This is a genomic window from Allobosea sp. BE125, from assembly GCF_031456075.1.
Classification (GTDB): domain Bacteria; phylum Pseudomonadota; class Alphaproteobacteria; order Rhizobiales; family Beijerinckiaceae; genus Allobosea.
This window is the reverse complement of the sequence record NZ_JAVDTY010000001.1, coordinates 732,470-845,417: the sequence shown is the minus strand read 5'-3', so window position 1 is coordinate 845,417 and position 112,948 is coordinate 732,470. Positions and strand designations below refer to the sequence as shown.

General features: G+C 65.6%; 105 protein-coding genes (2 of these 105 cut by a window edge). 47 read left to right on the top strand and 58 right to left on the bottom strand.

Annotated features, from left to right (window positions below; translation table 11 throughout):
- A protein-coding gene (locus J2Y55_RS03945; protein WP_310147800.1) for a VanZ family protein crosses the window boundary here: on the bottom strand, positions 1-8 show its 5' end (the start). The gene continues 364 nt to the left of window position 1, outside the view; 8 of the gene's 372 nt are visible here — the first part of the coding sequence; the start codon lies at positions 6-8; its stop codon lies off the left edge, out of view.
- 136 nt (positions 9-144) lie between these two features.
- Entirely contained in the window at positions 145-393 is a 249-nt protein-coding gene (locus J2Y55_RS03940) for a hypothetical protein (protein ID WP_310147798.1), read from the bottom strand.
- Positions 394-758: 365 nt separating this feature from the next.
- Between J2Y55_RS03940 and J2Y55_RS03935 the strand changes: the two genes are divergently transcribed.
- The 7 genes from J2Y55_RS03935 (at position 759) to J2Y55_RS03905 (ending at position 7,602) form a co-directional block, all read left to right on the top strand.
- Entirely contained in the window at positions 759-1,634 is an 876-nt protein-coding gene (locus J2Y55_RS03935) for a LysR substrate-binding domain-containing protein (RefSeq protein WP_310147796.1), read from the top strand.
- 119 nt (positions 1,635-1,753) lie between these two features.
- Positions 1,754-2,635: an ectoine/hydroxyectoine ABC transporter substrate-binding protein EhuB gene (ehuB, locus tag J2Y55_RS03930; RefSeq protein ID WP_310147793.1), complete on the top strand. Its 882-nt coding sequence runs from the start codon at positions 1,754-1,756 to the stop codon at positions 2,633-2,635.
- Between the two features lie 26 nt (positions 2,636-2,661).
- On the top strand, positions 2,662-3,321 hold the full coding sequence (locus tag J2Y55_RS03925) for an amino acid ABC transporter permease (RefSeq protein WP_310147791.1): 660 nt from the start codon (positions 2,662-2,664) through the stop codon (positions 3,319-3,321).
- A complete protein-coding gene (locus J2Y55_RS03920) occupies positions 3,263-3,970 on the top strand; it encodes an amino acid ABC transporter permease (protein WP_310147789.1) in 708 nt (235 codons plus the stop codon). Before J2Y55_RS03925 ends, J2Y55_RS03920 begins: the two co-directional genes overlap by 59 nt.
- Positions 3,971-4,010: 40 nt before the next feature.
- Complete coding sequence (locus tag J2Y55_RS03915) at positions 4,011-5,168, top strand: amidohydrolase (RefSeq protein ID WP_310147787.1); 1,158 nt, start codon at positions 4,011-4,013, stop codon at positions 5,166-5,168.
- Positions 5,169-5,286: 118 nt separating this feature from the next.
- Positions 5,287-6,471: a cystathionine beta-lyase gene (gene metC, locus J2Y55_RS03910; protein ID WP_310147785.1), complete on the top strand. Its 1,185-nt coding sequence runs from the start codon at positions 5,287-5,289 to the stop codon at positions 6,469-6,471.
- 108 nt (positions 6,472-6,579) lie between these two features.
- Entirely contained in the window at positions 6,580-7,602 is a 1,023-nt protein-coding gene (locus tag J2Y55_RS03905) for an amino acid ABC transporter substrate-binding protein (protein WP_310147783.1), read from the top strand.
- A gap of 78 nt (positions 7,603-7,680) precedes the next feature.
- Here J2Y55_RS03905 and ggt read toward each other — a convergent pair whose 3' ends face one another.
- From ggt to J2Y55_RS03870, 7 genes are all read right to left on the bottom strand, one after another.
- On the bottom strand, positions 7,681-9,297 hold the full coding sequence (gene ggt, locus J2Y55_RS03900) for a gamma-glutamyltransferase (protein WP_310147781.1): 1,617 nt from the start codon (positions 9,295-9,297) through the stop codon (positions 7,681-7,683).
- 140 nt (positions 9,298-9,437) lie between these two features.
- Positions 9,438-11,123, bottom strand: coding sequence for an ABC transporter ATP-binding protein (locus J2Y55_RS03895; protein WP_310147778.1), 1,686 nt, complete (start codon positions 11,121-11,123; stop codon positions 9,438-9,440).
- A complete protein-coding gene (locus J2Y55_RS03890) occupies positions 11,120-11,938 on the bottom strand; it encodes an ABC transporter permease (RefSeq protein WP_310147776.1) in 819 nt (272 codons plus the stop codon). Before J2Y55_RS03890 ends, J2Y55_RS03895 begins: the two co-directional genes overlap by 4 nt.
- Complete coding sequence (locus J2Y55_RS03885; RefSeq protein WP_310147774.1) at positions 11,935-12,879, bottom strand: ABC transporter permease; 945 nt, start codon at positions 12,877-12,879, stop codon at positions 11,935-11,937. Before J2Y55_RS03885 ends, J2Y55_RS03890 begins: the two co-directional genes overlap by 4 nt.
- Before the next feature lie 35 nt (positions 12,880-12,914).
- Positions 12,915-14,468: an ABC transporter substrate-binding protein gene (locus J2Y55_RS03880; RefSeq protein WP_310147772.1), complete on the bottom strand. Its 1,554-nt coding sequence runs from the start codon at positions 14,466-14,468 to the stop codon at positions 12,915-12,917.
- Between the two features lie 58 nt (positions 14,469-14,526).
- Positions 14,527-16,074, bottom strand: coding sequence for an ABC transporter substrate-binding protein (locus J2Y55_RS03875; protein WP_310147769.1), 1,548 nt, complete (start codon positions 16,072-16,074; stop codon positions 14,527-14,529).
- A gap of 30 nt (positions 16,075-16,104) precedes the next feature.
- Positions 16,105-16,989, bottom strand: a complete 885-nt coding sequence (locus J2Y55_RS03870; RefSeq protein ID WP_310147767.1) for an alpha/beta hydrolase family protein — start codon at positions 16,987-16,989, stop codon at positions 16,105-16,107.
- A 107-nt stretch (positions 16,990-17,096) separates the two neighbouring features.
- Here J2Y55_RS03870 and J2Y55_RS03865 point away from each other — a divergent pair, with 107 nt between their 5' ends.
- Positions 17,097-17,798 carry a GntR family transcriptional regulator gene (locus J2Y55_RS03865; RefSeq protein WP_310147765.1) on the top strand — a complete coding sequence of 234 codons (702 nt, stop codon included), beginning with the start codon at positions 17,097-17,099 and terminating at the stop codon, positions 17,796-17,798.
- On the opposite strand, the gene J2Y55_RS03860 is transcribed toward J2Y55_RS03865, so the two are convergent.
- Entirely contained in the window at positions 17,741-19,333 is a 1,593-nt protein-coding gene (locus J2Y55_RS03860; RefSeq protein WP_310147763.1) for an ABC transporter substrate-binding protein, read from the bottom strand. The two genes, J2Y55_RS03865 and J2Y55_RS03860, sit on opposite strands and share 58 nt — an antisense overlap.
- 46 nt (positions 19,334-19,379) lie before the next feature.
- Positions 19,380-20,522: a C45 family peptidase gene (locus tag J2Y55_RS03855; protein WP_310147761.1), complete on the bottom strand. Its 1,143-nt coding sequence runs from the start codon at positions 20,520-20,522 to the stop codon at positions 19,380-19,382.
- An 82-nt stretch (positions 20,523-20,604) separates the two neighbouring features.
- Here J2Y55_RS03855 and J2Y55_RS03850 point away from each other — a divergent pair, with 82 nt between their 5' ends.
- Together J2Y55_RS03850 and aptA are read left to right on the top strand one after the other, a co-directional pair.
- Positions 20,605-21,486, top strand: a complete 882-nt coding sequence (locus J2Y55_RS03850; RefSeq protein WP_310147759.1) for a GntR family transcriptional regulator — start codon at positions 20,605-20,607, stop codon at positions 21,484-21,486.
- Between the two features lie 219 nt (positions 21,487-21,705).
- Positions 21,706-23,046 (top strand): omega-aminotransferase AptA, encoded by a 1,341-nt coding sequence (gene aptA / locus J2Y55_RS03845; protein WP_310147757.1) that lies wholly within the window; start codon positions 21,706-21,708, stop codon positions 23,044-23,046.
- 9 nt (positions 23,047-23,055) lie between these two features.
- Here the strand turns inward: aptA and J2Y55_RS03840 are convergent, their stop codons facing one another.
- Genes J2Y55_RS03840 through J2Y55_RS03810 form a run of 7 tightly spaced genes read right to left on the bottom strand, consistent with a single transcriptional unit; the run spans position 23,056 to position 31,685 of the window.
- A complete protein-coding gene (locus tag J2Y55_RS03840) occupies positions 23,056-24,192 on the bottom strand; it encodes a M24 family metallopeptidase (protein ID WP_310147755.1) in 1,137 nt (378 codons plus the stop codon).
- A gap of 3 nt (positions 24,193-24,195) precedes the next feature.
- A complete protein-coding gene (locus tag J2Y55_RS03835; protein ID WP_310147752.1) occupies positions 24,196-25,413 on the bottom strand; it encodes a M20 family metallopeptidase in 1,218 nt (405 codons plus the stop codon).
- A 2-nt stretch (positions 25,414-25,415) separates the two neighbouring features.
- Complete coding sequence (locus J2Y55_RS03830) at positions 25,416-27,053, bottom strand: dipeptide ABC transporter ATP-binding protein (RefSeq protein WP_310147750.1); 1,638 nt, start codon at positions 27,051-27,053, stop codon at positions 25,416-25,418.
- Positions 27,054-27,061: 8 nt separating this feature from the next.
- Entirely contained in the window at positions 27,062-27,886 is an 825-nt protein-coding gene (locus J2Y55_RS03825; RefSeq protein WP_310147748.1) for an ABC transporter permease, read from the bottom strand.
- Positions 27,879-28,826, bottom strand: coding sequence for an ABC transporter permease (locus J2Y55_RS03820; protein ID WP_310147746.1), 948 nt, complete (start codon positions 28,824-28,826; stop codon positions 27,879-27,881). Before J2Y55_RS03820 ends, J2Y55_RS03825 begins: the two co-directional genes overlap by 8 nt.
- A 13-nt stretch (positions 28,827-28,839) precedes the next feature.
- Positions 28,840-30,399 carry an ABC transporter substrate-binding protein gene (locus J2Y55_RS03815; RefSeq protein ID WP_310147744.1) on the bottom strand — a complete coding sequence of 520 codons (1,560 nt, stop codon included), beginning with the start codon at positions 30,397-30,399 and terminating at the stop codon, positions 28,840-28,842.
- A gap of 11 nt (positions 30,400-30,410) precedes the next feature.
- Positions 30,411-31,685 (bottom strand): M20 family metallopeptidase, encoded by a 1,275-nt coding sequence (locus J2Y55_RS03810; protein ID WP_310147742.1) that lies wholly within the window; start codon positions 31,683-31,685, stop codon positions 30,411-30,413.
- Positions 31,686-31,872: 187 nt separating this feature from the next.
- Between J2Y55_RS03810 and J2Y55_RS03805 the strand changes: the two genes are divergently transcribed.
- Complete coding sequence (locus J2Y55_RS03805) at positions 31,873-32,688, top strand: GntR family transcriptional regulator (RefSeq protein WP_310147740.1); 816 nt, start codon at positions 31,873-31,875, stop codon at positions 32,686-32,688.
- 190 nt (positions 32,689-32,878) lie between these two features.
- Here the strand turns inward: J2Y55_RS03805 and J2Y55_RS03800 are convergent, their stop codons facing one another.
- Complete coding sequence (locus J2Y55_RS03800) at positions 32,879-34,516, bottom strand: alpha-D-glucose phosphate-specific phosphoglucomutase (RefSeq protein WP_310148694.1); 1,638 nt, start codon at positions 34,514-34,516, stop codon at positions 32,879-32,881.
- Between the two features lie 298 nt (positions 34,517-34,814).
- On the opposite strand from J2Y55_RS03800, the gene J2Y55_RS03795 reads away from it, so the two are divergent.
- Complete coding sequence (locus J2Y55_RS03795; protein ID WP_310147738.1) at positions 34,815-35,057, top strand: hypothetical protein; 243 nt, start codon at positions 34,815-34,817, stop codon at positions 35,055-35,057.
- 247 nt (positions 35,058-35,304) lie between these two features.
- Here J2Y55_RS03795 and J2Y55_RS03790 read toward each other — a convergent pair whose 3' ends face one another.
- Positions 35,305-35,703, bottom strand: coding sequence for a hypothetical protein (locus J2Y55_RS03790; protein WP_310147735.1), 399 nt, complete (start codon positions 35,701-35,703; stop codon positions 35,305-35,307).
- A 211-nt stretch (positions 35,704-35,914) separates the two neighbouring features.
- The gene (locus tag J2Y55_RS03785; protein ID WP_310147733.1) at positions 35,915-37,546 is read right to left on the bottom strand and encodes a long-chain-fatty-acid--CoA ligase; all 1,632 of its coding nucleotides are present in this window, start codon (positions 37,544-37,546) and stop codon (positions 35,915-35,917) included.
- Positions 37,547-37,746: 200 nt separating this feature from the next.
- On the opposite strand from J2Y55_RS03785, the gene J2Y55_RS03780 reads away from it, so the two are divergent.
- The 4 genes from J2Y55_RS03780 to J2Y55_RS03765 all read left to right on the top strand — a co-directional run bounded on the left by J2Y55_RS03780 (position 37,747) and on the right by J2Y55_RS03765 (position 42,576).
- Positions 37,747-38,148, top strand: a complete 402-nt coding sequence (locus J2Y55_RS03780; protein WP_310148691.1) for a MarR family winged helix-turn-helix transcriptional regulator — start codon at positions 37,747-37,749, stop codon at positions 38,146-38,148.
- A 36-nt stretch (positions 38,149-38,184) separates the two neighbouring features.
- Entirely contained in the window at positions 38,185-39,657 is a 1,473-nt protein-coding gene (locus J2Y55_RS03775) for an amidase family protein (RefSeq protein WP_310147731.1), read from the top strand.
- A 117-nt stretch (positions 39,658-39,774) separates the two neighbouring features.
- Positions 39,775-41,154 (top strand): aspartate aminotransferase family protein, encoded by a 1,380-nt coding sequence (locus J2Y55_RS03770; protein ID WP_310147728.1) that lies wholly within the window; start codon positions 39,775-39,777, stop codon positions 41,152-41,154.
- A 525-nt stretch (positions 41,155-41,679) separates the two neighbouring features.
- Positions 41,680-42,576 (top strand): metallophosphoesterase, encoded by an 897-nt coding sequence (locus tag J2Y55_RS03765; RefSeq protein WP_310147726.1) that lies wholly within the window; start codon positions 41,680-41,682, stop codon positions 42,574-42,576.
- A gap of 293 nt (positions 42,577-42,869) precedes the next feature.
- On the opposite strand, the gene J2Y55_RS03760 is transcribed toward J2Y55_RS03765, so the two are convergent.
- Positions 42,870-43,466 carry a L,D-transpeptidase gene (locus J2Y55_RS03760; protein WP_310147724.1) on the bottom strand — a complete coding sequence of 199 codons (597 nt, stop codon included), beginning with the start codon at positions 43,464-43,466 and terminating at the stop codon, positions 42,870-42,872.
- Positions 43,467-43,695: 229 nt separating this feature from the next.
- Here J2Y55_RS03760 and J2Y55_RS03755 point away from each other — a divergent pair, with 229 nt between their 5' ends.
- Entirely contained in the window at positions 43,696-44,625 is a 930-nt protein-coding gene (locus J2Y55_RS03755) for a histone deacetylase family protein (protein WP_310147722.1), read from the top strand.
- Positions 44,626-44,765: 140 nt separating this feature from the next.
- On the opposite strand, the gene ribB is transcribed toward J2Y55_RS03755, so the two are convergent.
- The 5 genes from ribB to J2Y55_RS03730 form a co-directional block, all read right to left on the bottom strand.
- On the bottom strand, positions 44,766-46,043 hold the full coding sequence (gene ribB / locus J2Y55_RS03750) for a 3,4-dihydroxy-2-butanone-4-phosphate synthase (protein WP_310147720.1): 1,278 nt from the start codon (positions 46,041-46,043) through the stop codon (positions 44,766-44,768).
- A 180-nt stretch (positions 46,044-46,223) separates the two neighbouring features.
- Positions 46,224-47,342, bottom strand: a complete 1,119-nt coding sequence (gene aroC / locus J2Y55_RS03745; protein WP_310147718.1) for a chorismate synthase — start codon at positions 47,340-47,342, stop codon at positions 46,224-46,226.
- A gap of 77 nt (positions 47,343-47,419) precedes the next feature.
- Entirely contained in the window at positions 47,420-47,809 is a 390-nt protein-coding gene (locus J2Y55_RS03740; protein WP_310147715.1) for a hypothetical protein, read from the bottom strand.
- Between the two features lie 134 nt (positions 47,810-47,943).
- Positions 47,944-51,960: a Pls/PosA family non-ribosomal peptide synthetase gene (locus J2Y55_RS03735; RefSeq protein WP_310147713.1), complete on the bottom strand. Its 4,017-nt coding sequence runs from the start codon at positions 51,958-51,960 to the stop codon at positions 47,944-47,946.
- 365 nt (positions 51,961-52,325) lie between these two features.
- A complete protein-coding gene (locus J2Y55_RS03730; protein WP_310147711.1) occupies positions 52,326-52,994 on the bottom strand; it encodes a histidine phosphatase family protein in 669 nt (222 codons plus the stop codon).
- Between the two features lie 79 nt (positions 52,995-53,073).
- Between J2Y55_RS03730 and folP the strand changes: the two genes are divergently transcribed.
- The 4 genes from folP to J2Y55_RS03710 all read left to right on the top strand — a co-directional run bounded on the left by folP (position 53,074) and on the right by J2Y55_RS03710 (position 55,528).
- Positions 53,074-53,931 (top strand): dihydropteroate synthase, encoded by an 858-nt coding sequence (folP, locus tag J2Y55_RS03725; protein ID WP_310147710.1) that lies wholly within the window; start codon positions 53,074-53,076, stop codon positions 53,929-53,931.
- Positions 53,928-54,302, top strand: coding sequence for a dihydroneopterin aldolase (folB, locus tag J2Y55_RS03720; protein ID WP_310147708.1), 375 nt, complete (start codon positions 53,928-53,930; stop codon positions 54,300-54,302). Before folP ends, folB begins: the two co-directional genes overlap by 4 nt.
- On the top strand, positions 54,292-54,804 hold the full coding sequence (gene folK, locus J2Y55_RS03715) for a 2-amino-4-hydroxy-6-hydroxymethyldihydropteridine diphosphokinase (protein ID WP_310147706.1): 513 nt from the start codon (positions 54,292-54,294) through the stop codon (positions 54,802-54,804). The genes folB and folK overlap by 11 nt, the downstream gene beginning before the upstream one ends.
- Positions 54,805-55,036: 232 nt before the next feature.
- Positions 55,037-55,528: a hypothetical protein gene (locus J2Y55_RS03710; protein ID WP_310147704.1), complete on the top strand. Its 492-nt coding sequence runs from the start codon at positions 55,037-55,039 to the stop codon at positions 55,526-55,528.
- A 100-nt stretch (positions 55,529-55,628) separates the two neighbouring features.
- On the opposite strand, the gene fabI is transcribed toward J2Y55_RS03710, so the two are convergent.
- From fabI to J2Y55_RS03695, 3 genes are all read right to left on the bottom strand, one after another.
- Positions 55,629-56,471: an enoyl-ACP reductase FabI gene (gene fabI, locus J2Y55_RS03705; RefSeq protein WP_310147701.1), complete on the bottom strand. Its 843-nt coding sequence runs from the start codon at positions 56,469-56,471 to the stop codon at positions 55,629-55,631.
- Between the two features lie 138 nt (positions 56,472-56,609).
- Complete coding sequence (locus J2Y55_RS03700; RefSeq protein ID WP_310147699.1) at positions 56,610-57,524, bottom strand: DnaJ C-terminal domain-containing protein; 915 nt, start codon at positions 57,522-57,524, stop codon at positions 56,610-56,612.
- 146 nt (positions 57,525-57,670) lie between these two features.
- Entirely contained in the window at positions 57,671-58,132 is a 462-nt protein-coding gene (locus J2Y55_RS03695) for an RT0821/Lpp0805 family surface protein (RefSeq protein WP_310147697.1), read from the bottom strand.
- Positions 58,133-58,258: 126 nt separating this feature from the next.
- Between J2Y55_RS03695 and pdxH the strand changes: the two genes are divergently transcribed.
- The 6 genes from pdxH to J2Y55_RS03665 all read left to right on the top strand — a co-directional run bounded on the left by pdxH (position 58,259) and on the right by J2Y55_RS03665 (position 61,813).
- Positions 58,259-58,873: a pyridoxamine 5'-phosphate oxidase gene (gene pdxH / locus J2Y55_RS03690; RefSeq protein WP_310147695.1), complete on the top strand. Its 615-nt coding sequence runs from the start codon at positions 58,259-58,261 to the stop codon at positions 58,871-58,873.
- Between the two features lie 65 nt (positions 58,874-58,938).
- Entirely contained in the window at positions 58,939-59,661 is a 723-nt protein-coding gene (locus tag J2Y55_RS03685; RefSeq protein ID WP_092168821.1) for an SDR family NAD(P)-dependent oxidoreductase, read from the top strand.
- On the top strand, positions 59,658-60,155 hold the full coding sequence (locus J2Y55_RS03680) for an NUDIX hydrolase (RefSeq protein ID WP_310147693.1): 498 nt from the start codon (positions 59,658-59,660) through the stop codon (positions 60,153-60,155). Before J2Y55_RS03685 ends, J2Y55_RS03680 begins: the two co-directional genes overlap by 4 nt.
- Positions 60,152-60,580 carry a TIGR02301 family protein gene (locus tag J2Y55_RS03675; protein WP_310147691.1) on the top strand — a complete coding sequence of 143 codons (429 nt, stop codon included), beginning with the start codon at positions 60,152-60,154 and terminating at the stop codon, positions 60,578-60,580. Before J2Y55_RS03680 ends, J2Y55_RS03675 begins: the two co-directional genes overlap by 4 nt.
- Before the next feature lie 182 nt (positions 60,581-60,762).
- Positions 60,763-61,032, top strand: a complete 270-nt coding sequence (locus J2Y55_RS03670) for a hypothetical protein (RefSeq protein WP_069692920.1) — start codon at positions 60,763-60,765, stop codon at positions 61,030-61,032.
- A gap of 190 nt (positions 61,033-61,222) precedes the next feature.
- On the top strand, positions 61,223-61,813 hold the full coding sequence (locus J2Y55_RS03665) for an acyloxyacyl hydrolase (RefSeq protein WP_310147687.1): 591 nt from the start codon (positions 61,223-61,225) through the stop codon (positions 61,811-61,813).
- Positions 61,814-61,872: 59 nt separating this feature from the next.
- Here J2Y55_RS03665 and J2Y55_RS03660 read toward each other — a convergent pair whose 3' ends face one another.
- From J2Y55_RS03660 to J2Y55_RS03645, 4 genes are all read right to left on the bottom strand, one after another.
- Positions 61,873-63,150: an RNA polymerase sigma factor gene (locus J2Y55_RS03660; protein ID WP_310147685.1), complete on the bottom strand. Its 1,278-nt coding sequence runs from the start codon at positions 63,148-63,150 to the stop codon at positions 61,873-61,875.
- Positions 63,151-63,216: 66 nt separating this feature from the next.
- Positions 63,217-63,642 carry a YciI family protein gene (locus J2Y55_RS03655; RefSeq protein ID WP_310147682.1) on the bottom strand — a complete coding sequence of 142 codons (426 nt, stop codon included), beginning with the start codon at positions 63,640-63,642 and terminating at the stop codon, positions 63,217-63,219.
- A gap of 83 nt (positions 63,643-63,725) precedes the next feature.
- Positions 63,726-64,145, bottom strand: coding sequence for a YciI family protein (locus J2Y55_RS03650; RefSeq protein WP_310147680.1), 420 nt, complete (start codon positions 64,143-64,145; stop codon positions 63,726-63,728).
- A 138-nt stretch (positions 64,146-64,283) separates the two neighbouring features.
- Complete coding sequence (locus J2Y55_RS03645; RefSeq protein WP_310147678.1) at positions 64,284-65,273, bottom strand: NAD(P)H-dependent flavin oxidoreductase; 990 nt, start codon at positions 65,271-65,273, stop codon at positions 64,284-64,286.
- Positions 65,274-65,385: 112 nt separating this feature from the next.
- On the opposite strand from J2Y55_RS03645, the gene J2Y55_RS03640 reads away from it, so the two are divergent.
- On the top strand, positions 65,386-66,300 hold the full coding sequence (locus J2Y55_RS03640) for a LysR family transcriptional regulator (protein WP_310147676.1): 915 nt from the start codon (positions 65,386-65,388) through the stop codon (positions 66,298-66,300).
- On the opposite strand, the gene J2Y55_RS03635 is transcribed toward J2Y55_RS03640, so the two are convergent.
- A complete protein-coding gene (locus tag J2Y55_RS03635; protein ID WP_310147674.1) occupies positions 66,239-67,582 on the bottom strand; it encodes a dihydroorotase in 1,344 nt (447 codons plus the stop codon). The genes J2Y55_RS03640 and J2Y55_RS03635 overlap by 62 nt on opposite strands.
- A 152-nt stretch (positions 67,583-67,734) precedes the next feature.
- Here J2Y55_RS03635 and ygfZ point away from each other — a divergent pair, with 152 nt between their 5' ends.
- From ygfZ to J2Y55_RS03620, 3 genes are read left to right on the top strand one after another with little or no spacing between them, the layout of a single operon-like run.
- A complete protein-coding gene (gene ygfZ / locus J2Y55_RS03630) occupies positions 67,735-68,619 on the top strand; it encodes a CAF17-like 4Fe-4S cluster assembly/insertion protein YgfZ (RefSeq protein ID WP_310147672.1) in 885 nt (294 codons plus the stop codon).
- A complete protein-coding gene (locus J2Y55_RS03625) occupies positions 68,616-69,239 on the top strand; it encodes a DNA-3-methyladenine glycosylase I (protein ID WP_310147670.1) in 624 nt (207 codons plus the stop codon). The genes ygfZ and J2Y55_RS03625 overlap by 4 nt, the downstream gene beginning before the upstream one ends.
- A 2-nt stretch (positions 69,240-69,241) precedes the next feature.
- A complete protein-coding gene (locus J2Y55_RS03620) occupies positions 69,242-69,844 on the top strand; it encodes a YfbR-like 5'-deoxynucleotidase (protein ID WP_310147668.1) in 603 nt (200 codons plus the stop codon).
- 82 nt (positions 69,845-69,926) lie between these two features.
- On the opposite strand, the gene J2Y55_RS03615 is transcribed toward J2Y55_RS03620, so the two are convergent.
- Both J2Y55_RS03615 and J2Y55_RS03610 read right to left on the bottom strand, forming a co-directional pair.
- Complete coding sequence (locus tag J2Y55_RS03615) at positions 69,927-71,174, bottom strand: TadE/TadG family type IV pilus assembly protein (RefSeq protein ID WP_310147666.1); 1,248 nt, start codon at positions 71,172-71,174, stop codon at positions 69,927-69,929.
- A gap of 263 nt (positions 71,175-71,437) precedes the next feature.
- Complete coding sequence (locus J2Y55_RS03610) at positions 71,438-72,739, bottom strand: pilus assembly protein TadG-related protein (protein WP_310147664.1); 1,302 nt, start codon at positions 72,737-72,739, stop codon at positions 71,438-71,440.
- Positions 72,740-73,057: 318 nt separating this feature from the next.
- Between J2Y55_RS03610 and aceB the strand changes: the two genes are divergently transcribed.
- Positions 73,058-74,668, top strand: a complete 1,611-nt coding sequence (aceB, locus tag J2Y55_RS03605; RefSeq protein ID WP_310147662.1) for a malate synthase A — start codon at positions 73,058-73,060, stop codon at positions 74,666-74,668.
- Positions 74,669-74,788: 120 nt separating this feature from the next.
- On the opposite strand, the gene J2Y55_RS03600 is transcribed toward aceB, so the two are convergent.
- Together J2Y55_RS03600 and J2Y55_RS03595 are read right to left on the bottom strand one after the other, a co-directional pair.
- On the bottom strand, positions 74,789-75,199 hold the full coding sequence (locus J2Y55_RS03600; RefSeq protein ID WP_310147660.1) for an SRPBCC family protein: 411 nt from the start codon (positions 75,197-75,199) through the stop codon (positions 74,789-74,791).
- Entirely contained in the window at positions 75,196-75,519 is a 324-nt protein-coding gene (locus J2Y55_RS03595) for an ArsR/SmtB family transcription factor (protein WP_092168837.1), read from the bottom strand. Before J2Y55_RS03595 ends, J2Y55_RS03600 begins: the two co-directional genes overlap by 4 nt.
- A 425-nt stretch (positions 75,520-75,944) precedes the next feature.
- Here J2Y55_RS03595 and J2Y55_RS03590 point away from each other — a divergent pair, with 425 nt between their 5' ends.
- From J2Y55_RS03590 to J2Y55_RS03555, 8 genes are all read left to right on the top strand, one after another.
- Positions 75,945-76,916: an alpha/beta hydrolase gene (locus tag J2Y55_RS03590; protein WP_310147657.1), complete on the top strand. Its 972-nt coding sequence runs from the start codon at positions 75,945-75,947 to the stop codon at positions 76,914-76,916.
- A 32-nt stretch (positions 76,917-76,948) separates the two neighbouring features.
- Positions 76,949-77,986, top strand: a complete 1,038-nt coding sequence (locus J2Y55_RS03585) for a DUF3616 domain-containing protein (protein WP_310147656.1) — start codon at positions 76,949-76,951, stop codon at positions 77,984-77,986.
- Between the two features lie 28 nt (positions 77,987-78,014).
- Positions 78,015-78,584: an NUDIX hydrolase gene (locus tag J2Y55_RS03580; protein ID WP_310147654.1), complete on the top strand. Its 570-nt coding sequence runs from the start codon at positions 78,015-78,017 to the stop codon at positions 78,582-78,584.
- Positions 78,585-78,761: 177 nt separating this feature from the next.
- Positions 78,762-79,664, top strand: a complete 903-nt coding sequence (locus J2Y55_RS03575; RefSeq protein WP_310147652.1) for a hypothetical protein — start codon at positions 78,762-78,764, stop codon at positions 79,662-79,664.
- 150 nt (positions 79,665-79,814) lie between these two features.
- Complete coding sequence (locus J2Y55_RS03570; protein WP_310147650.1) at positions 79,815-80,099, top strand: metal-sensing transcriptional repressor; 285 nt, start codon at positions 79,815-79,817, stop codon at positions 80,097-80,099.
- A 46-nt stretch (positions 80,100-80,145) separates the two neighbouring features.
- A complete protein-coding gene (locus tag J2Y55_RS03565) occupies positions 80,146-81,258 on the top strand; it encodes an S-(hydroxymethyl)glutathione dehydrogenase/class III alcohol dehydrogenase (RefSeq protein ID WP_310147648.1) in 1,113 nt (370 codons plus the stop codon).
- A gap of 238 nt (positions 81,259-81,496) precedes the next feature.
- Complete coding sequence (gene fghA / locus J2Y55_RS03560) at positions 81,497-82,336, top strand: S-formylglutathione hydrolase (protein ID WP_310147645.1); 840 nt, start codon at positions 81,497-81,499, stop codon at positions 82,334-82,336.
- A 74-nt stretch (positions 82,337-82,410) separates the two neighbouring features.
- Positions 82,411-82,812, top strand: a complete 402-nt coding sequence (locus J2Y55_RS03555; RefSeq protein WP_310147644.1) for a low affinity iron permease family protein — start codon at positions 82,411-82,413, stop codon at positions 82,810-82,812.
- 119 nt (positions 82,813-82,931) lie between these two features.
- Here the strand turns inward: J2Y55_RS03555 and J2Y55_RS03550 are convergent, their stop codons facing one another.
- Positions 82,932-83,768 carry an IclR family transcriptional regulator gene (locus J2Y55_RS03550; RefSeq protein WP_310147642.1) on the bottom strand — a complete coding sequence of 279 codons (837 nt, stop codon included), beginning with the start codon at positions 83,766-83,768 and terminating at the stop codon, positions 82,932-82,934.
- Between the two features lie 263 nt (positions 83,769-84,031).
- Here J2Y55_RS03550 and J2Y55_RS03545 point away from each other — a divergent pair, with 263 nt between their 5' ends.
- The 3 genes from J2Y55_RS03545 (at position 84,032) to J2Y55_RS03535 (ending at position 87,704) form a co-directional block, all read left to right on the top strand.
- A complete protein-coding gene (locus tag J2Y55_RS03545) occupies positions 84,032-84,295 on the top strand; it encodes a hypothetical protein (protein WP_404978803.1) in 264 nt (87 codons plus the stop codon).
- On the top strand, positions 84,292-85,584 hold the full coding sequence (locus tag J2Y55_RS03540; RefSeq protein ID WP_310147640.1) for an MFS transporter: 1,293 nt from the start codon (positions 84,292-84,294) through the stop codon (positions 85,582-85,584). The genes J2Y55_RS03545 and J2Y55_RS03540 overlap by 4 nt, the downstream gene beginning before the upstream one ends.
- A 110-nt stretch (positions 85,585-85,694) precedes the next feature.
- Positions 85,695-87,704, top strand: coding sequence for a hypothetical protein (locus J2Y55_RS03535; RefSeq protein ID WP_310147638.1), 2,010 nt, complete (start codon positions 85,695-85,697; stop codon positions 87,702-87,704).
- A gap of 210 nt (positions 87,705-87,914) precedes the next feature.
- On the opposite strand, the gene J2Y55_RS03530 is transcribed toward J2Y55_RS03535, so the two are convergent.
- Positions 87,915-88,682: an SDR family NAD(P)-dependent oxidoreductase gene (locus tag J2Y55_RS03530; RefSeq protein ID WP_310147636.1), complete on the bottom strand. Its 768-nt coding sequence runs from the start codon at positions 88,680-88,682 to the stop codon at positions 87,915-87,917.
- A 141-nt stretch (positions 88,683-88,823) separates the two neighbouring features.
- Here J2Y55_RS03530 and J2Y55_RS03525 point away from each other — a divergent pair, with 141 nt between their 5' ends.
- Positions 88,824-89,861, top strand: coding sequence for an L-idonate 5-dehydrogenase (locus tag J2Y55_RS03525; RefSeq protein WP_310147635.1), 1,038 nt, complete (start codon positions 88,824-88,826; stop codon positions 89,859-89,861).
- Here the strand turns inward: J2Y55_RS03525 and J2Y55_RS03520 are convergent, their stop codons facing one another.
- Together J2Y55_RS03520 and J2Y55_RS03515 are read right to left on the bottom strand one after the other, a co-directional pair.
- Positions 89,862-91,640, bottom strand: coding sequence for a sensor domain-containing diguanylate cyclase (locus J2Y55_RS03520; RefSeq protein WP_310147634.1), 1,779 nt, complete (start codon positions 91,638-91,640; stop codon positions 89,862-89,864).
- A gap of 278 nt (positions 91,641-91,918) precedes the next feature.
- On the bottom strand, positions 91,919-93,592 hold the full coding sequence (locus J2Y55_RS03515) for a formate--tetrahydrofolate ligase (protein WP_310147632.1): 1,674 nt from the start codon (positions 93,590-93,592) through the stop codon (positions 91,919-91,921).
- A 210-nt stretch (positions 93,593-93,802) separates the two neighbouring features.
- On the opposite strand from J2Y55_RS03515, the gene J2Y55_RS03510 reads away from it, so the two are divergent.
- Positions 93,803-94,390, top strand: coding sequence for a dioxygenase family protein (locus J2Y55_RS03510; protein ID WP_310147630.1), 588 nt, complete (start codon positions 93,803-93,805; stop codon positions 94,388-94,390).
- A gap of 30 nt (positions 94,391-94,420) precedes the next feature.
- Here the strand turns inward: J2Y55_RS03510 and J2Y55_RS03505 are convergent, their stop codons facing one another.
- Entirely contained in the window at positions 94,421-95,107 is a 687-nt protein-coding gene (locus J2Y55_RS03505) for a glutathione S-transferase family protein (protein ID WP_310147628.1), read from the bottom strand.
- A gap of 201 nt (positions 95,108-95,308) precedes the next feature.
- Here J2Y55_RS03505 and gpmI point away from each other — a divergent pair, with 201 nt between their 5' ends.
- Entirely contained in the window at positions 95,309-96,823 is a 1,515-nt protein-coding gene (gpmI, locus tag J2Y55_RS03500; RefSeq protein WP_310147626.1) for a 2,3-bisphosphoglycerate-independent phosphoglycerate mutase, read from the top strand.
- A 72-nt stretch (positions 96,824-96,895) separates the two neighbouring features.
- Here the strand turns inward: gpmI and J2Y55_RS03495 are convergent, their stop codons facing one another.
- The 14 genes from J2Y55_RS03495 to ybgC all read right to left on the bottom strand — a co-directional run bounded on the left by J2Y55_RS03495 (position 96,896) and on the right by ybgC (position 110,952).
- The gene (locus tag J2Y55_RS03495) at positions 96,896-97,747 is read right to left on the bottom strand and encodes an outer membrane protein (RefSeq protein WP_310147624.1); all 852 of its coding nucleotides are present in this window, start codon (positions 97,745-97,747) and stop codon (positions 96,896-96,898) included.
- 631 nt (positions 97,748-98,378) lie between these two features.
- Positions 98,379-99,722, bottom strand: a complete 1,344-nt coding sequence (glmM, locus tag J2Y55_RS03490; protein WP_310147622.1) for a phosphoglucosamine mutase — start codon at positions 99,720-99,722, stop codon at positions 98,379-98,381.
- A gap of 252 nt (positions 99,723-99,974) precedes the next feature.
- Entirely contained in the window at positions 99,975-101,900 is a 1,926-nt protein-coding gene (gene ftsH, locus J2Y55_RS03485) for an ATP-dependent zinc metalloprotease FtsH (protein ID WP_310147620.1), read from the bottom strand.
- Between the two features lie 102 nt (positions 101,901-102,002).
- On the bottom strand, positions 102,003-103,058 hold the full coding sequence (gene tilS, locus J2Y55_RS03480; RefSeq protein WP_310147618.1) for a tRNA lysidine(34) synthetase TilS: 1,056 nt from the start codon (positions 103,056-103,058) through the stop codon (positions 102,003-102,005).
- A complete protein-coding gene (gene ybgF, locus J2Y55_RS03475; RefSeq protein ID WP_310147616.1) occupies positions 103,055-103,984 on the bottom strand; it encodes a tol-pal system protein YbgF in 930 nt (309 codons plus the stop codon). Before ybgF ends, tilS begins: the two co-directional genes overlap by 4 nt.
- Positions 103,985-104,112: 128 nt before the next feature.
- Complete coding sequence (gene pal / locus J2Y55_RS03470) at positions 104,113-104,616, bottom strand: peptidoglycan-associated lipoprotein Pal (RefSeq protein WP_310147614.1); 504 nt, start codon at positions 104,614-104,616, stop codon at positions 104,113-104,115.
- 343 nt (positions 104,617-104,959) lie between these two features.
- Entirely contained in the window at positions 104,960-106,261 is a 1,302-nt protein-coding gene (gene tolB, locus J2Y55_RS03465) for a Tol-Pal system beta propeller repeat protein TolB (protein WP_404978820.1), read from the bottom strand.
- 41 nt (positions 106,262-106,302) lie between these two features.
- Positions 106,303-107,508 carry a cell envelope integrity protein TolA gene (gene tolA / locus J2Y55_RS03460; RefSeq protein ID WP_310147611.1) on the bottom strand — a complete coding sequence of 402 codons (1,206 nt, stop codon included), beginning with the start codon at positions 107,506-107,508 and terminating at the stop codon, positions 106,303-106,305.
- A gap of 28 nt (positions 107,509-107,536) precedes the next feature.
- Entirely contained in the window at positions 107,537-107,983 is a 447-nt protein-coding gene (locus J2Y55_RS03455; protein WP_069692955.1) for an ExbD/TolR family protein, read from the bottom strand.
- An 11-nt stretch (positions 107,984-107,994) separates the two neighbouring features.
- A complete protein-coding gene (gene tolQ, locus J2Y55_RS03450) occupies positions 107,995-108,705 on the bottom strand; it encodes a protein TolQ (protein WP_069692956.1) in 711 nt (236 codons plus the stop codon).
- A gap of 330 nt (positions 108,706-109,035) precedes the next feature.
- Complete coding sequence (locus tag J2Y55_RS03445; protein ID WP_310147606.1) at positions 109,036-109,476, bottom strand: DUF2852 domain-containing protein; 441 nt, start codon at positions 109,474-109,476, stop codon at positions 109,036-109,038.
- Positions 109,477-109,605: 129 nt separating this feature from the next.
- Positions 109,606-109,848, bottom strand: a complete 243-nt coding sequence (locus J2Y55_RS03440; RefSeq protein WP_310147604.1) for a hypothetical protein — start codon at positions 109,846-109,848, stop codon at positions 109,606-109,608.
- Positions 109,845-110,498 (bottom strand): TetR/AcrR family transcriptional regulator, encoded by a 654-nt coding sequence (locus J2Y55_RS03435; RefSeq protein WP_310147601.1) that lies wholly within the window; start codon positions 110,496-110,498, stop codon positions 109,845-109,847. Before J2Y55_RS03435 ends, J2Y55_RS03440 begins: the two co-directional genes overlap by 4 nt.
- Before the next feature lie 43 nt (positions 110,499-110,541).
- Positions 110,542-110,952: a tol-pal system-associated acyl-CoA thioesterase gene (gene ybgC, locus J2Y55_RS03430; protein ID WP_310147599.1), complete on the bottom strand. Its 411-nt coding sequence runs from the start codon at positions 110,950-110,952 to the stop codon at positions 110,542-110,544.
- 230 nt (positions 110,953-111,182) lie between these two features.
- Here ybgC and J2Y55_RS03425 point away from each other — a divergent pair, with 230 nt between their 5' ends.
- On the top strand, positions 111,183-112,948 hold the 5' portion of the coding sequence (locus J2Y55_RS03425) for a glycosyltransferase family 2 protein (RefSeq protein ID WP_310147596.1). The gene runs 226 nt beyond the window's last position; the window shows 1,766 of its 1,992 coding nt (coding positions 1-1,766); its start codon is at positions 111,183-111,185; its stop codon lies beyond the right edge, outside the window.

Here is a 112,948-nt window from a genome sequence, read left to right as displayed (position 1 = left end):
ACGCGCATGCACAACCTCGACACAGCATTCTCGGCCGGACACGGCCAACCCATCGAATCGGCGCCGCCATCGGCTGAGATTATCCGGCCCGGCTGACTATCCGCTAACGACCAGGAACCACGCAAGTAACACGCAAGACCGCGATCAGAGCGCCTCCGCCAATGCCGGCGCGATGATCGGATCGACACAGATCATAGGCAGCGCCGGAACCGCCTCATATTCAGCATGGATCGAGCGGCTGACATAGGATTTGTAGCCGAGCCAGGAGCCCAACGCACTCTGACAGCGCCCGCAGGAGACGACGGCTTCATCGGCCAGCACAGCGGGGAGGACGATCGAGGGCGAGCCGCAGGCGCTGCAGGCGAACTGAGCCGTCCCATCCATTCCCGTCATCAATTCGTCTCCATTCCGCACAGAACGCGAAGGCGCGCCAGATCAGCAATATCGAGGCCAAGATGAACGGTTGCCATCAGCCCTGAAGAACCTCTCCGTCAATCCACGCACGCGCCAACTCGCGAAGCGGCCGGCCTTGTGCGAGACTGGGCGCCTGAAGAGGCCGGCCCGGTGACCGAGACCAGTGGAACGAATTTGACATTTGCGACCCGCCCGATATCGGCCGCGCGGCAAATGTCAAATTCATAAGTTCCACTAGAAAACCAAAGATTTGCTAGTGGTTTTGGTGATTCCGACATTTGCTCCGAGCTCGATATAGATCGGGGAGCAAATGTCGGAATCAAACCACTAGCGGGCAGCTTGGCGTGAACTACCGTCAGATCGAAATCTTCTCGGCCGTCATGAAGGCCGGCACCGTCTCGCGCGCGGCCGAGCTGATCGGGCTGACGCAGCCGGCCGTCAGCCGCGCCATCGCGGAGCTGGAGCGCGCCATCGGTTTTTCGCTGTTCGACCGCGTCCGCAACCGCATCATCCCGACGCCGGAAGGCAAATTGTTCTACGCCGATATCGAGCGCTCCTTCCTCGGCATGGACACGTTGCGTGCGGCCGCCGCGCGCATCCGCGACCAGGGCTCGGGCCAATTGCGCATAGGCTCGCTCTCGGCATTGGGCTCCTCTCTGGTCCCGCGCGCGGTGAAGCGTTTCCGCCTGGCGCATCCCGATATCCGCGTGACGCTGATGGTGCTGCCCTCCCGCGACGTACGCGACGGCGTGGCCTCGGGCGAATTCGACATCGGGCTGGCGGCGGACGAGATCGACGTCACCGGCGTGCTGCACCAATCCTTCGTGACACCGCGCGTCCTCTGCGCCCTGCCGCAGGGCCATCCCTTGGCAGCGAAGGAGATCATCGGCCCCCATCATCTCGATGGCGTCGATTTCGTCGCCTATGTCCCTGAGGACCGGGCCCGGCAGCGCCTCGACCTGATCTTCGCCGAGGCCGGCGTTGCCCCCAACATCGTGGTCGAGACGATCTATGCCGCGACCGTCTGCGCCCTGGTGGCCGAGGGTGTCGGCGTCGGCCTCGTCAGCCCCTATGCCATCGCCGGAGCAGACCCGACCCGGCTGGTGCTGCGGCCCTTCGAGCCCGTGGTCCAGAGCAAGAGCCTGCTGATCCTGCCGCTCGACCGCCCCAAATCCCAGCTCGTGCGCGATTTCATCGACTGCCTGATGGCCGCACGCTGAAGCAATCGCTCTGGCGCGGGACAGGTATAAATTCTAGGCATCGTCTCATTACCGCGACGCGATTGTCGCCCGAACGCGTCCCTCTATCGTCGCAGAGGATAGATAGAGGGGAGCATGCCATGCCGTTCTTTTCCAAACGCATCACGATGGCTGTCATGGCGCTCGGCCTCGCAGCAGCCGCGCCCTGCGCAACGCGAGCCCAGCAGGCCACCCCGGCCGGCAAGGAGCTCGCCGGCAAGACGATCACCATCGGCATCCATAACCGCGCGCCCTGGGGCTATCGCGACAAGAATGGCGCTGTGATCGGCTATCATCCCGATCTGGTGCGCGCCGCTCTGGCCCCGCTCGGCGTCAAGACAATCGAGTTCACCGTGGCCGATTTCGGAGCGCTGATCCCCGGCCTGCTGGCCAATCGCTTCGACATCATCGCTTCGGGCGTGGCCATCACGCCCGCCCGCTGCCAGCAGATCCTGTTCGGCGAACCGGATCTCTCTGCCGGCGACGGGCTGCTCGTGCTCAAGGGCAACCCGCTGAACCTGCACAGCTATGAGGACATCGCGAAGAACCCCGCCATCAAGCTCGGCGGCGGACGCGGCACCGAGAACGCCAAAAGCGCACTTGCCGCCGGCGTGCCCGAAGACCGTTTGCTGCTCTTCCCGAACAACGAAGCCGTGGTCAGCGCCATGTTGGCCGGCCGCGTCGATGCGGCGACCCTCTCGGCCCCCAGCGTCGCCGGTCTGATGGACGACCCAAACATGAAGGGCGTCGAGCGCGCCATGCCGTTCAAGGGCTACGTCAAGCCGGGTGGGCAGGAATACATGATGGCGACGGCCGTCGTCTTCGCGCCCAAGGACCAGGCGCTGCGCGACCTGTACAATGCTCAGCTTGCTAGGCTGAAAGCCGACGGCACATTGAAGGCGATCATGACCAAATACGGCTTCACCGAAGCCGAAATGCCACCGCAGGCCTCCACCGCCGAGCTCTGCTCGCCCAAGAGCTGAAGCGGCGCGCGTCGGGAGCACAGCCGATGACCTTCGCCGAGGTGATGTCGGGCATTTTCGAGGGCTTCCGGATCACCGCTTCGGTGACCGCGCTCGGCATGCTCTATGCCGTGCCCTTCGCCTTCATGGCCGGCGTCGCGCAGTACAGCACCAAGGGCTGGGCGCATGCGGCGGTCACCACCGTGATCGAGTTCTGGCGTTCCTCGCCGGTGATCATCCTGCTCTATGCCTTCTACTACATGCTCCCGGGCTTCGGCCTGCGCCTGTCTGGACTGACCGTCGGCGCGATGGTGCTTGGCCTCAACATCGGCGCCTATGGTAGCCAGGCGGTACGGGCTGCGCTGCAGGCGCTCGACCGGGGTCAGGCCGAGGCGGGCCGATCGCTCGGCCTGAGGCGCTGGCAGATTCTCCTCCTGATCGAACTCCCGCAGGCCCTGCTCGCGATGATGCCGACCTTCGTCAACCAGTTCATCCAATTGGTGAAGGGCACGGCGCTGGTCTCGCTGATCACGCTCGCGGACATGACCTTTCGCGCCAAGGAGATCTCACAGCTCAGCTACGACCCGGTGAAGGTCTATACCGGGCTGCTGCTGGCCTATTTCGTCATCTGCTATCCCGCGACTGTGGTTGGGCGCTGGCTGGAGCGCCGGGTCGGCGCCGGGCGGAAGCTCGTCCACGACGTTTGACCTTGCCTTCGCAGCCGCCATCCTGCCGGTCATAGGAAAGTCGCTGACGACGACGCTGGCCGTGACCCTGATGTCCTGCGTTTTCGCGGCGCTGCTCGGTTTTGGGCTGGAGATCACCCGGCGCTCCAGCATGCCGATGCGCTACGTCATGCGCTTCGTCATCGACTTCATCCGCTCGACGCCGGTGCTGGTGCAGCTCTACTTCCTCTACTACGTGCTGCCGGTCTACGGCATCAAGCTGCCCGCTCTGGTCGTCGGGGTCGCCGCGCTCAGCATCTATTATTGCGGCTATCTCGCCGAGGTCTTCAAGGCTGGCATCGACGGCATCGCGCGGGGCCAGTTCGAGGCTGCCAAGGCGCTCGGACTGGGCCGCCTGCAGACCGTCATCCTCGTCGTAGCGCCGCAGATGCTGCGCAACATCGCCGCGCCGATGGGCAGCTATTTCATCTCGATTTTCAAATCGACGCCTTATCTCGCCGTCATCGCCGTGCCGGAATCCTTCGGCTCGGCGCTCGATATCGCCTCGGACACCTTCCGCTATGGCGAGCCTATGATGGTGGTCGGAGCGATCTTCCTCTCCATCGCCGTCAGCTTCTCCTGGCTGATCCATGGACTGGAAGCGCGTCTTGCGCTCTCGGCCCGGCGCTGACCCCTCACTATCCCTTTCTCTGCCAAACGAGCTCCTGCCTATGGAAACCGAACTTCTTGCCAAGCTCACGCAGTGGCGCCACCGTCTGCACACGCATCCGGAGCTTTCGGAGCACGAGAGCGCGACGGCAGCCTTCGTCCAGGAGAGGCTCGCCGAGTTCGGTATCCCCTTCGTCGCGGGCGTCGGCGGCAACGGCGTCGTCGCGACGCTGTCGCGGCCCGGATCGAACCGCACGGTCGGCCTGCGTGCCGACATGGACGCCCTGCCGATCACCGAAGCCAACGACCTGGCTTACGCTTCCGCCTCTCCCGGCCTGATGCATGCCTGCGGGCATGACGGGCACACCGTCGCGCTCCTGGGCACCGCCGCCAGCTTGGCGAAGGACGAGAGCTGGAAGGGCCAGATTCAGTTCATCTTCCAGCCCGCCGAGGAGAACGGCGTCGGCGCCAAGGCGATGATCGCCGATGGTCTGTTCGAGCGCTTCCCGATGGAGCGGGTCTTCGCTTTCCACAACTGGCCGGGCATCGAGGCCGGCACGGTGGCGGTCCACAATGGGCCTGTCATGGCAGCTGGCGGCCGTTGGGAGATCACCTTGCATGGCCTTGCTGGCCATGCCGCAATTCCCCATCAGACGCGCGACCCCATCGTTGCTGCGGGCCATCTCATCGTGGCGCTCCACACCATCGTCTCGCGCAACGTCGATCCGGTCGATGCCGTCGTGCTCTCGATCGCGCAGGTCAATGGCGGCATCGTCAGCAACCAGATCCCCGGCAGCGTCACGCTTGTCGGCACGCTGCGGACCTATGATCAGGACGTCCGTGCGACGGTGATCAAGCGGATGGAAAGCATCGTCGCGGGCATCTGCGAGGCCTATGGCATGCGCGCCGATGTCGAGATTCTGTCGACCGGCCGTCCCATCATCAATTCGCCGGATGAAGCTGAGCTTGCCGTGGCGGCGGCGCGTGCCGCAGGAGTCCTTGTCCGCCGGGATGTTCGCCCCAGCACCACGGGCGACGACTTCTCCTTCCTGCGCCTGCACCGTCCAGGCGCCTATGTCTGGATCGGCAACGGGCCGGCGGGTCCCGATGGCGAGCTTCATAACAACCGCTACGACTTCAACGACGCGATCCTGCCGGTGGCCGTGAGCTGGATGTCGAACGTGGCCAGGCTCGCCCTCTCCGAGGCGCCGGGCGCCTGAGCGTCTCCCGCAAGCCATAAGCCCACGAACCATAAGCCAGGCTCATGATCTCATGATCCCGGCTCGATTGTCTCGACCTGTCAGGGCCGTCAACCTGACGCATCGAAAGAGGCCCATCATGCACGACCTGACCCGCTGCGTTCACCACCCCGCCGTCTCCGACGAGGGCTATGCCAGCCTCGCCGTCGCGACGCACCGCGCCTCAACCATCGTCTATCCCGATGCGGCGAGCTTCGCCGCCCGCAAATATCGCGGCTTCGACGGCTATACCTATGGCCTGCATGGCACACCGACGACGCGCACGCTGGAAGCGCAGCTCTCCGAGCTCCATGGCGGCGTGCGCACGGTTCTGGTTCCCTCCGGCCAGGCCGCCGTCACCATCGTGATGCTCTCGGTGCTGCTGCCGGGCGACAAGGTGCTGATCCCCGACCATGTCTATCCGCCCGTCCGCAGCTTCTGCGAGGAATACCTCAAGCCGCGCGGCATCGACTACGGCGTCTATGATCCGCTGATCGGCGCCCGCATCGCCGACCTCATCGACGACAGGACCAAGCTCGTCTGGGTGGAGTCCCCGGGCTCGGGCACCATGGAGGTGCAGGATGTGCCCGCCATCGCGAAGGCGGCCAAGGCCAAGGGCGCGCTCGTCGGTTGCGACAACACCTGGGCGACCCCTCTCCTGTTCAAGCCGCTGGCGCATGGCGCCGATTTCGCCTGCGAGGCGCTGACCAAATATGTCGGCGGCCATTCCGACCTGCTGCTCGGCTCGGTCACCGTCGCCGACTTGGCGCTGCGGCAGAAGCTCAAGGAGACCTTGCGCGGGCTCGGCGTCGGCGTCTCGCCCGACGAATGCGCGCTGGCGCTTCGCGGCATCGAGACCATGGGTCTGCGCGTCGCCCATATGGGCCGCGTCTCCGAGGATTTCGCCAAGCGCCTGACGCATTCTCCGGCGGTCGAGACCGTGCTGCATCCGGCGCTGCCGTCCTGCCCCGGCCATGAATTCTGGAAGCGCGACATGGGCCGCTCTTCGGGTGTCTTCAGCGTGGTGCTCAAGCCGGTCGCCGAGGCGGAGCTCGAAGCCGCGCTGACGGCGCTCAAGATCTTCGCGATCGGCGCCTCCTGGGGCGGCACGCGCAGCCTGATCGCGCCGATGGCGGTCAAGGGCGACCGCACGGTCAAGCCCTGGACACATCCGGGCACGGTCCTGCGCATCAGCATCGGGCTGGAGGATCCCGACGATCTCTGGAGCGATCTCGACGCCCTGCTCGTCGCACTCGAACGACCGGTGGCCGCCAAGGTCGCCTGAGCCAAGGTCGCTAGAAACAAGACCACCTCCGGGAGAGGAACGACGCGGCGGCAACGCACCGCCGCGCAGGGAGAGCTTTGTCCAAAATCGATAAAAAGGGGATCTCGAATGAAACGCATACTGCTCCGCCTGACGGCCTCGGCCATGCTCGCTGCGAGCCTCGCCATGCCAGCCATCGCAGCCGACACGCTGAAAACCATCCGCGAGCGCGGCAAGATCATTTGCGGCACGAGCCCCGGCGTCGCCGGCTTCTCACTGCAGGACGCCAATGGCCGCTGGGAAGGCTTCGACACCGATATCTGCCGGGCGCTCGCCGCCGTGATCTTCAACGACCCGGACAAGGCGGCCTATGTCCCGCTGACCTCGAAGGACCGATTGATCGCATTGCAGGCCGGCGAGGTCGATGTGCTGCCGCGCACCACGACCTGGACCCTGTCGCGAAACGCCAGCCAGGGCGTCACCTTCACCGGCGTGAACTATTATGACGGTCAGGGCTTCATGGTGACGAAGAGGCTCGGCGTGACCTCGGCGAGCCAGCTCGGCGGCGCCTCGATCTGCGTGGCGCAGGGCACGACGAGCGAGCTCAACCTCGCCGATTATTTCCGCAAGCTCGGCCAGAGATACGAGCCCACCGCCTTCGCCACCTCCGAGGAAGCCTTGCGCGCCTATGAGGCTGGACGCTGCGACGCCTACACCACCGACATCTCGGCGCTCTCGGCCAACATGCTGAAATTCCGCGTGCCGGAAGAGCATGTCGTGCTGCCGGAGGTGATCTCGAAGGAGCCGCTCGGCCCTTGGGTCCGCAGCGGCGACGAGGTCTGGTTCAACCTCGTGCGCTGGACGCTGTTTGCGCTGATCAACGCCGAGGAGCTCGGCGTCACCAAGGCCAATATCGCCGAGATGACCAAGTCGACCAATCCCGAGATCAAGCGCTTCCTCGGGCAGGACGGAAAATTCGGCGAGGCGATGGGCGTGAGCAATGACTGGGTCGTGCGCATCATCTCCGCCGTCGGCAATTACGGCGAGAGCTTCGAGCGCCATCTCGGCCAAAAATCCCGCATGCGCCTGGCGCGCGGCCCCAACGCCCTCTGGACGCAAGGCGGCCTGCAGTACAGCCCACCCTTCCGGTGAGGGGCTCGCTGCGCCGGTCGGAGGCACCCAGCAGCGTGCCGTGCTCCCGATCGATCGCGACCGCCTGCATGCCGCAGATCAGGCCACCGGCACCGAGATCGCCATGCCGTCGCGCTGCGGGTCGGCGCCGCCAGAGCAACGCCCGTCATCGATCCTGATGCCGTGCAGGGCCGCGAAGGGATAGCTCTGGGCCGAGCGCTTGATGTCGTAGCCCAGGGCCGCGAGTTCATCGCTGACGCTGCGACGGATGCGGTTCGAGATGTCTATCGAATTCGAGACTCCGACGATGCGCGGCGCGGCAACCGCCTCCAGCATCGACATGCCGAAATCGACGACGTTCATGATGCCTTGCGCCATGGCGGGCGCGATATAGCTGCCGCCGGGCGCGCCCATCACGATGAAGGGCTTGTCGTCCTTGAAGACGATGGTCGGCGCAGCCGAGGAGGAGCGCCGCTTGCCCGGCGCGATCGAGCCGGCGCGGCCAGGGCGCGGATCGAAACGGCTCATCGTGCCGTTATACATGAAACCCAGGCCCGGCGTGATCGCGCCCGACGGGCTGCCCAGCGTATGCGTCAGCGCGACCGCGTTGCCCTGGCTGTCGACCACCGAGATATGGGTGGTCTCGCGCGAGGAGGAGCGCTCCAGCCGCTTCACATCGGCGCGCTCGCCGCGGCGGATGCTCTCGGCCTGGCCGGCGGCATGCTCCTTCGAGATCAATCGCTCGACCGGCACGTCGACATAGGCCGGATCGCCCATATGCTGGTCCTTGTCGATGGTCATGCGCTTCATCGCCTCGGCCAGCAGCCGGACATGCTCCGTGCCGCCATGGCTCAGCCCGCCGATCTCGAAATTCTCCAGCATGTTGAGGATCTGCAGCATCAGCATGCCGCTCGCCGGCGGCGGGCTGGTCGAGATGCGATGACCGCGATAGGAGCCCCAGATCGGCTCGGCGACCGAAAGCTCATAGGCCGCCAGATCCTCGCGCGAGATCAGGCCGCCATGTGCCGCGAAGTCGGCGGCGATCTCCTCGGCGAGCTCGCCCTTGTAGAAGAGGTCGGCACCGCCCTTGGCGAGACGTTCGAGCGTGTTGGCCATGTCGGGATTGGCGAGCAGATCGCCGACGCGCTTCAGGCTGCCATCAGGCCGGAAATACACCTGCTGTCCGGTCTCACTGTAGCGCAGCTTGTCGGCAGTGTTGACCTGGCCCGAGCCCTTCTGATCCTGCGACCAGAACCAGTGCATATGCGGGCGCACCAGGACGCCGCTCCGCGCCTGCGCGATCGCGGGCGCAATCACATCGGCCCAGTCCATCGTGCCGAAGCGCGAGAGCGCATAATCATAGCCCTTGACGCTGCCCGGCGTGCAGGCGGCGAGATGGCCGAACTCGCTGATGCCGCCCTCGAGCAGGAAGGCGAAGCCGTCGCGCGACTGGCCGAGCAATTTGTCGACCCACATGTCGGGCGTCGCCGAGAGCGAGGCTTTTGCGTAGAACTCGACGATCTGGTGCACGCCGCGGCCGGGCATGTAGAGCTGCATCGAGCCGAAGCCGCCGATCCCGCTCATCAGCGGATCGACCACGCCCTGCATGAAGGCGCAGGCGATGGCGGCATCGATAGCATTGCCGCCGCGCTCCAGCACGGCCGCCCCCGCCTCGGCGGCCTCGGGTTGCGGGCAGACGATCATTCCGTTCTTCATCGAACTGGCCTCTGACATTGGGATAGCGCTCAGGTGACCGTCATTCTCGGGCGGAACGAAGCGGAGACCCGAGAATCTCATGAGGAGTTGACGCTGGTTTCCGAGATGGTCGGGTCAAGCCCGACCATGACGTCGCATCGTCAGCCCGATTTCGGTTGCACCGTATCCGGCTCGCCCAACCGCCAGAACAGCCTCACCCCGCCATCCCCGCTGCTTTCCAGCCCCGGCACGGCCGAGAGCAGCTTGCGGGTATAAGCGTGCTGCGGAGCGTCGAAGATCTGGTCGCGCGAGCCTTCTTCGACGATGCGGCCCTCCTGCATGACCACGACACGGTCGGCGACCTGCTCCACCACGCCGAGATCATGGCTGATGAACAGGCAGGAGAAGCCGTGCTTGCGCTGCAATTCCGCGAAGAGTTCCAGCACCTGGGCGCGCACGGTGACGTCGAGCGCCGAGACCGGCTCGTCGGCGATGACGAAGCTCGGCCGGCGCACCACGGCGCGCGCGATCGCGACGCGCTGGCGCTGGCCGCCGGAGAGCTCATGCGGAAAGCGGTCGGCAAAACCGTTGCCGAGGCCGACCTCGACCAGCACCTCGGCGACGCGAGCCTTCTTCTCGGCAGCCCCCATGCCCGGCACCAATCGCAACGGCTCGGTGACGAGTTCGCCGATGGACATGCGCGGATCGAGCGAGGAATAGGGATCCTGGAACACCATCTGGCAGTTCAGCCGGTAATCCCAATAGGCCGTCTCGCTCTTGAAGATCGGCTTGCCGTTGAACAGGATCTCGCCGCCGCTCGATTTGACGAGGCCGGCGATGGACTGGCCGAGCGTGGTCTTGCCCGAGCCCGAACCGCCGACGACTGCGACGACCTCGCCCGGCTGCACCGCGAGGCTGATACCGTGCAGCGCGCGCTTGGGCGCCGATTTGCGGAAGAAGCGCTGCCGGCCGGGATAATCGACGACGAGATCGCGGACCGCGACGATCGGCGTCTTCGCCTGTGGGAGCTCGCGGGCCAGGCCGCGCAGCGGCATCGCGGCGAGCAGCTTGCGGGTATAGGGGTGCTGCGGCCGCGCCAGGATGTCCTCGGCCGCGCCCTGCTCGACGACGTCGCCCTGGCTCATCACGACGATGCGGCTGCAGTAGCGCGCGACCATGCCGAGATCATGCGAGATCAGCAGGACAGCGGTGCCGTTCTCCTTGGTCAGGTCGACCATCAGCTCCATGACATCGCGCTGGACGACCGCGTCGAGCGCGGTCGTCGGCTCGTCGGCAAGCAGCAAGGCGGGCTTCAGCAGCATCACCGAGGCCAGCATGATGCGCTGGCGCATACCGCCGGAGAACTGGTGGGGGAAGGCGTGAAGCGCACCTTCGGGATCGGAGAGGCCGACGCGCCGGAGCATGTCGAGGATCAGCGCCCGCCGGCCGGCCGCGTCGAGATCCCGGTGCAGCGCAAGGCCCTCCTCGAGCTGACGGCCGATCATCATCGACGGGTTGAGCGAGGTCATCGGCTCCTGGAAGACCATGCCGACCTTGGAGCCGCGCACCGCACGCAGGCGCTTGGGCGCCATCGTGGTGATCTCGTCGCCCTCGAACAGGATCGAACCGGAAACCAGCTTCACCGCCGGCGGGACGAAGCCCATGATGGCGCGCGCGGCCAGTGTCTTGCCGGAGCCGGATTCCCCGACGATGCCGACGATCTCGCCCGGCGAGACCGAGAAGCCGACATCGTTGACGACGGTCTTGCCGGACGCGCCGATCCTGAGCGTGAGATTGGATACCGAGAGCAAGGGCTTGCTCGCCGGCACGGGTTTTCCAGTGCTCATCGCAAGCCCCTCATCCGCGGATCGAGCCGGTCGCGCACCGCGTCGCCGAGCAGGTTGATGCCGAGCAGCGTCAGCGAGATGCACAGGCCGGGAAAGATGCCGAGCCACATCGCCTGGCCGAGATAGGGCCGCGCTCCGGCGAGCATATTGCCCCAGGTCGGCGCCGGCGGCGGCACGCCCAGCCCCAGGAAGGAGAGCGAACTCTCGGCCAGCAGCACATAGCCGAACATCGAGGTCGCCAGCACGGTCAAGGGTGCGATGCAGTTGGGCAGGATGTGGCGGGCCATGGTGAAGGCCTCGGAATTGCCCATCACGCGCGAGGCGGCGATGAACTCCTTCTCGCGCAACGACAAAACCGTGCCGCGCACGATACGCGCGACCGACGGCGTATAGGCGATGCCGAGCGCGACGATGATGCCGTATTTGTTGGCGCCGACGACCGCCAGCAGGCCGAGCGCCAGCAGGATGCCGGGGAAGGCCAGCAGCGCGTCGTTGAAGGCCATGATGACCCGGTCGACCCAGCCGCGGACATAGCCCGAGAACAGACCGATCAGCGTGCCGAAGATCACGGCAAGCGCCACCGTCAGCAGGCTGATCCAGACGCTCGTGGCAGCGCCCGCCATCAGGCGCGAGAGCACATCGCGGCCGAATTCGTCGGTGCCGAGCCAATGCGCCGCGCTGGGCGCGGCGAGCTTCTCGCGAAAGGAGAGCTTGAGCGGATCATAGGGCGTCCAGAGCGCGCCCATGCCGGCCGCGATGACGAGACCGCCGATGAGGCCGCCCCCGATCAGCGCATTGAATGCGGGGAGCTTCATTGCGCCGTCACCCTCGGGTCGAAGATGGGATAGCAGAGATCGATCACGAGATTCACCAGCACGTAACAGAAGGCGACGAAGAGCATGCAGCCCTGGATGACGGGGTAGTCGCGGGCGAAGATCGAATCGACCAGGAGCCGGCCCAGTCCCGGAATGGTGAAGACGGTTTCAACGACCGCGATGCCGCCCAGGAGATTGCCGAGCACGAGGCCGATCAGCGTCCAGGTCGGCCCGAAGGCGTTCTTGAAGGCGTGGCGCCAGAGCACCGCACCTTCCGAGAGCCCCTTGGCGCGGGCATGGGTGATGTAGTCGAGCCGCAGCACCTCGAGCGTCGAGGCTCGCGCCATGCGCAGGATCACGCCGATCTCATGCAGGAACAGCGTCAGGATCGGCATGATCAGATAGATGATGCCGCGCCAGGGGTCGTCACCGATCGAGACATAGCCCACCACCGGCAGCCATTCGAGCTTGAGACCGAAGAACAGCAGCAACAGCAGGCCGAGCCAGAAAGTCGGGATCGAGAGCAGGAGCGTGGCAGCGCCGACGAGGCCGAGGTCGAGGATCGAATCCTGCCGCCAGGCTGCAATGACGCCGGCCGGCACAGCGACGAGGCTGGCGAAGAACACCGCGACCAGCACGATCTGGGCGCTGACCCAGAAGCGCGACAGGATCAGCGGCAGGATCGGCTCCTGGCTGTTGATCGAAATGCCGAGGTCGCCTTTCAGCAGATTGCCGAACCAGATGCCGAACTGCGTGAACAGGCTCTGGTCGAGCCCGAGCCGGGCCCGCAGGTCAGCGATCGAGGCGGGCGTCGCGAGATCGCCCAGCATCAGCGAGGCAGGATCTCCCGGTATCAGACGGATCAGGACGAAGACCGACACCGCCACAATCAGCAGGGTCGGGATCGCCATCACGATCCGGGTCAGTGCAAAACGCAGCATCGGGCTCTCCCCGGTTCAGGACTGTCGGGGATGGCTCAGTTGGCGAGCGTGACTTCCCACATGCGCTGCTTGGACTGCCAGGCCTCGAACCCCTTGACGCGCTTGGACATGGCATAGGGCTCGACGCCGTTGAAGGTGAAGATCATCGGCACCTCGGCGATGTAACGCTTGTGCAATTCATCGAAGAGCTTCTGGCGCTCGGCCTTGTCGGCGACCACCATCGCCTTGTCGATCAGGGCCAGCGCCTGCGGCTCCTCCCAGATCTTGCGGGGCTGCTTGTCCTTATTGCCGGAGAACTGCTCGAATCCGAGCGCCGGATCGAAGCGCGACGAAAACGAGAAGGCCTGCATCTGGTAGTTGCCCTTGTTGTAGCGGTCGAGCTGGGTCGCCCATTCCAGCACCTCGATCTCCACCTTGATGCCGATGGCCTGCAGCATGGACTGCGCGACGACCGCCTGCGGGAAACTCACCGCGGTCGGACGCTTATTGGCGAGGATGGTGATGGTTTCGCCCTTATAGCCGGATTCCTGAAGCAGCTTCTTTGCCTGCGCCGGATCGTATTTGAAGCCCTGCTTCTCGACATCGCCGAAATAGGACGAGCCGGGATAGAGCGGCGAATTGTTCGGCTTGGCGAGATCGGCAGAAGCCGCCGAAACCAGCTCGTCATAGTCGATAGCGGCGGCAATGGCCTGGCGCAGCTTGACGTTCTTGAGCAGCGGGTCACGCGTCTGGATCAGCAGACCATGGCGCACGGCATTGGTCCCGACCTGGACGGTCAGGTTTGCGGCCTTGCGCAGCTCGTCGACATCGCTGTTGAGGATACCGCCCATGTCGATGGCGCCCGAAAGCAGGCCGGCCTTGACCGTTGCGGGGTCGCGCACGATGAGGAATTTCACATCCTTCACCAGCGGGCGCTTGGAGCCGAGATAGCCGTCGATCTTGCCGTCGGTCTTCGGCGAGGCGTAGCCCTCGAAGGCGCTCATCGTGAAATATTCGTTGCGCTTCCACTCACCCATCTTGAACGGGCCGGTGCCGATCGGCTTGTCGAAGGAGCCGTCGGCCTTGACCGAATCCTTGTGGATCACGCCGGCCATGGCGCAGTCGGTGCGCGCCAGCGCGTCGAGGAAGAGCGCGTTGGGCGCATTCAGCTTCATCGTCACGGTATTGGCGTCGGGAGCCTCCACCGCCTCGACCTTGAGCCCGTTCCGGCCGTCGAATTCGGTCAGGCAGCGCCAGTCCGTCTTCGGGTCCATGTAGCGGTTCCAGCTCCACACGACGTCCGCCGAGGTCAGGGGCGCGCCGTTGTGGAACTTCACGCCCTTGCGCAGGGCGAAGGTGTAGGTCTTGCCGTCCGAGGAGACGTCGATCTTCTCGGAGAGCAGCGGGCCAGGCGTGCCGCCCTCGTCATAGCCCACGAGGCCCTCGACCATCTGCAGCACGAAATCGTCGGTGTTGTCGTCCCGGTTGACGCCGGGATTGATGCTGCGGACGTCGGCAGCGACCGAGACGGTGAGCGACTGCGCCAGCGCAGGGCCAGCAAGCGTGGCGGCGACGGCAGCGCCGATCAGATGGGCGGACAGACGGTTCATGTCGAGAGTTCCCCAGTTTTGTTATCTGTTTTTGGTCGGTTTCCGCGAGTGCCGTCGCTCAGGGGGCGACGCTGACCTCCCAGAGCCTAGGCTTGGACGCCACCCAGGGCGCGAAGCCGCGCAGGCGCTTGGACACGACCGCCGTGTCGACCTGGTTGTAGAGGAAGATCAAGGGTGCATCGGCCAGCATCAGCTCGTGCAATTCATCGAAGAGCTTCTGGCGCCGGGCCGGGTCGGAGATCAGGGTCGCCTGCTCGATCAGCTCGTCGGCGCGGCGATTATCCCAGGCCTTGGACGGGAACTGGTCCTTGGGACCGCTGAACTGGTTGTAGCTCTGGGCCGGGTCGATGCGGGCCGAATAGCTGAAGGACATCATCTGGTAGTTGCCCTTGCTGTAGCGGTCGAGCTGCGTCGCCCATTCCAGCACCTCGATCTCCGCCTTGATGCCGGCGGCCTGCAGCATGGCCTGGGTCACGACCGCGACCGGGAAGCTCGGCACGGTCGCGCGCTTATTGGCGATGATCTTGATCGGCTGGCCCTTGTAGCCGGCCTCAGCCAGGAGGCGCTTCACCTTGGCCGGGTCGGCCTGATAGCGCTTGCGCTGCGCCTCGTCGTAATAGGGCGAGGTCACGTAGATCGCCGAATTATTCGTCTTGCCGAGCTCGTTGGAAGCCTGCGCGACCAGCTCGTCGAGGTCGAGCGCGGCCGCGATCGCCTGGCGCAGCTTGACGTTGCCGAGAAGCGGATCGCGCGTCTGGAACAGGATGGCGTGCTTGGTCGCGCTCGGCGCGGTCAGGACCTGAATCGCGGCGCTCTTCCGCATCTCCGCCACATCGGAATCGGGTACGTCCGCAACGTCGATCGCGCCCGACATCAGCCCCGCCTTGACAGTGGCGCCGTCGGCAATGGCCAGCACACGCACTTCCGGAACGAGCGCGCGCTTGCGCCCGACATAACCATCGCGCCCATCGCCCAGCGGCGAGACATAGCCGTCGAAGCGCTTGAGCGAAACGGATTCACCGCGCTTCCATTCGCCCAGCATGAAGGGGCCGGTGCCGATGGGCCGGTCCCAGCTGCCATCGGCCTTGACGGAATCCTTGTGCAGGATCCCGACCATGGCGCAGTCCGTGCGCGCCATCGTGTCGAGGAACAGTGCGCTCGGCTTATCCAGGGTCATGACGAAGGTCGCAGCGTCGGGCGCCGCCACCTCGACGACCTTCATCCCGGTGCGGCCGTCGAATTCGGAGCGGCAACGCCAATCCGTCTTCGGATCCATGTAGCGGTTCCAGCTCCACATCACATCGGCCGAGGTCATCTCGGCGCCGTTGTGGAACTTCACGCTCTTGCGCAGCCGGAAGCTGTAGGTCTTGCCATCCGGCGAGACCTCGACCGCTTCCGCCAACAGGGGCGCGACCGCACCATTCTCGCGATAGCCGACCAACCCCTCGACCATATGCAGCACGATCGCGTCCGTGTTGTCGTCGCGATTGACGCCGGGATTGGTCGAGCGGATGTCGGCGTTGAGCGCAACCGTGATCGGCTGTTGCGCCGCAGCGGAGGCGGTGCCGAGCAGGAGGGCAAGGGCAGCTGTCGCTTTCCAATCCATCTGTCTCCCTCCCTGCCCCGTCGGCAATCGTCAGGCGGCCTTGGCCGCGCCACCGCGTCGGCGGGCCAGCACATCGGCGAAGAAATCCTGCACGCGCGGCACGGCCCTCAGGCCGTCATGGGCCATGTTGGGCACGAGATCGAAGCGCACCGACACGCCCGCGGCCTCGAAGGATTTCTGCAGGCTCGCCAGTCGCTCGGGGCGCGTCGCGCCGGCATGGTTGGCGTCCGGCATCCAGTTGCGGCCGCCCTGCTTGTGGGTGATCTCCCAGGTCTCGAGATCGGCCGCGCCGACGATCATCTGCACCGGAACCTGGCGCATCGCCTCGATATCGGGAGCCACTCCGAAGAGCTGCGCCATGTTGCGGGTGCCGACCCACCAGTCGCGCGTCGGGTCGAGCAAGGTCACCGAACCCGGCGCGCCGATCGAGCAGGCCCAGAGCTTCTGCGGCTGCAGCATCAGGAAGCGATGGGCGAAATGGCCGCCGCCGGAATAGCCGAACAGGGCGAAGCGATCGATGCTCAGGCCATAGCGCTGCGCCACCTCGTCGACCATGGCGAGCAGAACATGATCGTAACGGATCTCGCCTTCGCGCATATATTTGAAGCCGTCGCGATTATCGTCGCCGAGCACGCCGATCGGAAACAGCGGCGCCAGCACGACGCAGTTGTTCCAGCGCGCGAATTCCTCGAAGGCGTCGCGATAGCCGGTGAAGCCGCGCCCGGTGCCGTGCATGGCGACGACAAGTTCCGGCGGCTCGCCGCCCTGCCCCAGCGTCTTGGGCACATAGAGGCAATAGCTGAAGCGCGGATCGGCCTTGCAGGCGATCACCGGCGTCGGGCCGAGATCGTAGAGCGCGCGGGCGATCGCGGCGGCGTCTTCCAGCTGGGAGGAGGCGGTTGCGGGAGCGGTCATGGCGCGCCTTTCAATTGGCGTAATAATTGGCGCCAATTATGTTGCATGTTATTGTGGAGCTCGCAACGCCCCGATGCGACAAATCTGGAATCTGCTAAACACACCCGATGACGACTCGTCCGATCCGCCACAGAGAGAAGCGCGCGCTGGCCAGCGAGATCGCGCAAGCGATCCATATGCGGGCCTACCGGCCGGGCGAGTGGCTGCGCCAGATCGATCTCGAAGAGGCCTTCAAGGCGACGCGTTTCGACGTGCGCAGCGCGCTCGATGAACTTGCCGTCCGCAAGACCATCGAACATGTCCCCAATCGCGGCTACCGTGTCGCCGAGATCGACCTGAAGACCCAGCGTGCGATCCGGGACACCCGCATCATCCTGGAGACCGCTGCCGCGCCCGGCATCGTCGCCGGCATCGATGCCGCGACGATCGCGCGATTGAGCGAACTCGCCGATCGCTTCAGCCAGGCCGTCCTGAGCGGCACGCGCATCGAGCAGAGCGAAATCAACAGCGCCTTCCACCATCTGATGTATGCGGTCTGCGGCAACTCCGTGCTCGAAGAGACGATCTGGGGGCTGAGGGACCGCTCGCGCGGCTCCTCCGTCACCGTCTGGAGTTCGCATCAGGCGCTGCTCAACAGCGACCGCGACCACCACGCCATGATCGAGGCGCTGCGTGCAGGCGATGCGACGCGCCTCTCCGGGCTGATCGCCCATCATATCGTCAAGGACATGCTCGAGACCGAGGCACGCGCTCAGCCATCGACCGAGACCTCCCAGAGCCGGGGCAACGAGGTCAGCGACGAGGTGTAGCCCTTGACCCGCTTCGAGAAGGCGCCGCTGACGATGCCGTTATAGAGCATCACCATCGGCACATCGGCGATGAAGCGCTTGTGCAATTCGTCGAAGATCGCCTGACGCTCGGCCTTCCCGGCGACGACCATCGACTTGTCGAGCAGGGCCTGCACCTCCGGATCGTCCCAGAGCTTGCGCGGCTGCTTGTCCTTCGGGCCGGTCATCGATTCGAAGGACAGCGACGGGTCGAGCCGGCCCGAATAGGGGAAGGCCTGGATCTGGTAATTGCCCTTGTTGTAGCGATCGAGCTGCGTCGCCCATTCCAGCACTTCGATCTCGACATTGATCCCGGCCGTCTTCAACATCTGCTGGGCAATGACGGCGGCATCGAAGCTGTTCGTGTAGCGCTTGTTCGCCAGCATGACGATCTTCTCGCCCTTGTAGCCGGCCTCGGCGAGCAGCTTCTTCGCCGCTGCGGGATCGTATGTCACGCCTTGCTGCTCGACCGGGCCGTGATAGGCCGAAAGCGCCGGCACGATCGACTGATTGGGCTTGCCGATGCCGTCCGTCACCGCGCCAACGAGTTCGTCGGCGTCGATCGCAGCCGCAATGGCTCGGCGCAGCTTGACGTTGCCCAGCACCGGGTCGCGCGTCTGGATGATCAAACCGACGAGGCCCATGCTGGAGACGACGGACAGCGAAACCTTGCCACCCTTCTTGAGCTCGGCCACATCGGCATTGGCGACATCGGGGACGACGTCGACATCGCCGCGCTCCAGCGCCGCCTTGGCGGTGGCGCTGTCGGGGATGATGACGAAACGGAGCTCGTCGACGAGCGGCCGCTTCGCCCCGGTCAGGCCATCGATCTTGCCCGGCAGGGACGCGTAGTCGGCGAAGCGCTCCAGCTTGATGTATTCGCCGCGCTTCCACTCGCCGAGCTTGAACGGGCCGGTTCCGATCGGCCTGTCGAAGCTGCCATCGGCCTTGACGGAATCCTTGTGCAGGATGCCCGTCATGGCGCAGTCGGTACGCGCCAGAGAGGTCAGGAACAGCGCACTCGGCTTGTCCAGCGTGAACACGACCGTGCGCGCATCAGGCGCCGTCACGCTCTCGACCTTGACCGTGCCGCGCCCGTCGAATTCGGACAGGCAGCGCCAATCCGTCTTCGGGTCCATGTAGCGATTCCAACTCCAGACCACGTCATCCGAGCTCAGGCTGGCGCCGTTGTGGAACTTCACGCCCTGGCGCAGCGTGAAGCTGTAGGTCTTGCCGTCGCCGGAGATATCGATCTTCTCGGCCAGCAGCGGCTTGGGCAAGGCATCCTCGCCATAAGCGACCAGCCCCTCGACCATATGGAGCACGACGCCGTCGGTGTTGTGGTCGCGGTTGACGCCGGGATTGATCGAACGGATGTCGAAGGGCAATTGGACGCGCAGGCTGCTCGCCTGCGCCGAAGCGGTGATCGCCCCGCCCAGCATGAGGCCGGCAGCGAGACGTGCTGCGAGGCTTGCAGCAGGACTTGCGAACCACGAATTCCATCGACGCATCGGCATGTTCCCCTCTTTTTTGACGAGCTGTTCGGCCGGCGTGTGGATTCCGCTATTCGGCGGCCTGTGCGAGCGTGACCGGCTCGTCCGTCAGGCTGTAGCGCGTGAAGACCCGGTTCAGCGCCGGCAGCAGCGCGACCTCCATGCTCCCCTTGCTGGGCTCCATGATCACCATCGCGACGGTGGCCGAGAGATTACCGGCATCGTTGAGGCGCGGCGGCCGGCAGACCGAATGGGGGGTGAGGAAATCGTCGAAGAAGGCGTGCTTGAGGTCAGCGACCGTCAGCTTCTCGCCAGCCTCGTCGAGCAGCTTCTTCACCCGCCAGTCGCGGTAGAAGCTCTCGGGGACGCGCGGAATGCCGGTGTCCTTCAGCTTCGTCAGCGCGATCTGCCCGACCCAGTGATTGGCGTGCACAATCAGCCCCTCGCTGGGGTAGATCGGGAAGGCCTCGTCCGGCGCGCATTCGAAGTCGATCGCGAAGCCCTTCACCGTCGAGAGCATCATATTGTTCGAGCAGGCCTTGGGCGTCGTCGCGACCGCCTTGATCGCGAAGGCGAGATGCTCCTGCTCCAGCACCTTGCGGCGGATCAGGGCGAGCGGCACGCCCACCTGCGTGAAATCGCGCTCGGATTCGAGATAGTTCGCGGTGATGCTGATGCCGGCCGCATTGGTGCCGCAGCGGGCAAGGCCGCCGGCCTCGACGAAGGTCAGGAAATCCGGCCCGTCCTCGCGGCGCACCCGCAGCACGATCGCGGTCTCCGCGCATTCGGCCTTCCAGTCCCAGTTCTGGCCGTGGATCAATTCACCGCTGGCGCTGCGCTCGGGCAGGATCACAGCGCCCGTGCAGCCATCGTCGAGCTCTTCGGTCTCGGCGATCGGCGTGCTCTTGATGAGCTTGGCCTTGGCGATGACCTCGGTGCGGGCATTGATCATGATGATGTCTTCGAGCGGCACCTTGGCGCCGTCGGCGATGCCGCGCATCTCCTCGATGTAATGCGCACCGAAGGCTTCGATCTCGCGAGCAAATTCGGCGATCAGGGCCGATTTCGCGGCAGCGTCGAAGCCGAGATTCCCGAGCTGGCTGCCATAGAGCTCGATCGAGCGCTTGACGCGCTGCGGCACCGCGGCGCCATGCTGGCGGCCGCGCTCATAGGGCGAACCCGAAACATCGACGAAGGGGCAAGGTTCAACCATGGTCGGGCTCCTCATAGTGCTCTGGCGTGCCGCCAATCCTTAATGTATTTCATTGCCAACTAAGACAATCAAGAGTTTTTCAATGACGACCCCCACCCGGCTGCAGCAGGACATCGCCGAGCGCATTCTCCAGATGGTGCGCGAGGATGGCCTGGAGGCTGGCGCCTGGCTGAACGAGAACAGCGCCGCGCGCCGCCTGAACGTCTCGCGCACGCCGGTCCGCGCCGCACTGGACTATCTCGCCGGGCAAGGCGTCGTGCGGCGCCATCCCAACAAGGGCGTCGAGTTGCTGAGTACGCCGGCCATGGCCGCGAGCCATGGCGGAAATCCCGACGCCACCGAACTCGCCATGGTCAAGATCGCCCATGACCGCGAGACCGGGCAGCTTTCCGACGACATCTCCGAACTGGAGGTGATGCGACGCTACGACCTCGGCCGGCCGGAGGTCCAGCGCCTCCTCGCCCGCCTCGCCGACCTCGACATGGTCGAGCGCAAGCCCGGTTATGGTTGGCGCTTCCTGCACGATCTGCGCGACCCTTCAGCTCATGACGAGCGCTACCGCTTCCGCCTGCTGATCGAGCCGATGGCGCTGCTGGAACCTGGTTTCTCGCTCGAACAGGGCTGGATCGACGAAATGCGCGCGCGCCATCGCGAGACGCTCGAACGCCCCTGGCGCGAGGCCTCCAGCATCGGCTTCTACGAGATGAATGCCGATTTCCATGAGGGATTGGCAGCAGCCTCGGGCAACCGCTACATCCACTCGGCAATCCGCCGGCAGAACCAGCTGCGCCGCCTGTCCAATTACGACTGGGTCTTCGGCTTCGAGCGCGTCGTCGTGAACTGCCGCGAACATCTGCAGATGCTGGACTGTCTCGAGGCCGGCGACCGCGAACTCGCCTCGGCCCTGATGCGCAGCCATCTTCAGCGGGCCAGCCAGCTCCGCCGCGCCAACGGGTTTGACTAGAGCGTTTTCAAGCGAAGTGGATTACCGGTTCCCTCGCGACAAACGCGAAGCGTTTGCGCGGAGAAAACGCGTCAAAACAAAAAACGAGAGCCGGATGCGAAAAAACGCGAACCGGTTTTCCGCGTCCGGCTCTGAACTCGAAACGGCGCCATCGAACAGATATTGTCTTTTGTATCCAATAAAGACATCATGACCGTCCCGTTTCGCCGAGGACCGATCATGACCGCCCATGCCGCCCCGCCCCAGCCCCGTCTCCCTAACCGGCGCGATGCCTTCTGGATGCCGTTCACACCGATGCGCGGCTTCCAGAGCGAGCCGATGCTGTTCGAGAGCGCGCAGGGCATGCATTACGTCACGCCGGAGGGCCGGCGCATCCTCGATGGCATGGCCGGGCTCTGGTGCGTCAATGCCGGCCACGGCCAGCCCCGCATCGTCGAGGCCATTCGCGAGGCCGCCGGTCGGCTCGATTTCGTTTCCTCCTTCAAGATGAGCCATCCGGCTGCGGAAGCCTATGCGGAGCGGCTGTGTGAGTTCGCACCCGAGGGCATCGACCATGTCTTCTTCGTCAATTCGGGCTCGGAGGCCGTCGACACCGCGCTGAAGATCGCCCGCGCCTATCACCATGCCAGGGGCCAAGCCGGCCGCACCAAGCTGATCGGACGCCACAAGAGCTATCACGGCGTCGGCTTTGGCGGCCTCTCTGTCGCCGGCATCGGCCGCCACAAGGCCGCCTTCGGTCCGCTGCTCGCCGATGTCGCCCATCTGCCGCTGCCCTATGACCGCGCCACCATGGCCTTTTCACGCGGCCAGCCGGAGGGCGGGGCGAGCGCCTCCGAAGCGCTGGAGACCTTGCTGCAGATCCATGATCCCTCGACCGTCGCCGCCGTCATCGTCGAGCCTGTCACCGGTTCGGGCGGCGTCTACCCGCCGCCGAATGGCTATCTCGAACGCCTGCGCGCGATCTGCGACAAGCACGGCATCCTCTTGATCTTCGACGAGGTCATCACCGGCTTCGGCCGGCTGGGCACGCCCTTCGCGGCACAGGCCTATGGCGTCAAGCCCGACCTGATGAGCTGCGCCAAGGGCATGACCAACGGCGCCGTGCCGATGGGCGGCGTGCTCGTCGCCGGCCATGTCTATGAGGCCTTCATGGCCGGACCACCGGAGGCGGTCGAGCTCTTCCACGGCTACACCTATTCGGCCCACCCGCTTGCCTGCGCGGCGGGCCTCGCGACGCTTGACGTCTTCGCCGAGCAGGGTCTGCTCGGCCGTCTGCGCGGCGTGCTGCCGCTGTGGGAGAATCGCGCCCACCGCCTGAAGGCTGCGCCGCATGTCGCGGATATCCGCACGGCCGGGCTGCTCTGCGCCATCGATCTCTCGCCACGCCCCGGCGCCGAGGGCGCACGCGGCGGCGCCTGCGCCAAGCTCTGCTACGAGGCCGACCTCTTGATCCGCAATGCCGGCGACACGCTCGTGCTGTCGCCGCCGCTGGTCATCGCCCCCGACGAGATCGAGACGATCTTCGCGACGATCGAGGCCGCCTTGTCGCGGATCGATTGAGAGGCCCGGTCACGAGAGCTGCGGGCCACCGGCCCGCAGCACCCCCCGCGCCGTCCCGGTCAATCGTTCTCCGCCGCCCGCACGAACGACGATGGTCTCGCTGAAGCCGAGCCCGCCGGCCGAGACATACATGTGGAAGACCATGCCCTCCTCCAATCGCCATGTCGCATTGGGCAGGAAGACGCGGGAGAAATCGCTCGGGCGCGGCGTCCGTGCATAAAGCCCGAGCGTATAGCCGCTGACATTGTCGTAAGCCGGCCGCAGGCGCTCAGCGAGCACCGCCTCGCGCAGGACTGCATCGACCTCGCCAGCGAGAGCGCCCGGCCGCATCGCCGCGAATTGCCGGTCCTGCAAGGCGACGAGCCGCTCGGCCAATGGCGCAAGACCGCGCCGATCCGAGCCGATCAGCACCGGCCGCATCAGCCTTGCGCCATAGTTCGCGACCTTCGGGATCAGTTCGACATGCAGCACGTCGCCGTCATCGAGCGGCTGCGCGGTCATCACGCCATGCAGGAATTCATGATCGCCGATGCCCGGCACGATCGGACCCGTTTCGCCGGTATCGGCGCCATTCTCCAGAAAGCTTGCAGCCGCGATCGCCGCTGCCGCACGCGGCGACAATCCCGGCTGCGCCCGTGCCGCGATGGCTGCCATGGCCTTGTCGGCGATCCCGGCCGCCTGCGCCAGAAGCGCGATCTCGGCCTCTGATTTGACCTGGCGCAGCAGGTCGCCCGCGCCCGGCATGTCGACGAAGCGCGCCTCCGGGAGAAGCGCCTGGAGCCGGTCGCGCGTCGCGGCCGTGAAACCATAGGAGTTGTGGTCGGCCCCGATCCGGGAGGCGGCATGGCCTCGGGCGCGGATCACCTCGGCCATCACCGCATGCGGCTCGGCCGTGTCGGCAAAGCCCCGGATATCGGAAAACCAGCAGGCGTTGCGGCAAGGCTGCGCATCGAGCTCGCGCAGCACGAACCAGGGTTCGCCCGTGAGCGGCAGGAAAGCGGCGCGATACATCGTCTCCGAGACGGTGTAGCCGGTCAGCCAGGCCAGGCATTCCGCGTGGTCGATCAGGAAGAGATCGACGCCGGCCTCGACCATCGCAGATCGCGCCCTGGCGACGCGGCTTGCGAACTCCCGGGGCGCGAACATCGCTCAGGCGATCTCGCAGATATCGAGGATGCAGAGCATGTAGATCCGGATCATGGCGAGATAGTCGACGATCTCGACGCGCTCATCGGGCATGGTGTTGTAGCGTCCGCCCGGACCGCAGACGATGCCTTCCATGCCAAGCTCCGCATAGAAATGCCCGGCGTCGGTGCCGAAGAAGCCGGGAGGCGCGATCGCGCCCGTCGGCTGCGCCTCGCCGCGCACCTCCTGATAGGCGGCGTTGATCGTCTTGACGATGCGGGCGTTCCTGGCGACCTCGAAGGCCGGCATCGACCGGTGGCCCTCCTCCTTCTCGGTGCGGATCGTCGCTTGCAAGCCGGGGAAGCGCGCCTCCAGCGCATCGAGCTCGCGGCGCATATCGGCGATGGCGCCGGCCTCGGTCTGGCCCGGTGCATAGCGCCCCGAACCCTTGATCCGGGCGAAGTCTGCGACCTGCGGCGCGCGCCATTCATGCAGCTCCTTGCCGAGCGCGCCACGAACCACGCCGACATGGACGCGGTTGATCGAGCGGTGCTCGTCGGATTTCGCGCCGGAGAAGGTCATCGCGTTGAGGCGCGGGATCAGGTCGCAGGCCGCGACGATGGCGTCGACCGCCTGCTCGCGCTTGGAGAGATGGCGGGTGTTGCCGGTCAACTCGATCACGAAGGTAAAGGCGCAGGCATGCATGGTGATGGCCTGCAGGTCGCTCGGCTCGGAGTTGATGAAGTAGTCGGCCTTCACCCCGTTCCTGATCGCAGCGACCGTGCCGACGCCACCCTGTAATTCGCCGACGACATAGGTCAGCACGACATCGCCCTTCAGCTTCACGCCGGCGTCGATCAGCGTCTTGACCGCGCAGAAATAGGCAGCATCCCCCGCCTTCATGTTGGAGACGCCGATGCCGTAGATGAACTCCTTGTCGACCAGCCCGCCCCAGGGATCGACCGTCCAGCCCTCGGTCGCCGGGTTGGTGTCGAGATGGCCGTTGAACAGCAGGCTCTTGCCGCCGCCGGTTCCCTTCCAGCGGCCGATGGCGTTGACGCGCTCGCCGACGACCGGCTGCAGTTCGGCCTCGACGCCGATTTCGCGCATCTTCTCGGCCATGAAGGCTGCGAGCACGCGCTCGCCTTCGGTCTCCGAATAGCTCTTGTGGCGCGCCATGGCGCTGAGGAAATCGAGGGCGGCTTTCTCGTCGAGACGAGCCAGGAGGGCAGCGCGATCCATCGTCAAATCCTTGGAAGCTCAGATGCAGGAGCGGCAGGGGCCGGAACGGCCTCGATCAGCGAGCGGGTATAGGCATGGACCTGCCCGCCCGAGAGCTCGGCAACATCGACGAGATCGACGAGGTCGCCGCGATACATCACCGCGATGCGATGCGCGATCTGGCGCACCAGGTTGAGATCATGGGTGATGAAGAGATAGGCGGTGCCGAAACGCTTCTGCAGATCGACCAGAAGCTCGACCACCGAGGCCTGCACGGAAACGTCGAGTGCGGAGGTGATCTCGTCGCAGATCACCAGCTTCGGCCGCGAAGCAAAGGCGCGCGCGATCGCCACGCGCTGCTTCTCGCCGCCGGAAAGCTGGTGGGGATAGCGCTCGGCATAGGCCGCCGGCAGGCGCACCTGTTCGAGCAACGCGCCGATCGCGTTTGCGTCCTTGCGTTGCTCGACCGTGCCGTAGAGCGCCAGCGGCCGCGACAGGATCTCGCGGATGCGCTGGCGCGGATTGAGCGAGGAATCGGGGTGCTGAAAGATGATCTGGACATCGCGGCGATAGGCCCGGTCCATATCCTTCAATCCGCTGATCGGGCGGCCGGCGAAGCGGATCTCGCCCTCGAACGGGTTCAGGCCGGTCAATGCCCTGGCGAGGGTCGATTTGCCCGAGCCGGATTCGCCGACGATGCCGAGGATCTCGCCCTCCCGCACGGAGAGGCTGATGTCACGATTGCCGGTGAACTGGGTGTTCTCGCGGCCGAGCAGCTTCGCCAGGAAAGGCTTGCGGCCATAGCGGACGCTGACCTTGTCGACCTCGACCAGCGCCTTCGCCTCAGAACCCGGCCCGGCGTCGTCGACCAGGCGATGATCCGGGCGCGGCACAGCGGCGAGCAGCTTTTGGGTATAGTCGTCCTGCGGCGAGGCAAAAACCTCCTCCACCTTGCCCTGCTCGACGATGCGCCCGCGATGGATCACTGCAACGCGATTGGCGACGCGCGAGACCAGAGCCAGATCATGCGAGATATAGAGCGAGGCGACACCGGTCTCAGCCTGCAACTCGCCGAACAGATCGAGGATCTGGCGGGCGGTGATGACGTCGAGCGCCGTCGTCGGCTCGTCGAAGATGATGCATTCCGGCTGGCAGGCGAAGGCGGTGGCGATGACCACGCGCTGCTTCTCGCCGCCCGAGGCCTCATGCGGATAGCGCCGCATCATCTCTCTCGGGACCTTCAGGCCGACGCGGGCGAGCATCGCCTCGCCCTCGGCCCAGGCCTGCTTGCGCGTCAGGCCGCGATGATGTTCCAGCACCTCGGCCAATTGTTCGCCCAGAGGCAAGGTCGGGTTGAGCGAGGTGCTCGGATCCTGGAAGACCATGCCGATGCGCCGGCCGCGAATGGCCTCGATCTCGGCCTCGCTGGTCGTGGTCAACTCCTTGTCGATCAAGCGGATGCGGCCGGCCTCGCGCGCGCTCTCCGGCAGATGGCGCATGATCGCCCAGGCGAGCGAGGTCTTGCCCGAGCCGGATTCGCCGACGAGGCCGAGCACCTCACCCTTGGCGACGCCGAGCGTGACCGCGTCGAGCGCGCGAGTGAAGCCGGCGGGCGTGGCATAGTCGAGGCAGTAGCCGGCGATGTCGAGGATCGGCGTCATGATCAGCCTCATGTGCGCGGGTTGAGCGCGTCGCGCAGGCCGTCGCCGAGCAGGTTGAAGCCGATCGCCACAAAAGCGACCGCCAGGCTCGGCCACAGGATCATCCATGGGCTCAGATGCATGAAGCGCCTGGCTTCGGCGACCATCAGCCCCCATTCCGAGGCCGGCGGCTGTGCGCCCAGCCCAAGGAAGCTCAAGGTCGCGAACAGCATCACGGCAAAGGCGACCCGGATCGTCATCTCGACGATGATCGGCGCCACGACATTGGGCAGCATCTCGCGCCAGACGATGAAGCGCGCGCTCTCGCCGCGCGCGATGGCGGCATTGACATAATCCTGCTTGCGCACGGCCAGCGCGACCGAGCGCGTCACCCGCGCCATGCCGGGCGTGAAGGCGATGGCGATGGCGAGCAGCGCGTTCCAGCTGCTCTTGCCGAGCAGGTTGACGATCAGCAGGGCCAGCAACAGGCTTGGGATCGCCATCACCGCATCGACGGTGCGCATGATCGCCTCGTCGCTGCGGCCGCCGAGAAAGGCCGAGATCGTGCCGATCACGGCGCCTGCCAGCGTGCCGAGCGCGGTCGCGAACACCGCCATCACCACGGTGGCGCGCGCGCCATGCAGCAGGCGGCTCAGGATGTCGCGGCCATATTGGTCGGTGCCGAGCCAGAACAGCGCGCTCGGCGGCTTGTAGCGCTGCAGGGGCGCGAGGCTTTCGGGATCATAGGGCGCGATCCACGGGCCCAGGACGACCACGAGCAGGATCAGCCCGACCAGGACGAGCCCGAGCGCTCCCTGCGGCGAGCGCAGCACGCGGCGCAACAGCTCAATCATACTGGATTCTCCGGTCGAGCCGGGCATAGGCGATGTCGGCGAGGAAACTGGCGATGGCGTAGGTCGCGGCCATGATCAGCGCGCCGGCCTGGATCGAGGGCAGGTCGCGGCTCTGGATCGCGACGATGAGCTGGCGGCCGATGCCGGGCAGCGCGAAGATCTCCTCGACCACGATGACGCCGCCGAGCAGATAGCCGACATCGAGCGCCACGATCGTGATCGTCGGCAGCAAAGCGTTGCGCAGCGCGTGCTTGTAGAGGACCGTGCGCTTCGGCAGCCCCTTGAGGCGAGCGGCGCGGACATAATCGGTGTGCAGCACATCGACCAGTTCCGAGCGCACCATGCGCGAGACATGCGCGATCAGGATGACCGAAATGGTCAAGACCGGCAGGACGAGATGCCTGAGGCCCTGCAGCGGGTTCTCGGTCAGCGGCACATAGCCAGTCGCCGGCAGCCATTGCAGCCAATCGGCCAGCACCAGCACGACCAGCGTGGCGGTGACGAATTCCGGCAGCGAGACCCCGATATAGGAGATCACGCTGACCAGAAGATCAGCGATGCGGCCACGCCTGACGGCCGCGATGATGCCCAGCGGCAGGGCCAGCACCAGCATCAGCACGATCGAGAACAAGGCGAGTAGCAGCGAGCGGCCGAGCGCCTCGATCATCACCGGTCCGACCGGCTGGCCGGTGCGCATCGAGACGCCGAAATCGCCTCGCAGCACGCCGGCCAGCCAATGGCCGTATTGCGCCCAGATCGACGCATCGAGGCCCATCTTGGTGCGCAGCGCGCTGAGCGCTTCAGTCGTCGCGTTCTCGCCCAGCATCATGACGGCCGCATCGGCCGGCAGGATCTGGGTGATCGCGAAGACGATGAGCGACACGACGAGCAGCGTGTAGCCGACCAGCACGATACGCTTGAGGATATAGGCCGGCGACACGCGCGCTTACCCCTCAGGCGCGCTTGGGCGCATTGGCGCCCAGCGAGGCATGGTCGAGCCGGAACACCGCGCCGCGCGGATGCAATTCATAGCCTTGCACCCAGTCGCGCCGGGCGGCGAGCAGATCGAAGAAAGTCGGAATGATCGAGGGGACCTCGGTGTTCATCAGCGCCTGCGCCTGCCCATAGAGCGCGCGGCGCTTGGCCTCGTCGACCGTTGCGCGCGCCTCGTTCACCAGCTTGTCGAAGGCGGCGTTGTTCCAGCGCGTCTCGTTCCAGGCGGCGTTGGAGGTGTAGAGCAGCGAAAAGATGGCATCGGCCGTCGGCTGCATGTTGTAGAAGCCGACATAGAACGAGCCCTTCTTCCAGACCTGATCGAGATAGGTCGCGTGCGGCATCGTCTCGACATTGATGCGGAAGCCGGCGGGCTTGGCCATCTCGCGCAGCGCCACCGCCATCTGGGTGCGCAGCGAGGGACGGTCGGAGGCGATCAGCGTCGCCTCGAGGCCGTTGGGATAACCGGCCTCGGCCAGTAGCGCCTTGGCCTTGGCGATATCGGGCTTCTTCAGCGCCTGCTCGGAATAGAAGCGATAGGCGACGTTGAGCGGGCTGTCGTTGCCCGGCGTGCCGTAACCCTCGGTGACGAAATCGACCATCGCGGCGCGGTCCACCGTCAGGGCCAGTGCCTGGCGCACGCGCACGTCGTTGAAGGGCTTGGTGTCGCAGCCGAAATTGACGTTGCAGAACTGGCCCGAGGCCACGCGCAGCCCCTTGACGCCGGCAGCCTTCTCCAGCCGCCCGTACTCGGTCGGCTGGGCAGTCGAGATCAGGTCGGTGTCGCCCGCGATCAAAGCCGAGCTTTCGGCGCTGATATCGGGGTAGACCACGACATCGACACGATCGAGATAAGGCCGCGCCTTGTCATAATAGGCGTCGTTGCGGGCGACCACGATGAGCCGCTCCGGTTCGAAGGAGACCAGCTTGAACGGGCCGGTGCCGACAGCTTCGCGGTCGAGACGGCCAAGCCCAGCCTTGATCACCGCCGCAGGCACGATCTTGGCGGTCGTGGTTGCAAGCGCGACGGGTAGGTCCGCGAAGGGAGCCGAAAGCGTGAAGACGACCGTATCGGTATCCTTCGCTGCGACCTTAACGATGGGGCCGACATTCTGGCGCGCCGGCGAGGCGGTCTTGGCGTCGAGGATCGCCTCGAAGGTCGCGACCACGTCGGCGGCCGTGAAGGCGCTGCCGTCATGGAAGGTCACGCCCTTGCGCAGGACAAAGGTCCATTCTAGCAGGTCGGCGGAGTTGCTCCAGGATTCGGCCAGGTCCGGCTCGACGCTCATATCGACCTTGAGGCGAGTCAGCGCGGAATAGAGCAGTTCCGAGACCAGATATTCCGGGTTCACCCGTGTCACGAGCGGGTTCAGCTTGGCCACGGCCTGGTCGACGCTGACGCGCAGCGTGCCGCCCCGGCGGGGAGCCTGGGCCTGCGCCACGGCATCGAAGCCGGTCATGGCAAAACCGCTGAGCGCAGCGGAGGCGGCGAGGAAATGGCGACGATTGACGCTCGGCATGGGGCGCTCCTTCAGCTTTGGGACGAGGTGGTTTCGGGGATCAATTCAGGCGCGAAATCGGCGGCGAGATAGGCAAGGACGCTGCGCGCCAGGGCGACCACATCGGTTGTCGTGGTGTGTTCGCCCGGCGCATGGATGTTGCGGTTCGGCCGGCCAAGCCCGCCGAGCAGCACTTCCTGCATGCCGGTTGCGCGCTGGACCCAGCCGAAATCGGAGCAGCTCGCAGCGCCCCATTTACGGAACTCTTCAGGCGCGTAGCCGAAGCCCTGCCCCATCGCGCGCTGCCAGCGCGGCCAATGCGGCCCGGTCGGATCGGAGGTCGGCGCGAGATGACCGACCAGGGCGGTTTCGACCGACAGGCCCGGAACGGAGGCGATGCTGCGGCAGACAGTGTCCTCGATCTCGGCCAGGGCCGCCTCGAAGGATTCCTCGGGCGCATAACGGCGGTTGAGCGTCAATTCGAGCAGCGCCGGCACCTGTCCGCCGGCCGTGCCGCCATTGATCGTCGCGATGTTGAGCTGTGCCGCAAGCGCCGGCTTGCCGGGCGGTGGTGGGAGCGCCGAGATGCGCGTCGCCACGCGCGCCTTCAACACCGCCAGCGCATTGAGCAATGGCAGTGCGCCTTCGACCGCATTGAGGCCGAAGCCGGAGCGATTGCCTTCGCCGGCATGGACGGCCTGGCCGCGCACCCGGACCAGCAGGTTGAAAAGACCAAAGCAGCCGGCCCAGATGCGGGCATCCGCGCTGCCATTGAAATTCAGGACATGGCCCTCGAGGCGTCCCTGTTCGGCGAGATAGCGAATGCCGGGATAAAGCCCGCCCTCCTCGTCGGTGCAAAGCAGCAGCATCGGATCATAGGCGAGAGCGACATTGCAGGCTTCCGCCGCGCGCAACGCCAGCAGCACGGCTGCGATGCAGCCCTTCATGTCGGCGGCGCCAAGCCCGATCAGCGTGTCGCCGTCGCGCCTCATGCGCAGCGGATCGCCCTGCCAGCCGGGCGCGGCCGGCACGGTGTCGACATGGAAATACAGACCGCAGATAGCCTTGCCGCTGCGCCGCGTCGCGATGAGATTGGTCCGGCGGCCGAATGCCGGGCGGCCCGGCACCTGCCAAAGCGCCTCGGGCACCACGACGCGCTCATGCGCGAAGCCAAGCGGCGCGACCAGCCCCTCCATCAGATCGGCGAAGGCGTCATAGCCCCGCCCCGGCGGAAAGGAGGTGTCGACTGCGATCATCGCGCCAAGATCGTCGGCAGCGCTTTCAACCGCGTCGGAGATCCACGCCATGGCCGGCGCCAAGGCGGAAACATCCTGTCTCAGGGCGGAAGCGGAGGTCATTGCGATCAGCGCGCCGAGACGGTGCTTGTCGCGCGCAACCGCGATCTGCGATGGAGATGTCGAGCGGGCCGAACTGGCGTCGCCATTTGCAAGAACCTCACATTCATATAAACTATATAGAAATAGGAACGAGCGCATGCCTGCTGTCAATGCCAAAAAAACGACGGCCGCTGCCTCAGAACCCGCCACGCAGCGGGCAAACGCCCAGCCCACGCTTCCCAACCTGGCCAATAGCGATGCGGCCCCGCTTTACGAGAAGGTGAAGCGCCATATGTCGGAGGCCATCCTGGTCGGCGAATGGCAGCCGGGCATGGTGCTCCCCAACGAAACCGCGCTTGCCCAGGGTTTCGGCATCGCAGTCGGCACGGTGCGCCGGGCGATGAGCGATCTCGTCGCGGAAGGCCTGCTCTCGCGCCGGCGCAAGACCGGCACGGTGGTGACCGGCCGCAGCCCGCATCACAGCTTGCGCTTCTTCTTTCAGTATTTCCGGCTACACCGCGCCGATGGCAGCCTGACGCGCTCGACCAGCCAGATGCTCAGCGTGGAGCATGCGCAGGCGACACCCGAGCAGGCCGCGCTGCTGCAAATCAAACCCGATGCCGAGGTGGTGAAGCTGCACCGCATCCGCCATGCCGACGGTAAGCCGGTAATGCATGACCGTTTGATCCTCGCAGCGGAGCGCGTGCCCGGCCTGCCGCGCGATCCCGCCGCCCTGCCCCAGCTGCTCTATCTACATCTGCTGGAGCGCTACGGCGTCCGCATCTCGGCCGTGCGCGAGCAGATCGCGGCCGATCTCGCCAATGACGAGGACATCGCCCTGCTCGATCTCACCGGGCGCGAGGCCGTGCTGACGATCGAGGAAGTGGCCTATGACCAGGCCGGCGTGCCGACCATCCTGGGCCAGCACCGCGCCACCACCCGCGCCCATATCTACGTCAACGAGGTGCGTTAGAGCGCACTGCTTCACACGGAACCATGCCGTCATCCCGAACGACCAAAGGTCGACCCGGGATCCATCGCCGAGTGCGGCGGCCTCCGATAGATCCCAGCCCTCCGCGGAGTTTATCCTTGGGCCGATCGAAGATCGGACCCGAGGGCTCCGGCCGGGATGACGGCGTGGTTCCTGCAGACTCCACCCAGCACTAGGCGACGACCGTCGGCTCCGTCCGGCCCGTACGTTCCGCCAGTTCCGTGATCGCCGCGGCAGCCTTCGCGAGGGGCTCCAGCACCGCCGCGGGATCGAGCCCGTGCCGTGCCGGATCCGGCTCGAAGCGTTCCAGATAGATCCTGAGCGTCGCGCCCTTGGTGCCCGTCCCCGAGAGCCGGAAGACGATGCGGGCGTCGTTGTCGAACAGGATGCGCAGGCCCTGGCGCTCGGTCACGGAGCCATCGACCGGGTCGGTATAGCTGAACTCGTCAGCAGCAGTGACGGTCATGCCGGCAAAGCTCTGGCCCGGCAGGGTCGCAAGCCTGCTCCTGAGCGCCGCGACGAGGTCATTGGCGATCTTGCTGTCGATCTCCTCATAGTCATGGCGCTGGTAGTAGTCGCGGCCATAGCGGCGCCAGTGATCGGCGACGATCTCGGTCACCGATTCCTTGCGCGCCGCCACGATGGAGAGCCAGAGCAGGACGGCCCAGACGCCGTCCTTCTCGCGGATATGGTTCGAGCCCGTCCCCGCGCTTTCCTCGCCGCAGAGCGAGATCATCCCCGCATCGAGCAGCGAGCCGAAGAACTTCCAGCCCGTCGGCGTCTCATAGAGCGGCAGGTTGAGCCCCTTCGCGACGCGGTCGAGCGCACGGCTCGTCGGCATCGAGCGGGCTACCCCCTTGAGGCCGGCGGCATAGCCCGGCGCGAGATGAGCGTTGGCGGCAAGGATCGCGACGCTGTCGCTTGGCGCCACGACCTGGCCGCCGGGCCCGACAATCAGGTTGCGGTCGCCGTCGCCATCGGAGGCCGCGCCGAAATCGAGCTTCTCCACCCCGGCCATCGCCGTGATCAATTCGGCCGCATAGACCGGGTTCGGGTCCGGGTGAAGCCCGCCGAAATCGGGTAGCGGCACCGCATTCATGACGCTGCCCGCCGGTGCGCCCAGGCGCTCCTCGAAGATGCGCCGGCCATAGGGGCCAGTGATCGCGTTCATGGCGTCGAAGCGCATCCGGAAGCCCGAACGCAACAGGGCACCGAGCCTGTCGAAATCGAACAGGGTCTGCATCAAGGCGACATAATCGGTGACCGGATCGATCACCTCGACGACCTGGCCCGAACCAAGCGTGGTCGTCCCGATCGTTCCCAGCGCGAGCTCGAGACCGTCGGCAATCTGGTATGTCGTGATCTCACGCGTGCGGGCGAAGATCGCCGTGGTCACCGCAGGCGCTGCCGGCCCGCCATTATCGGCATTGAACTTGATGCCGAAATCGCCGTCCGGCCCGCCTGGATTATGGCTCGCCGACAGCACGATGCCGCCTTGGGCGCCGCGCTTGCGAATGATCGCCGAGACGGCGGGCGTGGACAAAAGCCCGCTTTGGCCCACGACGATGCGCGCGACACCATTGGCGAGCGCCATGGCGACGATGACGCGGACGGCCTCGGCATTATGGAAGCGGCCGTCACCGCCCAGGATCAGCGTGCCGCCGCGCAATTCCGGAACGGCGTCGAAGATCGATTGAACGAAGTTCTCGAGATAATGCGGTTGCTGGAAAACCGGGACCGCCTTGCGCAGGCCCGACGTACCGGGCTCCTGATCGGGAAAGGGGCTCGTCTCAATGCGGAGAACCCGCAACGCGTTCGACATGCTGACTCCGGATAGGCGAGAACGACCTGGGGCAAGGACGACCTAGGGCAAGAACGATCGGGCTGACTAGCACGAAGCTCATGCTGCTGGCAGCCCAGGCTGGTCGAACGCTAGAGACGGAACAAGGCAAGAATCCGCCGCTTGGTGCCTAAATTTCCGAGCGTGGGCGGCAGGCCCCACAAAACTGATATGGTCTTCGCCTGTTTCTTGCCGGCGCGTAAACCAACACTATGATTACCAAGAATTTAATGTTACCGTTGAAATTCGGTACATCGAAAGCCTTCTCATGATCTGGCTGGCCCTGATCTATGGAATTGGCGGTGCGTGGTTCGGCCTGAACTCGATCGTGGAGTTGCCGAAGCGCCGCATCATTTGGAGCGATGCGATCACGATCGCATTCGTCAGCGCGGGATGGCCGCTCATCCTCGCTTCGCTTGGCGCGTTTTCTCTTTTCCATGGGGCGCCCAAGCAAATTCGCGCCATGTCTCACAGCATCAGCGTCACCAGCCAGCGCAACCGCCAATTCTAAGCTTGCCGTAGAACGCCTGCACCGCAGGCAGCGGTAGCATCTTCCCGCCCACAGTTCTTGCCATTGGCAGATGTTTAAAGACGCAGGTCCTGCCGCGCGCAGCCCGCGAAGCGGGAATCGGCATGTCCACGCCACCATTACGAAGCGAGAAGGGCACTGAACATCGCGCTCAACGCAAGGGGACCGCGCCTGATCCGACAGGCGCGATCGCCCGGCCATTATAGCCTGTTGGGCACAGCGGTCGGCGTCAGTTGCAGACCATGACCCGACGCGTCACGACATAGCCCCAAGCGTCGTAATAGCGCCGCCATACGGGGTAGCAGCCGCCATTGTAGTAGTTGTTGTAGTAGGGCGCTCCCAAGGCGAGCGCGAAGGCCGGACCGCCCCAGAAGAAGCGGCCGCGGTGGAAATGCCGGCCGTAGGAGAACGCCGGCCGGCCAGCAAAGCCGCGATGCGCAAATCCGCCACCGCGGAAGGCCATGCCTCCACCGTGGAAGCCGCCACGATGGAAGCCACCGCCATGGGGACGCGCCTCGGCGGGGGCAGACCATGCGATGACGCCAGCGGACATCACTGCCGCAGCGAGAACCGCAGTAGTCGTCTTGCTGATGCTGCAGATCTTGTTGACGCCGAATGTCGAGATCATGACGATTCTCCCGTCACAATGAACCTCGCCCCAGGCTGAAATCTCGGCCTTCCCGCATGAACATACAATGAACATTAACCACGGGTCCGCCCGCCGGATTCGTCGCGGCGATCACATCCCGGTGACTGCTCGCTCCAGCTCACGCTTGCGCAAATGCCGCCGCTCTCCGGCAATCGACTCGCCACCCCAGAGCAGGCCGCGCACTGCCCGGTCACACACCCGGCAGACGATAATCCTTGAACTGCTCGCGCAGCGCCGTCTTCTGGATCTTGCCCGTCGCGGTGTGGGGGATCGCCTCGACCAGCACGACGTCGTCGGGCAGCCACCATTTCGCGATCTTGCCGGTCATGAAGGCGAGCATCTCGTCCTTGCCGGGCGTCCGGCCCGGCTTGGGCACGATCACCAGCAGCGGCCGCTCGTCCCATTTCGGGTGGGTGACGCCGATGACCGCGGCTTCGAGCACATCGGGATGGCCGACCGCGAGGTTTTCGAGATCGATCGAGGAGATCCACTCACCGCCTGACTTGATCACGTCCTTGGAGCGGTCGGTGATCTGCATATAGCCGGCGGAATCGATGGTGCCGACATCGCCCGTGTCGAAAAAGCCCTGCTCGTCGAGGATCGGCTCGTCCTCACGGCGAAAATAGGCGCCAGCCACGGCGGGCCCGCGCACCTTGAGCCGGCCGAAGGTCGCGCCGTCCCAGGGCAGGTCCTTGCCCGCATCGTCGGTGATACGGAACTCGACGGTGAAGGGCGGATGGCCCTGCTTGACCTTGAGGTCGTAGAGCGCCTCGCCTTCGAGATGCTGATAGATCGGCTTGACCGAGCAGAACGAGCCGATCGGGCTCATCTCGGTCATGCCCCAGGCATGGGCGACGGTGACGCCGTATTTGCGCTCGAAGGCCTCGGTCATCGCGCGCGGACAGGCCGAACCGCCGATGACGACGCGCTTCAGCGTGGAGAGGCCCGCTCCTGTCGCCTCCAGATGCTGGAGCAGCCCGAGCCAGACCGTCGGCACCGCCGCCGTGCAGGTCACGCCTTCCGTTTCCAGCAGCTCCAGCAGCGAAGCTCCGTCGAGCTTGGCTCCCGGCATGACCAGCTTGGCCCCGGTCATCGGCGCGGAATAGGCCAGCGACCAGCTATTGGCGTGGAACAACGGCACCACGGGCAGCACCGTGTCGCGCGAGGACAGGCCGAGATAGTCCGGCGTCGCGCAGGCGAGCGCATGCAGCACGTTGGAGCGATGCGAATAGAGCACCCCCTTGGGGCCGCCCGTGGTGCCCGAGGTGTAGCAGAGCCCGGCCGCCGTGTTCTCGTCGAGCTTCGCCCAGGCGAAATCGTCATCGGCCTCGGCCAGCCAATCCTCATAGGCGACCGCACCCCTGAGCGACGTCTCAGGCATATGGGCGGCATCGGTCAGGATGACGAAACGCTCAACGCTTGGGATCTTCGCCTGCAACTGCTCGACCAGGGCCACGAAGGTCAGGTCGAGGAACAGCATCCTGTCGGCGGCATGGTCGACAATCCATGCGATCTGCTCCGGGAACAGGCGCGGATTGACCGTATGCGTGATCGCTCCCATGCCGCTGATGCCGTACCAGAGCTCGAGATGGCGGTCCGTGTTCCAGGCCAGCGTCGCGACCCTGTCGCCCGGCGCCATGCCTTCGCGGCCGAGCCGCTTGGCCACCTGCAAGGCGCGCTGGCGCAATTGCGCATAGCTCGTGCGCCTTATGGAGCCATCCTCCACCGCCCGGCTGACGACCTCGCGCGTGCCATGCTGGATCGCGGCATGGTCGATGATCCGGTGCAGCAGCAGCGGCCAGTCCTGCATCAAGCCGAGCATCGGCGTCTCTCCCGAAATCTTGTTTGTTGTTGCGGGCAGAATAGGAGCAAGCCGCGCGGATATGAAAGCGGGGCTCGCGCCCGGAAGCGAGATGGTTTAGGTCGTATCAATTCCGCCCGGAGAGCCAGAAGCCCGTGTCCGCCTCCAACCTCGCCACGAGCTCCGAGCCCGCCGAGCCCGATCGCGTCTGGTTCCGCTTCATGCGGCTGCACCAGCGCATGCTCATGCAGATGACCGCGCGTATCCGGACGCTCGGGCTCTCGATCCCGCAATTCGATCTGCTCTCGACGCTGACCGAGCGCGAGGGCATCAGCCAGAGCGAACTCGCCGAGCGGCTCTACGTCACCAAGGGCAATGTCTCGGGCCTCGCCGACCGCCTCGTCCAGGCTGGCCTCGTCGAACGCCGGGCGATCGCGGGCGACCGGCGCTCCTATGCGATGCATCTGACCCCGGAAGGCCGCAGATTGGCCGAGGCCGGCATCGCCGCGCAGCGCGATTTCGTCGCCAACACGCTGGGCAAGCTACCGGGCGATGATCTCACGGAGCTCGACCGGCTGGTCAAGGCCTGGCGCGACCTGGCCCGCGCCGTCGACGCCAGCTGACGCCGCCAGGCGCGCAGGCATGAAGAAAGCTGCGAGATGAGCGCGACGATCGATCTCACAGCCTCCGCAATGAGCCTGAGAGAAGCGCTTCTCGCGCGCCGCTTCACCGCGAGCGACCTGCTCGAAGCCAGCCTCGCCCGCATCGACGCGTTCAATCCCGGTCTCAACGCCATCATCGCACAGGATCGCGACCTCGCCCGCGCCGCAGCGCGCGAATCCGACAGGCGCATCGCCGTCGGCGCGGCCCGCCCCCTGGAAGGGCTGCCGATCACGATCAAGGACGCCTTCGACGTCGCCGGCCTGCCCTCCTCCGGCGGCTTGCCGGCCTATCGCGAGCGCATCCCGGCGGAGGATGCGACCGCCGTCGCAAGGCTGCGCGCTGCCGGCGTCGTCATCATCGGCAAGAGCAATGTCCCGGTCTTCTCCGGCGATTTCCAGAGCTACAACCCGGCCCATGGCGTGACCAACAATCCCTGGGACGCGGCCCGTTCGCCCGGCGGCTCCTCGGGCGGTGCGGCGACAGCGGTCGCGACCGGCATGTGCGCCTTCGAGCTCGGCTCGGATCTCGGCGGCTCGATCCGCTGGCCGGCCCATGCCTGCGGCGTCTTCGGTCTCAAGACGAGCTGGGGGTTGGTCTCGACCTGGGGCGCTATTCCCCCGCCGCCCGAGCGGCGCACGCTGCGCAATCCCGACCTCCTTGTCGCCGGGCCGATCACGCGGGCGGCAGGCGATCTCGATATGATCCTGCCGGTGCTGGCCGGCCCACGCGACGCGACCACGCCCGGCCCCGTGCCGGCACCGCCCCGGCGCGAGACGGCACAGGGCCTGCGGGTGGCGCTCTGGGCCCAGGACCCCTTCGCCCCGGTCGATCGCGAAGTCTGCGACGCCGTGCGTGAGGCGGCGCGGCACTTGCAAGCCGCGGGCGCGACCATCGACGAGGCAGCCCGGCCCTCGCTGCGCTTCGCCGAGGCCTTCGAAGTCTATGCGCTGCTCAACCACGCCGTCGTCGCCTATGGCCTGCCGCCAAAGATACGCGCCCGCATCCAGGCGCAGGCCTCGGGCTTCAGCCCCAACGATCTCTCGCATCAATCCCTGCAGGCGCGCGGCGCGCGGATGACGCCGGGCCTCTATCAACAGCTCTCCCAGCGCAGGCTGGCGCTGAAGCGGCGCTGGGCCAGCTTCTTCACACGTTACGACGTGCTGCTCTGCCCGCCCGCGCCCGTGGCTGCGATCCCGCACGACCACGCGCCCGACATCCATGCCAGGCGATTGAGCGTGAACGGCGAGCCGCGCCCCTATCTCGATTTCCTGCTCTGGGCCTCGCTCGCCACAGGAGCGGACCTGCCTGCCTTGAGCGCGCCGGTGCGGCTCTCGAACGCGGGCTTGCCGCTCGGCGTGCAGGTCATCGCGGCGGCCGGCGAGGACCGCATGGCGATCGCCGTCGGCGCCATGCTGGAGCGCTCCGGCGCCGGCTATCGCGCCCCGCCCGGGACCCGCTCAATATCCTGACGCAGCCATGCCGCTCCGCGCCAGAGTCTGCGCAGGCCTGCGTGAAAATCGCTCAGCTTTTGCGCCGCACCCGGTCTATGCTCGCATAAGCAATCCATAAAGATCGGGAACCGCACGATGCTGTCCAACCTCGCCGTCCGCGATATCGAGACCCTCGTCCATCCCTATACGAACCTCGCGACGCATCGCGAGGTCGGCCCGCTCGTGCTCGAGAGCGGCAAGGGCGTCTATGTCTACGACACCGCCGGCAAGGAATATATCGAGGGCATGGCGGGGCTGTGGTGCACCTCGCTCGGCTACTCCAATCAGGAGCTGATCGAGACCGCCACCGAGCAGATGAAGAAGCTGCCCTTCACCCATATCTTCGGCGGCCGCAGCCATGATCCGGCGATCGAGCTGGCCGAGAAGCTGAAGGAAATCGCTCCGGTTCCGATCTCGAAGGTCTTCTATGGCGCGTCGGGCTCGGACGCCAACGACACCCAGGTGAAGATCGTCTGGTACATGAACAATGCGCTCGGCCGGCCGCAGAAGAAGAAGATCATCTCGCGGCTGAAGGGCTATCACGGCGTCACCGTCGCATCGGCCTCGCTGACCGGCCTGCCCAACAACCATATCGACTTCGATCTGCCGCTGCCGGGCATCATGCACACCTCCTGCCCGCATCACTACCGCTTCGCCGAACCCGGCGAGAGCGAGCAGGATTTCTCGTCGCGGCTTGCCGCCGAACTCGAGGACATGATCCTGCGCGAGGGGCCTGACACGGTCGCCGCCTTCATCGCCGAGCCGGTGATGGGCGCCGGCGGCGCGATCCTGCCGCCCGACGGCTATTTCGAGAAGATCAACGCGATCCTGGCGAAATACGACATCCTCTTCATCTCGGACGAGGTCATCACCGGCTTTGGCCGCACCGGCAACATGTTCGGCACCACGACCTATGGCATGAAGGCCGACACGATCTCGCTCGCCAAGCAGATCACCTCGGCTTATTTCCCGCTCAGCGCGGTGATGTTGAGCGAGCAGGTCTATGAGGTGCTCGTCGACCAGAGCCGCAAGATCGGCGTCTTCGGCCATGGCAACACCTATGCCGGCCATCCCGTCGGCTGCGCGATCGCGGTCAAGACGCTGGAGATCTACCAGCGCGAGAAGATCGTCGACCATGTCCGCAAGGTCTCCCCGACCTTCGTCAAGCGACTGGAGAAGCTCGGCGAGCATCCCCTCGTCGGCGAAGCGCGCGGCGTCGGCCTGATCGGCGGCGTGGAGCTGGTCAAGGACAAGCAGACCAAGGCCCCGTTCGAGGCCAAGAAGGGCGTCGGCGCCAAATCGGTGGTCTTCGCGCAGGAAGAAGGCCTGATCACCCGCGCCATGGGCGACCGCGTCGCCTTCTGCCCGCCGTTGATCATCACCGAGGCCGAGATCGAGGAGATGTTCGACCGCTATGAGCGCGCCCTGAACAAGACCCTCGACTGGGCCAAGGCCCAGGGCCTGCTGGCGGCCTGAGCCACCTCATTCATCATTGTGGCGGCCGGTTACGGCCGCATACAATTCGACACAGAGAGATCATGATCGCGCCGCGCCAGCGGCGGGATCCTTTGCCAATATGATGTCGACCGGTGGCCAGGAACCATCGGCCCGCTAGAGCACGATGCGAAAAAGTGGGAACCGGTTTTTCGCAATCGATCCTGCTCTAACTGTTTGATGAGAGACGGATTCAGATTTCAGATGGGATCACTTCGTGATGCCATCTGAAATCATCCGGCTCTGAAGTCGACGACATCTACGGCCATGATTTCACCCAATATCTCGTGCAACGAAACAAGTGAGCGCGGGCTTCCCCGTTACCTCCACTAGGGAAGTCGATGCTTTTCGTCTCCGTCCGATCGCCATTGTCGCAGTCGCCGATGGAACGAGATGCGCATCAGCCGCGTTGGATGATGACGCGAAGGATCAACCATCCCGGCTTGCCGGTGTCCTTCGCGATGGCTTCAACGACTGATCGTCGTAGATACTTCTTCGAGACCCTCGATGATTGACCGGCGCAGAGTTCTCCAAGCTCTCGCCGGTCTTTTTTTCGCCGGCCTCGGCACGACCGGCTATGCCGCGGCCTGGGAGCCCGAGCAGCTGCGCGTGACGCGCTATGGCCTGACACCGCGCGGCTGGCCCAGCGGGCGGCGCCTGCGCCTGGCCGTGATCTCCGACCTGCATATCGGCGGGTTGCACGTCCCGCTCGCGCGCGTCGCTGACATCGTGACGCGGACCAATGCCCTGAAACCGGACCTGACGCTCCTGCTCGGCGATTTCGTCGCGAGCCGCGCGCGCCGCGCCTCGGACCCGCCCATGCAGGCCTGGGCAGCAGAACTCGCGCGGCTTCAGGCCAAGGACGGCGTCTACGCCGTGCTGGGCAACCACGACTGGTGGCATGATGCGCCGACGCAAACCGCCCGCTCCGGCCCGACCCAGGTGGGCGCGGCGCTGGAGGCCAACGGCATCGCCGTGCTGCAAAATCGCGCCTTGAAGCTCGACACGGCGGCGGGCCCGCTCTGGCTCGCCGGCCTCGGCGACCAGATCGCCTTCCTGCCGCGCGTCCAGGGCCTGCCCCATGGCGTCGACGACCTCACCGGGACTCTGGCGCAGATCGGCAACGATGGCGCGCCGGTGATCATGATGGCGCATGAGCCCGACGCCTTCACGCGCATGCCGGACCGCGTCGCGCTGACCTTGTCGGGCCACACCCATGGCGGCCAGGTCAGGCTCTTCGGCTGGGCGCCGGTCGTGCCTTCGCGCTATGGTCAGCGCTACGCCTACGGCCATATCCGCGAGAGCGACGGGCGCGACCTGATCGTTTCCGGCGGAATCGGCACCAGCATCCTGCCGGTCAGGCTCGGCATGCCGCCGGAGATCGTCCTGGTGGAGCTGGGCTAGCGCGGAGCTGTGGCGCTTGGGTTTGCTGTTCGTGCTGGGAACCGCGCCGTCATCCTGGGCGACCGAAGGTCGTCCCGGGATCCATCGAAGGGCGTCCTTCTCGGGCTTGCGCCCCGAGAATCTCATGACCAGAACCCTCTGGTTTACGAGATGGTCGGGTCACGCCCGACCATGACGCGTTTCCGATCCCAGAGCTGCGTCCCTGGGCCGGCCGAAGGCCGGACCCGAGGGGCCTCGTCCAGAATGACGCAGCGGTCCCGAGTCAAAGCGGCGCGCCAGGCGCCGCCGCTCCCTCAGCGAACGATCACTTTCGTGCCGACCGGCACGCGGTTGAACAGATCGACCACGTCGATATTGCGCATGCGGATGCAGCCTGACGAGGCCGATCGGCCGATCGTCTCGGGCTCGTTGGTGCCGTGGATGCGGTAAAGCGTGTCGCGCCCGTTCTGGTAGAGATACAGCGCGCGCGCGCCCAGCGGGTTTTCCGGGCCGCCTTCCATGCCGCCGGCGAAAGGCTTCAGATGCGGCCAGCGCACCAGCATTTCGGATGGCGGTGTCCAGCGCGGCCACTCGGCCTTGCGCTGGATCACCGCTTCGCCGGTCCAGCCAAAGGCTTCGTCGCCGGTGGCGACCGCATAGCGGATCGCCTTCTTGTTCGGCTCGACATAATAGAGATACTTCTCGGTCGTATCGATCAGGATCGTGCCCGGCTCGAGCCCGGTCGGATCGGTGATCTCATAAGGAAGCTGCGTGACATAGTGCTCGAACTTCGGCACCAGCGCGATATATTCGGCGTCGCGTGCGGACAGGGCCGGCGCATTCACACTCTTGTACTGGCAAGCTCCCAGAAGGGTCGCCAGCGCCAGAGATACCATCACGGTCTGTTTCATGCATTCCATCCAAGCGGCCCTGCGGCGACTTTTATGATGAATCGAAGGTTAACGTTCTGTGACGCCAAACGCAGGCCGCGGCACGAAAAAACGAGCGAAGGACTAGGCTCCTAACATAGATGGCGCAATCTGGTTCCCGCCGTGGTTGCCGATTCCCACTCTTCCCGACGGACCGTTGCAAAGCGGCCACGCTGATCCCCGGTAACCCGCACTGCGAGGCGCCTTTTCCGTGACGACCCTCCTGATCACGCATCCCGCCAGCCTCCAGCATGAGACGCCGCCCGGCCATCCCGAACGCATCGAGCGCATTCGCGCCGTCGAGCAGGCGCTGGAGGATGAGCGCTTCGCGGGCTTGATTCGCGCGACTGCCCCGCTGGGCCTGCTGGAGCAGGTCACGCTTTGCCACCCACCCGCCTTCGCCCAGGCCGTGATCGGGGCCAGCCCCGAAACCGGCCTCGTCCAGATCGACGCCGACACGCTGATGTCGCCGGGAACGGTCGAGGCAGCACTACGCGGCGTCGGCGCCGCGACCTTCGCCGTCGACGAGGTCATGCGCGGCGCCGTCGTCAACGCCTTCTGCGCCATGCGCCCGCCCGGCCACCATGCCGAGAGCCAGAAGGCGATGGGCTTCTGCTTCTTCAACAGCGCCGCGATCGCCGCCCGCCACGCCCAGAAGGCCCATGGCGTCGAGCGCGTCGCCATCGTCGATTGGGACGTGCATCACGGCAACGGCACGCAGGAGATCTTCTGGGATGATCCGAGCGTGCTCTACGCCTCGAGCCATGAGATGCCGCTCTATCCCGGCACCGGCGCCCCCTCCGAGCGCGGCCAGCACGGCACCATCGTCAACGCCCCCTTGCGGGCCGGCGACGCCTCCGAGGAGTTCCGCGAAGCCTTCGAGGCAGCGCTGCTGCCGCGGATCGACGCCTTCGCGCCCGACCTCATCATCATCTCAGCCGGCTTCGACGCGCATTGGCGCGACCCGCTCGCCAACATCAATCTGAAGGAAGCCGACTTCGCCTGGGCGACGCAGAAGCTGATGGAGATCGCCGACCGCCGCGCCAAGGGGCGCGTCGTCTCGGTTCTGGAAGGCGGCTACGATCTCGAGGCGCTGTCGCGCTCGGCCGCCGCGCATGTCATGGCACTGATGCGGGGTTAGAGCGTTTTCGAGCGAAGTGGATACCGGTTCGCGTGAAGAAAATGCAATAAAACAAGGAGCTGGAGCAGGATGCGAAAAAGTGGGAACCGGTTTTTCGCATCGATCCTGCTCTAATTCTTTGATGAGAGCCGGAGACGCGCTCACTCCAGCGGCTGCGTGTCCGCGATCTCGATCCCGAAGCCGCTCAGCCCCACGAAGGAACGCGGTGAGGAGGCGAGGTTGACGATCGAGGCGACGCCGATGTCGCGCAGGATCTGCGCGCCCAGCCCGACCTCGCGCCATTGCTGCGTGCGCTGCGCGTCGGAGCCATCCTCGACACTCTTGATCGGCACGCCGGCCGAGCCGTCGCGCAGATAGATCAGCACGCCACGGCCATCCTGCGCGAAGCGCTTCAGCGCACACTGGATCGAGGGCGCGCCGCCGAGCACATCGGCGACGACATTGGCCCTGTGCAAGAGCGCCGGCACCTTCTCGCCATCGCCGATCTTGCCCATCACGAAGGCGAAATGCTGCGTATCCTCGAAGGGCGTGATGTAGACATGCCCCGTCATCTCGCCGAAGGCGGTCTTCACGGGAAAGCTGTGCACCCGCTCGACCAGCTTCTCGCGCGACTGGCGATAGGCGATCAGATCCGCGACCGTGATCTGCTGCAAGCCATGCTTCTGGGCGAAGGCCGTGATCTGCGGCCCCTTCATCACCGTGCCGTCGTCATTGGCGAGTTCGCAGATCACCCCGACCGGCGGCAGGCTGGCGAGCTTGCAGAGATCGACGGCGGCTTCGGTATGGCCCGAGCGCATCAGCACGCCGCCATCCTTGGCGATCAGCGGGAAGACATGGCCCGGCCGCACGAAGTCCGCCGCGCCCATATTGCCGTTGGCGAGCGCGCGCACCGTATTGCAGCGCTGCTCGGCCGAGATGCCGGTGGTCAGCCCATGCTTGACGTCGACCGTGACCGTGAAGGCGGTGCCGAGGGGGGCGTCGTTCGACGACACCATCGGGTCGAGCCGCAGGCGGCGCGCCTCGCTCGACGTCAGCGGCGCGCAAACGATGCCGCAGGTGTTGCGGATGATGAAGGCCATCTTCTCCGGCGTGCAGAGCGAGGCGGCAACGATGAGATCGCCCTCGTTCTCGCGGTCGTCGTCATCGGTGACGATGACGATGTCGCCGCGCGCGAAAGCCTCGATGGCCTGGGTGACATTGCTGGACATGGCAGCCTCCCGCGGCCCGACAAGGCCGAGAAAATCATTGGGGGTGACGGAACCGCCCGTGGCGGCGGCGATACGCTCGGCGCTTTCGCGCGAGATCCAGGCGCTCTGATCGTTGCAGAGCGCGGTGACACTCGCCGGCGACAGCCCGACCTGCCGCGCAAAGGCGCTGCGGCCGATTTTGTTCTGCTGGAGCCAGACGTCGAGTTTCATGAGCGCAAGCTAGTGCGCGGCAGCTTCAGTTGCAATGAAGCAGCAGAAGATTTTCAGTATTGCTGAAATGCATAGTCCTGGCGTCATGCTCGGGCTTGACCCGAGCATCTCTTGCCGGAACAGGCACCCTCCTCCGCCAGGGATTCTCGGGTCCGCTGCGCGGCCCGAGAATGACGGCCCCTACGGCTGAAACGGCCAGCGCGGCTCCACCACGCCGACCTGCGCGCGGTGGCGCAGATACTGGTCCGCCAGCACGCAGGCGACCATCGCCTCGCCGACCGGTACGGCACGGATGCCGACACAGGGGTCGTGGCGGCCCTTGGTGAACATCTCGGCCTCGCCGCCGGTGCGCGTCACGGTCGCCCGCGTCGCCAGGATCGAGGAGGTCGGCTTCACCGCAAAGCGGGCCACGATCGGCTGCCCGGTCGAAATGCCGCCGAGGACGCCGCCGGCATGGTTCGACAGGAACAGCGGGCGGCCGTCATTGCCGGCGCGCATCTCGTCGGCATTCTCCTCCCCCGACAGCTCGGCAGCAGCGAAACCGTCGCCGATCTCGACGCCCTTGACCGCGTTGATGCTCATCAAGGCGGCGGCGATCTCCGCATCGAGCTTGCCATAGATCGGCGCGCCCAGCCCCGCCGGCACACCCTCGGCGACGATCTCCAGCACCGCGCCGATCGAGGAACCGGATTTCCTGATACCGTCGAGATAGCTCTCGAACAGCTGGGCCGCCTTGGCGTCGGGGCAGAAGAACGGGTTGTTGCCGACCTCGTTCCAATCCCAGTTGTTGCGGTCGATCTTGTGCGGCCCCATCTGCACCAGCGCGCCGCGCACCACCATGCCCGGCACGACCTTGCGCGCGATCGCGCCGGCCGCGACCCGCATCGCCGTCTCGCGCGCCGAGGAGCGCCCGCCGCCGCGGTAGTCGCGAATGCCGTATTTCACGTCATAGGTGAAATCGGCATGGCCGGGCCGGTACTTGTCCTTGATGTCCGAATAGTCCTTCGAGCGCTGGTCGACATTGTCGATCATCAGCCCGATCGAGGTCCCGGTCGTGACCTGAACCGCATCGCTCTCCCGCGCGAAGACGCCCGAGACGATCCGCACCTGGTCCGGCTCCTGGCGCTGGGTGGTGAAGCGTGACTGGCCGGGCCGGCGGCGATCGAGCTCGACCTGGATATCGGCCTCGGTCAGCGGCAGCAGCGGCGGGCAGCCATCGACGACGCAGCCGATCGCCGGCCCATGGCTCTCGCCGAAGGTCGTGACGCGGAAAAGATGGCCGAAGGTGTTATGTGACATGGGTAGCCTGACGCGGAGCAACGTGGGGACTTAGTGAAGCCACCGCCGAACGTCAAACATAGCCCCGGGACGTCGGATCACCGAACCTGAATCGTCACCGTATCCGTCTGGTTGCCACGGCCCCCGGCATCATTGGTGATGTAGTCATAGGTCACCGAGAGGCTGTCCTGACCGACGAAGCCGCGGCGCGGCGTATAGCTGACCACCGTGCGGTCGATCACCTTCCCGGCACAGGGGTGAGACGGAGCAGTGATGACGCCCTTGATCTGCCCGATGGCGGCGGTGCCATTGCTCGGCGGCTGGTCCAGCTTCGCGCGCGGCGGCTCCCAGCTCGTGCAGGCATGAAGCTGGAACATGGCGAGCTGGCTGACGATCGCGCTCCCACCGGCCGGAACCGTGACGCTATGGGCGTTGCAGCCCGCCAGCAGCACAGCGACCGCCGCTGCCAGGACAACCGATTTTCCCATGAACCCGATCTCGCCCCCGGCACCTGACCTTACGCTATGCGGGCGCAGGCGCACTGGCAATGGAGTGGCACCGCCTGTCCCATTGCTGCGCAAAGACAACGACCTGTCGCAAGGCCGTCCTTATCCCAACGGCCTCAATGCCCCGCCGGCGCCTTCGCCGGCACTGCAGGCGCGCCCTCCCAGCGCGTATGCGCCGGCAGATTCTCGCCCTTCATGATCACGGTCAGCAGGCCGATCTGGGCGTAGTCGCCGACATGGGTGTCGTAGAGCACGGTCGCGCCCGCGCCGACGCAGACGCCCTTGCCGAGATGGACCCGGCCGACCTTCATGACGCGATCCTCATAGAGATGCGTCTGCAGGGCGGAATGGGCGTTGATGGTGCAGAAATCGCCCATCTTGACGCAGTCGAACTCGGTGATGTCGGTGGTGTCGAGCCAGCAGCCCTTGCCGAACTTGGCGCCGAACAGCATCAGGAACCAGGGCAGGAACGGCGTGCCGCGCAGATAGTCGAACAGCACCTTGCCGCCCAGCCCCCAATACAGCACCGCCACGGCCTCGGTGCGCATCGCCCACCACGACCACATCGGTTTCATCACTGGCCTGTAGACGCCCATCATCAGCCATTTGATCGCGGCGCAGATCAGCGCCTGCGTGATCGCGATGATCATGGCGACAATAGTGAAGGAGACGGTAAGGCCGAGCCAGTCCTGATGGTTGATCTCGCGCTGAAGCACGAGATCGACCGCGATCGTGCCGAAGGTGATGAACAGCATCGCCGGGAACGAGGTGTGGAGTGCCTCGAAGATGCCGCGCGCGAACTGCTTGCGCAATGACGGCTTATAGGTCCAATCGGCGCCGAGATCGACCTTCTGGCGCGTCGGCAAGCGAATCGGCGGCGAGCCGAACCAGGTGTCGCCGGGCTGCATCAACTCGTTGGCGGGCGGCTTCGACTTGATGCCGATCAGCACGCGGTCAGGAATGACGGCGCCCGGCGGCACGACCGCGTCGTTGCCAACGAAGACCTGATCGCCCGTGCGGGTCATGTCGAGACGCATATAGCCGCGCCGCATGTCCTCGTCGCCGAAGACGACCTCGTCGGCGATGAAATTGCCGGCGCCGATGCCGGTAAGGTCGTAGCGCCCCGAGAGGTTGGTCGAGATCTCGGCGCCCTGGCCGATGCGCGCTCCCATGATGCGGTACCAGGCCCGCATGTAGATCGTCGCAAACAGCGAGGACAGCGTCTCCAGCGTCACTTCGGTCGCCAGCGCCACAGTCCATTTGCGGGCGTAGAAGCCCGAATGGATCGAGTACGAGCCCGAGGTCACGCGCGGCAGGATCAGCCAGCGCAGGCCGGCCATCAGGAACACGGTGAAGGCGATCAAGCCGATCGCGGTCGGCCAGGTCAGGATCGGCAGATACCAGAGATAGCTGATCTCGGACCAGCTCGCGATCCAGTCGTCGATCTGGTCGAACAGCCAGAAGGCCGGGAAGATCGGCAGCAGGCTGACCGGCGGCAGCACGATCAGCATGGCGACGTAGAAGGCCGTCATCGCGGCACGCCGGCGGGTGCTGGCCTGCGCCTGCGGCGGCAGCGAGGCGAGGTCGACCATGCCGGTCTTGCGCGCGGGCGTACCGTCCCAGATCTCGGCCTCGCCGATATGGGTCTGGGGCGGGATCGCGCTCAAATCGCAGATCTCGGCATGGTCGCCGATGACGCTGCCATGCCCGAACACGACGGAGGCGCCGGCCGATACGTCCTTGCCGATGCTGATCCTGCCGAGGATCAGCTTGTCGCCGATCGCCTCGCCATTGGCAAAGGTGGTCTTGGAGCCGAGTGCGGTGCCCTCGCCGATCTCGATCAGGTCGATCGCACCGGCCTCGTAATCCGAGATAATGACGTCGCGGCCGACCTTGGCGCCAAGCAGGCGCCAGTAGAACCGCATCACCGGCGTGCCCTGGAACCATTTGATGTGCACGAGCCCTGCGACGCGCGCCGCGAACCACCAGCGGAAATAATAGACGCCCCAAAGCGGATAGACGCCCGGCTTGGTCCGGCCGAGTACGATCCATTTCAGCGCGATCGCGATCAGCCCGGTCACGATGGTGATCGCGACATAGACGCCGAGCAGCGCGAAAACCTGGCCGGTCAGCGACAAATCCTCGCCCGACATGATCATGTAGGTGACGAAGATGCCGAGCCATTGCGCGGTCGACAGGCCGATGATGATCGGCAGCACCGCGGCCTGGGCGAGGCCGCAGAGGAAACGGCGCAGGAACGGTGGTGGCGTGAAGGAGAGGTCCTGGACCTCCGCGATGCCGCGCCCGTCGAGCAACGCCGCCATGCCGCGCAGGGTGCGCGCGCCATAGACGTCCTGCAGCGTGATGCCGGCATAGGCCGGCGTCTCGCGCACGATCGAGATGAAGCGCGCCGCCAGCAGCGAATGGCCGCCGAGATCCATGAAGAAATCGGCGTCGAGCGGCAGGCTGGCCGCGCCCAGCACGCGCTTGGCGGCGTCCAGCAGCGCCGCTTCCGTTGCGTTGCGCGGCGGCTCCTGCTCGCCGGCCGCGCTCGGCGCCGTCAGCGGCGCCGCCTTGAGCATCTTGCGGTCGACCTTGCCGGAGACCATGCGCGGCAGCGAGCCCACAGCCTCGAAATGCGCCGGCACCATATAGGGCGGCAGCTTGTCGCGCAGCGCCGCGCGCAAGGCCGCGCCGTCGACCGCCACACCTGGCTCGGCTACGACGAAGGCGACGAGCCGCTCGATCTCGTCATCGCTGCGCAGCACCACGGCGGCCTGGCTGACGCCCGGCTCGTCGGCGAGCTTCGACTCGATCTCGCCGAGTTCGACCCGGAAGCCGCGGATCTTGATCTGATCGTCGATGCGGCCGTGGAAGACGATATTGCTGTCGGCATCGAGGCTGACCGCATCGCCGGAGCGATAGAGCACCGGGTCGTCGATCCCGCCAAAGGGATTGGCGATGAACTTCTCGGCCGTCAGCTCGAGGCGACCATGATAGCCCTTGGCGACGCCGGGGCCGCCAATCAGCAATTCGCCCTGCTCGCCGGGGCCGACCAGTTGCATCGCCTCATTGACGATATAGGCGGTGTAGTTGGCGATCGGCTGCCCGATGGTCACGACCTCGCCCGGCCGGACCTCGGCCGCGGTCGCGACCACTGTCGCCTCGGTCGGGCCATAGGTGTTGAGGATGCGCCGTCCCGGCCGCGACCATTTCTGGACGATCGCCGGCGGCAAGGCCTCGCCGCCGAGCAGGATCAGCCTGAGCGAAGGCACATCCGAGGACAGGATGCCGAGCAGGGTCGGCACCGTGTCGATCACGGTCACGCCGGCCTCGGTCAGCAGAGCCGGGAGCTTCTCCGCATCGCCCATGGTCTCGGGGCTCGCAACGTAGAGAGCCGCCCCCACCAGATAAGGCGTCCAGATCTCCTCCATCGACAGGTCGAAAGCGACCGAAGCGCCCTGGAACACGACATCGTCGCGACCGATGCCGTAGAAGGCGTTCCCTGAGCGCAGGAAATGGCAGATATTGCGATGGCTGATGACGATCGCCTTGGGCGTCCCCGTCGAGCCGGAGGTGTAGATCAGATAGGCGGGGTGGTCCTTGGTCAGGCCGACTGCCCGCGCTGGAATTTCAGCGCCGTCGTCGCGAGCCGCCAGATCCTCTGGGCTCCAGACCGTGCGGCCCGTGCCCGCTGCCCTGCTCTGCCAATCCACGGAGGTGACGAGGCCCTTGGCCTCGGCGTCCTTCAGGCAAACGGCGATCCGCTCGACCGGAGCCTCGGCGTCGAACGGCACCCAGGCCGCACCTGAGCGCGTGATCGCGATCTGCGCGATGAGGAGATCGATGCCGCGCGGCATCCACAAGCCGACCATGTCGCCGGGACCGATGCCCGCGAGGGCCAGGCCCCGCGCCTGCCGCCCGGCGGCGGCCCAGACCTCGGCATAGCTCAAGCGTCGCGTGCCATCGCGCAAGGCCGTCTCGCCGCCGCGCGCTGCGACGGTCGCGGCGAATATCTCGCCCAGCACCTCGTCTCGGATCAGATCCGGGCGCTTCTCGCCCGCCAAGATTGCGAGCGGCTGCGCGCCCATCACGGCCGTCGTCGTCGCCGACAAATTGCTGATGTCGTTCATCGCGCCCCGCTGCGCTCAGAACCACGACATCCCGGAGCGAGGCGGAAAGCACCCTCGAACCAGGCACTCGCACCCCTGCGACGCACCTTCAAAAAAACACGGGCGAGCCACACCCCCCGATGCGCTTTTCCCGCTGTGCCTTCCGGCCGAGCATGCCACCGCCGCACGAAACTGCCTTAGCAGAACGACCTTGCCAAACCATGACTGAACCCGTGATGAACGCTTGGGTTCCCACGCTGCCGCCACGGCAGCCTACTCCCGCAGCGCTCTCAGATCACGTCGCATTCGACGTGATCTGAGCGATTCCAAAATCTTGAAGCATTGCTCATGCGAAAAACCGGTACCCACTTTTTCGCGCAATGTTCTTAGAGCCAGTCGGCCTGGTTGCCCGATACCACCAGGATCTTGCCCTGCCAGATATCGACGAGCGCGGCCTTCTGCGGAGACACCGCCCCAACCAGCGCCAGGACAGCGCGCGCGATGCCGCCATGGCTGACGATGACCGTCTCGCGCTGCAGCTCCTCCAGTACGGGCCTTATGCGCTCGGCGAGCATCCGGTAGCTCTCGCCGCCTGGCGGCACGAAACCCCATTTGTCGCGCTCGCGCATTTGCGCCTGTTCGCGCTCGCTCTTGCGGATCTCGCGCCAGGTGAAACCTTCCCACTCGCCGAAAGTCAGCTCGCGCAAGCGCTCGTCGATGCGGTAGGCCCCAGGCTCCAGCTGTAACTGGCGGCGCAGGATGTCCATGGTCTCGCGCGCACGCTCCATCGGCGAGGCAACATAGTCGAACGCCGCGAAATCCGGCGCCAGGGCCTTCAGTCGCTCGGCCGCCTCCGCAGCCTGCGTCCGCCCCAAGGCGTTGAGCGGGATGTCCTGGGCGCCCTGCAGGCGGCCTTCGCGATTCCACTCGGTTTCGCCGTGGCGAATGAGAATGAGCCGTTGCGGGAGCGTGATCGGGATCATGTGGGGGCTCATGCACGCTGGCGCTTTGCCCGTCAAAGTCCCTCGCGGGCGGCGGTCATGCGTCGCGGCCATGGCGAGCGCCGTCGCTTTCTGTTGGCCGCGGCCCGATGCGCCGTATATAGGCGGCTCTTCGCTGCTGCAGCAGGTTTGAATGTCCCTGGCTCTCACCTTGCCCGATGGCCATAGCCTCGCCCTCGATGCGAGGCCGCTGATCATGGGCGTCGTCAACATCACGCCCGATTCCTTCTCCGATGGCGGCCTGCTCACCAATGCGGAGGAGGCGATCGCTCATGGCCTCACTTTGGCGATGGAGGGCGCTGCCATCATCGACGTCGGCGGGGAATCGACCCGGCCGGGCCATGCTCCCATCGACGCCGCGACCGAGATCGCGCGGGTGCGGCCCGTGGTCGCGGGTCTCGCCAACGCGCTTTCGCTCCCGGTCTCGATCGACACCTGGAAGGCCGAAGTTGCCGAGGCCGCACTGAGTGCGGGCGCTGCCATCGTCAACGATGTCTGGGGTGCGCAGCGCGAGCCCGCCATCGCCGAGGTCGCGGCGCGCTTCGGCGCGCCCATGGTCCTGATGCACAACCGCGACACGGTCGATCCCGACATCGACATCTTCGGCGACGTGCTGCGCTTCCTGGAGCGCTCCATCGCCATCGCCACCTCCGCCGGAGTGCCGATGAGCCAGATCGTCGTCGACCCCGGCATCGGCTTCGGCAAGACCCCAGCGCAGAACCTCGCCTTGATCCGCGATCTCGGACGCCTGAAGGAACTGGGCTGCCCGATCCTGCTCGGGGCCTCGCGCAAATCGATGATCGGTCAGATCACCGGCCAGAAGGTCGCCGCCGAGCGCGTCGCCGGCAGCATCAGCAGCCATCTCTATGGCGTCTCGCAAGGCGCGGCCATCATCCGCGCCCATGATGTGCGCGCCCATGCCGAGGCGCTCCAAGTCTGGGCCGCCATCGCCAATTCCGCCAGCCTGAACTCCGCAAAGGGCGCCCCGTGAGCCAAACCGGCAGCATTCTGATCGAGAAACTCGATATCTACGCCTATCACGGCTTCTTCTCGGAGGAGGAGCGGCTCGGGCAACGCTTCACACTCGACCTCCTGCTGGAGACCGACCTGCGCTCCTCGGCGATCAGCGACAGCCTCGCCGACACGGTGAATTACGGCAAGGTCGTCGGTGTGGTGACGGAGGCCTTCACCGCCAAGCGCTTCAACCTCCTGGAAGCAGCGGCGCGCGCCGTGGCGATGGCCGTGCTCGACGGCTTTCCCCCGGTGAACCGCGTCGAGGTCACCCTGCGCAAGCCCGCCCCGCCGATCCACGCCACGCTCGCCAGCGTTGGCATCAAGCTGAGCTACCAGCGTGGCGATTGAGGCCGCGCTTGGGCTCGGCGGCAATCTCGGCGACCCGGTCGCAGCTTTCGCGGCGGCGCTGAAAGCGCTGGCCGCGCATCCCAGGATCAGGCTGGGCAAGATCTCCTCGGTCTATCGGACGCCGCCCTGGGGGCGGCTCGACCAGCCGGAATTCCTCAACATGGCCGCTCTGATCGAAACCAGCCTGCCGGCAGTCGAGTTGCTTGCCCTCGTCCTCGACATCGAGAAGCGGCAGGGTCGCGAGCGCCTCGAGCGCTGGGGGCCGCGCACGCTCGACATCGACATTCTGAGCTATGGCGATGACGAGATCGACCAGCCCGGCCTGCAGGTGCCACATCCGCGCCTGGCCGAGCGCGCCTTCGCTCTGGCGCCGCTGGCGGAGATCGCGCCCATGCTGGCAATCGGCGGCCAGACCGCAGCCAAGCTCCGCGACGGGCTCGCCGACCCCACCGTCCGGTTGGACGCGGATGCGACCGAACGCTTGAGGACCGCGCTGGAATAGTCAGGACGCAAATTGGCCTGCCACTTACTCGCAATCGCGGTCTCGGTTCGCCAGCGTTGGTCGCGCCCAGGTTTCTGAACAATGCGACGCTCGGCGCGCGATTTGCTGCCCTTAGGTTAATTAACCGTTACCCAAAGTGAGCACGCGCCAAACGTTGCGTCATCTCGATCATCGGTGCAGGAGAAAAGTGCTGCAGGCGACAAAATGGAGCCTGGCCTGAAAGAACCCTACCATGACAGTCGCTCGTCCTCTCGCTGCGGCCATCGCCGCGTTTCTCATGATCGCGCCGGCGTTTGCGAAAAACTTCGCCGTCCCGACCAAGAACCCCGCCGTGACCATCACCGTTCCCAACGACTGGAAGACCCGGGAGATCGACTACGGCTATTCCGCCCGTCCGCAGGATGAGTCGGTTTTCTTCTCCGTCGAGTTTGCCGATGCGCGCAACATCGACAAGATGCTCGCCAACAACGATGCCTGGATGAAGGACAACAAGATCAAGAAGGTCGAGCCGATCAAGGCCGAGGCGCCCTTGAACGGCATTCCGGCCACGATCTTCCAGTACCGCACCACCGACGGCAACGGCCCGACCAAGGTCGACTTCATCCTGCTGCCCGCCGGTGAAAACCGCATGATCATGCTCACCGTCTGGGGCTCCGACGAGGAGCGCGAGTCGCATGGCAAGGAGCTCGACGCGATCTTCGGAAGCATCAAGGCGATCAACTGAGCGCCATTTGGTAAAACGCTATCGGCTCAGGGCCTGCCCTGAGCCGATAGGACTCCGCGATACGATCGACGGCAAATTTTGGAGCGGGACGGCCGCCCGCTCACTCGCTGCGTTCGAGCGAGATGTCGGGCGCGGTCGGCACCTTCATGCCGACAACATGATAGCCCGCATCGACATGCAGGATCTCGCCGGTGATGCCGCGCGACATGTCGGAGACCAGGAAGACAGCGGTCTCGCCGACCTCCTCGATCGTCACGGTGCGGCGCAGCGGCGAATTGTACTCGTTCCAGCGCAGGATGTAGCGGAAATCGCCGATGCCCGACGCCGCCAGCGTCTTGATCGGCCCCGCCGAGATCGCGTTGACGCGGATCTTCGAGGGACCGAGATCAGCCGCGAGATATTGCACGCTCGCCTCGAGCGCGGCCTTGGCGACGCCCATGACGTTGTAATGCGGCATCCACTTCTCGGCGCCGTAATAGGTCAGCGTCAGCATGGCGCCGCCGTCGCTCATCAGCTTCTCCGCACGCTGTGTCACGGCGGTGAAGGAGTAGCACGAGATCAGGAGCGACTTGGTGAAGTTCGCCTCGCTGGTCTCGACATAGCGGCCGGTCAACTCGTCCTTGTCGGAGAAGGCGATGCAGTGGACGACGAAGTCGAGCTTGCCCCAGAGCTTCTCGATCTCGGCAAAAACAGCGTCGATCGAGGCCGAATCGGTGACGTCGCAATGGCCGACGACATGGCCGCCGAGCTCCCTCGCCAGAGGCTCGACGCGCTTCTTCAGCGCATCGCCCTGATAGGTGAAGGCGAGTTCCGCACCGGCATCGGCGGCGGCCTTGGCAATGCCCCAGGCGATCGAGCGGTTGTTGGCGACACCCATCACGAGGCCGCGCTTGCCCTTGAGCAGATTGGCGGTCGGAAGGGCGGCGGTGATGGCGTCAGGCATCGGAGACCCTGGAACGAAACAAAAGGAGGGGTCTCATAGAACAGGAAGCCGAAAAGTGGAAACCGGTTTTCGACAGTTGCGGCGCTTCGATGGCCGGACAAGCCCGCACGCTCTAGTGAAGAGCGCGGGCGCAGCCTCTTACGTCGTGCGCGCCTTCATCAACGCCGTCAGTTCGGCGTCCGATTCCGGCATCTCGATATCGATCGCCACGAACAGGTCGCCGACCGCGCCCTTCTCCCCCTTCAGCCCCTTGCCGCGCAGGCGGAACTGCCGGGTCGTGCCGGTCAATGGCGGGATCTTCATCTCGACAGCGCCGGTCAGCGTCGGCACATGCAGCGCCCCGCCCAGCACCGCCTGTGCCAGCGGCACCGCAACCCGCGTGCGCAGATCATTGCCCTCGACGACGAAGCGCGGATCGGGCTTGACCTTGATCGTCATCATCACGTCGCCGGCCTCCCCAGAATGCGGGTCGACCTGGCCGAGACCGCGCAGGCGCATGACCTTGCCGTCGGCGACGCCCTCGGGGATCGTGACCTCGACCTCGCGTCCGCCCGGCAGCCGCACGCGCCGCGACGCACCCGCCACCGCCTGCGCGAGCGTCACCTCCAGCGTGAAGCTCTGCTCCGGCGGCTTCTGCGCCTCCGGCCTGGCCCGGGCTCCGCGCCGCGCCGCATCGCCGAAGAGCGAGCCGAAGATATCGGCGGGGTCGAAGCCGGCATCCTGCCCGCCGCGTCCGAAGGGCTGGCCGCCACCCTGGCCGAAATTGAATTCGAAGCCCCCAGCACGGCCGCCGCGCCCGGCGCCCATTCCTTCGAAGCCGGCGAATTTTGGCTTGCCGTCGGCATCGATCTCGCCGCGGTCGAACTGCTTGCGCTTGGCCTCGTCGCCGAGAATCTCATAGGCGCCGTTGAGTTCGGCGAAGCGGTCCTGCGCCTTGGGATCGTCACGGTTGCGGTCGGGATGCAGATCCTTGGCCCGCTTCCGGTAAGCCTTCTTGATCTCGTCCTCTTTGGCCGACCGGGCGACGCCCAGAACCTGATACGGATCACGCATTCATAGACCCCATTCGCACGACGGAAGTTGCCAGGCCGCCGCGTGCCGCCAGCAGTCTTCCATCAACAACCCGATATCTGGGAATGGTGTGGCCTGAACGCAACATCCCGCGCAAAGATCGCTCGCGACGATCGTCCGCCCGCCGCTCAGGTCAGGCCTTTCCAGGGCTGGACGTCCTTGACCGCCCAGTCGCCGCCCGAGGGACGACAGGCCGTGCCTTGCAGCTTGGCCGGCTTGGCCTGCATCTGGACGCTGGCGATGAAGGCGCGGCAAATCTCGTCGGAACGCAGGAACGGGCCACCGACGGGGATGAAGGAGCCCTTGATGCCGCTCTGGGGATTGTCCCAGGACACCGCCGCGCCATTGCCCTGCGGGTCGAGCGCCACGGCCATCGCGCCATCGGCCCGGCGCATGTCCTCAGGTCCCAGATCGGAGGCGAGCGAGGCGAGCGCTCCACCCTTGACGGGGCTCTGTATCGGCGGGATCGAGGATGTCGTGGCGACCTCGTCCTCGCTCTTGGAGGACAATCCCAGGATCGGGAACGAGACCGAGCAGCCGCCGCTGAACAAGGCCAGCCCGAGCGCTCCGCCGACCATGACCGAACGCATGGATGCATAGCGCGCAGGAGGGCTTTGGATCGCCCCCGCCGCTGCCCTATACAGACTTGCTCTCACACCCCAAATCACAGATCGCGCTCGCCTGACGCCTACCTAGAACCAGCAAGGATTAAGCACGTGGAACGGTTAACGACCGGTGACTTCACCCAGGCGGATGAGCCATTTGCTCTGTTCCATGACTGGCTGCAGGAGGCGACGAAGTCCGAGCCGAACGATCCCACCGGCATGGCGCTGTCGACGGTCGACGCCGAGGGCATGCCCAATAGCCGCATGGTGCTGCTGAAGGGCTATGACGCGGACGGCTTCGTCTTCTACACCAACACCGAAAGCCAGAAGGGGCAGGAGCTGCTCGGCCAGGGCAAGGCGGCCGCGCTCTTCCACTGGAAGAGCCTGCGCCGGCAGGTCCGGATTCGCGGCCCGGTTTCGCTGGTGACGGAGGCCGAGGCCGATGCCTATTTCCAGTCGCGTCCGCGCGACAGCCGCATCGGCGCCTGGGCCTCGCAGCAGTCACGCCCCCTGGAAAGCCGCTTTGCGCTGGAGAAGGCGGTCGCGAGCTATGCTGCGAAATTCGGCCTGGGCACGATCCCGCGGCCGCCGCATTGGACCGGCTTCCGGATCGAGCCGGTCTATATCGAGTTCTGGCGCGACGGCGCATTCCGTCTGCATGATCGCGTCGTGTTCCGCCGCCCCTCGGCAGCAGAGCCCTGGTCGCGCACGCGCCTCTACCCCTGAGGATAGTTTCCATGGCGATGCCAAAATTCGATTTTCCCAAGACCGAGGCCGGCAAGCGCCCGGTCATGCTGCTGACGGGCGCCAGCCGTGGCATCGGCCATGCGACCGTGATGCAGTTCGCCATGGCGGGCTGGCGCATCCTGTCCTGCTCGCGCCAGGCCTTTTCCGACAAATGCCCCTGGCCCTCGGGCGCCGCCGATCACGTCCAGATTGATCTCGGCGACCCCGAAGACACGATGCGCGGCATCGCCGAGATCAAGAAGCGCTTGGCCGCCGAGGGCGGCAAGCTCAATGCGCTGGTCAACAATGCCGGGATCTCGCCCAAAGGACCCAAGGGCGCGCGGCTGGGCGCCGCGACGACCTCCTTCAACGACTGGCACCAGGTCTTCCAGGTCAATTTCTTCGCGCCGATCATGCTGGCGCGCGGCCTGCTCGACGAATTGACGACGGCCAAGGGCGCGATCGTCAACGTGACCTCGATCGCCGGCTCCCGTGTCCACCCCTTCGCGGGCGCGGCTTACGCCACCTCCAAGGCCGCACTCGCCAGCCTGACCCGCGAGATGGCTGCCGATTTCGGGCCGCTCGGCATCCGCGTGAACTCGATCTCGCCCGGTGAAATCGACACCGCCATCCTCTCGCCCGGCACGGAGAAGATCGTCGCGACCCTGCCGCTGCAGCGTCTCGGCAAGACCGATGAGGTCGCCAAGGCGATCTATTTCCTCTGCACCGACTCCTCGAGCTATGTCACGGGCTCCGAGCTCCACATCAATGGCGGGCAGCACGTGTGACGGGCGATAGCGGCCAGGTCATCCGGTTTCCAGCAGCTGGCAAGGCGCCGGCAAGGCCGATTCTGGCAGCCTCCGTCGCCGTGTTCCGCGACGGCAAGGTCCTGCTGGCGACGCGGACCAAGCCGCCCGCCGACCAGCTCTGGTCGCTGCCGGGCGGTAAGGTCGAGCCCGGCGAGACCCTGGAAGAGGCCGCCTTGCGCGAGCTTGAGGAGGAGGTCGGCGTCAAGGCGCGCATCCTCGGCTTCAACCGCCATGTCGAGATCTTCGGCCGCGACGCCAAGGGTGGCGTCACGCATCATTTCGTCGTCGCCTCCTTCGTCGGCGAGTGGCTCTCGGGCGAGCCGACGACCGGGCCGGAGGCCGGCGCCGTGATGTGGGCCGATCCGCTGCGCCTTGGCGGCTTGCCGACGACGCGCGAACTCGGCGACGTACTCAAGCGCGCCCAGGCCTTGCTGCACGATGCGTTGCGGCGCGATGCCGGACACAGCCCATGAGGCGCGGCGCGGCCCTGGCCATGGCCCTCATGGTCGCGCTTTCGCTTGGCGAAGCTGCCGCGCAGACGCAGCGCCCGGCCGCAAACCCGCCCAAGCCCGCGACTGAGCCGGGCGAGCCGCCAGCCCCGCCCTACGAGCCGCAGCTCCTGAACCTGGCCGAGATCATGGGTTCGCTGGCTTATCTGCGCACCCTTTGCGCCGGCAAGGAGGCTGAGGATTGGCGCGCGCGCATGACCGCGCTGATCGACGCCGAAGGCCGCACGCCGCAGCGCCGTGAGCGCCTGACCAGCGCCTATAACCGCGGCTTCCGCGCCTATTCGGCGACGCATCGCAGCTGTACCGACGGCAGCCAGGAGGCCTCGGCGCGTCTGGCAAGCGAAGGTGAACGCCTCGCCCGGCTTCTCGCCGGCCGTTATGGTGGTTAGCTACAGCTCGACGAGCCGGCTCTTAACCACAAACTCTCACGGCTGCGTTAACCTTTCTTAAAGGGGATGGTGGCCGCGCGAGCCGGCTTTGCGTATGACTATACGTCTGTCGATGGCACGGATTCTCCCGCAAGGGGCTTCGCGCCGCATGTTCAGGTCCAAGCCGCAGAGTCTCCGCCTCGATGTCGACTTTTCCAGACGATCTGCCGCTCGATCCCACCCTGGGCGAGGACCGTAGCGACGCAAGACGCGTCGCCTATGGCTATGTCGAGGACGCCTTCAACGAAGCGCAGCAGGATGGGCTCGACAGCGACGCGCTGGCCCATGCCGCCCTCTTCGCCGCCTTCCGCACGCTGGTCGAGACCTATGGCGAGGAGGCCACCGCCGTCTTCGCCGAAGCGCTGCCTGGCAAGGTGCGCGGCGGCGCCTTCACCAGCGGCACCCGGCACTAGACCCCTTAGCATCCGGCTTAGAGGCAGCGGGGCAATCTGCCTTGCCCTGCAGCAAACCTTTGCTGCGACTGCGGCACAACTGCAACTCTTCCGAAAAAGTTGAAACCGGGCCGCCACATGCGTGTTTGCCCGCGAATCGCCGTTGTCTAAAGAAGAAAGACAGGGGCTGATTCGATCAGGGTAACGCAGCATGCGTATCGCTACGCTTTGCCTATTGTCGCTGTTTTGTCTGCTTTCCGGCCTGACGATGGAAGTCCAGGCGGCCGACACGGTCGCGCTCGCACCGGTCGTGCCTTCTCTGGCGCGGGACATGTGGATTTCCGAGATTCGGGGCGGCGCCTATCTGCATGACCCGACCAGCCCCGAAAGCGGCTCCGTCGACCTCAATCTCGAAGTCCTCTCGGTAAAGCCGTTCCTGCCGGCCGATCCGGTTCTGGCGCTGCTGGTTCCGCGTTTCCATCTCGGCGGCTCGCTCAACACGGCCGGCAAGACCAGCCATGTCTATGGCGGCCTGACCTGGACCTTCGACATCACCCAGAAACTCTTCGTCGAGGGCGCCTTCGGCGTTGCCTTCCACAATGGCGATACCGGCCGCTACGTGCCGGTGGGCAATGCCGCGCTCGGCTGCACGCCGCTGCTGCGCGAGGCCGGCTCGCTCGGCTATCGCCTCGACGCCAATTGGACGGTGATGGCGACGGTCGAGCACATGTCCAATGCCGGCCTCTGCAACGCCAATCGCGGCCTTACCAATTACGGCCTCAAGCTGGGCTATATTTTCTAGAGCATTTTCGAGCGAAGCGGATACCGGTTCGCGTGAAGAAAATGCGATAGAACAAGGGCCTAGAGCGTTGCAGCCGCGCTGCGCGCCGTCGTGGCGCGTTCCGCCATCAAGGCGCGTTCCTTGGCGTTGCGCGTCAATGTAACGGCGTGGTCAAAGGCCGCCGCTGCCTCGCCATACCGCCCGAGCTTGGCCAGCAGATCCCCGCGCACGCTCGGCAGCAGATGGTAACTCCGCAGCGCCGGCTCATCGGCCAGAGCCTCAACCAGCACCAGCCCAGCCGCCGGCCCCTCCGCCATCGAGACCGCGACGGCCCGATTGAGCTCGACGATCGGCGACGGGTTTATCGCCGCAAGCACGGCATAGAGCGCGGCGATTCGGCGCCAGTCCGTTTCCTCGGCCGTGCGCGCTCGGGCATGGCAGGCCGCCAGCGCCGCCTGCAGCAGGTAAGGGCCGGGCGTCGCGCCGGTGAGCCTTTGCGCCCGTTCCAGCGCCTTGAGCCCGCGCCCGATCAGGAGCTGGTCCCAGCGGGCGCGATTCTGGTCGAGCAGCAGGATCGGCTCGCCATTGGGACCGAGTCGCGCCCGCAATCGCGAGGCCTGCAATTCCATCAGGGCGACGAGGCCATGCACCTCCGGCTCCAGCGGTGCGCGCTCCGCCAGGATACGGCCGAGCCGCATCGCCTCCTCGCACAACGCCGGCCGGACCCAGTCATCGCCTGCGGTCGCGGCATAACCCTCGTTGAAGATCAGATAGACCACCTCTAGGACCGAGGCGAGGCGCTGCGCCAGTTCGGCGCCATGAGGCACCTCGAAAGGCACGCGTGCATCGGCCAGCACCTTCTTGGCCCGCACCAGGCGCTGCGCCATGGTCGGCTCGGGCACGAGGAAGGCGCGCGCGATCTCCTCCGTCGTCAGCCCGCCGAGCAGCCTCAGCGTCAGTGCGAGCCTGGCTTCGGTCGAAAGCACCGGGTGGCAGGCCGTGAAGATCAGGCGCAGCAGGTCGTCGCCGACCTCGTCGTCGAGCGCGGCGTCGAGGTCCGGCATCGCCAGCGCGTCGACCTCGCCGTCGTGGCCGAGTTCCTCATGCTTGCGCTGAAGCAGCTTGTCGCGGCGCAAGGCATCGATGGCGCGGTGCTTGGCGGCCTGCATCAGCCAGGCGCCGGGATTGCGCGGAACGCCCTCCTGCGGCCATTGCGCCAGCGCCGCGACCAGGGCGTCCTGCGCCAGTTCCTCGGCGCGTCCGATATCGCGGGTCAGGCGCACGAGACCCCCGATCAGCTTGGGGGCCTCGATCCTGAAGACCGTCTCGATAGCGCGGTGTGCATCGCTCGCCGACATGACGGGCGATACACACCATCAGCGGGCTTCTCTGGCAAGCGGCGTCGGCCGCCGGCGGGAAAGGATTCAGCCTTTGTCGCCGATCTCGGTCTTGAGGCGATCCCACGTCGCCGCGACCTCCGGGGTCACGATCTCGCCGAAATCGGCCAGGTCGAAGAGCGGGCGGATCTCGATCTCGGACGGACCGGGCATCGGATTGGGGCAACGTTTGACCCATGCGATCGCCTCGTCGAGCGACTTGCACTCCCAGAGCCAGAAGCCGGCAACCAGCTCCTTGGTCTCGGCGAAGGGACCATCGACGACGGACCGCTTGGCGCCGTCGAACTGCACGCGCGCGCCCTTCGAGCTCGGCTGCAGGCCATCGCCTCCCTTCATGATGCCGGCTTTCACGAGCTCCTCGTTATAGGCCATCATCGCATCGAGCAGTTCCTGGGTCGGCGGCGCGCCGGCTTCGCTGTCGGTCGTCGCCTTGACCATCACCATGAAACGCATCGGCTTTCTCCTTTTGTGACGGAAGCGGCGGAGGCGATGCCTCGCGCCTTCCGGGTTGAATGGGTGTGCGGGCTTCGGTCCGGTCAGCCCTTCCTCTCGATCTCGGCGCGCAGCCGGTCTTCCTGCTCGCGCAGTTCCGGCGTCATCGCCTCCCCGAAATCCTCCATCTCGAAGACGGGCCGCAGCTCGATCTCGGTGCCGCCGTCGAAGGGGGCGCGCTTGAGCCATTCGACCGCCTCGTCGAAGGATTTGACCTGCCAGAGCCAGAAGCCGGCGAGCAACTCCTTGGTCTCCGCGAAGGGCCCGTCGGTGATCGTGCGCTCGGCGCCCGAGAAGCGCATGCGCAACCCCTTCCTGCTTGGATGCAGGCCCTCGCCCGCCAGCATGACGCCGGCCTTCACAAGTTCCTCGTTATACGCCCCCATTTTGGTGAAGATGTCCTCGCTCGGCATGATGCCGGCTTCGCTGTCCTTGTCGGCCTTGACCAGAACCATCACACGCATCGGAATTCTCCTTGGATTTTCAGCTTTGGGAGGCAGGCCCGGCGAGCGTCTATCGCCACCTTCAAAACCCGCTCTCTGACATCACGTCGAACGGGCACGGGCAGGATCGACAACTCCGGCGAAAATATTCTGACGCACCTAGAGGGTGAGCGAACCGCCCTGCCCGTTCGCCAGCAGCGCTTCGGCCGTCTCGACGATCTCGGTGACGATCGTCGCGGCGGGCAAGACCTCGCACACCAGCCCCGCCGCTTCGCCGGCGATGACCGCGGCGATGTCGAAATCACCCGCCTCGCGCGCCGCCTGATAGCTCGGCGCCTCGGTCGCGATAGTCTGCATCAATGCGACCTCGCGCCCGCTCCAGCGCTTGGCATGCGCGTTCACCAGGCAGCGGCCGGTGAAGGGCGCCGGCCAGACATTCTGGCGCGAGATGTCGAAGATCAGCCCGCGCACTGTGTCGTCGCCGGAGGCTGCAACGATGCGCTCCTTCGCCGCCGCATGGCCCGCCGCCTCAAGGCTGGCATAGAGCCGCGTGCCGAGGACGACGCCCTGGGCCCCCAGCATCAAGGCCGCCGCGAGCCCGCGCCCATCGGCCACGCCACCCGCCGCGACCACGATCGCCCTGTCGCCGACCGCATCGACGACCGCCGGCACGAGCGCGAAGGTGCCGCGCGACGCGCCGTGCCCGCCGGCTTCCGACCCTTGCGCCACGATGATGTCGGCCCCCTTCGCCACCGCGTCGCGCGCCATCTCGACCGACTGCACCTGGCAGATCAGCCGCGCGCCCGCAGCCTTGACCTTGCCGGCGAAGGGCTCGGGATCGCCGAAGGAGAGCCAGACCGCGTCGGGCTTGGCGGCGAGCGTGAGATCGAGCAGCTCCGGCTGCCTGGCCAGCCCCCAGGTGATGAAGCCGACACCGAAGCGAAAGGGTGACGCCTCGCGGGCCTCCACCAGCTTGGGAAGCTCCCTGCCCAGCCAGGCGGCGTCGCCATAACCGCCGCCCAAAATACCGAAGCCGCCGGCCTCCGAGACCACGCGCGTCAGCCTAGCGTCAGCTACGAGATCCATAGCTGCGAGCAGGATGGGATGCCTGACGCCGAGCATCCGGGTCAGAGGAGTCGTGATTGTCATGATGTCGGTCCTCGCCGCAGGCTTCCGGTCGACAGCGAGGCTAGATCACCCTATCGTTCTGCTAAAATGAATTGTTAAGATTGTAGCCATCTGGAAACAAGAACGCCGATCGATGGATCTCAACGAACTGACCACTTTCACCGCCGTGGCTCGCTCCGGCGGCATCTCCGCGGCAGCGCGGGAAATCCATACGGTCCAGTCCAATGTCACGATGCGGATCAAGGCGCTGGAGGACGAGATCGGCCTCGCACTGTTCGAGCGCCACAGCCGTGGCATGGCGCTGACAGAAGCTGGCCTGCGCCTTCTGCCCTATGCCGAGCGCGTGCTCTCGCTGCTCCGGGAGGCGAAGGTCGCGGCGCGCGACAACGCGGCCGAGCAAGGTGTCCTGCAGCTCGGCTCGATGGAGACGACCGCCGCGATCCGCCTGCCGCCGCTGCTGGCAGCGTTCCACCAGGCCTGGCCCGCCGTGCGCCTGAGCCTCCAGACCGGACCGACCGCGCAGCTCGTCGAGGGCGTCCTGCGCCGCGAGATCGACGGCGCCTTCGTGGCAGGCCCGATCCAGCATGACGAGATCGCAGCCCTGCCGGTCTTCGAGGAGACGCTGGGGCTGGTGACCCCGGAGGCGATCGACGATCTCGACGCCCTCCGGCGCAGCGCCTCGACCGGGCTGAGCGTGCTGACCTTCCGCCCAGGCTGCTCCTATCGCCAGCGTCTGGAGCAGGTGCTGGCGCGCCTCGGCCTGCCCTCCTATGCCCGGCTCGAATTCGGCACGCTGGACGGCATTCTCGGCTGCGTCGCCGCCGGCGTCGGCATCACCTTGCTGCCCAAGGCGGTGTTCATGCAGTCGGCCCAGCGCGAGACCCTGCGCTGGCACGCAATCGATGGCGATGAAGGCGCCGTGACGACGCTCTTCATCCGCCGCCGCGACGCCTATGAGAGCCGCGCCTTGCAGCGCTTCCTCGGCCTCATGCAACCTGACGCGGCAGCGCCTCCAGGAAGCGCGCCGGCTCACCCTGAGCTGGCGTGACGATCTCGCTCTCCCACATCACCTTCTGCCCGCGCACATAGGTGCCGACCGGCCAGCCGGTGACGGTGACGCCGTCATAGGGCGTCCAGCCACATTTCGAGGCGGCCCACTCATTGGTGATCGTCTCCCGGCGCTTGAGATCGACGATGGTGAGATCGGCGTCGTAGCCGGCTGCGATCCGGCCCTTGCCTTCAAGCCCGAAGATGCGCTGCGGACCATGGCTCGACAGATCGACGAAGCGCTCCAGCGAAAGCCTGCCGGCATTGACATGGTCGAGCATGATCGGAACCAGCGTCTGCACGCCCGGCATGCCGGAATGGCTGGCGGGATAAGCGTGGCGCTTCTCCTCATGCGTATGGGGCGCATGATCGGAGCCGAGCACATCGACGATGCCTTGCTCAACGCCCCACCAGATGCGCTGACGATGGCCGTCGTCGCGGATCGGCGGGTTCATCTGGGCATAGGTGCCGAGCCGCTCATAGCAATCGGGCGCAACCAGCGTCAGGTGATTCGGCAACACCTCGACGGTGGCGACGTCCTTGTGATCCCGAAGGAAGTCCATCTCCTCGGCGGTCGAGATATGCAGGATATGGACGCGCGCCCCGGTCTCGCGCGCGATGCGCACCAGCCGCTGCGTGCAGGTCAGCGCCACCTCCGGCGAGCGCCAGACCGGGTGGCTCGACGGATCGCCCGCGACGCGCAGGCCCATGCGCTCGCGCAGCATGGTCTCGTCCTCGGAGTGGAAGGCGGCGCGGCGGCGCGTGCGCTTCAGAATCTCGGCGACGCCCTTGTCGTCCTCGACCAGGAGATCGCCGGTCGAGGAACCCATGAACACCTTGATGCCGGCAGCGCCGGGCAAGCGCTCCAGCTCGGCGACATGCCTGGCGTTCTCATGCGTGCCGCCAACCCAGAAGGCGAAGTCGCAATGCATGCGGTGGCGCCCACGCCGGATTTTGTCGGCGAGCGCCGCCTCGTCCGTGGTCTGGGGAATGGTGTTGGGCATCTCGAAGACGGTGGTGACGCCGCCCAGCACGGCGGCGCGCGAGCCGGTCTCCAGATCCTCCTTATGGTCGAGCCCCGGCTCGCGGAAATGCACCTGTGAATCGATCACGCCAGGCAGGATATGCAGGCCGGTGCAATCGACGGTCTCAGCGGCAGAGGCGCGGGAGAGATCGCCGAGCGCGACGATCTTGCCGCCGGTGATGCCGAGGTCGCGCGCAACGCGGCCATCCTGGTTCACCACTGTGCCGCCCTTGAGGATGACATCGTAGGTCTGCGGCATGGCTTGTCTCCGGGGCAGTTGAGCAAAGGGCGGATGCGGCCTACCTATCCACAGACTCGCCATCTCGGAAGCGGAAACAGCTTTCGGGTGGCACAATGATCCCTTTCGGCTGACGAGCCCCGACAGGGAATTGAGAACTGGAATGGCTGCCCATGTCCGCAACCCGATTGATCGATCGCGGCGTCATCCGCGTCAGCGGCGAGGATGCCCGCGATTTCCTGCAGAACCTCGTGACCAACGATCTCGATCCGGTCACGCCGGAGCGAGCCGGCTACGGCGCGCTGCTGACACCGCAAGGCAAGATCATCTGCGACTTCTTCATCGTCGCGCTGTCACATGAGGATGGCGGCGGCTTCCTGCTCGACGTTCCGCTGCTCCAGACCACTGATCTGATGAAACGCCTGAAACTCTACAAGCTGCGCGCCAAGGTCACGCTCGACGATCTGAGCGAGGCCAGCGCCGTCATCGCCTCGACCGACGGGGCGCCCCTGCCGGAAGATTCAGGCCTCGTCTATGCCGATCCGCGCTTGCCCGCGCTCGGCCAGCGCGCCATCACCGACCGCGCCGGCGTCGAGGAGATCGCGGCCGACGATGCAGAGGCCTATCATGCCAGGCGGATCGCCTTGGGCGTGCCCGATGGCGGCAGGGACTTCGCTTATGGCGACGCGTTCCCGCATGAAGCGCTGCTCGACCAGCTCGGCGGCGTCTCCTTCAAGAAGGGCTGCTATATCGGCCAGGAGGTGGTCTCGCGCATGCAGCATCGTGGCACGGCGCGCACCCGCATCGTGCCGGTGGTCTTCACCGAAGGGATCGCCTGCGAAACCGGGGCCGAGGCGACGGCCGGGACCAAGACGCTCGGGCGCATCGGCTCGGGCGCGAAGGGGCGCGGGCTTGCCATGCTCCGGCTCGACCGTGTCGCGGATGCGCTCTCCGAAGGCCTGACGCTCAATGGCGGCGGCCTCGCCTTCGTTCTGGCCAAACCCGATTTCATCCACTTCCCCTTCCCCGGCGAACCGGACTTCGGAGCAGCCGCATGAGCGGGCGCGCCGCCGTCGAAGGGCCGGACGGGAAATTCCGCTGCGTCTGGCCGGGAACCGACCCGCTCTACCTCGCCTATCACGACACCGAATGGGGCGTGCCGGAATATGATTCCCGCGCCCTGTTCGAGAAGCTGATCCTCGACGGCTTCCAGGCCGGGCTCGCCTGGATCACCATCCTGCGCAAGCGCGACGCTTTCCGCGCCGGCTTCGCCAATTTCGAACCGGAGGCGATCGCACGCTTCACCGAGGCCGACGTGCTGCGCCTGCTCGCCGACCCCGGCATCATCCGCCATCGCGGCAAGATCGAGGGCGCAATCAAGAGCGCGCGCGCCTATCTCGCCATCAGCGAGCGCGAGCCCTTCGCCGATTTCCTCTGGAAGCATCTCGACGGCCGCGTCACCCAGAACGCCTTCCGCACCCATGAGGCGGTGCCGACGCAAACGAAGATCTCCGAGGCTATGGCCAAGGAATTGAAGAAAGCCGGCTTCACCTTCTGCGGCCCGACCATCGTCTACGCCTTCATGGAGGCTTGCGGGCTGGTCAACGACCATCTCACCGGCTGCTTCCGCTGGCAGGAATGCGCCGTGCTGGCACGCGATACCCGTCCGGCGGCCTGAGCATGGCCAAGCCCCCCGCTCCGCCGCGCGCCTGGCAGCGCATGCTGTCGGGCCGCCGGCTCGACCTGCTTGACCCTTCCCCGCTCGATATCGAGATCGAGGACATCGCTCACGGCCTCGCCCGCGTCGCCCGCTGGAACGGCCAGACGCACGGCGCCCATTCCTTCTCGGTGGCGCAGCACAGCCTGCTGGTCGAGGCGATCGCCAGCCATCTCAACCCGGACTGGTCAGACGCCTGGCGCTTGATGGCCTTGCTGCACGACGCACCGGAATACGTCATCGGCGACATGATCTCGCCGTTCAAGGTGGTGATGGGCGACGCCTATAAGAGCGTGGAGCTGCGCTTGCTGACCGCGATCCATCTGCGCTTCGCCTTGCCGGGGACGACGCCGGCCGTGCTCAAGCGCAAGACCAAGGAGGCCGATATGGTCGCCGCCTTCTTCGAGGCGACCGAGCTTGCCGGCTTCGCACGGGAGGAGGCGCTGCGCTTCTTCGGCCGGCCCCAGGCGCTGCCGCGCGCGGTCATGGCCTGGCTCGACCCGCTCGACACCGAAACCGCCCAGGCGCGTTTCCTCGCACGCTTTGTGGAGCTTTCCGGCGCCTAGCCAGAGCGTTTTCGAGCGAAGTGGGCACCGGTTCGCGTGAAGAAAACGCGTTAAAACAAAGAGCTAGATCAGTCGCCGCCCTTCACATCGACAGATAGGCCTTGGTCACGATGCGCTGGAACAGGGCGTTCATCGCCTCCGCGATGCCCTGGCTCGGGCTGACCTCGAAATAGAGGCCCGGCGATGCGCAAGTCTGCATATTGGTCGGGATCTTGGCCGAGAACGGCTTGATCCAAGTGTTGTACCAGCTGTTCGTCGGCAAAGGCAGATAGGTCGTATAGAGCACCGCGATCTTGATGCCGCGATCCTTGATCGTCTTGCAGAAGCTGGTGTCGATCGGCTCCTGGCAACGCCCGCCGGTCGTCGGTTCCGAGCAGCCGCTCGGATTATAGAAGTCGCCGACACCATCGGAAACGAAGTAGAGCACCTTCTGCGGCGAGGCCGCGCTCGATCCGTCGCCCGGATTGCTGATCACCGCGTTCATGCTCGTCAGCGTCGCGTCGAAATCGGTGCATTGGTCGTTGTTGTATCCCGCAGAGGGAATTGTCATCAGGTCGATGGCCGCCGCGGAGGCTTTCGCGGCGGTGAGATCGGAGGTGATCGACTGGATCGTCGTCAGCGTCTTGCCATTGCAGGAAGCCCCCATGGTGTAGGTCGCCATGCGATATTGGCTGGTCAGCGTCGCGGTCGATTTGGCCGTGTCCATCAGTTGCTGCGAGGCCTGGCGCACCACGTCGATGCGCATCTGCACGCCAAGCGACTTGGCAAGCGTGTAGTAGTCGCTGGTCGCCTTATCCATCTGATGGCAGGCGAAGGCGCATTGGTCCGAGGTCTTGGCCACCATCACAGCGATGTCGCTCGTCGTCGCGGCCACGCCCATCGAGGGTGAATTGTCGAGCAGCAGGAAGAAGTCGATGAAGGGCGCACGCGCTCCTGCGGCACTCGATGTACCCGAGACCACGACCTTGCCCTGACCGACGAAGCTGGCGAAATAGGTCGGGTAGTTCGCGCTGTAGACGACCTTGGCCGAACGGCTCAGCCCGACATTGGTGATCTCGACGGTCCGGCTCACCAGCATGCTTTTGTAGCTGACGGCATTGGCGTCAAAGATCTTCTCTGCATCGGCCTTGGAATCGGCGATCGATTTCAGCATCGCCGCTTGCGAGACGGCCGCGAGCGCCGCCGAATCCGCCGCCGCATTGAGTTGGATCCTGGCGTTCGCCGCCTCGGTGTAGTCGATCAGCCCGCCCACCAGCGCGAGGATCGGCACCAGCGCGATCGCGAACAGGGTGAGCACGTTGCCGCTTCGATCGGACCGAAACGATCGCATGACCTGACGCAAGGACCCGATCCGCATCATCGACTTGGCATCCCACAACCCAAAAGCCGTATTCGGCTTGTGCAGCGATGAGCTCCGGAACTTACGAATTGATAAAATCGACTATCGGAACTGGCCTCTATCTCGCAAATGCAGTGAAGAAATCGTTGGCTATACAACTATAGAGCGTATTTCCAGAACTACACAATCAGAATAGATCGCAAGCTTTCGGAGACACGGTCTCATCCTTTCGAGACACGCCAGCGACCTGACGATCACATCGTCAGGCGCACCGCGCTGATCTCGCTGGCGATCTGCTTGAAGATCGGGCTGAGCTGCGAGGCAGCCGTCACTTCGAAATACTTGCCGGCGTCGGAGGCGCAGGCCTTCAGCAGGTCCCGGTTCCCATCCATGACGCGAACGGTATAGACGACGATTCCTGCAGTCTGGGCATTGGCGCAGGCGAGCTTGGTGCGCGCATCGATGTTCGGATTCGAGGTCGAGCCATCCCCCTCGAAGCGGTTCTTGGTGTTGTCGCCATCGGTCAGCAGGATCATGAACTTCTTCAGGCGCGGCGTGGTGAGCGGTTTTGCTTCGGCAAAGGGAGTGCCCGGGCTCAGGGTCGCCATGCCCCAGGCCGCGCCGATCGTCACATTGGTCGCGCCGACCGGCGTCATCGCATTGATGCGCTGCGTCAGAGCGTCCCAATTGCTCGTCAACGGCATGACCTTCGCCTGGGTCGACGGAGAATAGGCGTCGCAGAAATCGGCCGGATAGGCGCTCCCATTGGTGCCGCCACCATCGCCGTCCTGGACATCGTAGGATTTGTCGCGGTCGGCCACGCAGCCTTGCCAGGTCGATTTAGAAATGGTCGTGGTCGTGCAGGGATAGGGCCACCAATTACTGCAGGTGGTGACCGACTGATCCCAGCGCAGCCAGTTCGCGTCCTTGTTGCTCGTATCGAGAATGACCCGTGTCGAGAACGGCACGATCGAGATCTTGATCTGGTCCGTCTCGGAGGTCGCATCCTTCATGATCTTCAGGAGATCGAGCGAAGCGGTCTTCAGCGCGTCGATCTTGCCCGACGACGCCATCGAGCCGGTATTGTCGAGCACCAAAGCGAGCTCGATCGTGTTGGTTCCCCATGACGACTGGCTGCTGCTGCTGATCTGGACGGCGTTCTGGCTGATCAATTGCGTCAGGCTTGTCGTCAGGCTCGCCGTGGCGCTGATGTTGATTGTGCGGCCGGTGCGGTCGATGGCGATCGTGGCGCCACTGAACCCATCCGCGGCGTCGCCATGCAGGTTCGCGCGGATCCAGCCATTGACGCGGTCACGCAATTGCGCGTCGGTCAGCTTCGCCGCGTCGCGCGCGGCCATCAGCGCGGCGGAATCGATCGCCGCGTTCAGCATGGTGCGCATCGTGGTGGCGCGGGAATAGTCGACCGCCGCGCCGACCAGCCCGAGGACCGGGATCATGCTGAGACCGAACAACATCATGACATTGCCCGAGCGGTCCCTAGCAAAACCCGCGCAAAGCGACATGAATCGCGTCGCCCCGACCTTGATCCGCTCCATCGCCCGCCACCTCTCAACCTTGCGCCGCATTCGGCCGGAAAAGCGATGGCGTCCGGGACCTTACGAATCGCTAAAATTGATCACAGGAATTCGCCCCTATCTCGCAGATGCTGCAAATAACGTTGCGGCAACACAACTTATACGAGAATTTATAAGACAAAACAACCCAAAGAGCCCTCTCGCGCAACATGCGGGAACCAGCGCGCGACCAAAGACATTCTTTCCAAATCGAGAAAGGTGATCCGTCTCTTTTCCGGATTTCGAGAAGGAGAGCACTGCGACATGATGCTGGCAGCATTCGCCCGCAGGGAGAAGACCATGTCGCAATCTCAAGCCAACGGCCTCGGCCTGCCCAAGGGCGTCGTCATCAAGGGCGCGCTCGGCCCGCGCTTCGACGAGATCCTCACGCCCGACGCGCTCGCCTTCCTCGCCGACCTGCAGCGCCGCTTCAACGAGACGCGCAAGCGTCTGCTCAGCCTGCGCGCCGAGCGCCAGAAGCGCTTCGACGCCGGCGAAACGCCCGACTTCCTGGCCGAGACCCGCCATATCCGCGAGGGCGACTGGAAGGTCGCCCCCATCCCCGCGGATCTCACCGACCGCCGCGTCGAGATCACGGGCCCGGTCGACCGCAAGATGATCGTCAACGCGCTGAACTCGGGCGCAAAAGTCTTCATGGCCGATTTCGAGGACGCCTCCTCGCCGGTCTGGGCCAATATGATCGAGGGCCAGCTCAACCTCAGGGATCGCTGGGCCGGCCGGATCGACTTCACCGATAAGACCACCGGCAAGGCCTACAAGCTCAAGGACAAGCCGGCTGTCCTGATCATCCGCCCGCGCGGCTGGCATCTGCCGGAAGCGCATATCGAGATCGACGGCGAGATCGCTTCGGGCTCGCTGGTCGATTTCGGCCTCTATGTCTTCCACAACGCCAAGGCTGCGCTGGCAGCGGGCTCGGGCCCCTATTTCTACCTGCCCAAGCTCGAGAGCCATCTCGAGGCCCGCCTCTGGAACGACGTTTTCGTCGCAGCCCAGAACGCGCTTGGCCTGAAGGTCGGAACGATCAAGGCGACCGTCCTGATCGAGACCCTGCCGGCCGCCTTCGAGATGGACGAGATCCTGTTCGAGCTGAAGGACCATATGGCGGGCCTGAATTGCGGCCGCTGGGACTACATCTTCTCCTTCATCAAGAAACTCGCCCGCAATGCGGCTTACGTCCTGCCCGACCGTTCGCAGGTCGTGATGACCAAGGCGTTTCTGCGCGCCTATTCGCTGCTCCTGATCAAGACCTGCCATCGCCGCGGCGCCTTCGCCATGGGCGGCATGGCGGCCCAGATCCCGGTCAAGAACAATCCTGAGGCCAATGCCGCAGCCTTCGCCAAGGTCAAGGCCGACAAGGAGCGCGAGGCCGGCGACGGCCATGACGGCACCTGGGTCGCCCATCCCGACCTCGTTCCCGTCGCCATGGAGGTGTTCGACCGGCTGATGCCGCAGGCCAACCAGCTCGACAAGCTGCGCGAGGATGTTCAGGTCAGCCGCGAAAACCTGCTGGAAGTCCATCAGGGCACGCGCTCGGAAGAGGGCTTCCGCGAGAACATCCGCGTCGGCGTGCAATATCTTGAAGCCTGGCTGCGCGGCCGCGGCGCGGTGCCGATCTACAACATGATGGAGGACGCCGCGACTGCCGAGATCAGCCGCGCCCAGATCTGGCAGTTCGTGCAATACGGCGTCGAGGTCGATGGCGGCACGAAAGTCACCGCCGATCTGTTCAAGCGCTGCCTGACCGAGGAGATGGAGCGCGTCAAGGGCGAGCTGGGAGCCGAAGCCTACGACAAGGGCCGCTTCCCCGAGGCGATCGCACTGTTCTCGCAGCTCTCGCTCGCGCCGGAGTTCGAGGAGTTCCTGACCGTCCCGGCTTATGGGAAATTGTGAGGACCGCTGCCAAGAGATCGAAGCGCCGCTGCGAGGCGGCGCTTCGATTTATCAGTCGGGTGCCGATCATCGGCCCTGTCCGCTAGGCTCGTCCTTCGCCTTGCTCCGTTCCGGCTGACTTCAGTCCATCCGGGCCAGGAGCTGCTCCAGCTCCTGGAGGAAGCGCGGCCACCCGGCCTTGGCGCCCTGATAGGCCTGAAGCTGATCGGTCCTGAAGCCCGACTGCTCCATGCGCAGATGAGTCCCGCCGGGCGTCGGGGTCAGCGTCCAGGTGACGACACTCTCGAGGCCGTAAGCGCCCCAGCTATAGGACAGCGCCCTGTTCGGCTCGATAGCCAGGACCTGACAGTCGACAGCGCCCCAATCGGCGCGAAGGTTGAAACGGTGGTCCATGACAGGCTTGAAGTCGTTCTTCATCAGCCACTCCGCAATCAATTGCGGCTGCGTGAGTGCGCGCCAGATCTTTTCCGGCGGATGAGAGAGCTCCCGTTCGACAACGACGGAGCGGATCTCAGTCAATGTTTCGGTCATTGGTCCATCCTCTTCAGCAGGTCTTCGAGATCGTCGAAACGGGCTTCCCAGAATCCGGCCATCTGGCTTGTCCAATCGATCAGCGGGGTCAGGGCGCCAGGTTGCGCGCAGTAATGCGTCTGGCGACCTTGATGGCGGTCTCGCACCAGCCCGGCCTGCTTCAGCACCCCCAGATGTTTCGACACCGCCGGCTGCGAGACGCCGGCCCGAGCCGTCAGGGCCCCGACCGTCTGCTCGCCGTCACGGCACAGCCGCTCGAAAATGGCCCGCCGGGTCGGGTCGGCGAGTGTCCTGAAGAGCATGTCGTGGCTGTCCGGCATCGAATCCATAACTCGTTGGTTATTGTTTCGATCAATAACCAGAGAGTTATGAGTATGTCAACCGAGGGAGAAGGCGCTTCGATGGCCTGTCGGGGCTTGGGTGCAAGACGTGGATGCTCGGGACAAGCCCGAGCATGACCGAGAGGGCGGAGGGTAAGGTGTAGGCCGCCGAACCAGTGGCGTGATGGCCTTGCCGTCATTGCGAGCGCAGCGAAGCAATCCAGGAGGGCTCGCTCTACGTCCTCTGGATTGCTTCGCTGCGCTCGCAATGACGATGGAGCAGCGGTCAGCTCACAGCCCGAACATCAAACCGCGGCTGCCCAATCTCGCATTGGTGATCGCAAACCACCCAGCTCCGCTTGTCGCCTCCGCCTGCGCCCTCCTACTCTGACCGAAATCAAGATCGGGCTCCGGGAGGGTCGCATATGCTTCACCGTCGCACGCTGCTTCAGGGGGCGGCCCTTGGCGGTCTGGCCTCGTCGCTCGACAGCCAGGGCGCAAAGGCCGAGGAAGCCGCGATCTGGAGCGCTGAATACAGCGCCACCAAAGCGCCCGGCGTAGAGCTTGCGATCTACCGCAAGCGCGTCGGGCCGCCGGGCGGCAAGCCATTGCCCGTGCTGTTCTTCGTGCATGGCTCCTCGGCTTCGGGCCGGCCGACATACGACCTGACAATTCCCGGGCGCGACGACATCTCGCTGATGAATGTCGCCGCGCGCTGGGGCTATGACGTCTGGACCATGGACCATGAGGGCTATGGCAAATCCACGCGTACAACAGGCAATTCCGACATCGCCAGCGGCGTCGCGGATCTGATCGTCGCAGGCGACCTCGTGCGCCGCGAGACCGGCCAGGAGCGCATGCATATGATGGGCGAAAGCTCCGGTGCGCTACGCGTCGGCGCCTATGCGATGGCGCGGCCGGACCGCGTCGGGCGGCTGGTGCTGCAGGCCTTCACCTATACCGGCCAGGGTTCTGGCACGCTCAGCAAGCGGGCCGAGCAGGCGGAGTATTTCCGCACCCATAATCGCCGCCCGCGCGATGCCGGCATGCTGAACAGTATCTTCACCCGCGACAAGCCCGACACCACCGACCAGGACGTGATCGACGCCTTCATCAAGGCCGAACTGCCCTTCGGCGACAGCGTGCCCGCCGGCACCTATCTCGATATGACGGTCAATCTGCCGGTGGTTCATCCCGACCGCGTCACCGCGCCGGTCCTGATGATCAGTGGGCAATATGACGGCATCGCCTCGATGGACGACATCTGCGACTTCTTCAAGAAACTGCCCAATGGCGACAAGCAGCTCACCATCATTCCAGGCGCAGCGCATACGCTGGTCTCGAGCAAGCAGCGCTTCGCCTTCTGGCGCGTGATGAAATCCTGGCTGGAGGGCTAGAGGCTGTTGTGAACCCCGAGGGAAAACGGATCATGCGGCATCTGCGGCTCTGCACACTGCTCGCGAGCGCCCTGCTCGCGACCTCGCCCGCCCTGGCCGACACGCTGCAGCCCTTGCGTCGCATCGAGGTCACCAGTGACTTCGCCGGCAAGAAGCCCGGCAAACCGGCCCATGACGTCAGCGGCATGGCCTGCATGCCGGCGCGCGACGGCAAGCAGCGCTGCCTGCTGATCAATGACGAGAACACGGCGGCGCAATTCGCGACGCTCCGTGACGGCGCCCTCACCCCCGGCGAGAGCGTGCCGCTGCTTGGCGACGCTCCATCGCCAGCCACACTCGGCGCTCCGCCAGCCGTGGCCTGTCCCGAACAGGGCAAGTTCCGCGATCTCGATGGCGAGAGCGTCGCGTTTTCCGCGTCCCATTTCTATGTCGCCGGCTCGCATGGCTGCTCGCGCCACTCCGGCCAGTTCCGGCTTTCGGCCTTCCATCTCGCCCGCATCAAGGTCGACGCCAATGGCCGAGCCGAGGGCGCGCCCGAACTGACCTATCGCCTGAGCGACCTGTTGCGCCGGGCAGGCTCCGCCGGCGGCTTCTTCGGCCGCGATCTGATGAGCGCCAACGGCATGAATGTCGAGGCGATCGCTGTTGCCGGAGACCGGCTCTGGGCCGGCCTGCGCGCGCCCTCGCTCGACGGCAAGGCCTTCCTCGTCGGCGCGAGCCTCGCCGACCTGTTCGCGACCGGACACGAACCGGCGCGCGGCGAGCCCAGGCTTGTTGCAGTCCCGCTCGGAGGCCAGCGCGGCTTCCGCGATCTCGCAGCCCTGAAGGATGGCCGGCTGCTCGCTCTGGCCGGCCCGGCGCAAGAGCAGGATCTGGATTATGCGGTGATGCTCATCGATCCGGCGCGGCCCGGAGCGGTGCGGGAGCTGGGCAGGTTGCGCAACCGCGACAGCGCCAAGGCCGAGGCACTCGTCGTCACCGGCGAGGACGCCGCCGGACTGACCGTCCTGATCGGCTATGACGGTCCCAAGAACGGCAAGTTCGAGGAATACCGCCTGCCCTTGCCCTGACAGCCTGAGAATCGGCTAGAGCGGAGGCATGACCGCTCTATCCTTCCTCGACCGCCTGTCATCGATCGTCGCGCGCTATCGCACCGAAGTTGCCTCCCCACGTGAGCATCTGGCGCTGCTGCGCTGGCAGATCGCGCGAGGCGATGCGCTCGAGGAGCGTGCGACCATGCCCGGCCATCTCACCACCAGCGCCATCGTGCTCTCGCCCGACCACGCCCAGGTGCTGCTGATCGACCATGTCGTGATCGGCCGCTGGCTCCAGCCCGGCGGCCATTACGAGCAGGCCGAGGCCTTCCACCATTCGGCGGCGCGCGAGGCGGTCGAGGAGACAGGCGTCCAGGAGCTGGCGCTGCATCCCTGGCACCAGGGCGGCGACCTGCCTTTCGCCATCGACAGCCATGACGTGCCCGGCAAGCCTGCGCGCCGCGAGCCCGACCATGTCCATCACGACCTGCAATATCTCTTCCTCGCCGACCCGGCGCTGGCGCTGGTCGCGCAGATCGAGGAGGTCCATGCTGCGGCCTGGAAACCCGTGGCGGAGCTTGCTGCGATCGCGCCGCGGGTCCATGACCGGCTCATCGCCATGACGCCACGCTGACGCAAGCCCATGTTGCCGCAGCGCAACATGCCCTCGCATTGCGCAACCCGGCCATTGCCGGCTCTCGCGCAGTCTTTCCGGCTCAGGCATCCTGATTTCGCTAGATAGTCGCGGAATCAGATGTTGCAAATCATTCGCATTTGCATAAGGGTCTCTCACCTCAACCGGAACCCGCCCATGTCGTTCAGATCCGTCGCTCTCGCCCTGCTCGGCTCGGCCGCTGCCGCAACCGTCTCGCTCGCCGCCGACCTGCCCTCGCGCAAGGGCGCGCCGGCGATTCCGGCCACCTTGTCCGCCTGCAGCGAGAGCGAGGGCATCCCGACCGACGCTTTCGGCTTCACCACCGGCTCGGATGTGGCCGATAAGGGCTCCTTCGGCCCGAGTCTGACCTATGGCGGCGGGTACGGCACGCGCAGCGGCACGCTCAACAGCCACAGCGCCCAGCTTCAGGGCTCCTACGGCCTGCTGCCTTGCTTCGAAGTCGGCCCCTACCTGCTTGGCGGCGTGACCAACGCGTCCTTCGGCGGCGTCAGCGCCGATGCGACGAGCTACGGTGCCGGCGTCGAGATGAAATACAAGCTGCTCGGTCGTGACCTGCACGGCATCGGCCTGACCGTGGTGATCGACCCCAGCGTCAACAGCACAGATCCCGACGGCGCCAGCCGCTTCACCGGCTACAACACCGGCATCCGGCTCTTCGCCGACAAAACGCTGATCCCCGGCAAGCTCTACGCCGCGCTCAATGTCTCGCATGACCTGACCTGGACGGGCCCCAGCCCCTATGGCCGCAGCTCGACGCTGACCCTGGGCGCCTCGCTCGCCTGGCAGGCTGTGGACGGCATCTATCTCAGCGGCGAAGTGCGCCATCAGCGCCGCTACAACGATCTCGGCTTCGGCACCGAGGCCGGTTACGCGACGTTCGCCGGCCCCGGCGTCTACTGGCAGGCGACCAAGCAGCTCGCGCTCTCGGCCGCCTACAATATCCAGGTGGCCGGCAAGGCCAAGGGCCAGCCCGGCGACCTCGACCTGACCAATTTCAGCCAACATCTGGTCAAGGTGAAAGCCGCCTACAGCTTCTGAGCGATCGAGCCATTTCCACGCACTCTCCGAACGGCGGCCCCGACAACGCGGCCGCCGTTTTCATTTTGAGTCCGCGGGGACGGCATTGACACGCTCGCCAGGGCCATACTAGCGTCCGCCCTCTATACTCCACCCCAGTATCTTGGTCGCATGCCGCATACACCCGAAGAGAAGAAGCGCGCCATCGCCCGGCTGCGCCGGATCAGAGGGCAGGCCGATGCGCTCGTCCTCGCGGTCGAGCGCGGCGATGCGTGCGGCGCGCTGCTGCAGCAGCTCTCGGCGCTGCGCGGCGCGGCGACCGGGCTGATGGCCGAGGTTCTCGAAAGCCATCTGCGCGAAACCATGCTGGGAAGAGCGAGCGGAAAGACCGCGCCGCAAGACGGCGAGGTGGAGATCGCGCAGATCATGCGCGCCATCCGCCCCTATCTGAAATGACTGCAAGAACCAAAAAAGCAAAAACCGCAAAAGAAGGACACATCCGATGAAGACACGCGCCGCCGTCGCCTGGGAAGCGGGCAAGCCACTGACCATCGAGACCATTGAAATCGGCGGCCCCAGGGCCGGCGAAGTGCTGGTCGAGGTTATGGCGACGGGCATCTGCCACACCGACGCCTACACGCTGTCGGGCCTGGATTCCGAGGGTAAGTTCCCGGCGATCCTCGGCCATGAGGGCGCCGGCATCGTGCGCGAGATCGGCGCGGGCGTGACCTCGTTGAAGCCCGGCGACCATGTCATCCCGCTCTACACACCGGAATGCCGCAGCTGTAAGTCCTGCCTGTCGCGGCGGACCAATCTCTGCACCTCGATCCGCTCCACGCAGGGCCAGGGCGTGATGCCGGACGGCACCAGCCGCTTCTCCTGCGATGGCGGAGAAGTGTTCCATTATATGGGCTGCTCGACCTTCGCGAATTTCACCGTCCTGCCCGAGATCGCGCTGGCGAAGGTCCGCGAAGACGCGCCCTTCGACAAGATTTGCTATATCGGCTGCGGCGTGACGACCGGCATCGGCGCGGTGATCTATACGGCGAAGGTCTGGCCGGGTGCGAATGTCGTGGTCTTCGGGCTGGGCGGCATCGGCCTCAACGTCATTCAGGGCGCGCGCATGGTGGGCGCCGACAAGATCATCGGCGTCGACATCAACCCGGCCAAGGTCGAGATGGCCAAGAAGTTCGGCATGACCGACTTCATCAACCCCAAGGAGGTCGGCAACGACAAGGTCGTGCAGGCGATCGTCGATCTCACCGGCGGCGGTGCGGATTTCTCCTTCGACGCCACCGGCAACACCGATGTGATGCGGCAGGCGCTGGAATGCTGTCATCGCGGCTGGGGTGAATCGATCGTCATCGGCGTCGCCGAGGCCGGCAAGGAGATCGCCACGCGCCCGTTCCAGCTCGTCACCGGCCGTGTCTGGAAGGGCACCGCGTTCGGCGGCGCGCGCGGCCGCACCGATGTGCCGAAAATCGTCGACTGGTATATGGAGGGCAAGATCAACATCGACGACCTGATCACCCACAAGCTCAGCCTGGACGAGATCAACCACGGCTTCGACCTGATGCATGAAGGCAAGTCGATCAGGTCGGTCGTGGTGTACTGAGCGGCCGTTCTTTAGCCGCATCCATGACGCACTGAACCACCACGTCATTCCGGGGCAGCGCCCTCGGGTCCGACCGATGGTCGGCCCAAGGATAAACTCCGCGCTGAACCCGGAACCCACGACTGGGCGCGGCCTTTGACAGACCGGGCAGGTAGGCTTTCGCCCGCTCGTGGTTCCGGGTGCTTCGCTTCGCGGAGCCCTGGAATGACAAAGGTCGTGCAACCGCGAAGGACACCCGATGGAACTCATCTCCTCCTCAAAGGCCTTCGGCGGCTCGCAGCGTGTCTATCGCCATGACAGCGCGGTCTGCGCCTGCCCGATGACCTTCGCGATCTTCCTGCCGCAGCAGATCGAGGACGGGCCGGTGCCGGTACTCTGGTATCTCTCGGGCCTGACCTGCTCGCACCAGAACGTCATGGACAAGGGCGAGTACCGCGCCGCAGCGGCAGCCAACGGCGTCGCCATCATCTGCCCCGACACCTCACCACGCGGCGAGGGCATTCCCGACGAGCCGGATAACTGGCAATTCGGCTCCGGCGCCGGCTTCTATCTCGATGCGACGCAGGAGCCTTATGCGAAGAACTATCGCATGGAGAGCTATATCCGCGACGAATTGCCGGCGCTGGTCTCCCAGCATTTTCCGCTCGACATGGGCCGTCAGGGCATCTTCGGCCATTCGATGGGCGGTCATGGCGCGATCACGCTCGCGCTCAAGAATCCGATGCGTTACACCTCAGTCTCGGCCTTCGCGCCGATCACCCAGCCCTCGACCGCCGGCTGGTCGCGGCCCGCCTTCGAGAAATATCTCGGACCGGACGAGACGACATGGCGCGCATATGACTCCACCGCATTGATCGCCGACGGGCACCGCCTAAAGGACCTCCTGGTCGACCAGGGCAGTGCCGACGGCTTCCTGCAGGAGGGGTTGCGGCCCTGGCTCCTGGAGCTTGCCTGCGTCCAGGCCGGGATTCCGCTCGAACTGACGATGCGCGAGGGCTACGACCACTCCTACACCTTCGTCTCGACCTTCATGGCCCAGCACATCGCCTGGCATGCGCGGCGCCTGCTGCCTGGCTGAGCCATCCGGCGACGGAACGGGCGGCCCCGGCATGCGTTGAATCTCCAGCTGAAATCCGGCCCGGGGAAATCGCCATGCCGTCTCCTGTTGCATTGCTGACCGATCGCTCGCTGTTCACCCGCCTGTCACAGGCGACGGCACGTTGGGCGGGCAGGCCGCAGACCTTCGTCGTCGCCGTCGCGGTGATCGTCCTGTGGGGCCTATCGGGGCCGTTTTTCGGCTTCAACGACACCTGGCAATTGGTGATCAACACCTCGACGACCATCGTCACCTTCCTGATGGTCTTCATCATCCAGAACAGCCAGAATCGCGACAGCGCCGCGATGCAGATCAAGCTGGACGAATTGATCGTGCGGCTGGAGGGCGCGCGTGAGGAACTGCTCGATCTGGAAGAGCTCGACGAGGAGAAACTTGAGGCGATCCGCCAGGAATTCGAGCTACGCGCCAGCAAGGCGCGCGATGGCAAGCCGGCCTGACCTTCCTCACTCACCTCTTTTCCAAGCAGTCTTGGCGCCCGTCAAATACGGGGCAATCGCTTCGCTGCACCGCAGCACCCTTGGCGCCTGCGAGGCAAGTTTGTCACATGGCAAGTTTGTCACATGGCGATCGTGCCGAGGCTGCGCGCGGGATAGCGCATCGCCATGTCGAACGGGTTGAGCCGGGCCGCAAGCGCTGCCGCCTCGACTCGCAGCATGGCGACGATGTTCGGCAGGCGCTCTTCGCGCAGCCGTTCCGCCAGCGTGCCGATGCTGAGCGCGGCGACGGCGCGGCCCTCGGGATCGAGGATCGGCACGGCGACGCCGGCCATGCCTGGAATCAGGCCCCTATTGAGATTGACCCAACCCTGTGCCCGTGTCGTGTCGAGCGCACTACGCAGCGCCGCCTCGTCGAGATAGCCGCGATCGAGCAGGCGGGGCATGTTGAAGCGGATCACCGCCTCGCGCTCAGCCTCGGGTAGATGCGCCAGCATGGCGAGGCTGCCTTGGCCGAGGCCGAGCGGTACCTTGCCGCCGATGTCGCCGGTGAAGGTGCGGATCGGGAAGGGTCCCTCGATCCGGTCCAGGCAGATCGCGTCATAGCCGCTGCGCACCAGCAGGAAGACGGTGTCGCTCAAGGTCGCCGACAAGCGCAGCAACGCCGGGCGCGCCAGATCGCGCAGGCCTCCGGCCTGACCCGCCCGCGCCGCCAGCACGAAGAAGTCGAGCCCGAGCCGATAGCGCTTGCCGCCAGCTGCCTGCTCGACGAACCCCTCCGCCATCAGGTCGCGCAAGGCGCGATGAGCCGTCGGCTGGCCGCAGCCGGCTGTCAGGGCGATGTCTTTCAGCCGCATACCGGCGGCATCGCCCGCCGCGATGACGCGGAGCAGGGCCAGGGCACGACGCAAGCTAGATTGGGGTCCGGCAGTTTCAGCAATATCGACAACATCACTCATGAGATCACGATAAAATTCCATACAGCAAAATTATGACAATAAAAATTTTGTCATATGGAATTTATCGTTGACCCGCCCCGATGGTGACGCTTTCCTCGCTGCACCGCAGTCCGGTGCGTCGATCCGAGATCGATCGCGTGCTTTCCGCTCGAGGTGTCGATGGGCTTTCCGACGCTGCCATCGCCGAGCCTTGTCGATGGTGACGCACGCGCCGCCTTTGGCCTCGGCGTCTTTCCCGCTGGATTGGTGTGAGGGGCGCGGAGATGCCGCTGCTCCGTCGCCTCGTCCGCAAGGATCATGCGGCCATCGCATTCCTGCTCGACGGGCAAGCGGCACGACGCCTGGACCTGTTCCACGCCTTCGGCTTCGCCGGCGCGGGCTTCCAGATCGCGCCCGGCGTCGGCGAGGTCCTGGCGGAACTCATCCGCGACGGCGAAAGCCCAACGCCGATCGGGGCCTTCTCTATCAGCCGTTTCACTCGCGAGCCGCAGCGCGGTGTCCCTCCAGCAGGAAGACCAATGTCATGACCGATATCGCGCTCACGCCTCCCGTTGCGCTGACCCAGACCGAACGTGACCGCGCGATCCGGCGCACTGTCCTCGCCGGCTCGATCGGGGCAGTGTTCGAATGGTACGACCTCGTCATCTACGCGATGTTCGTGCCGGTCTTCGCCAAGCTGTTCTTCCCCACTGCCGACCCGACGGTGGGCATCCTGCTCGGGCTGGGCACCTTCGCCTCGGCCTGGCTGGTGCGCCCGCTCGGGGCCATGGTCATCGGCGCCTATGCCGACAAGGCGGGCCGCAAGCCCGCCATGGTGCTCTCGGCCCTGCTGATGATGGTCGGCACGGGCGTGACCGCGATCCTCCCGACCTACGCCACCATTGGCCTGGCCGCTCCGGTTCTGCTGATTCTGGCGCGGATGGTTCAGGGCTTCTCGGCTGGCGGCGAGTTCGGCAGCGTAACCGCGCTGATGGCAGAGCAGGACCCCAAGCGAGCCGGCTTCTATGCCTCGATCCAGTGGGCTTGTTCGGGCTTCTCGGTGCTTCTGGCCTCGCTTTCGGCATATGCGGTCAACACGCTTCTGACGCCCGAGCAGGTGCTGGCCTGGGGCTGGCGTATCCCGTTCATCTTCGGCGTGATGATCGGCCCGGTCGCCTGGTACATCCGCAAGCGCGCGCAGGAGAGCCCGCTCTTCGCCACGACCGAGCACGCCAAGAATCCGCTGCGGGAGATCGCCGCTCATGACAAGCGCATCGTGCTGATCGGCGCGGGCGTGGTCGCGGCCGGAGCCGCCGGCAGCTTCATGAACCAGTACATGCCGACCTTCGCCATCACCACGCTGAAGCTCACGACGGAGCAGGCGCTGATCGGCACGATGGTCGCTGGCCTGATCAACACGGTCATGCCGGTGATGTTCGGACATCTCTCCGATAAGGTCGGCCGTATCCCGGTGATGCTGGTCTTCGCCGTCATCGGCCTGCTGATGACCTATCCGCTGTTCATCTGGCTGGTGCAGGAGCCGACGCTTGCGAAGCTCGTCACCATCCAGGCGCTGCTCGCCTTCGTGATGTATTCCGGCTATTTCGCGACCGCGCCGGCCCTGCTCTCGGACCTCTTCCAGGTCCGGCGACGGACGACGGGTATTTCGTTGAGCTATGTGCTGGGCCAGCTTCTGTTCGGCGGCGTCACGCCGCTGGTCGCCGCCGCGCTCGTCGCCCAGACCGGCGACCGCACCAGCCCCGGCATTTATCTGACAGCGATCATCATGCTGAGCATCATCAGCCTGTGGTTCTGCCGCCGGCTCGGCGTACGCTAGATCTCGAGCTGTTGAACGATCCAATGGATCGGGAACGCTCTGGACGAGAGCACCGCTCGCTCGCTATCCTCGCACCATAGCGAGACGGCGCTTCAGCGCGGAGAGAGCGGATGCGCTGGTCGACTGGCCTCAGGATCGCCCTCACCTCGCTCGTTCTGGCAACCGCGACGACCGAACTATCGGCACAGCAGCCTCCCAATCGCCGGCCTGCGCTGACCGATATCCAGGACGTCGCGACCTTGCGGCAGATCGAAGCCGCGGGCTTTTCGCTCGGTGCCATTCTCGGACAGGCCCAGGCCTCCTCGACCGCCGATCTCACTCGCGCCAGTGCAGCCTTCCGCGTCATCGCGAGCCATGTCCGCGACGACGTCTCGGGCCTGCGCGCCGAGATGGCCGCCAATGGACGCAAGCTATTCGAAGTCACCGACGGCAATGTCGGCCGCATCATCGATCTCGGCTGGCTGAATTCGCCGATCGCGCAGTTCCGGCTGAGCGCCCTCGTCAACCGGCTCGACCGGCGCGATTTCGCCAGCCTGGGCGGTGAGACCGGCTGCGGCGAGGTTCGATTGATCTATCGCCTCGCCTATGCGTTCCAGGATCCGAAGCTGAAGCGCCAGCTCGCCTCGCGCCTGCCTTTCACCCTGAACGCCGTCTTCACGGCCACGGCTTTGCCCGGCGAGACCTGCAACGATACGGCCGCGCTCTGGCTGTCCCCGCAGACGAGCGCGGCGGCTGCCGTCAGCGCCAAGGCGCTCATCGACGGGCCACTCGCACGGGCCCGGCTGAGCCTGAAGCAGGTCGAGATCAATGCGCAGATCGTGCGCTTTCCCTCCGGCATGGAAACGCGGTTCGGCGGACAGGCCGCCTATCTGCTGCGCGTCTTCGCCGCCGCGAGACCGGACGGCGCCCTGACGCTTTCGCCCAAGCCGCTGGAGAACACACCCGACATTCCCCGCCTGAAGGCCGATGCCGCCCTACGCAAGGACCTCGTCGACTATGTCCGCGACCATGTTCCGGCGATCGACCAGGGCGTCTACCTGCTGCCGACGCGCTTTCTGGCGACGAAGGCGATCTCGTACTCGACCTTCGGCAGCGCCCGGCTCGCCAACCACCCCTTCACCGAAATCCTGCCGGCCGGCGCGCTGGCCGGCCTGGATCTGGGCGCGACGCGCCTGGTCCGCACCGCGCGCGGCGTCATCGAGCGCTTGGACAACGGCACCTGCATGGGCTGCCATCAGGCCAATGCAACGGCCGGCTTCCATATGTTCGGGCTAGACGACGCCACCACATCGCCACTGAACCGGATCAAGACCGGCATCTCCCCGCATTTCCACGCCGAGACCAGCCGCCGCGCCGCCTATATCGAGGCGATGGCGGCAGGCCGCGAACCCGACCGCTATCGCCCGCTCTCCTTCGCCCCGCCTGCCAACTGGCAGCCCGGCAAACCGTTCAGCTATCGCGCTGCAGGGCTGACGATGCCGTGCCTCACCGATGCGGCCCGCTCGAGCTTCGGCGAGAACTGGACGTGCGGCAGCGGCTCGACTTGCAAGGCGATCATCGCCAACCCCTCCGTCGGCGCCGAGCTCGGGCAATGCCTGAAGCTGGAGGAAGAGCGCAATTTTTCAGGCCAACCCTGCCTCTCCGGCGCCATCACGACGGTCAGCGGCAAGCCCTATCTCGACACCTACAAGCTGACCGGGCAGTTCGGCGCCTTCGCCAAGGGCTTCTCGCAAGACAGCTTCAATTGCCGGCCCGCCAAGATCGGCGTGCCCGGCGGCATGGCTTATCGCCAATGCAGCGCCGCCGACAAGAATTTCGCAGGCTTTGCGGGCGGCAAGACGCCCGACGAGATCTGCGGCCTCGCCGGTGGCAAGGCCTTCGACGATTGCGTCGCGACCAATAATTTCGACGCCTGCCTCGCCAAATCCGTGACGCGCGGCAATCGCGGCACCTGCAGCGCGACAAGCTTCTGCCGTGAGGATTACATGTGCCAGGCGATGCCCGACGACGTGCCCGGCGCGGCCGATCTGGTCAAGGATTACGGCTTCTGTTCGCCGACCTATTTCCTCTTCCAGATGCGCATCGACGGACACCCGGACCCGCAGGGGAAGCGCAACTGAATGTCATCGTTGGCCTGGGATCCACTGCGTCGTCCTGGGCGCCCGCAGGGCGTCCCGGGATCCATCGGAGAGCCACGTCCGTCAAAGGATTGGCCCTTCGATGGATCACGGAACAGTGCCGCGGAGCCTGTCCTTGGGCCGGCCGAAGGCCGGACCCGAGGGCGGCTTGTCCAGGATGACGGCGACGGTCCGAGTTAGGACTGCTTGCCTTCACACCACTGCGGTCAGCCCGCCATCGACCATCAAGAGATGGCCGTTGACATAGTCCGACGCGGCCGAGGATAGGAAGATCGCGGCGCCCACCAGCTCCTTCGTCTCCCCCCAGCGGCCTGCCGGTGTGCGGCTGCTGACCCAGGCCGAGAACGCCTCGTCGGCGATCAGCGCCTTGTTGATCTCGGTGGTGAAATAGCCCGGCCCGATCGCATTGGCCTGGATGTTGTGCTTGCCGAGCTCGGCGGCCAGGCCCCGCGTCATCATCTTCACCGCGCCCTTGGAGGCGGTGTAGGGAATGATCGTGGCGCGGCCGAGCTCGCTCATCACCGAGCCGATGCTGATGACCTTGCCGCGCTTGCGCGGCACCATGCGCTTGGTCACGGCTTGCGTGACGTAGAACACCGAATGCAGGTTCGTCGCCATGACCTCGTGCCAGCCCTCGACCGGGAACTCGGTGAAGGGCGCGCGCTTCTGCATGCCGGCATTGTTGATCAGGATGTCGATCGGCCCGATCTCGGCCTCGATCATCGCGACGCCGGCCTCGACAGCCGCCTGGTCGGTGACGTCGAAGGGGGCGACCGAGACCTTGCGGCCCGCAGCCGAGATCGTCTTCGCCGCCGCTTCCAGCTTGGCCTTGTCGCGGCCATTGAGCACGACATGCGCGCCGGCTTCCGACAAACCCTCGGCAAGCGCCAGTCCGATGCCCTGGCCGGAACCGGTGATCAGGGCGATCTTGCCCGCGAGGCTGAACAGAGAAAGCGACATCGGTGGATCTCCGGTTACGGCGCGTCTGACCCGCGCAGTTTGCGTTTGCCTGCGCGGGCCCGATTTCGGTAAGCATCTTTCAATCGATTAGACAATCGCAAGCTGGCCCAAGATCGCCAACGCTTGCACCGGGAGAACGCCATGCGCGCCGTCGTCATCCATGCCGAAAAGGATCTTCGCGTCGAGGAGACGACCGCGCCGGAGCTCGGCCCGCTCGATGTCCGCGTGCGCATCGAGGCCGGCGGCATCTGCGGCTCCGACCTGCATTATTACCTGCATGGCGGCTTCGGCACGATCCGCGTCAAGGAGCCAATGATCCTCGGCCATGAGATCGCCGGCACGGTCGAGGCCGTGGGCGGCGAGGTTTCGCGCGTCAAGCCCGGCGACCGCGTCGCGGTCAATCCCAGCCGCTCCTGCGGGCGCTGCCGCTATTGCCAGATGGGCGAGCAGCAACACTGCACCGATATGCTGTTCTACGGCTCGGCGATGCGCTTTCCCCATGTCCAGGGCGGTTTTCGCGACATTCTCGTCGTCGAAGAGCGCCAGGCGGTCAAGGTCGCTGCCGGCGTCAGCGCGGCAATGGCCGCCTTCGCCGAGCCGCTCTCGGTCTGCCTGCATGCCGCCAAGCGCGCCGGCCCGCTGCTTGGCAAGCGCGTGCTGGTGACGGGCTCAGGCCCGATCGGCGTTCTGGCGGTGGTTGCGGCCAAGGCAGCTGGAGCCTCCGAGATCGTCGCGACCGATGTGGTCGATGGCCCTTTGCCGACCGCGCTGAAGATGGGCGCGACCGCCGCGATCAACGTCATGGCCGAGCCGGAGCGGCTGAAGGCGGAGTATGGCGCGCAGAAGGGCGCCTTCGACGTCATGTTCGAGGCCTCAGGCAATCAGCACGCATTGACGGGAGCCTTCGACGTGGTGCGCTCGGGCGGTACCATCGTGCAGATCGGCGTCGGCGGCAATTTCACCCTGCCGATGAATGTGCTCGTCGCCAAGGAGTTCGACCTGCGCGGCTCCTTCCGCTTCCATGAGGAGTTCGACTGGGCAGTGGCGATGATCGGCTCAGGCAGCATCGACCTCTCACCGTTGCTGACGGCCTCGATCCCGGTCGAGCGCGCGATCGAGGCTTTCGATCTCGCCGCCGACAAGTCGAAGGCGATGAAGGTGCAGCTCGCCTTCGGCTGATCAGCCAAGTCGCAGCGTGGGTTTTCCGGGCCACCCATGGCGGGACGCATCGTAAATGGCGAAGGTGCCACGCCCGTTATGTTTTGCCGCATAGAGGGCGGCATCGGCCTGCGCGGCCGCCGCCTGGAAACCCTGACTGGGGGAGACGAGGCAGGCGCCGACGCTGACGGTCATCGCGATCTCGGTGCCGTCGGCCAAGCGTACCGGCTCGCGCGCAACGACGCTCACAAGCTTCGATGCGACGCTCGACAATGAGCCGAGATCGCATTCCGCGATAAGCAGGAAGAACTCGTCCCCGCCCCAGCGCGCGCAGATGTCGTAACTGCGCAGCACAGACGATAGCCTCCCGACGATCTCGAGGATCACCTTGTCGCCTGCCTGATGACCATGCGCGTCGTTGATCGACTTGAACAGATCCAGATCGACCAACGCGAGACCCGATTGCCGCCCGGCCCTGCCTGCACGATTCTGTTCGCGTGCGAACGCATCCTCAAAGCCACGTCGGTTCAGCACGCCCGTCAGCGGATCGGCATGGGCCAACCGCTCCAATGTCTCCGTGCGCTCGCGCACCATCGCCTCCAAGCGGTCGGTATTGTCACCGACGGCCCGCGCCATCTCGTCGAGCGCGCGCGACAGGCGTCCGATCTCGTCTTGTGCATCGTCGGCCGCCACCGCTGTGAAAGCCCCGCCCCTGACGTTGTTGACCGAGGTCTCGACCCGCGCCAGCCGGTCGAGCACGCTACGCTTGAACAGATAGGTCATCAGCGCCGCCGCCACGATGAGGATCACGGCCAGCAGCACGGCGATCGGTGCGAAGAGGCTCCGGTCGATGATCGCGTCGACATCCATCAGCGTGATGTTGAACCAGCCGAGACGGTCGAGATAACCAACGCCGACCAGCGTCTTGTGTCCGCCCACGCTCATGAAGCGCGACTGGACCAGCGCGTCCCCGTGCGAAACCTGCGCCATCATCAGCGACAGCGCGGCGCGGTCCTTCTCGTCATCCAGCAGCAGGAACACCGTCTTCTTGGCCTTGAGGTCCTTGGTCAGGCTGTGGAAGTCGACGAGGCGGGGGTCGCGATGCGCCTGCACCGCACCGTTGCGGTCGACGAACATGCTCTGCACGCCGGTCTGCGGGATATCGACGACCTCGCGGATGAACTGGCTCAGGTCCACGCCGGTCCCGATGATGCCGAGCACATGCTCACCCTGCCGGATGATACAGTTCATCCAGACCTTGGTGACTTGCAGATTGTCGTCATGGTCGACATTGAGGTGACAGCCGGAGCCAAGCGCTTCCGTCTTGTAATACCAGCCGTCACGCGGGTTCTCGCGCGAGAGCGTGTAGCGCTTGCGGTCGTTCTGATAGGCATTGTCCTTGTCGTTGAAATAATAATTCCCCGACCTGCCGATCACCATGAAATAGCTCTTGTCCTTGAAGGACAGCCGGTAATGCTCGAGCTCGGCAAGGCCGCGCTGAGCCTTGGCCGGATCGTCTTCGTCCTGCACCCATTCGAGGATCGCTGGAGAACGCGCGACGGTTTCCGCCAGCGAGACCTCGCGCATCAGCGACTCCAGCCCGCGATAGCGATCGAACAGGATCTGCTTCTCGGCGAAAAGCGTGCCCAGCTTCACCACTGTGAGGTTGACGATCCAGGAAAAGGCGATCGCGGAGGGAACGGCGACAGCCAGCAGCGCCATCAAGGTCAGGATCAGGACCCGGCCCTTCAAGCTCGACAGGAAGAAGAGGCGGACACGATTGGCGTGCATCGTGAGCATGGTCCCCGGCTTGCCACCTGCTGGAGAAGCAAGACAACAGACCCAGCTGATTCGGCAACAATTCCGCCCGTCATACCGGCATGACGTAAAGGCGCGGCCGGTATCGGCTCAATCTGAATCCGCTCTCATCCAGGAGTGAGAGCGGGATGCGAAAACCGGTTCTCGCTTTTTCGTATCCTGCTCTTAGAGCCCATGTTTGGACATTCGAGCCCTCATCCTGAGGAGCCGCGCAGCGGCGTCTCGAAGGATGAGGGCTCAGGGCGTTTCCAAACAGTCTCTTAGAACAACCCCTCGATCTGCCCGGCCGCATCGATATGGATGCGCTCGGCCGCAGGCTCGCGCGGCAGGCCGGGCATCGTCATGATGTCCCCGCAGATCGCCACGACGAAGCCTGCACCAGCCGAAAGCCTGAGCTCGCGCACCGGCACCATATGGCCTGACGGCGCGCCGCGCAGCGTCGGGTCGGCGGAGAAGGAGTATTGCGTCTTGGCCACGCAGACCGGCAGTGCCCCATGTCCGGCGCCCTCCAGCTCGGCAAAGCGCGCGCGCACCTTGGCGTCGGCAACGAGCCCGGCGGCGCCATAAATCTCGCGCGCGACCGTCTCGAGCTTGTCCCAGAGCGGCATGACATCGGGATAAAGCGGCGCGAAATCGGCCTCGCCGCCCTCCGCCAACGCCACGACCTTGTTCGCCAGCTCCTCGGCGCCGGCTCCGCCTTCCGCCCAATGGCGGCAGATCACCGCCTCGACGCCGAGATGGTTGCGGCAGAAGCTGCGGATCAAATCATGCTCGGCCGCCGTGTCGCTGGTGAAGTTATTGATCGCCACGATCGGCGGCACGCCGAATTTGCGGATGTTCTCGACATGCCGCGCCAGATTGGCGAGCCCTGCCTCCAGCGCCGCGAGATCCTCCCTGGCCAGGCTGTCCTTGGCCAGGCCGCCATGCATCTTCAAGGCGCGCACGGTCGCCACGACGACGGCAGCCGCTGGCTTGAGGCCGGCCTTGCGGCATTTGATGTCGAAGAACTTCTCGGCCCCGAGATCGGCGCCGAAGCCGGCTTCCGTCACGACATAATCGGCGAGCTTGAGGGCGGCCCGCGTTGCGATCACCGAATTGCAGCCATGCGCGATATTGGCAAAGGGTCCGCCATGGACGAAGGCCGGCGTGCCCTCCAGCGTCTGAACCAGATTGGGCATCACGGCGTCCTTGAGCAGCACGCTCATCGCGCCTGTCGCCTTGAGCTCGGCTGCCGTGACCGGGCGCTTGTCGCGCGTGCGGCCAATCACGATCCGGCCGAGCCGCTCCTCCAGATCAGGCAGATCCTTCGCCAGGCAGAAGATCGCCATCACCTCGGAGGCGACGGTAATGTCGAAGCCATCCTCGCGCGGAAAGCCGTTGCTGGCCCCGCCGAGCGAGGAGACTGTCGAGCGCAAGGCCCGATCGTTCATATCCATCACCCGCCGCCAGGCGATGTAGCGGGTGTCGAGCCCGAGCGCGTTGCCCCAATAGACATGGTTGTCGATCATCGCCGCGAGCAGGTTGTGCGCGCTGGTGATGGCGTGGAAATCGCCGGTGAAGTGCAGGTTGATCTGCTCCATCGGCACGACCTGGGCATATCCGCCGCCAGCCGCGCCGCCCTTCACGCCGAAGCAGGGCCCCAGCGAAGGTTCACGCAGCGCGATCATGGTGTTCCGGCCGATGCGCGAAAGCCCGTCGCCAAGCCCCACCGTCGTCGTCGTCTTGCCCTCGCCCGCCGGCGTCGGGCTGATCGCCGTGACCAGGATCAGCTTGCCGTCGGGCTTGCTCGCAAAATCGGGAATGGCTGATGTATCGACCTTGGCGATGAACTTGCCGTAGGGGTTGAGGGCTTCCAGGGGAATGCCGGCTCTGTCGGCGATGGCTGCGATCGGCTTCAGCGTTGCCGCGCGCGCAATTTCGATATCGGTCGGCATTCCATCCTCATGGGAGCGCGCCGGAGCCTGAAGCGGCGGGCGCGGAATCGTCGCTGCGACACTGCCGCGAAACCGGCCGCGCTGCCACTGCTTTCCTGCAAATCAGGAGCGCTGTCGAGCGCAGCGGAGTTGAGAAAAACGCAGACAAGCAAGCGCCGGCTTTCGGCCGCCTTGATGGGCTAGACGAGACCCCCAACCGGAGCCGACATCATGATCAGCAGACGCGACCTTGTTGCAGCCAGCCTCTCCGCGGCCGGGTTCGCCGCTTTGGCGTTGCCGCGCCTTGCCGTGGCGCAGGAGGCCGAATTGCCGCTGACGCCCGCCTGCGGCGCGCCGGCCGTAGCAACGAAGCGGCAGACGGAGGGCCCTTATTTCGTCCCGTCATCGCCCTTGAAGCGCGATCTGCGCGGGGACGGCCCCGGCGACATCCTGGCCTTGTCCGGCTTCGTCCTGACCCGGCAATGCCGCCCTGTCACCGGCGCCCTGGTCGATCTCTGGCACGCCAATGACGGCGGCAACTACGACAATTCCGGCTTCCGCTTTCGCGGCCACCAGTTCACCGACGAGCAGGGCCGCTACCAGTTCATCACCCGCATCCCTGGGCTCTATCCAGGCCGGACGCGGCATTTCCACGTCAAGCTGCGGGCCGGAACCGGTCCCGTGCTGACGACGCAACTCTATTTTCCCGACGAGCCCGCCAATGCCAGGGACGGCATCTACGACAAGTCGCTCCTGATGCAGATCCGCGCGGCCGAAGGCGGAAAGCTCGGCCGCTTCGATTTCGTGGTCGCGGCCTGAGGGGGAAGGCCCGTCAGACCGCGAACTGGCTCAAGCCACCAGATGCGCGTTCTGCGGAAACAGGAATTTCCGCGCCTCGTCGTCGAAATCGGCCTTGAAGGCGAAGGCATCCTTCAGCGCCACGGCTCGCTGCGCGGCGGGGCGCGCGGATATCTCGTCGAGGTGGCGCTTCACATTGGGAAATTTCGTGGCCCATTCGTCGCCGACCGCGAAGGACAGCCGCGTCGCCCAGCCCCAGACCGACATGTCGATCAGGGTGTAGGCGTCACCCAGCATGTAGCGATGCTTGCCGAGCTGCGCGTCGATGATGCCCCAATGCCGCTCGGCCTCGCGGGCATAGCGGTTGATCGCATAGGGGATTTTCTCCGGCGCGAAGCGGCTGAAATGCACCGCCTGGCCGCAATAGGGGCCGATGCCGGTTGCCACGAACATCAGCCAGGACAGCATCTCGCCGCGCGCCTTCGGCGTATTCTCCGGCAGGAATTGGCCGGTCTTCTCGGCGAGGTAGAGCAGGATCGCGTTGCTGTCGAAGATGGTGACGTCGCCATCGGTCAAGGCCGGCGTCTTGGCGTTGGGGTTGATCACCAGGAATTCCGGCTTGAACTGCTCGCCCCTGCGGGTGTCGACCGGCACGACCTCATAGGGCAAACGGGCCTCTTCCAGGAACAGGGCAATCTTCGCGGGGTTCGGCGAGGGATGATAATAGAACTTGATCACGCATCATCTCCTAGAGACGGATCGCACCCGTTCTTGAACGGGAGCCAGGGATGGCGCACAGCGTAAGCGGCCGACCGTCCTTCGCCCATCAAAAATGCGAGGACCCGCTTGAGCCTCAAGCACGGGCGCACCGCCTCGCTCGTGACACCAGCCCGTGCTATCGGCCTCCCCTGCTCCGAAACCGTGCCTGAAGGACAGCCCATGCCCAAACGCCCCGTGATGCTGATGATCCTCGATGGCTGGGGCTGCCGCGGGGAGAGCGAGAACAACGCCGTCCGCCTCGCCAACACGCCGAATTTCGACAGGCTCTGGGCCGCCTCCCCGCACGCCACCCTCAAGACCTCCGGCCTCGATGTCGGCCTGCCCGGCGGCCAGATGGGCAATTCGGAGGTGGGCCATCTCAATCTCGGCGCCGGTCGCGTGGTGATGCAGGATCTGCCGCGCATCAACCAGGCGATCACCGACGGCTCGATTGCACGCGCATTGGAGGGCACAGGCCTGATCGCGGCTCTGAAGGCCAGCGGCGGTGCCTGCCATCTGCTCGGGCTGGTCTCGCCCGGCGGCGTCCATGCCCATCAGGACCACGCCGTTGCGCTGGCGCAAATCCTGGTCGGGCATGGCATCCCGGTCCACGTCCATATCTTCACCGACGGCCGCGACACGCCCCCGCAATCGGCCGCTGCCTATGTCGCAGCCTTCAGCGCCGCACTGCCACCGCAGGCTGAGATCGCAACGCTGTCGGGCCGTTATTTCGCGATGGACCGCGACAACCGCTGGGAGCGGGTCGAGCAGGCCTGGCGCGCCATGGTCGAGGGCGAAGGCCAGGCTTTCGCCGATGCGCAGGCCGCGATCGCCATCGCCTATGCGCAAGGCACGACCGACGAGTTCATCAAGCCCGCCGTGATCGCAGGCTTTAGCGGCATGCAGGACGGCGACGGATTGCTCAGCTTCAATTTCCGCTCGGACCGGATTCGCGAGATTCTCGGCGCGGTGCTTCAACCTGAGTTCACCGGCTTCGCGCGTCCACGCCGCCCCGCGCTCGCCAAGGCTGTCAGCATGACCTCCTACAGCGCGGAGTTCGACCCGCTGATGCCGGCGCTATTCGCCCCGCAGACACTCGCCAACGGCCTCGGCGAGACCATCGCCAAGGCCGGGATGACACAGATCCGCATGGCCGAGACCGAGAAATACCCGCATGTCACCTATTTCTTCAATGGCGGCGAGGAAACGCCCTATCCGGGCGAGGACCGCGTCATGGTGCCCTCCCCCAAGGTCGCGACCTATGATTTGCAGCCTGAGATGTCGGCGCCCGAACTGACCCAGCGGGCGGTCGAGGCGATCCAATCCGGCGCTTATGATCTCGTCGTGCTGAACTTCGCCAACCCCGACATGGTCGGCCATACCGGCGTGCTCTCAGCCGCGATCAAAGCCGTCGAGACGGTCGATGCCGGCCTCGGTCGCATCGCTGACGCGATAACAGCAGCAGGCGGTTCGCTCATCGTCACCGCCGACCATGGCAATTGCGAATTGATGGTCGATCCGGTGACGGGGGAGCCGCATACCGCCCACACGACCAACCCCGTGCCGATCATGCTGGTCGGCAGCGGCGCGATGGCCCTGGCGGAAGGGCGCCTCGCCGATATCGCCCCGACACTGCTCGCCCTGATCGGCCTGCCGCAGCCGGCCGAGATGACCGGCCGCTCGCTGCTGCGCTGATCACAGCAGCCCGAAACGAAAACGGCGCGGACCCGAGGTCCGCGCCGCCAGAATGCGGGACTTTGCCCGCTCTCAGTATTTGCGCACAGTCGGCGGCGCATAGGCCACCGGGCGCTCGACCGGGCCGCAGCAATCCGATTCGCCGAAGTTCCAGCGCATGCCGATGCGGAAGTCGTGGCTGTCGATATCCTTGGCCTTGAGCGGCGCGTAGCTCTCGGCGAGGAAGGCGTTGTTGATCGAGCCGGAGCGGGCATCGCCGAGATTGAGGTAGCGATAGCCGATTTCGAGCGTGAGGTTCTTGTTCACCTCGTAGCCGACACCGGCCATCAGCGCCCAGGCGAGGCCTGATTTGGTGCCGCTGGCCGCCGTGCCGAGCGTCGGCGAAATACCGACGATGCCCTGATCGGTCAGACCCGTGATCCTGTTAGAGGCATAGCCGATACCGGCGCCGATATAGGGCGTCAGGCAGTTCCAGGTCCCCAGATCGACATAGCCGTTGAACAGGGCCACCATCGAGGACAGGTTGCCCTTGTAGGTGTTCGTCTGGTTTACCCCCGCGAAGGGGTTGTAGATGATGTCGTTGGTGCCGATCGTCGAGCCGCCGCGATATTCGCCCGTCGCATCGACGCGGAACCAGTTGTTGAAGCGGTAACCGATGCCAAGCCCGCCGAAGACCGCGTGGTTGCCCTCGGCGGCTCCGAAGAAGCTGCCGCCGAAAGCCGCAACGTCGTCCTGATGATACTTGCTGACCGACTGATAGCCGACACCGATATCGCCGCGCAGGTAGACACCGCTCGAAATCGAGCCCTTGAGGCCGAGCGGCTCGGGCGGCGGCGGAGCCGGCATGTAATCGGCGGCGGTTGCGAGCGCGGAGGCGCTGACAGCCATGACGCCTGCCAGCGCAAGGATTTTCAGGCTGCCCATGGCAGTGTCCTTCGAGTTTGCGCGACGCCAAGAACGCAGCTCGCGCGAGTTACCGATAGGAAGGACGTTGACAGGGATTTCTTAAACGAGGCTTAACCCTAACGCTTAACCTGAAAAAAGAGTGAAGCACGCCTCAATACTTACCGAATTCCTAACCGCGATGGATTTCGGGTTAACAACCAGCCAATCCGCCAACGTGACCCCGCGGAATGCGATAGCCGGGAGTGTGGCCATCGCACCCTCGCGCCGCATCAGCTAAAGCATGGGCGCGTCATGGTCGGGCTTGACCCACGGCTGTCCGGTTCACCGCGAGCGCCCGATCAAGACGCTCCGTTCATTGCAGGTTTTCCAGCGGGCGGTGACTATGAGACAAGCGCGGGGAACCGCTCTCCCGGATGGGAGAGGGGCAGGGGTGAGGGTGTGCCGCTGATTATGGAGACGCAACGGGGCCGCTGCGGCCTTGATCGGTTAGGGCAGGCCCTCATCCCTGCCCTTCTCCCACACGGGAGAAGGGTTCCCCGCGCTCTTCATCCGGCACTTCGCTTCATTTCGCCCGCGATGGGAGAGCGGAGCGCCGCTCGCCTGGAATGATGGGGCTTATCCGAGGATAAGCAACAGCGCCAGTTGGCCTTTACGCCGCCGCCTTCGTCACGGCCTCGACGACATCGTCGACCGCGCGCATGACGAGGTCGGCGTCATCGCCCTCCGCCATCACACGGATCACCGGTTCGGTGCCCGACGGGCGGATGACGAGCCGGCCGCCCGCGCCGAGCAATTGCGTCGCCGCCTCGATGGCGCTGACGACGGGCTTTTCCTTGAGCGGATGGCCCTGCTTGTAGCGGACATTCTTGAGAATCTGCGGCAGCGGCTCGAAGCAGTGGCAGACCTCCGAGACCGGCTTGTCCTGGCGCTTCACCACAGCCAGAAGCTGCAGCGCAGCGACCAACCCATCGCCCGTCGTCCCGTAATCGGAGAGGATGATGTGGCCGGACTGCTCGCCGCCGACATTGAAGCCATTGGCACGCATATGCTCGAGCACATAGCGGTCGCCGACAGAAGTCCGCGCCAGCGACAGGCCAAGGCCGCCGAGATAGCGCTCCAGACCGAGATTGGACATCACCGTCGCGACGATGCCGGGCTGCGAGAGCCGCCCGTCTTCCTGCCAGCTGCGCGCGATCACCGCCATGAGCTGATCGCCATCGACGACCTGCCCCTGCTCATCGACGATCAACACGCGGTCGGCGTCGCCGTCGAGCGCGATGCCGACATCGGCACGCAATTCCCGCACCTTCTGGATCAAGGTAGCGGGATGGGTCGAGCCGACATCCTTGTTGATGTTCAGCCCGTCGGGTTCGACACCGATCGCGATGACCTCCGCCCCGAGCTCCCAGAGCGCTTCGGGCGCGACCTTATAGGCGGCGCCATTGGCGCAATCGACCACGATCCGCAGGCCTTCCAGGCTCATATTGCGCGGCAGCGTGCGTTTGGCGAACTCGATATAGCGGGCATGGGCGCTGTCGATGCGCTTGGCCCGGCCGAGCATCGGCGAGGTCGAGAGCCGTGGCGACAGGTCGGAATCGAGCAGGGCCGAGATCTCGGCCTCGACCTCGTCATTGAGCTTGTGGCCATCGGGGCCGAACAACTTGATGCCGTTATCCTCATAGGGGTTGTGCGAGGCCGAGATCATCACGCCGAGATCGGCACGCATCGAGCGCGTCAGCATCGCCACCGCCGGCGTCGGCATCGGGCCGAGCAGCATCACGTCCATGCCCACGGAGGTGAAGCCCGCGACCATGGCGTATTCGATCATATAGCCCGAGAGCCGCGTATCCTTGCCGATGACGACGCGGTGGCGATGCTCGCCGCGATGAAAGGCAATACCGGTCGCCTGGCCGACCTTCAAGGCGAGGTCGGGCGTGATGACGCCGTTGGCGCGCCCGCGAATGCCGTCGGTTCCGAAATATTTGCGTGTCATGTTTGCTCTGTCCACACGAGCCCGCAGGCTCGATCCGGCTTCCTTCTATAGCCGGAATTGGTTTCCGCCTTCTCACGATTTGTGACGAATCCTATCCGACCACGGAGCGGAGCGGGCGCAAGACGCCGCCATTGACTGCGATCGGACAGCTACACTCGAAACCACCGCATCATTCCGAGAAGTGAAAACTACGGCTCACAAGAAAAAGGCGGCCATCGCGGCCGCCTTTTCCAATCGCAAGAGGACTTCGCTTCAGATCTGCGGCTGCGGCTCCAGCCCGGCATCGGGTTCGCCACGCTTGCGACCGCGGCCGGCGCTGGGAACCGCCGAACCGCGCGGTGCATGCGGGGTGTCGTCGGTCTCGCGCACCGGGCGCTTGCCAGCGATCAGGTCGCGGATCTCGTCGCCGGTCAGTGTCTCGAATTCGAGCAGCGCCTCAGCCACCTCGACGAACTGTTCATGGTGCTCTGTCAGGATCGCCTTGGCGTCGAGATAGCCCTGGTGGACGAGCTTGCGGACCTCGCTATCGATCTTCTGCGCGGTGGCTTCCGACAGGCTCTGGGTCCGGCCCATCGACATGCCGAGGAAAACCTCCTCCTGGTTGTCGCCATAGGCGACCAGGCCGAGCTCCTCGGAATAGCCCATCTGGGTGACCATGGCCTTGGCCATCTTGGTCGCCTGCTGGATGTCGCCGGTCGCGCCTGAGGTGACGTTCTCCATGCCGAAGGTCATCTCTTCCGCCACGCGCCCGCCCATGGCGACCGCAAGCTGCGAGGTGAACTCCTTGAACTTCATGGAATAGCGGTCGCCCTCCGGCAGGAACTTGACCATGCCGAGCGCACGACCGCGCGGGATGATCGTCGCCTTATGGACCGGGATGCCGGCGGGAACATAAAGGCCGACGATGGCGTGGCCCGCCTCGTGATAGGCGGTCAGCTTCTTCTCTTCCTCGGACATCGCCATGGATTTGCGCTCGGCGCCCATCATGACCTTGTCCTTGGCGTCCTCGAATTCGCCATGGGTGACCATGCGCTTGCCGCGACGGGCCGCAAGCAGCGCCGCCTCGTTGACCAGGTTCATCAGGTCGGCGCCCGAGAAACCCGGCGTGCCGCGGGCCAAGATCTTGAGGTCGACGTCCGGCGCCATCGGCACCTTGCGGACATGGACGCGCAGGATCTTCTCGCGACCGGCGACATCGGGGTTCGGCACGACGATCTGGCGGTCGAAACGGCCCGGACGCAGCAGCGCGGGGTCGAGCACGTCGGGGCGGTTGGTGGCGGCGATGATGATGACGCCTTCATTCGCCTCGAAGCCGTCCATTTCGACGAGAAGCTGATTAAGCGTCTGCTCGCGCTCGTCATTGCCGCCGCCGAGGCCGGCACCGCGATGGCGGCCGACCGCGTCGATTTCGTCGATGAAGATGATGCAGGGCGAGTTCTTCTTGGCCTGCTCGAACATGTCGCGCACACGGCTTGCGCCGACGCCCACGAACATCTCGACGAAGTCGGAACCTGAGATCGTGAAGAACGGCACATTCGCCTCGCCGGCGACGGCGCGCGCGGTCAAGGTCTTGCCGGTACCGGGAGGGCCGACCAGCAACACGCCGCGCGGGATACGCCCGCCCAGCCGCTGGAACTTCTGCGGATCGCGCAGGAATTCGACGATCTCCTGAAGGTCTTCCTTGGCCTCGTCGATGCCCGCAACGTCCTCGAAAGTGACGCGGCCATGCGCCTCGGTCAGGAGCTTCGCCTTGGATTTGCCGAAGCCCATGGCCCTGCCGGCGCCATTCTGCATCTGGCGGGACATGAAGATCCACAGGCCGATGAAGATGACGAAGGGCAGCGAATTCACCAGCAGCGCCATGAACCAGGGCGTGCCTTCCGAAGGCGCCCGCGCCGAGACCTGAACGCCCTTCTGGGCCAAGGTCTTGAGCAGTGCCGGGTCGCCATAAGGCGCATAGGTCACGAAGCTGCGGCCATCCGAGAAGGTGCCGGAAATCTCCTGGCCGGCGACCACCACATTGGCGATGCGCCCGGCCTCCGACTCGTTGATCAGCTGGCTGTAGGGAATTTCATTGGTGCTGGCGCGCTGGCTTGGGCTCTGGAAGAGCGTGACGAGCGCCAGAACCAGCAGGAAGATCACCACCCAAAGGGCGAAATTACGGAAGTTCGGATTCATCACCAGTCCGATCAGGCCTGCCGGAGGAGGCCAAGGGTTTGCTAGGCTAATCTAGGTGCGGCACACGCCCTTGCCAAGGGAAACGGGCCGATCGACCAGACCTTATGACGCCGCAGGGTGAACGCCCCGCTTGCGGACAGGCTCGCGCCGCACGCAAAGGACGCCATCGCGACCAAGCGTCAGCACGCACCCCGACAATGTCCGTGTCAAGGCAAACTGCGCCTGGGCCGCCTCAATCAACGCAAAACCGCAGCTTTCGAGCCTCTCCAGCCGCGTCACCGCGTCGTCATCGGCTGCGACGATGTCGACGGCCCGCGCCAGCAGGCGCAACACCATCTCCTCGGGATGCGCGAGCAGGGTAGCGAAGCCAAGCTTGACCGCACCGGCCTCATCGCAGGGCATGACGATCGCCGGCCAGAGCGCCTCGACCTGGCTCGCCAGCGCGCTTTCCATGCGCGCCAGCCGCATCGCCAGCGTCCCCAGGCGATCGGCGTCGAGGCCGGCCTCCGACAGTGCCGGCATCAGCATGCGCCAGCGCACGCGCTCGAAGCGCGGGTCGAGATTGCTCGGATCGGCGGCGAACCACAGGCAGCGTGCCCGGGCGGTCGCAACGAGCCGCGCCTTGGAGACGCTCAGCAGCGGCCGCGCCAGCACGATGCCGTCCCGGCGGCTGCGCACCCGCATCCCGACAAGCCCGGCTGGTCCCGAGCCGTGCGCCATGCGCATCAGCAGGGTCTCGGCCTGATCGTCCAGCGTATGGGCGGTGACGACCACCGCGCCGCCGCGCCGCTCGGCCTCACGGGCAAGCAGATGGTAGCGGGCTGTTCGCGCCCGGTTTTGCAAGCCGGTCGCGGGCTTTGGGCCGAGCCAGGACAGGAGCGCGTGGGGAACGCCGAGCCCGTCGCAAAGCCGGGCCACGGCCTGCGCCTCGGCGGCGGAACCTTCGCGTAGACCATGATCGATCGTCGCGGCGACGATCTCGGGCCGTCCGGGGCGGCCCGCCCATTCAGCGAGCAAAGCCAACAGCGCAACCGAATCCGGCCCGCCCGAGACCGCGACGAGCAATCTCGGTTCATTGGCGAGATCGGCGAAAAGCGCCTCCGCCTCGCCGGCGAGGACCGGCTCGTGCTCGGCGACCAGGGCCGGCTGCGCGCTCAAGCGCAACCGGAGCGGCGGCGCTCGCGCTCGACGCCCTGACGCACCGCGTTGGAGGCAGCGGGATAATCGACGCCGACCTTGGCGTAGGTGGCGCAAGCCTGATCGCGCGCGCCCAGCCCGTTCAGGGCCATGCCAAGCCTGAGCAGGCTGTCGGGCGCCTTGTTGGAACGCGGGTTCTCGCGCGAGATCTTCAGGAACTGCTCGGCCGCCTCGCGATAGCGCTGGCGCTGGAAATAGCTCTCGCCCAGCCAATAGGTCGCGTCGGCGGCGAGCCGGTCGCGCGGATAGCTCTGCAGGAACTGGCGGAAGCCCATCTCGGCCTGCTCGTATTCCTTGCGCAGCACCGAGGCGTAGGCGATGTCATAGGCTTCCTTGGCCGAGCTCGCGCCGCCTGTCGCGGCCACGCTCGGCCCGCGCGGAACCGCCGGGGGCAAGGCGCCTTGCGGCACCGGGCGGCCGACACCTTGGATGTCGAGCGGTCCCTGACCGGGCGTGCCCGCGAAATCCTCCTCGATGATGCCTTCCACACCGCCGCCGAGCGAGCGCGGCGCGCCGGCCGCCCCTTGCTGCGTCGTGGGATCGAAGGCATCGCCGCGGCGCTGGCGCTGGCCGCCAGCAGGTGCGTTGCTCGGCGCCGTTGCAGGCGCGGCCCCACCAGTGCGGCCGCCGCCACGCTCGTTCAAACGGAAATCGACATCTTCCTGAAACTTGCGCAACTGCTCGGTGAGACGCTTGTTCTCGAACTGGAGCTGCTCGATCTGCCCGGAGAGCTGACGCAACTGGTTCTCGAGCCGCGCGGTGCGCACGGTGAGTTCGGCCGCGTCCTGGGCTCGCGCGGGTGCCGCCATGGCGAACGCCATCCAGCCTGCGGCCAGGACGACCAGCAGGGAATGGGCCTTGCGATGAAGAGCGACGTCTTTGAGCATTGTCGACAACCGGTTGCGCTTGATTTGGGCGCTATAACACGCCCTCACCACGGCCAAAATATGAAAGGGCCGGCGGCTTCCTCTTCGGAAGGCGCCGGCCCAAGCTTGAACGGGAGGTTGGGTGGCGATCAGACGCCGCCGGCCCCGTCGAGCACCGTCACCGAGCGGCGGTTCTGCGACCAGCACGAGATGTCGTTGCAAACAGCGACCGGGCGTTCCTTGCCATAGGAGACGATGCGCATGCGGTTGCCCTGGATGCCGCGCGAAGCGAGATAGTCGCGCACGGTCTGGGCCCGGCGGGCCGAGAGCGAGAAGTTGTATTCGCGCGTACCGCGCTCATCGGCATGACCTTCGACCACGAAGGTGTAGCGCGGATAGCGCTGCAGCCAGGCCGACTGCTTGTCGAGCGTGGCGGTCGCGGTCGACGTCAGATCGGTCGAATCGGTCTCGAAGAAGACGCGGTCGCCGACATTGACGACGAAATCCTGGGCGCTGCCGGGCGTGGCGGCGCCGCCGGCGCCGAAACCGTCGGCATTCTGGTTGTTGTTGGCGCAGGCGCCGAGCGCGAGCGAGGCCGCGATCGCGGCGGCGAAGCGGACGGCACGGCCGCCGGCAAGAAGAGTGGCAAGCATGGTTTGACTCCGGGGCAATCGAATCTGCGGGGCGCGGCTCACGGACGGCGTTGCACAGGAGCCCATCAATGAAGCGTCAACCTAAACGAGACCTTGCCAAAACAAGGCGAAGTGGCGGCATTACGGCATATGGTTAACCAAACGCTGCGAAATGCGGCTTTCCCGGCTGTGTGGCGCGAATACATCGCTTCTTGTCCCTCGATCCTGCACAGCCCTCATACCGAGGAGCCGCAAAGCGGCGTCTCGAAGGATGCTTCAGGCGGCTCCCGAGACGGCTGAAACATCCCTGCAAGACGCGGGCTAGCGCCCGCTCCTCACGATGAGGGCCAGGACAGGAGCCGCGTCATCTCCCCGCCGTCAGCAGCGGCGACCAGGTCGGATCCGAGGCGAAGGCCGGCGTCGGCACCGGCACTTCGACGCGCCCGGTGATGTCGACCATATAGAGTTTTCCGCCCGACTGTCCGCCAGGATCGCGGAAGAACATGATGTACTGGCCGTTGGGCGCCCAGTTCGGGGCTTCATTGTGGAACCCTTCGGTCAAAACCCGCTCGCCCGAACCGTCCGCACGCATCACGCCGATCGCGAAACCGCCCGCGCCACGCCGGGTGAAGGCGATCAGATCGCCACGCGGCGACCATGAGGGCTGCGAATAGGAGCCTGCGCCGAAGGAGAGGCGTTTGCCCTCGCCACCGCTCGAAGGCATCAGATAGAGCTGTTGCGAGCCGCCACGGTCGCTCTCGAAGACGATCTGCGTGCCATCAGGCGAATAGGATGGCGAGGTGTCGATCGCGCCCGTCGATGTCAACCGCGTCGTGGTGCGCGAGCCGATATCCATGGCGTAGAGATTGGCGTTGCCACCCTGCTGGAGGGAGAGCGCGATGCGCGCGCCATTGGGCGAGAAGCGCGGGCTCGAGGTCATGTCGGGGAAATTGCCGACGACCTGGCGCTGGCCGGTCTCGATGTTGAGCACATGCACGCGCGGCTGCTCGCCCATGCGCTGCGACATATAGGTGACCTCCTGGGCCACCGGCGAGTAGCGCGGCGTCACCACGGAGACGTCGCCATTGGTCAGATAGCGCACATTGGCGCCGTCCTGGTCCATGATGGCGAGGCGCTTGCGCCGGTTCTCCTTCGGCCCGGATTCGTCGACGAAGACGACGCGCGTGTCGAAGAAGCCGCCGACGCCGGTGACCTTGGTGAAAATCGCATCGGAAATGATGTGGCCGACACGGCGGTTATTGCTCGGGTCGGTGAAATATTGCTGGCCGTCGGTCTGCGTGCCGGTGGTCACGTCCCAGAGCCGGAACTCGGCCTTGATGCGGCCCGAACCGTCGCGCGAGACACGGCCCGTCACCAGCGCCTGGACGCCCGCCGCTTTCCAGGCCTCGAATTGCGGGACGGAATCGAAGGGCGGGTTCCTGTCGGGATGGCGGCTCTTGTCGATCGGCGTGAAATAGCCGGAGCGCTTGAGATTGTTGGTGATCACGCCCGAGACCAGCACGCCGCCATCGCCGGCAAAATCGGCAATGGCGATCGGCAGCGGCTGGAACGAGCCGCCGCGCAGATCGATGACGAGTTCGGCCTTCGCCACGGCCGGCACGAACAACGCCGCGCCGCCCAGGGCAAGCGCGCCGCGGCGCGTCAGTCCGTTGGCAACCGGCGAAAGGATTTTGCGGTCGATGAGGGTCACAGTACGTCCCTTGCGTCGAAATTGACGACGACGTCGCGCCAGTCGTCATAATAGGAAGCGAATTGAGCCGGAATGCGCAAAGGCGCGCAGCGGCGGGTTGCGGTCAGGGCGGAATCGGCCGCCACCCTGAACAGCGGATCCGACGACGAGTTGACAACGCCAGGCTGCCCCACCAGTGAGCCGTCCGTGTTCAGCTTCATCCGCACGGAAGGCACCACCGAGCCCTTGGCGTTGGCGAGCGCGATCGGCACGTTCCAGCACTTCAGCAACTGGTCCTGGATGATGCCGATGAGCTGAGCCCGGAGCGAAGGGCTGAGCTTCTGCGACGCGCCGCGTTCTGTGCCCAGCGAAGCCGTGCGGTTGACCTGCGGCGCAGCCGATCCCGAGGATTGCGCCTGCTCCTTCGATTGCAGCAGCTTGGCGATGTCGGTCGGGTTGAAGTTCTTGGCGATCTCAGCCTCGCGCTTGGCCTTGGCCTCGGCCTCCTGCTTCGCCTTTGCGGCAGCGACGATCTTCGCCTTGGCCTCGGCTTCAGACTTTGCCTTGGCGATGGCTTCGGCCTTCTGCTTGGCCGCCTCGGCGGCTTCCGCCTTGGCCTGCGCCTCGGCCTTGGCCTTGGCGGCAGCCTCCTGCCTGGCCTGAGCCTCGGCTTCGGACTTCGCCTTGGCGGCGGCCTTGGCCTCTTCCTCGGCCTGCTTCGCCTTGGATTCGAGTTCGGCGTCCAAGGCGAGCTTCGCCAGCTCCTCGCGCTTGATATCGGGCTTCGGCTCCGCCTTCGGCTCGGCCTTCTGCGGCGGCTGCTTCACCGGCTCCGGCGGCGTGACCTTCGGCTCGGCCTTCGGCAGCAGTGCGGCGCGCGAGGGCGGCAGCGGGGCAGCCGCGTTGTCGTCGGCGGTCTTGAGTTCCACCGGCCGGCTCGGCGGCGCGGGCGTGTCCAGCTTGGCCTCGCCCGCCTCCTTGCGCTCGACGATCTCGGATTGGCGCTCGGCGCGCTGGATCGGCTGCTCCTGGACCTTCTCGGCCTTGCGTTCGCCGCGCGTGACCTGGTTCAGCGCGCTGGGATCGACCACCTCGACGGCAATCGCCTCCTCGTTCTCCGGCAGCGGCACCGGCGAGGCGAACGCCAGCAACCCCGCGACGAGAAACGTCGCGTGGCCCAGCGCCGACACAATCATGCCCGGTTCGGAGGTCGTAAGCTTCACGCCTGGAACACCCTCACTGCACTCGTCTTCACCGCGCCGGTTCGGTGACCAGCGCGACTCGCTTGAAACCTGCCGATGTGATGGTCGACATCACCGAGGCGACACGGCCGTAATCGACCATGCGATCGCCGCGGACATAGATGCGTTCGTCGAAGCCCTGCTTGGCGAGACCCTGCAGCTTCATCACCAGATCGGGCTCCAGCGTCGGCTGATCCTGCAGAAAGATCTGGCCCTTGCTGTCGATGGCGATGGTGACCGGCTTCTGGTCGACATTGATCGGCTTGGCGCCGGTCTGCGGCAGATCGAGCGGTACACCGGTCGCGATCAGGGGCGCCGCGACCATGAAAATGATCAGCAAAACCAGCATGACGTCGATGAACGGCGTCATATTGATCTCGGCGATGGCGCCATGGCGCCGGCCCCGCCGGCCGCGTCGCCCCCCGGCCTTCGCGCCGGATGCTGCTGACATACCCATTTTGCTTGCCCTTACGCCGCCAGCCGCTCGTCGATCTGCCGCGACAGGATCGCGGAGAATTCGTCGGCAAAGGCCTCCAGCCGGTTCTGCGCCTTGGCGACCTCGGCCTGGAGCTTGTTATAGGCCATCAGTGCCGGAATCGCGGCGAACAAACCGATTGCGGTGGCAAACAGCGCCTCGGCGATGCCGGGCGCCACCACGGCAAGCGACGAATTCTTCGAGACGGCGATGGCGGTGAAGGAATGCATGATGCCCCAGACCGTACCGAACAGGCCGATGAAGGGCGCCGAGGAGGCGATGGTCGAGAGCACGAGCAGCTTCGATTCGAGCCGCTCGGTCTCGCGCTGGATGGTGACGTCGAGCACCTTGTCGATGCGCTGCGACAGGCTGGCGACCGAGCGCCCGCCATTCTCGAAGGAGCGCTTCCACTCCCGCATCGCTGCGACGAAGACCGCGGCCATGTCATTGGCCGGCTTGCTGGACAGGTCGCGGTAGAGCTCCTCGAGCGAACGGCCTGACCAGAAGCCTTCCTCGAAGGCGTCCATGTCCCGGCGCGTGCGGCGATAGAGCAGCGATTTGTCGATAATGATCGACCAGCACCAGATCGAGGCGCCGATCAATCCGCACATCACCAGCTTGACGACGATATGAGCGTGCCAGAACAGCGTCCAGAACGACATGTCGATCTGCGGCGCGGCTTGCGCGACATCGGCGGGGTTCATCCTGTCATCCTTCTGCATTAGCGAGTGCGCCGGATTTCCCGACGCAACACCCGCCGCACGCGTCGCGAGAGACCCCACGCCGCCGCCCGATCCGCGATCCGGGGAACTGCCGATGCCGTCAATCGCTTGAAAATCCGGCGAAAGATGGGCCGAAACGGGGTTTCCTGCGAAACGCATGCTCGGTATCGAGTTAAGCCTCCAGCAAGGTTAATGCCCGGTATACGCGCCATGCGGCCAACGCAGGCCTGATCAGGGCGCAAACGAAAACGCCCGCCCCGGTTGTCCGGGGCGGGCGAGGCTGCAACGACAGGTCGTCGTGCGTTATGAGCGTCAGCCGGCGGTGGGAGGCGTGGCCTCTCCGCCACGCCGGTCGGCCATGAACTGGTCGAACTCGGCCTTGTCCCGGGCCATGCGCAGCCGTCCCAGGAAGTCGTGGAACTCGCGCTGCTCGTCCTCGAGACGACGCAGCGTCTCCTGGCGATATTCGTCGAAGGCACGGTTGCCGCTCGACGGGCCGCGATGCCAGCCGCCGCCGCCAAAACCACTGCCCTCGCCGCCCATGCGGCTACGCAGGCGATCCATCTTCTCCTGGAGGCGGCTCATCCGATATTCCTGACGGCCGGCCCCGGCATATCCGCATCCCATGCGACCGCTCCCTATCGTAAAGGCCAGGGTCGCCAGACCCAGAGGCCACCAAACCATGAAGCCCAGGACCGTGAAGGCGATCCAGGCCCCTCTCCCAAACTCGTCCAGCTTCGCGACGATCGGCATTGTTCCCTCACCGTGAAAGGAGTGAATGTAAATCACATTTACATAGATGGATGGGCTGACGGCTTTTGTCAAGATCGCTCGGACAGAGCTCCCTAGCCGGAACTCAAAGGCGGAAGCAATCCGAAGCGCTCACCCATCGGATGGCATCAAGGTAAGCTCGCTACGGCGCCAATTGGCCAAGTTACCGTACAATCTAACGTTTCCAGCCTCGATCAACACACCGATGCGCGTCTCGACCCTATCGAGGAATGATCGATCCGACGCATGAAACCGCTCTCCAACGAGAACCATGATCCGGGCGGTCTTAAGAGAATTTGGCTCTAGTTCGGAGAGGATCGCTTCGTCGATCTGTGTATCCGTTACCTCGGTCATGGGCTCGGATCCTTGAGTGAGCCCAGCCCCAGCCCTTGCAGATAGATCAGCATGCCGGCTTCGAGCAGCTCGGCCGCCGACATCGGCAGCGGCCGCCGGCCGCCATCGGCCCGGCCGAACAGCGCCGCGACGCCATGCGACATCGACCAGACATGCAGCGCCATCATCAGCGCCGGCGGCCGTTTACCCACCGGCAGCAGCACGATCAGCGCCTCGGAGGCGGCGCGCAGGCCCTGGAAGGCGCGGTCCGCCGCGCTGCGCAGTTCGGGGCTCGCATCGAGCGGTACCCCGGCCTCGAACATCGCCGAGTAATAGGCCGGCTCGTCATGGGCGAAGGCGAGATAGGCACGCCCGAGCCGGTGGAACGCCGTCTCCGGATCCGGCCTGCCCTGGTCCCAGGCGCGCGACAGCGCCGCCTCGAACACCAGGAAACCGCGCGCCGCGACATCGGCCAGCAGCGCGTCCTTGTCACGGTAGTGCCGATAGGGCGCGGCCGGGCTAACGCCGGCAAGCCGCGCGGCCTCGGCGAAGGTGAAGCCGTTGGGCCCCTTCTCCCCGATCAGCCCGAGAGCCGCGCGCACAAGCTCTTCCTTGAGATTGCCGTGATGATAGCCGCGTGGCGGATCGGGGGTGTTGCGCTTCCAGCTCATGTATCGAGCGCTAACATGGCGCCAGGCCAGCGTCGACTATGCATTACGCCTCGTCCGTCCCGCCTTCGAGCCTGCGTCTGAGTCCGTCCGGAATCCGCCGCGCCCGCCCACCGCCGACGCAGGCGACCAGGACCTGGGCCGTGACCAGGACATCCTCGCCGCGCAGCACCCGCTGCTCGACATCCATGGTCGCCCCGCGCGCCGCGACCGAGCGTGTCTCCACCGTCAAGAGATCGTCCATCACCGCAGGCCGGATGAACTCGATCGCCATCTTGCGCACGGCGAAGCCGAGCGCGGTGCCCCCATCGAACAATTCGCGCTGCTCGATGCCCAGCGACCGGATCAGTTCGGTGCGCCCGCGCTCCATGAAGCGCAGATAGGAGGCGTGATAGACGACGCCGGAAAAATCGGTGTCCTCGTAATAGACGCGGACGGAAAGCCGGTGGGCGGTCACGATCGAATACTCTGCTGAGCGAAGGCGCCGCATGCGGACATGCAGGGCCTCGGCGATGGGTCAACCGGCCCTCTAGCACGATCAGGCGCAGCCGTGAGCCTGAAACAATCCCGCAACGCCGGGCGACATTTCCGTCGATCAACTGCCCAAGAAGCGCCACGCCGCGGCAGCGGCATCCGCAGCCACAACGGTTGCCGGGCAGTTCCGTCCGGACGCAGCACGAGGCGCGGATGGCTCTGCATCAGACAGTCTACAAGATAGCCGACAGCACATGGTGGCAGCGAAAGGGCTCCTTTGCTCGCACGGCGACACGGTTGTGCTATTGGCTGGCGACCCCGCACCGGATGTCCCGGCGCCTGGAACTGGCCCGGCAACGCTACTCTAGCGGCGGCTGGCCGGCCGTCGGAGACCTGCTCGCAGCCCCCTTCGCGCCTCCGGCCATGCGGCCCCGGGCCGGATTTTCCTACTGCAAATGGGTTTCATCCTACGACACGTTGAGCGCCGCCGACCGGTTCGCGATCCGCCGCCATATCGCGGCGATGCCCCGCCGGCCGCTGATTTCGGTGGTGGTGCCGGCCTATCAGACGCCCGCGCGTATCCTGCGCGAGACAATCGAGTCGGTGCGCGGCCAAGCCTATCCGCATTGGGAACTCTGCATCGCCGACGACGCATCGCCCTCCAGCCATGTCGCCGACATTCTGCGCGAACAGGCCGCGCTCGACTCGCGCATTCGCTGGATTCGCCGCGAGACGAACGGCGGCATCGCGGAAGCGACCAATAGCGCGCTCGCGCTCGCAACGGGCGAATTCGTCGCCTTGCTCGACCATGACGACCTCCTGGCGGAACGGGCTCTCTATGAAATCGCCGCCGAGCTGGATCGGCATCCCAAGACCGATCTGCTGTTTTCCGACGAGGACAAGGTCGATGAGAAAGGCCGGCGCAGCGCGCCCTATTTCAAGCCGGAATACAGTTACGATCTGTTGCTGGGCCAGAACCTGATCAACCATCTCGCGGTCTATCGCAGGGCCTTGCTCGAGCGGGTCGGCGGCCTCGATCCATCGCTGGACGGCAGCCAGGATTACGATCTCGCCTTGCGCGCGATCGAGGTGATCGACCCAGGCCGCATCCGGCATATTCCGTTCGTTCTGTATCATTGGCGGCAGGAATCCGGCGGCGGTTCTTTCTCGCAGCGGCGCCTGGAAGCCTGCCTGCGCAATGCCCGCATGGCCGTGAGGCGACATCTCGACCGCACGGGGCACAGCGCCGCCAAGGTCTCGGAAGCGCCGCTCGCCAGGATATGGAACCGCGTCGAATGGCCGGTTCCCGATCCGGCGCCCCTCGTCACGGTCATCGTGCCGACGCGCGATCGCGCCGCACTTCTGCGCAGCTGCATGGACGGGCTGCTGCGAAAGACGGCCTATCCCGCGCTCGAGGTCATCGTCGTCGACAATGGCAGCGTCGAGGACGATGCCCTGGCTCTCCTGGACACTCTCGAACGCGACGAGCGCGTGCGCATCCTGCGCATCGACGGAGAGTTCAACTACTCCGCCCTCAACAATGTCGCCGCCCGACAGGCGCGGGGCGATATCCTGCTCCTGCTCAACAACGACATCGAGGTCATTGCCGATGACTGGCTCAACGAGTTGGTCAGCCTCGTGGTTCGGCCCGATATCGGCGTTGTCGGCGCAAAGCTCCTCTACGGCAGCGGAAAGATCCAGCATGCCGGGGTCAGGCTCGGCGCCGGCTCCTTCGACGGCGGACCGGGTATCGCCGGCCATATCGGCCTGTTCCGCAGCGCCACGGATCCCGGCTATTTCGGCCATCTCGGCCTGACCCGGGACGTCGGCGCCGTCACCGGAGCCTGCCTGGCGATCCGCCGCGAGGTCTATGAGGCTGTCGGAGGCCTGGACGATACGAGGCTCAAGGTCGCCTTCAACGACGTCGACCTGTGCATGAAAGTCCGCCAGCATGGCCTGCGTGTCGTCTGGACGCCCAA

Bases quoted from the DNA above. Each gene is read 5' to 3' on its own strand.
- J2Y55_RS03940 (WP_310147798.1), bottom strand. From the start codon at position 393: ATGACGGGAATGGATGGGACGGCTCAGTTCGCCTGCAGCGCCTGCGGC.
- ehuB (WP_310147793.1), top strand. From the start codon at position 1,754: ATGCCGTTCTTTTCCAAACGCATCACGATGGCTGTCATGGCGCTCGGC.
- J2Y55_RS03925 (WP_310147791.1), top strand. From the start codon at position 2,662: ATGACCTTCGCCGAGGTGATGTCGGGCATTTTCGAGGGCTTCCGGATC.
- J2Y55_RS03915 (WP_310147787.1), top strand. From the start codon at position 4,011: ATGGAAACCGAACTTCTTGCCAAGCTCACGCAGTGGCGCCACCGTCTG.
- metC (WP_310147785.1), top strand. From the start codon at position 5,287: ATGCACGACCTGACCCGCTGCGTTCACCACCCCGCCGTCTCCGACGAG.
- J2Y55_RS03905 (WP_310147783.1), top strand. From the start codon at position 6,580: ATGAAACGCATACTGCTCCGCCTGACGGCCTCGGCCATGCTCGCTGCG.
- ggt (WP_310147781.1), bottom strand. From the start codon at position 9,297: ATGAAGAACGGAATGATCGTCTGCCCGCAACCCGAGGCCGCCGAGGCG.
- J2Y55_RS03895 (WP_310147778.1), bottom strand. From the start codon at position 11,123: ATGAGCACTGGAAAACCCGTGCCGGCGAGCAAGCCCTTGCTCTCGGTA.
- J2Y55_RS03890 (WP_310147776.1), bottom strand. From the start codon at position 11,938: ATGAAGCTCCCCGCATTCAATGCGCTGATCGGGGGCGGCCTCATCGGC.
- J2Y55_RS03885 (WP_310147774.1), bottom strand. From the start codon at position 12,879: ATGCTGCGTTTTGCACTGACCCGGATCGTGATGGCGATCCCGACCCTG.
- J2Y55_RS03880 (WP_310147772.1), bottom strand. From the start codon at position 14,468: ATGAACCGTCTGTCCGCCCATCTGATCGGCGCTGCCGTCGCCGCCACG.
- J2Y55_RS03875 (WP_310147769.1), bottom strand. From the start codon at position 16,074: ATGGATTGGAAAGCGACAGCTGCCCTTGCCCTCCTGCTCGGCACCGCC.
- J2Y55_RS03870 (WP_310147767.1), bottom strand. From the start codon at position 16,989: ATGACCGCTCCCGCAACCGCCTCCTCCCAGCTGGAAGACGCCGCCGCG.
- J2Y55_RS03865 (WP_310147765.1), top strand. From the start codon at position 17,097: ATGACGACTCGTCCGATCCGCCACAGAGAGAAGCGCGCGCTGGCCAGC.
- J2Y55_RS03860 (WP_310147763.1), bottom strand. From the start codon at position 19,333: ATGCCGATGCGTCGATGGAATTCGTGGTTCGCAAGTCCTGCTGCAAGC.
- J2Y55_RS03855 (WP_310147761.1), bottom strand. From the start codon at position 20,522: ATGGTTGAACCTTGCCCCTTCGTCGATGTTTCGGGTTCGCCCTATGAG.
- J2Y55_RS03850 (WP_310147759.1), top strand. From the start codon at position 20,605: ATGACGACCCCCACCCGGCTGCAGCAGGACATCGCCGAGCGCATTCTC.
- aptA (WP_310147757.1), top strand. From the start codon at position 21,706: ATGACCGCCCATGCCGCCCCGCCCCAGCCCCGTCTCCCTAACCGGCGC.
- J2Y55_RS03840 (WP_310147755.1), bottom strand. From the start codon at position 24,192: ATGTTCGCGCCCCGGGAGTTCGCAAGCCGCGTCGCCAGGGCGCGATCT.
- J2Y55_RS03835 (WP_310147752.1), bottom strand. From the start codon at position 25,413: ATGGATCGCGCTGCCCTCCTGGCTCGTCTCGACGAGAAAGCCGCCCTC.
- J2Y55_RS03830 (WP_310147750.1), bottom strand. From the start codon at position 27,053: ATGACGCCGATCCTCGACATCGCCGGCTACTGCCTCGACTATGCCACG.
- J2Y55_RS03825 (WP_310147748.1), bottom strand. From the start codon at position 27,886: ATGATTGAGCTGTTGCGCCGCGTGCTGCGCTCGCCGCAGGGAGCGCTC.
- J2Y55_RS03815 (WP_310147744.1), bottom strand. From the start codon at position 30,399: ATGCCGAGCGTCAATCGTCGCCATTTCCTCGCCGCCTCCGCTGCGCTC.
- J2Y55_RS03810 (WP_310147742.1), bottom strand. From the start codon at position 31,685: ATGGCGTGGATCTCCGACGCGGTTGAAAGCGCTGCCGACGATCTTGGC.
- J2Y55_RS03805 (WP_310147740.1), top strand. From the start codon at position 31,873: ATGCCTGCTGTCAATGCCAAAAAAACGACGGCCGCTGCCTCAGAACCC.
- J2Y55_RS03795 (WP_310147738.1), top strand. From the start codon at position 34,815: ATGATCTGGCTGGCCCTGATCTATGGAATTGGCGGTGCGTGGTTCGGC.
- J2Y55_RS03790 (WP_310147735.1), bottom strand. From the start codon at position 35,703: ATGATCTCGACATTCGGCGTCAACAAGATCTGCAGCATCAGCAAGACG.
- J2Y55_RS03785 (WP_310147733.1), bottom strand. From the start codon at position 37,546: ATGCTCGGCTTGATGCAGGACTGGCCGCTGCTGCTGCACCGGATCATC.
- J2Y55_RS03780 (WP_310148691.1), top strand. From the start codon at position 37,747: ATGCGGCTGCACCAGCGCATGCTCATGCAGATGACCGCGCGTATCCGG.
- J2Y55_RS03775 (WP_310147731.1), top strand. From the start codon at position 38,185: ATGAGCGCGACGATCGATCTCACAGCCTCCGCAATGAGCCTGAGAGAA.
- J2Y55_RS03770 (WP_310147728.1), top strand. From the start codon at position 39,775: ATGCTGTCCAACCTCGCCGTCCGCGATATCGAGACCCTCGTCCATCCC.
- J2Y55_RS03765 (WP_310147726.1), top strand. From the start codon at position 41,680: ATGATTGACCGGCGCAGAGTTCTCCAAGCTCTCGCCGGTCTTTTTTTC.
- J2Y55_RS03760 (WP_310147724.1), bottom strand. From the start codon at position 43,466: ATGAAACAGACCGTGATGGTATCTCTGGCGCTGGCGACCCTTCTGGGA.
- ribB (WP_310147720.1), bottom strand. From the start codon at position 46,043: ATGAAACTCGACGTCTGGCTCCAGCAGAACAAAATCGGCCGCAGCGCC.
- aroC (WP_310147718.1), bottom strand. From the start codon at position 47,342: ATGTCACATAACACCTTCGGCCATCTTTTCCGCGTCACGACCTTCGGC.
- J2Y55_RS03740 (WP_310147715.1), bottom strand. From the start codon at position 47,809: ATGGGAAAATCGGTTGTCCTGGCAGCGGCGGTCGCTGTGCTGCTGGCG.
- J2Y55_RS03735 (WP_310147713.1), bottom strand. From the start codon at position 51,960: ATGAACGACATCAGCAATTTGTCGGCGACGACGACGGCCGTGATGGGC.
- J2Y55_RS03730 (WP_310147711.1), bottom strand. From the start codon at position 52,994: ATGGCCGCGACGCATGACCGCCGCCCGCGAGGGACTTTGACGGGCAAA.
- folP (WP_310147710.1), top strand. From the start codon at position 53,074: ATGTCCCTGGCTCTCACCTTGCCCGATGGCCATAGCCTCGCCCTCGAT.
- J2Y55_RS03710 (WP_310147704.1), top strand. From the start codon at position 55,037: ATGACAGTCGCTCGTCCTCTCGCTGCGGCCATCGCCGCGTTTCTCATG.
- fabI (WP_310147701.1), bottom strand. From the start codon at position 56,471: ATGCCTGACGCCATCACCGCCGCCCTTCCGACCGCCAATCTGCTCAAG.
- J2Y55_RS03700 (WP_310147699.1), bottom strand. From the start codon at position 57,524: ATGCGTGATCCGTATCAGGTTCTGGGCGTCGCCCGGTCGGCCAAAGAG.
- J2Y55_RS03695 (WP_310147697.1), bottom strand. From the start codon at position 58,132: ATGCGTTCGGTCATGGTCGGCGGAGCGCTCGGGCTGGCCTTGTTCAGC.
- J2Y55_RS03685 (WP_092168821.1), top strand. From the start codon at position 58,939: ATGCTGCTGACGGGCGCCAGCCGTGGCATCGGCCATGCGACCGTGATG.
- J2Y55_RS03675 (WP_310147691.1), top strand. From the start codon at position 60,152: ATGAGGCGCGGCGCGGCCCTGGCCATGGCCCTCATGGTCGCGCTTTCG.
- J2Y55_RS03670 (WP_069692920.1), top strand. From the start codon at position 60,763: ATGTCGACTTTTCCAGACGATCTGCCGCTCGATCCCACCCTGGGCGAG.
- J2Y55_RS03665 (WP_310147687.1), top strand. From the start codon at position 61,223: ATGCGTATCGCTACGCTTTGCCTATTGTCGCTGTTTTGTCTGCTTTCC.
- J2Y55_RS03660 (WP_310147685.1), bottom strand. From the start codon at position 63,150: ATGTCGGCGAGCGATGCACACCGCGCTATCGAGACGGTCTTCAGGATC.
- J2Y55_RS03655 (WP_310147682.1), bottom strand. From the start codon at position 63,642: ATGCGTTTCATGGTGATGGTCAAGGCGACGACCGACAGCGAAGCCGGC.
- J2Y55_RS03650 (WP_310147680.1), bottom strand. From the start codon at position 64,145: ATGCGTGTGATGGTTCTGGTCAAGGCCGACAAGGACAGCGAAGCCGGC.
- J2Y55_RS03645 (WP_310147678.1), bottom strand. From the start codon at position 65,273: ATGACAATCACGACTCCTCTGACCCGGATGCTCGGCGTCAGGCATCCC.
- J2Y55_RS03640 (WP_310147676.1), top strand. From the start codon at position 65,386: ATGGATCTCAACGAACTGACCACTTTCACCGCCGTGGCTCGCTCCGGC.
- J2Y55_RS03635 (WP_310147674.1), bottom strand. From the start codon at position 67,582: ATGCCGCAGACCTACGATGTCATCCTCAAGGGCGGCACAGTGGTGAAC.
- ygfZ (WP_310147672.1), top strand. From the start codon at position 67,735: ATGTCCGCAACCCGATTGATCGATCGCGGCGTCATCCGCGTCAGCGGC.
- J2Y55_RS03625 (WP_310147670.1), top strand. From the start codon at position 68,616: ATGAGCGGGCGCGCCGCCGTCGAAGGGCCGGACGGGAAATTCCGCTGC.
- J2Y55_RS03620 (WP_310147668.1), top strand. From the start codon at position 69,242: ATGGCCAAGCCCCCCGCTCCGCCGCGCGCCTGGCAGCGCATGCTGTCG.
- J2Y55_RS03615 (WP_310147666.1), bottom strand. From the start codon at position 71,174: ATGCGATCGTTTCGGTCCGATCGAAGCGGCAACGTGCTCACCCTGTTC.
- J2Y55_RS03610 (WP_310147664.1), bottom strand. From the start codon at position 72,739: ATGGAGCGGATCAAGGTCGGGGCGACGCGATTCATGTCGCTTTGCGCG.
- aceB (WP_310147662.1), top strand. From the start codon at position 73,058: ATGTCGCAATCTCAAGCCAACGGCCTCGGCCTGCCCAAGGGCGTCGTC.
- J2Y55_RS03600 (WP_310147660.1), bottom strand. From the start codon at position 75,199: ATGACCGAAACATTGACTGAGATCCGCTCCGTCGTTGTCGAACGGGAG.
- J2Y55_RS03595 (WP_092168837.1), bottom strand. From the start codon at position 75,519: ATGCCGGACAGCCACGACATGCTCTTCAGGACACTCGCCGACCCGACC.
- J2Y55_RS03590 (WP_310147657.1), top strand. From the start codon at position 75,945: ATGCTTCACCGTCGCACGCTGCTTCAGGGGGCGGCCCTTGGCGGTCTG.
- J2Y55_RS03585 (WP_310147656.1), top strand. From the start codon at position 76,949: ATGCGGCATCTGCGGCTCTGCACACTGCTCGCGAGCGCCCTGCTCGCG.
- J2Y55_RS03580 (WP_310147654.1), top strand. From the start codon at position 78,015: ATGACCGCTCTATCCTTCCTCGACCGCCTGTCATCGATCGTCGCGCGC.
- J2Y55_RS03575 (WP_310147652.1), top strand. From the start codon at position 78,762: ATGTCGTTCAGATCCGTCGCTCTCGCCCTGCTCGGCTCGGCCGCTGCC.
- J2Y55_RS03570 (WP_310147650.1), top strand. From the start codon at position 79,815: ATGCCGCATACACCCGAAGAGAAGAAGCGCGCCATCGCCCGGCTGCGC.
- J2Y55_RS03565 (WP_310147648.1), top strand. From the start codon at position 80,146: ATGAAGACACGCGCCGCCGTCGCCTGGGAAGCGGGCAAGCCACTGACC.
- fghA (WP_310147645.1), top strand. From the start codon at position 81,497: ATGGAACTCATCTCCTCCTCAAAGGCCTTCGGCGGCTCGCAGCGTGTC.
- J2Y55_RS03555 (WP_310147644.1), top strand. From the start codon at position 82,411: ATGCCGTCTCCTGTTGCATTGCTGACCGATCGCTCGCTGTTCACCCGC.
- J2Y55_RS03550 (WP_310147642.1), bottom strand. From the start codon at position 83,768: ATGAGTGATGTTGTCGATATTGCTGAAACTGCCGGACCCCAATCTAGC.
- J2Y55_RS03545 (WP_404978803.1), top strand. From the start codon at position 84,032: ATGCCGCTGCTCCGTCGCCTCGTCCGCAAGGATCATGCGGCCATCGCA.
- J2Y55_RS03540 (WP_310147640.1), top strand. From the start codon at position 84,292: ATGACCGATATCGCGCTCACGCCTCCCGTTGCGCTGACCCAGACCGAA.
- J2Y55_RS03535 (WP_310147638.1), top strand. From the start codon at position 85,695: ATGCGCTGGTCGACTGGCCTCAGGATCGCCCTCACCTCGCTCGTTCTG.
- J2Y55_RS03530 (WP_310147636.1), bottom strand. From the start codon at position 88,682: ATGTCGCTTTCTCTGTTCAGCCTCGCGGGCAAGATCGCCCTGATCACC.
- J2Y55_RS03525 (WP_310147635.1), top strand. From the start codon at position 88,824: ATGCGCGCCGTCGTCATCCATGCCGAAAAGGATCTTCGCGTCGAGGAG.
- J2Y55_RS03520 (WP_310147634.1), bottom strand. From the start codon at position 91,640: ATGCTCACGATGCACGCCAATCGTGTCCGCCTCTTCTTCCTGTCGAGC.
- J2Y55_RS03515 (WP_310147632.1), bottom strand. From the start codon at position 93,592: ATGCCGACCGATATCGAAATTGCGCGCGCGGCAACGCTGAAGCCGATC.
- J2Y55_RS03510 (WP_310147630.1), top strand. From the start codon at position 93,803: ATGATCAGCAGACGCGACCTTGTTGCAGCCAGCCTCTCCGCGGCCGGG.
- gpmI (WP_310147626.1), top strand. From the start codon at position 95,309: ATGCCCAAACGCCCCGTGATGCTGATGATCCTCGATGGCTGGGGCTGC.
- J2Y55_RS03495 (WP_310147624.1), bottom strand. From the start codon at position 97,747: ATGGGCAGCCTGAAAATCCTTGCGCTGGCAGGCGTCATGGCTGTCAGC.
- glmM (WP_310147622.1), bottom strand. From the start codon at position 99,722: ATGACACGCAAATATTTCGGAACCGACGGCATTCGCGGGCGCGCCAAC.
- ftsH (WP_310147620.1), bottom strand. From the start codon at position 101,900: ATGAATCCGAACTTCCGTAATTTCGCCCTTTGGGTGGTGATCTTCCTG.
- ybgF (WP_310147616.1), bottom strand. From the start codon at position 103,984: ATGCTCAAAGACGTCGCTCTTCATCGCAAGGCCCATTCCCTGCTGGTC.
- pal (WP_310147614.1), bottom strand. From the start codon at position 104,616: ATGCTTGCCACTCTTCTTGCCGGCGGCCGTGCCGTCCGCTTCGCCGCC.
- J2Y55_RS03455 (WP_069692955.1), bottom strand. From the start codon at position 107,983: ATGGGTATGTCAGCAGCATCCGGCGCGAAGGCCGGGGGGCGACGCGGC.
- tolQ (WP_069692956.1), bottom strand. From the start codon at position 108,705: ATGAACCCCGCCGATGTCGCGCAAGCCGCGCCGCAGATCGACATGTCG.
- J2Y55_RS03445 (WP_310147606.1), bottom strand. From the start codon at position 109,476: ATGCCGATCGTCGCGAAGCTGGACGAGTTTGGGAGAGGGGCCTGGATC.
- J2Y55_RS03440 (WP_310147604.1), bottom strand. From the start codon at position 109,848: ATGACCGAGGTAACGGATACACAGATCGACGAAGCGATCCTCTCCGAA.
- J2Y55_RS03435 (WP_310147601.1), bottom strand. From the start codon at position 110,498: ATGAGCTGGAAGCGCAACACCCCCGATCCGCCACGCGGCTATCATCAC.